The 86,595-nt window shown below is 73.1% G+C and carries 72 protein-coding genes, 10 tRNA genes, 1 other RNA gene and 1 riboswitch (1 of these 84 only partly in view); of the genes, 37 read left to right on the forward strand and 46 right to left on the reverse strand.

The features are described 5' to 3' along the window. From tadA to LG395_RS06505, 3 genes are all read right to left on the reverse strand, one after another. Nucleotides 1-95, reverse strand: partial view of a tRNA adenosine(34) deaminase TadA gene (gene tadA, locus LG395_RS06495; RefSeq protein ID WP_225808801.1) — the 5' portion only. 337 nt of this gene lie to the left of the window's left edge; the window shows 95 of its 432 coding nt (coding positions 1-95); the start codon lies at nucleotides 93-95; its stop codon lies off the left edge, out of view. A gap of 59 nt (nucleotides 96-154) precedes the next feature. Next, nucleotides 155-685 carry a tRNA adenosine deaminase-associated protein gene (locus LG395_RS06500; protein ID WP_171159908.1) on the reverse strand — a complete coding sequence of 177 codons (531 nt, stop codon included), beginning with the start codon at nucleotides 683-685 and terminating at the stop codon, nucleotides 155-157. Nucleotides 686-984: 299 nt separating this feature from the next. Beyond that, entirely contained in the window at nucleotides 985-1,230 is a 246-nt protein-coding gene (locus LG395_RS06505; RefSeq protein ID WP_171154865.1) for a hypothetical protein, read from the reverse strand. A gap of 95 nt (nucleotides 1,231-1,325) precedes the next feature. Between LG395_RS06505 and upp the strand changes: the two genes are divergently transcribed. Next, nucleotides 1,326-1,961, forward strand: coding sequence for a uracil phosphoribosyltransferase (gene upp, locus LG395_RS06510; RefSeq protein ID WP_171154866.1), 636 nt, complete (start codon nucleotides 1,326-1,328; stop codon nucleotides 1,959-1,961). Nucleotides 1,962-2,059: 98 nt separating this feature from the next. Here the strand turns inward: upp and LG395_RS06515 are convergent, their stop codons facing one another. Together LG395_RS06515 and LG395_RS06520 are read right to left on the reverse strand one after the other, a co-directional pair. Next, nucleotides 2,060-2,698, reverse strand: a complete 639-nt coding sequence (locus tag LG395_RS06515; protein ID WP_225808744.1) for a LytR C-terminal domain-containing protein — start codon at nucleotides 2,696-2,698, stop codon at nucleotides 2,060-2,062. A gap of 108 nt (nucleotides 2,699-2,806) precedes the next feature. Then, complete coding sequence (locus LG395_RS06520) at nucleotides 2,807-3,103, reverse strand: type II toxin-antitoxin system VapB family antitoxin (RefSeq protein ID WP_004943146.1); 297 nt, start codon at nucleotides 3,101-3,103, stop codon at nucleotides 2,807-2,809. A gap of 113 nt (nucleotides 3,104-3,216) precedes the next feature. Here LG395_RS06520 and LG395_RS06525 point away from each other — a divergent pair, with 113 nt between their 5' ends. Next, nucleotides 3,217-4,779 (forward strand): helicase HerA-like domain-containing protein, encoded by a 1,563-nt coding sequence (locus LG395_RS06525; RefSeq protein ID WP_225808745.1) that lies wholly within the window; start codon nucleotides 3,217-3,219, stop codon nucleotides 4,777-4,779. Between the two features lie 21 nt (nucleotides 4,780-4,800). Here LG395_RS06525 and LG395_RS41110 read toward each other — a convergent pair whose 3' ends face one another. From LG395_RS41110 to LG395_RS06545, 5 genes are all read right to left on the reverse strand, one after another. After that, entirely contained in the window at nucleotides 4,801-4,926 is a 126-nt protein-coding gene (locus tag LG395_RS41110) for a hypothetical protein (RefSeq protein ID WP_263982144.1), read from the reverse strand. Between the two features lie 55 nt (nucleotides 4,927-4,981). Next, a complete protein-coding gene (locus LG395_RS06530; protein WP_225808746.1) occupies nucleotides 4,982-5,302 on the reverse strand; it encodes a hypothetical protein in 321 nt (106 codons plus the stop codon). Nucleotides 5,303-5,432: 130 nt separating this feature from the next. Continuing rightward, entirely contained in the window at nucleotides 5,433-6,128 is a 696-nt protein-coding gene (locus tag LG395_RS06535) for an HdeD family acid-resistance protein (RefSeq protein WP_171154872.1), read from the reverse strand. 100 nt (nucleotides 6,129-6,228) lie between these two features. Continuing rightward, the gene (locus tag LG395_RS06540; RefSeq protein ID WP_225808747.1) at nucleotides 6,229-6,822 is read right to left on the reverse strand and encodes an HhH-GPD-type base excision DNA repair protein; all 594 of its coding nucleotides are present in this window, start codon (nucleotides 6,820-6,822) and stop codon (nucleotides 6,229-6,231) included. A gap of 83 nt (nucleotides 6,823-6,905) precedes the next feature. Beyond that, nucleotides 6,906-7,628, reverse strand: coding sequence for a siderophore-interacting protein (locus LG395_RS06545; RefSeq protein ID WP_225808748.1), 723 nt, complete (start codon nucleotides 7,626-7,628; stop codon nucleotides 6,906-6,908). A gap of 82 nt (nucleotides 7,629-7,710) precedes the next feature. Here LG395_RS06545 and LG395_RS06550 point away from each other — a divergent pair, with 82 nt between their 5' ends. The 3 genes from LG395_RS06550 to LG395_RS06560 all read left to right on the forward strand — a co-directional run bounded on the left by LG395_RS06550 (nucleotide 7,711) and on the right by LG395_RS06560 (nucleotide 12,674). Continuing rightward, entirely contained in the window at nucleotides 7,711-10,008 is a 2,298-nt protein-coding gene (locus tag LG395_RS06550; RefSeq protein WP_225808749.1) for a penicillin acylase family protein, read from the forward strand. Further along, nucleotides 10,001-10,588: a GNAT family N-acetyltransferase gene (locus LG395_RS06555; protein WP_225808750.1), complete on the forward strand. Its 588-nt coding sequence runs from the start codon at nucleotides 10,001-10,003 to the stop codon at nucleotides 10,586-10,588. The genes LG395_RS06550 and LG395_RS06555 overlap by 8 nt, the downstream gene beginning before the upstream one ends. Nucleotides 10,589-10,802: 214 nt before the next feature. After that, nucleotides 10,803-12,674: a copper resistance CopC/CopD family protein gene (locus tag LG395_RS06560; RefSeq protein WP_225808751.1), complete on the forward strand. Its 1,872-nt coding sequence runs from the start codon at nucleotides 10,803-10,805 to the stop codon at nucleotides 12,672-12,674. Between the two features lie 19 nt (nucleotides 12,675-12,693). On the opposite strand, the gene LG395_RS06565 is transcribed toward LG395_RS06560, so the two are convergent. The 6 genes from LG395_RS06565 to LG395_RS06590 form a co-directional block, all read right to left on the reverse strand. Continuing rightward, complete coding sequence (locus tag LG395_RS06565) at nucleotides 12,694-13,161, reverse strand: hypothetical protein (RefSeq protein WP_225808752.1); 468 nt, start codon at nucleotides 13,159-13,161, stop codon at nucleotides 12,694-12,696. A gap of 148 nt (nucleotides 13,162-13,309) precedes the next feature. Beyond that, nucleotides 13,310-13,717, reverse strand: a complete 408-nt coding sequence (locus LG395_RS06570; protein WP_225808753.1) for a TraR/DksA family transcriptional regulator — start codon at nucleotides 13,715-13,717, stop codon at nucleotides 13,310-13,312. An 87-nt stretch (nucleotides 13,718-13,804) separates the two neighbouring features. Further along, nucleotides 13,805-14,875: an NADH:flavin oxidoreductase/NADH oxidase gene (locus tag LG395_RS06575; protein WP_225808754.1), complete on the reverse strand. Its 1,071-nt coding sequence runs from the start codon at nucleotides 14,873-14,875 to the stop codon at nucleotides 13,805-13,807. A gap of 229 nt (nucleotides 14,876-15,104) precedes the next feature. Continuing rightward, entirely contained in the window at nucleotides 15,105-15,530 is a 426-nt protein-coding gene (locus tag LG395_RS06580; protein WP_171154889.1) for a PIN domain-containing protein, read from the reverse strand. Continuing rightward, nucleotides 15,527-15,805 (reverse strand): ribbon-helix-helix domain-containing protein, encoded by a 279-nt coding sequence (locus tag LG395_RS06585; protein ID WP_225808755.1) that lies wholly within the window; start codon nucleotides 15,803-15,805, stop codon nucleotides 15,527-15,529. The genes LG395_RS06580 and LG395_RS06585 overlap by 4 nt, the downstream gene beginning before the upstream one ends. Nucleotides 15,806-16,039: 234 nt before the next feature. After that, a tRNA-Ser gene (locus LG395_RS06590) sits at nucleotides 16,040-16,127 on the reverse strand. Between the two features lie 119 nt (nucleotides 16,128-16,246). On the opposite strand from LG395_RS06590, the gene ffs reads away from it, so the two are divergent. The 6 genes from ffs (at nucleotide 16,247) to LG395_RS06620 (ending at nucleotide 25,260) form a co-directional block, all read left to right on the forward strand. Continuing rightward, nucleotides 16,247-16,343, forward strand: an RNA gene (ffs, locus tag LG395_RS06595) — signal recognition particle sRNA small type. 68 nt (nucleotides 16,344-16,411) lie between these two features. Further along, nucleotides 16,412-18,739 carry a DNA polymerase III subunit gamma and tau gene (locus tag LG395_RS06600; RefSeq protein ID WP_225808756.1) on the forward strand — a complete coding sequence of 776 codons (2,328 nt, stop codon included), beginning with the start codon at nucleotides 16,412-16,414 and terminating at the stop codon, nucleotides 18,737-18,739. A gap of 103 nt (nucleotides 18,740-18,842) precedes the next feature. Beyond that, a complete protein-coding gene (gene purD / locus LG395_RS06605) occupies nucleotides 18,843-20,108 on the forward strand; it encodes a phosphoribosylamine--glycine ligase (protein WP_225808757.1) in 1,266 nt (421 codons plus the stop codon). Between the two features lie 287 nt (nucleotides 20,109-20,395). Beyond that, nucleotides 20,396-22,528 carry a M48 family metalloprotease gene (locus LG395_RS06610; RefSeq protein ID WP_225808758.1) on the forward strand — a complete coding sequence of 711 codons (2,133 nt, stop codon included), beginning with the start codon at nucleotides 20,396-20,398 and terminating at the stop codon, nucleotides 22,526-22,528. Nucleotides 22,529-22,756: 228 nt separating this feature from the next. Beyond that, nucleotides 22,757-24,256: a N,N-dimethylformamidase beta subunit family domain-containing protein gene (locus LG395_RS06615; protein WP_171154895.1), complete on the forward strand. Its 1,500-nt coding sequence runs from the start codon at nucleotides 22,757-22,759 to the stop codon at nucleotides 24,254-24,256. Between the two features lie 104 nt (nucleotides 24,257-24,360). Further along, nucleotides 24,361-25,260 carry a phosphoribosylaminoimidazolesuccinocarboxamide synthase gene (locus LG395_RS06620; protein ID WP_225808759.1) on the forward strand — a complete coding sequence of 300 codons (900 nt, stop codon included), beginning with the start codon at nucleotides 24,361-24,363 and terminating at the stop codon, nucleotides 25,258-25,260. Between the two features lie 44 nt (nucleotides 25,261-25,304). On the opposite strand, the gene LG395_RS06625 is transcribed toward LG395_RS06620, so the two are convergent. From LG395_RS06625 to LG395_RS06660, 8 genes are all read right to left on the reverse strand, one after another. Next, nucleotides 25,305-25,377: transfer RNA gene (locus LG395_RS06625), tRNA-Gly, on the reverse strand. Between the two features lie 23 nt (nucleotides 25,378-25,400). Further along, nucleotides 25,401-26,015, reverse strand: coding sequence for a response regulator transcription factor (locus LG395_RS06630; RefSeq protein ID WP_225808760.1), 615 nt, complete (start codon nucleotides 26,013-26,015; stop codon nucleotides 25,401-25,403). Then, nucleotides 26,012-27,274 (reverse strand): sensor histidine kinase, encoded by a 1,263-nt coding sequence (locus LG395_RS06635; protein ID WP_225808761.1) that lies wholly within the window; start codon nucleotides 27,272-27,274, stop codon nucleotides 26,012-26,014. The genes LG395_RS06630 and LG395_RS06635 overlap by 4 nt, the downstream gene beginning before the upstream one ends. 16 nt (nucleotides 27,275-27,290) lie before the next feature. Then, nucleotides 27,291-28,079, reverse strand: coding sequence for an ABC transporter permease (locus tag LG395_RS06640; protein ID WP_171154902.1), 789 nt, complete (start codon nucleotides 28,077-28,079; stop codon nucleotides 27,291-27,293). Further along, on the reverse strand, nucleotides 28,076-29,014 hold the full coding sequence (locus LG395_RS06645; protein WP_171154904.1) for an ABC transporter ATP-binding protein: 939 nt from the start codon (nucleotides 29,012-29,014) through the stop codon (nucleotides 28,076-28,078). Before LG395_RS06645 ends, LG395_RS06640 begins: the two co-directional genes overlap by 4 nt. A gap of 129 nt (nucleotides 29,015-29,143) precedes the next feature. After that, nucleotides 29,144-29,216: transfer RNA gene (locus LG395_RS06650), tRNA-Gly, on the reverse strand. Nucleotides 29,217-29,296: 80 nt separating this feature from the next. Then, nucleotides 29,297-29,368: transfer RNA gene (locus LG395_RS06655), tRNA-Gly, on the reverse strand. A gap of 167 nt (nucleotides 29,369-29,535) precedes the next feature. Beyond that, nucleotides 29,536-29,853 (reverse strand): histone-like nucleoid-structuring protein Lsr2, encoded by a 318-nt coding sequence (locus LG395_RS06660; RefSeq protein WP_171154906.1) that lies wholly within the window; start codon nucleotides 29,851-29,853, stop codon nucleotides 29,536-29,538. A gap of 311 nt (nucleotides 29,854-30,164) precedes the next feature. On the opposite strand from LG395_RS06660, the gene purS reads away from it, so the two are divergent. The 7 genes from purS (at nucleotide 30,165) to purM (ending at nucleotide 37,948) form a co-directional block, all read left to right on the forward strand. Continuing rightward, nucleotides 30,165-30,428 carry a phosphoribosylformylglycinamidine synthase subunit PurS gene (gene purS, locus LG395_RS06665; protein WP_014673609.1) on the forward strand — a complete coding sequence of 88 codons (264 nt, stop codon included), beginning with the start codon at nucleotides 30,165-30,167 and terminating at the stop codon, nucleotides 30,426-30,428. Next, nucleotides 30,425-31,105: a phosphoribosylformylglycinamidine synthase subunit PurQ gene (gene purQ / locus LG395_RS06670; protein WP_171154909.1), complete on the forward strand. Its 681-nt coding sequence runs from the start codon at nucleotides 30,425-30,427 to the stop codon at nucleotides 31,103-31,105. The genes purS and purQ overlap by 4 nt, the downstream gene beginning before the upstream one ends. Continuing rightward, on the forward strand, nucleotides 31,102-33,360 hold the full coding sequence (gene purL, locus LG395_RS06675; RefSeq protein WP_225808762.1) for a phosphoribosylformylglycinamidine synthase subunit PurL: 2,259 nt from the start codon (nucleotides 31,102-31,104) through the stop codon (nucleotides 33,358-33,360). Before purQ ends, purL begins: the two co-directional genes overlap by 4 nt. A 467-nt stretch (nucleotides 33,361-33,827) precedes the next feature. Then, nucleotides 33,828-34,625 (forward strand): sterol carrier family protein, encoded by a 798-nt coding sequence (locus LG395_RS06680; protein WP_171154913.1) that lies wholly within the window; start codon nucleotides 33,828-33,830, stop codon nucleotides 34,623-34,625. A gap of 36 nt (nucleotides 34,626-34,661) precedes the next feature. Next, on the forward strand, nucleotides 34,662-35,117 hold the full coding sequence (locus LG395_RS06685) for an META domain-containing protein (protein WP_225808763.1): 456 nt from the start codon (nucleotides 34,662-34,664) through the stop codon (nucleotides 35,115-35,117). Between the two features lie 201 nt (nucleotides 35,118-35,318). Next, nucleotides 35,319-36,848, forward strand: a complete 1,530-nt coding sequence (gene purF / locus LG395_RS06690; RefSeq protein WP_171154917.1) for an amidophosphoribosyltransferase — start codon at nucleotides 35,319-35,321, stop codon at nucleotides 36,846-36,848. A 32-nt stretch (nucleotides 36,849-36,880) separates the two neighbouring features. Beyond that, on the forward strand, nucleotides 36,881-37,948 hold the full coding sequence (gene purM / locus LG395_RS06695) for a phosphoribosylformylglycinamidine cyclo-ligase (protein ID WP_225808764.1): 1,068 nt from the start codon (nucleotides 36,881-36,883) through the stop codon (nucleotides 37,946-37,948). A 66-nt stretch (nucleotides 37,949-38,014) separates the two neighbouring features. Here purM and LG395_RS06700 read toward each other — a convergent pair whose 3' ends face one another. Next, nucleotides 38,015-38,263 carry a DUF3073 domain-containing protein gene (locus LG395_RS06700; RefSeq protein WP_014673600.1) on the reverse strand — a complete coding sequence of 83 codons (249 nt, stop codon included), beginning with the start codon at nucleotides 38,261-38,263 and terminating at the stop codon, nucleotides 38,015-38,017. 289 nt (nucleotides 38,264-38,552) lie between these two features. Beyond that, the gene (locus LG395_RS06705) at nucleotides 38,553-39,659 is read right to left on the reverse strand and encodes a Leu/Phe/Val dehydrogenase (RefSeq protein ID WP_171154920.1); all 1,107 of its coding nucleotides are present in this window, start codon (nucleotides 39,657-39,659) and stop codon (nucleotides 38,553-38,555) included. 200 nt (nucleotides 39,660-39,859) lie between these two features. On the opposite strand from LG395_RS06705, the gene LG395_RS06710 reads away from it, so the two are divergent. Continuing rightward, a complete protein-coding gene (locus LG395_RS06710) occupies nucleotides 39,860-40,702 on the forward strand; it encodes a DUF8083 family protein (RefSeq protein ID WP_171154922.1) in 843 nt (280 codons plus the stop codon). A 517-nt stretch (nucleotides 40,703-41,219) separates the two neighbouring features. Continuing rightward, a complete protein-coding gene (bldC, locus tag LG395_RS06715) occupies nucleotides 41,220-41,426 on the forward strand; it encodes a developmental transcriptional regulator BldC (RefSeq protein WP_003949541.1) in 207 nt (68 codons plus the stop codon). Nucleotides 41,427-41,903: 477 nt separating this feature from the next. On the opposite strand, the gene LG395_RS06720 is transcribed toward bldC, so the two are convergent. From LG395_RS06720 to hrpA, 3 genes are all read right to left on the reverse strand, one after another. Then, entirely contained in the window at nucleotides 41,904-42,098 is a 195-nt protein-coding gene (locus LG395_RS06720) for a DUF6274 family protein (RefSeq protein ID WP_171154924.1), read from the reverse strand. Nucleotides 42,099-42,400: 302 nt separating this feature from the next. Continuing rightward, nucleotides 42,401-42,475: transfer RNA gene (locus LG395_RS06725), tRNA-Asp, on the reverse strand. 94 nt (nucleotides 42,476-42,569) lie between these two features. After that, nucleotides 42,570-46,514 (reverse strand): ATP-dependent RNA helicase HrpA, encoded by a 3,945-nt coding sequence (gene hrpA, locus LG395_RS06730; protein ID WP_171154926.1) that lies wholly within the window; start codon nucleotides 46,512-46,514, stop codon nucleotides 42,570-42,572. 87 nt (nucleotides 46,515-46,601) lie between these two features. On the opposite strand from hrpA, the gene LG395_RS06735 reads away from it, so the two are divergent. After that, on the forward strand, nucleotides 46,602-47,660 hold the full coding sequence (locus tag LG395_RS06735) for an ABC transporter permease (protein WP_225808765.1): 1,059 nt from the start codon (nucleotides 46,602-46,604) through the stop codon (nucleotides 47,658-47,660). On the opposite strand, the gene LG395_RS06740 is transcribed toward LG395_RS06735, so the two are convergent. The 5 genes from LG395_RS06740 to LG395_RS06760 all read right to left on the reverse strand — a co-directional run bounded on the left by LG395_RS06740 (nucleotide 47,657) and on the right by LG395_RS06760 (nucleotide 50,012). Next, complete coding sequence (locus LG395_RS06740) at nucleotides 47,657-47,974, reverse strand: hypothetical protein (RefSeq protein ID WP_225808766.1); 318 nt, start codon at nucleotides 47,972-47,974, stop codon at nucleotides 47,657-47,659. The genes LG395_RS06735 and LG395_RS06740 overlap by 4 nt on opposite strands. Before the next feature lie 146 nt (nucleotides 47,975-48,120). Next, nucleotides 48,121-48,194: transfer RNA gene (locus tag LG395_RS06745), tRNA-Phe, on the reverse strand. Between the two features lie 24 nt (nucleotides 48,195-48,218). Continuing rightward, a tRNA-Asp gene (locus LG395_RS06750) sits at nucleotides 48,219-48,293 on the reverse strand. Between the two features lie 36 nt (nucleotides 48,294-48,329). Beyond that, nucleotides 48,330-48,402: transfer RNA gene (locus LG395_RS06755), tRNA-Glu, on the reverse strand. Between the two features lie 80 nt (nucleotides 48,403-48,482). Then, nucleotides 48,483-50,012, reverse strand: a complete 1,530-nt coding sequence (locus LG395_RS06760; protein ID WP_225808767.1) for a metallophosphoesterase family protein — start codon at nucleotides 50,010-50,012, stop codon at nucleotides 48,483-48,485. A 98-nt stretch (nucleotides 50,013-50,110) separates the two neighbouring features. Between LG395_RS06760 and LG395_RS06765 the strand changes: the two genes are divergently transcribed. From LG395_RS06765 to LG395_RS06785, 5 genes are all read left to right on the forward strand, one after another. Then, nucleotides 50,111-50,461, forward strand: coding sequence for a metallopeptidase family protein (locus LG395_RS06765; RefSeq protein WP_058081062.1), 351 nt, complete (start codon nucleotides 50,111-50,113; stop codon nucleotides 50,459-50,461). A gap of 313 nt (nucleotides 50,462-50,774) precedes the next feature. Further along, complete coding sequence (locus LG395_RS06770) at nucleotides 50,775-51,287, forward strand: hypothetical protein (RefSeq protein ID WP_225808768.1); 513 nt, start codon at nucleotides 50,775-50,777, stop codon at nucleotides 51,285-51,287. A 239-nt stretch (nucleotides 51,288-51,526) separates the two neighbouring features. Next, nucleotides 51,527-53,713, forward strand: coding sequence for a DEAD/DEAH box helicase (locus tag LG395_RS06775; protein ID WP_225808769.1), 2,187 nt, complete (start codon nucleotides 51,527-51,529; stop codon nucleotides 53,711-53,713). 142 nt (nucleotides 53,714-53,855) lie between these two features. Beyond that, complete coding sequence (locus LG395_RS06780; protein ID WP_171154936.1) at nucleotides 53,856-55,361, forward strand: amino acid permease; 1,506 nt, start codon at nucleotides 53,856-53,858, stop codon at nucleotides 55,359-55,361. A 99-nt stretch (nucleotides 55,362-55,460) separates the two neighbouring features. Beyond that, a tRNA-Lys gene (locus LG395_RS06785) sits at nucleotides 55,461-55,533 on the forward strand. Between the two features lie 130 nt (nucleotides 55,534-55,663). On the opposite strand, the gene LG395_RS06790 is transcribed toward LG395_RS06785, so the two are convergent. Together LG395_RS06790 and LG395_RS06795 are read right to left on the reverse strand one after the other, a co-directional pair. Then, a complete protein-coding gene (locus LG395_RS06790; RefSeq protein ID WP_171159913.1) occupies nucleotides 55,664-56,314 on the reverse strand; it encodes a hypothetical protein in 651 nt (216 codons plus the stop codon). A 179-nt stretch (nucleotides 56,315-56,493) separates the two neighbouring features. Next, on the reverse strand, nucleotides 56,494-57,180 hold the full coding sequence (locus tag LG395_RS06795) for a TetR/AcrR family transcriptional regulator C-terminal domain-containing protein (RefSeq protein WP_225808770.1): 687 nt from the start codon (nucleotides 57,178-57,180) through the stop codon (nucleotides 56,494-56,496). Between the two features lie 146 nt (nucleotides 57,181-57,326). Here LG395_RS06795 and LG395_RS06800 point away from each other — a divergent pair, with 146 nt between their 5' ends. Both LG395_RS06800 and LG395_RS06805 read left to right on the forward strand, forming a co-directional pair. After that, on the forward strand, nucleotides 57,327-57,923 hold the full coding sequence (locus LG395_RS06800; RefSeq protein WP_225808771.1) for an NADPH-dependent FMN reductase: 597 nt from the start codon (nucleotides 57,327-57,329) through the stop codon (nucleotides 57,921-57,923). A gap of 12 nt (nucleotides 57,924-57,935) precedes the next feature. Continuing rightward, nucleotides 57,936-59,375 (forward strand): DHA2 family efflux MFS transporter permease subunit, encoded by a 1,440-nt coding sequence (locus LG395_RS06805; protein WP_225808772.1) that lies wholly within the window; start codon nucleotides 57,936-57,938, stop codon nucleotides 59,373-59,375. A 162-nt stretch (nucleotides 59,376-59,537) separates the two neighbouring features. On the opposite strand, the gene LG395_RS06810 is transcribed toward LG395_RS06805, so the two are convergent. Beyond that, nucleotides 59,538-60,173: a GTP cyclohydrolase II gene (locus LG395_RS06810; protein WP_171154940.1), complete on the reverse strand. Its 636-nt coding sequence runs from the start codon at nucleotides 60,171-60,173 to the stop codon at nucleotides 59,538-59,540. A 153-nt stretch (nucleotides 60,174-60,326) separates the two neighbouring features. Beyond that, on the reverse strand, nucleotides 60,327-60,854 hold the full coding sequence (locus LG395_RS06815; protein WP_171154942.1) for a MarR family winged helix-turn-helix transcriptional regulator: 528 nt from the start codon (nucleotides 60,852-60,854) through the stop codon (nucleotides 60,327-60,329). A gap of 82 nt (nucleotides 60,855-60,936) precedes the next feature. Between LG395_RS06815 and LG395_RS06820 the strand changes: the two genes are divergently transcribed. Next, on the forward strand, nucleotides 60,937-62,067 hold the full coding sequence (locus tag LG395_RS06820) for a dihydrofolate reductase family protein (RefSeq protein ID WP_171154944.1): 1,131 nt from the start codon (nucleotides 60,937-60,939) through the stop codon (nucleotides 62,065-62,067). Between the two features lie 145 nt (nucleotides 62,068-62,212). Here the strand turns inward: LG395_RS06820 and LG395_RS06825 are convergent. After that, nucleotides 62,213-62,286: transfer RNA gene (locus LG395_RS06825), tRNA-Met, on the reverse strand. A gap of 124 nt (nucleotides 62,287-62,410) precedes the next feature. On the opposite strand from LG395_RS06825, the gene LG395_RS06830 reads away from it, so the two are divergent. The 3 genes from LG395_RS06830 to LG395_RS06840 all read left to right on the forward strand — a co-directional run bounded on the left by LG395_RS06830 (nucleotide 62,411) and on the right by LG395_RS06840 (nucleotide 66,088). Further along, the gene (locus tag LG395_RS06830) at nucleotides 62,411-63,592 is read left to right on the forward strand and encodes a PP2C family protein-serine/threonine phosphatase (RefSeq protein ID WP_225808773.1); all 1,182 of its coding nucleotides are present in this window, start codon (nucleotides 62,411-62,413) and stop codon (nucleotides 63,590-63,592) included. A 242-nt stretch (nucleotides 63,593-63,834) separates the two neighbouring features. Next, a riboswitch (cyclic di-AMP (ydaO/yuaA leader) is annotated at nucleotides 63,835-64,001 on the forward strand. Nucleotides 64,002-64,011: 10 nt separating this feature from the next. Further along, nucleotides 64,012-65,049 (forward strand): M23 family metallopeptidase, encoded by a 1,038-nt coding sequence (locus LG395_RS06835; RefSeq protein ID WP_171154948.1) that lies wholly within the window; start codon nucleotides 64,012-64,014, stop codon nucleotides 65,047-65,049. Between the two features lie 94 nt (nucleotides 65,050-65,143). Then, a complete protein-coding gene (locus tag LG395_RS06840; protein ID WP_225808774.1) occupies nucleotides 65,144-66,088 on the forward strand; it encodes an aldo/keto reductase in 945 nt (314 codons plus the stop codon). Nucleotides 66,089-66,158: 70 nt separating this feature from the next. On the opposite strand, the gene LG395_RS06845 is transcribed toward LG395_RS06840, so the two are convergent. The 4 genes from LG395_RS06845 to LG395_RS06860 all read right to left on the reverse strand — a co-directional run bounded on the left by LG395_RS06845 (nucleotide 66,159) and on the right by LG395_RS06860 (nucleotide 71,080). After that, nucleotides 66,159-67,454, reverse strand: coding sequence for a PrsW family intramembrane metalloprotease (locus LG395_RS06845; RefSeq protein ID WP_225808775.1), 1,296 nt, complete (start codon nucleotides 67,452-67,454; stop codon nucleotides 66,159-66,161). 42 nt (nucleotides 67,455-67,496) lie between these two features. Continuing rightward, the gene (gene trmB, locus LG395_RS06850) at nucleotides 67,497-68,330 is read right to left on the reverse strand and encodes a tRNA (guanosine(46)-N7)-methyltransferase TrmB (protein ID WP_171154953.1); all 834 of its coding nucleotides are present in this window, start codon (nucleotides 68,328-68,330) and stop codon (nucleotides 67,497-67,499) included. A gap of 33 nt (nucleotides 68,331-68,363) precedes the next feature. Next, complete coding sequence (gene lhgD / locus LG395_RS06855) at nucleotides 68,364-69,581, reverse strand: L-2-hydroxyglutarate dehydrogenase (protein WP_225808776.1); 1,218 nt, start codon at nucleotides 69,579-69,581, stop codon at nucleotides 68,364-68,366. A gap of 74 nt (nucleotides 69,582-69,655) precedes the next feature. Beyond that, nucleotides 69,656-71,080 carry an NsdA family TPR-like regulatory protein gene (locus LG395_RS06860; RefSeq protein WP_171154957.1) on the reverse strand — a complete coding sequence of 475 codons (1,425 nt, stop codon included), beginning with the start codon at nucleotides 71,078-71,080 and terminating at the stop codon, nucleotides 69,656-69,658. A gap of 736 nt (nucleotides 71,081-71,816) precedes the next feature. Here LG395_RS06860 and LG395_RS06865 point away from each other — a divergent pair. Together LG395_RS06865 and LG395_RS06870 are read left to right on the forward strand one after the other, a co-directional pair. Continuing rightward, on the forward strand, nucleotides 71,817-73,892 hold the full coding sequence (locus tag LG395_RS06865; RefSeq protein WP_225808777.1) for an asparagine synthase-related protein: 2,076 nt from the start codon (nucleotides 71,817-71,819) through the stop codon (nucleotides 73,890-73,892). A 401-nt stretch (nucleotides 73,893-74,293) separates the two neighbouring features. After that, nucleotides 74,294-77,725 (forward strand): AfsR/SARP family transcriptional regulator, encoded by a 3,432-nt coding sequence (locus tag LG395_RS06870; protein WP_443743006.1) that lies wholly within the window; start codon nucleotides 74,294-74,296, stop codon nucleotides 77,723-77,725. Here the strand turns inward: LG395_RS06870 and LG395_RS06875 are convergent. Next, nucleotides 77,712-79,667 (reverse strand): sigma-70 family RNA polymerase sigma factor, encoded by a 1,956-nt coding sequence (locus tag LG395_RS06875; RefSeq protein ID WP_225808779.1) that lies wholly within the window; start codon nucleotides 79,665-79,667, stop codon nucleotides 77,712-77,714. The genes LG395_RS06870 and LG395_RS06875 overlap by 14 nt on opposite strands. A gap of 256 nt (nucleotides 79,668-79,923) precedes the next feature. Further along, nucleotides 79,924-80,700, reverse strand: a complete 777-nt coding sequence (locus tag LG395_RS06880) for a TetR/AcrR family transcriptional regulator (protein ID WP_171154963.1) — start codon at nucleotides 80,698-80,700, stop codon at nucleotides 79,924-79,926. A gap of 376 nt (nucleotides 80,701-81,076) precedes the next feature. Here LG395_RS06880 and LG395_RS06885 point away from each other — a divergent pair, with 376 nt between their 5' ends. Both LG395_RS06885 and LG395_RS06890 read left to right on the forward strand, forming a co-directional pair. Further along, on the forward strand, nucleotides 81,077-82,456 hold the full coding sequence (locus LG395_RS06885) for an NAD(P)/FAD-dependent oxidoreductase (protein ID WP_225808780.1): 1,380 nt from the start codon (nucleotides 81,077-81,079) through the stop codon (nucleotides 82,454-82,456). Between the two features lie 132 nt (nucleotides 82,457-82,588). Beyond that, nucleotides 82,589-84,241 carry an ATP-binding SpoIIE family protein phosphatase gene (locus tag LG395_RS06890; RefSeq protein ID WP_171154965.1) on the forward strand — a complete coding sequence of 551 codons (1,653 nt, stop codon included), beginning with the start codon at nucleotides 82,589-82,591 and terminating at the stop codon, nucleotides 84,239-84,241. Nucleotides 84,242-84,328: 87 nt separating this feature from the next. On the opposite strand, the gene LG395_RS06895 is transcribed toward LG395_RS06890, so the two are convergent. Next, nucleotides 84,329-85,606, reverse strand: coding sequence for an MFS transporter (locus tag LG395_RS06895; RefSeq protein ID WP_225808802.1), 1,278 nt, complete (start codon nucleotides 85,604-85,606; stop codon nucleotides 84,329-84,331). 122 nt (nucleotides 85,607-85,728) lie between these two features. Between LG395_RS06895 and LG395_RS06900 the strand changes: the two genes are divergently transcribed. Beyond that, on the forward strand, nucleotides 85,729-86,280 hold the full coding sequence (locus LG395_RS06900) for a MarR family winged helix-turn-helix transcriptional regulator (protein WP_171154966.1): 552 nt from the start codon (nucleotides 85,729-85,731) through the stop codon (nucleotides 86,278-86,280). Nucleotides 86,281-86,595: the final 315 nt, after the last annotated feature.

Below are 86,595 nucleotides of genomic sequence, written 5' to 3' on the forward strand. Positions count from 1 at the left end.
AGCACCGTCGTACCGTCCGGGGACAGCACGACGGCACCGACCGGGACGTCACCGTCCCGGACGGCCAGCCCGGCCTCGTCCAAGGCGAGCCGCATCGCGGCGCGCCAGGGGTCCCGCACCGGGTCCGGCGTGCCCTGTGTCCGCTGTGGCGTGGTCAGCGGACGGTCTCCAGCACCTCCGAGGCACCCAGGGCCTCGGCGATGGTGTTCAGCGCGTCGTCGGCGTCCAGGGCACGCAGTTCCTTCTCGCTGATGCCCAGGTCGTCCAGGATCTCGCTGTCGCCCACCGGGCTGTGCGGCACCGCGTCGGTGGCGGCACCCTCCTCCTCGTCGTCCTCGGACTCGCCGTCCTCGGTGCCGTCGAGGTCCAGGGAGTCCAGGTCCGGGCCGTCGTCCGTGCCGGGCTCCCGGCCGAGCAGCTCGTCGGTGAGCAGCAGCTCCCCGTACGCGCTGCGCCGGGCGGCGGCGGCGTCCGAGACGTAGATGCGAGGGTCGTCCTCGCCGTCCACGCGGACGACACCGAACCAGGCGTCCTCCTGCTCGATCAGGACGAGCACCGTGTCCTCGTCGGGAGAGGCTTCCCGGGCCAGGTCGGCAAGATCCGACAGGGTCTCCACATCGTCGAGCTCTGTGTCGCTCGCTTCCCACCCGTCTTCGGTGCGCGCGAGCAGTGCGGCGAAGTACACCGTGACTCTCCCACTGGTCATAGGCGTGCCGGTTGGGGGTCCCCCCGGCGGAGGTACGTGGGCGGAGAGAGCTGGGCTCCGAGCCCCACCCACTCGGAATCGTGGCAGAAAGAAGGCCTCCAGGGGACGTCTTCGGCTCCCTGTGTCTGGCTGTTTCGATCGTGGATCCGTGATCGGCTCACCAGCGCGCTCATTGCCGCCACCTGCGGATCGTACGCGGCTTTTCCCCGCGGCCACGCACGCCCGCCCCCCGACACCGGCGCGAGCGTGGTTCCCGCGTACCGCGAACGGGCCAGGGACTACCAGCGGAACGTCCGCATGCGCATCGCGTGGCGCAGCCGTGCGGCCTTGGCGCGCCGGGGCTGGACCCGGGCGCGCAGCGCACGTGCCTCGGCGAGTTCGCGCAGGAACTGCGCTCGGCGGCGCCGGCGTTCGCTCTCGTTCTCGGGCTTGTCGGAATCGCGCCGCGCGGACCGCGCTGCGGGGCCGGCCGTGTCGCCGGTGGGCCCGGAGGCGTCCGCGGGCAGGTCAGGCAGGTCAGGCACGTCACACCACCCCAGTCCGTCCTTCCCACCTTCCCCCGGATGGCCGGTTTGACGCCAGCGCGAGGGCGGCCCGGGGCGCAGGTACCGTTAGGGGCATGCGTCTCCATGTCGTCGACCACCCCCTGGTCGCCCACAAGCTCACCACGCTGCGCGACCAGCGCACCGACTCCGCGACCTTCCGGCGGCTCGCCGACGAACTGGTCACCCTGCTCGCCTACGAGGCCACGCGGGACGTGCGCACCGAGGCCGTCGACATCCGGACGCCGGTCGCGGTGACCACCGGGGTGAAGCTGGCCCGCCCCCGCCCGCTGGTGGTGCCGATCCTGCGGGCCGGCCTCGGCATGCTGGACGGCATGGTCCGGCTGCTGCCGACGGCCGAGGTGGGCTTCCTGGGCATGATCCGCAACGAGGAGACGCTCCAGGCGTCCACGTACGCCTCGCGCATGCCGGAGGACCTCTCGGGCCGCCAGGTGTACGTCCTCGACCCGATGCTGGCCACGGGCGGCACGCTGGTCGCGGCGATACAGGAACTGATCAAGCGCGGCGCCGACGACGTCACGGCGGTGGTCCTGCTGGCCGCGCCCGAGGGCGTCGAGGTCATGGAGCGGGAGCTGGCGGGGACGCCGGTCACCGTGGTCACGGCGGCTGTCGACGACCACCTCAACGAGCTCGGGTACATCGTGCCGGGGCTGGGGGACGCCGGGGACCGGCTCTACGGGGCGGCGGAGTAGGCCGTCGTCCACCGGCGGGCGGCCCGCTCGCCGTTCGGGGGTGCGGGGGCGCGAGCGGATCTCGCGCGATGCCCCGCGCCCCTTTTCCGGGGCGCCGCTCAGCAGCCCTTCTTCGGGGAGGCCGTCGGCTCGGGCGCGGTCAGGGCCGTCAGCGCCCGCTTCGCGGCCGCCGGCTGCGACAGCCCCTTGAAGGCGTCGCCGATGACGAGGTCGACGTCGGTTCCCTTGCGGATGTCGGCGCGCGCCTCCGCGCCGGCGAGCTGGGTGCCGAGGACGCGCAGTGAGGTGTCCTGCGCGGCGGCGGAGCCGAGGAGTATCCCGGCGCCCTTGACCTTCTTGTCGTACTGCCCCGACGCGTTGCCCACGTCGCCGATCTTGAAGCCGCGTTTCCTCAGCTCGTCCGCGGTGCTCTTGGCGAGTCCGGGGCGCTTGGTCGCGTTGTAGACGTTCACGGTGATCCGGCCGGGCGCGGGCAGGGCGTGCACCCGGGCCGCCGGGGCCGCTTCGGTTCTGGCCCGGCAGGCCGTCGTGGACCCGCTCGCCGTGTACTTGTCGCCGCCGCCGCCGAAGACGTCGACGAGCTGGAGCGTGCCCCAGCCGATCAGACCGAGTGCGGCGGCGGACGCCACCACGACGGCCACGAGCCTGCCGCGCCGCCGGGGCGGACGCATCCGAGGGTATTTGTCCCCCGTGATGCGGTACTGGCCGCCCATGCCGGGGGGAGTCAGCATGCTCATGGGCGCAGCGTAGTGCGCGCGAGCGGCGATGCCTATCAGATGATCAGTCGATGCCGCTCGATGCCGTACAGCGGAACCCGAAAGGGCCAACGGCCCCGTCGCGCCCGGTCAGTCGAGTTCGAGCACGCGGGCGTGCAGCACCTGGCGCTGCTGCAGGGCGGCGCGGACGGCCCGGTGCAGGCCGTCCTCCAGGTAGAGGTCGCCCTGCCACTTCACGACGTGCGCGAAGAGGTCGCCGTAGAACGTCGAGTCCTCCGCCAGCAGGGTCTCCAGATCGAGCTGCTGCTTGGTGGTCACGAGCTGATCGAGGCGGACCGGGCGCGGCGCGACGTCCGCCCACTGCCGGGTGCTCTCCCGGCCGTGGTCGGGGTACGGCCGGCCGTTTCCGATGCGCTTGAAGATCACACGGAAAGCCTACCGGCCAAGACGTTCCGGGCGCAGCCATGGCGGCGGAGTGCGAGGCCTGAAAAGATGGATCAAATCGGGCATAAGGGTAACTACGGGGACAGGGGTCGGAGATGAGTGACAACGAGACCGTGCCGCCCGCCGGCCCGCGGGGGGCGCCCGCACTGCCCGCGGCGGCCCGGAAGATCGCCTCCGGTTACGCCTTCACCGGCCCCGCGCTCGATCTCGGCGCCCTCCTGTGGGACGGGGCGTGTCGCGCCGACGCGCCGGTGCGCATCCCGCTGCCCGTGCTCAACCGGCACGGGCTGGTGGCGGGCGCCACCGGCACCGGCAAGACCAAGACGCTCCAGCTGATCGCCGAACAGCTGTCGGCGCAGGGCGTGCCGGTGTTCCTCGCGGACGTCAAGGGCGACCTGTCCGGCATCGCCCGGCCGGGGCAGCCGAACGAGCGGGTGCGGAAGCGGTCCGCCGACGTGGGCCAGGAGTGGGCCCCGGCCGGCTTCCCGGCGGAGTTCTTCGCGCTCGGCGGCCTCGGCCACGGCATCCCCGTACGGGCCACCGTCACCAGTTTCGGCCCCCTGCTGCTGGCGAAGGTGCTCCAGCTGAACCAGACCCAGGAGCAGTCGCTCGGCCTGGTCTTCCACTACGCCGACACCAAGGGCCTGGAGCTGATCGACCTCAAGGACCTGCGCGCGGTCGTCGCCTTCCTCACCTCCGACGAGGGCAAGGCCGAACTCAAGGGGATCGGCGGCCTGTCCGGTGCCACGGCCGGCGTGATCCTGCGCTCCCTGACGGCCTTCGAGGCGCAGGGCATGACGGACTTCTTCGGCGAACCGGAGTTCCGCACGGCGGACTTCCTGCGCACGGCCGAGGACGGGCGGGGCATCGTCTCGGTCCTGGAACTCGCGGCGGTCCAGGACAAACCGCTGCTCTTCTCGACGTTCCTGATGTGGCTGCTCGCCGACCTCTTCCACGACCTGCCCGAGATCGGTGACGCCGACAAGCCCGGGCTGGTGTTCTTCTTCGACGAGGCGCACCTGCTGTTCGACGACGCGTCCAAGGCGTTCCTGGAGTCGATCACCCAGACCGTCCGCCTGATCCGCTCCAAGGGCGTCGGCGTCTTCTTCGTCACCCAGACGCCCAGGGACGTGCCCGGCGACGTCCTCGGCCAGCTCGGCAACCGCGTCCAGCACGCCCTGCGCGCCTTCACCCCCGACGACCACAAGGCCCTGCGGGCGACCGTGCAGACCTTCCCGAGGTCGGTGTACGACCTGGAGGAACTGCTCACCGGTCTCGGCACCGGCGAGGCCGTGGTGACCGTGCTCGGCGAGACCGGCGCGCCCACCCCGGTCGCCGCCACCCGGCTGCGCGCCCCGCAGTCCCTGATGGGCCCGGTGGACCCCGGTGAACTGGACCGGGCGGTCCGTGACTCCTCGCTCCACGACCGTTATGCACAGGCTGTGGACCGCGAGTCGGCGTACGAGAGGCTGAGCGCCGCCCGGCCGGCGGAACCGCCGCCGAAGCCGGCTCCCGCGCGCGCTCGCGAGGAGGAGCCGTCGCTGGTCGAACAGGTCGTCGGCAGCGGGATGTTCAAGTCGCTGGCCCGTTCGGTCGGCACGCAGCTCGGCCGCGAGATCACCCGTTCCCTCTTCGGCACCGCCCGGCGGAGACGGTAGCCCCGCCCCCGCCGGTGCCGGTCAACGGTCCCGTTCCCCGGGCGACCGCTGGGGTTCCGGTGTCCGCTGGTCCGGCCGGGGCGCCGTACCGCGCCGGGCCTCCGCGCGCAGCAGGGCGCGCAGGACGGCGTAGGGATCCTTGGGCATGGCTGTGCTGCTCCTTGCGTCGAGCCGAACTGACCTCGCGGGGGACGCGGGTCCGTCAGCAGCGCAGGACCACGGTGCGCAGCAGGGGCGCGGTGTACGGCGTCCGGGGCGCGGCGGGGCGCGGGCAGGCCGCCGGGGCAGCGGGCGCGGGGGCGGTCGGGGGGGAGAGCCGCTCGGGCGCGTCGGCCCGGTGGAGCGCGCGGGCGGGTGGCCGCAGGGCCGCGTCGAGGACGTCGTGCTCGGCCGTCTCGGCGGCCGCGGCGAGATCCGGCACCGCCTGGGCCGGCACGTGCGCGCCGGGCACCCACAGGGCGAGGAGCAGCACGAGGACGCGTAGCCAGGTACGGCCCCGGGGCGTGCTCCTGCTCCTGCTCACACCGGCTTTCTTCCCGCGGCACGCGGACGGCGCAGCACACCGGGGGCGAAATCCACCCGTCCGGGGGAAGGGGCAGGCGGCCGGCGGCGTACGCGGCGAGCGCCCGGCGCGCACGCGCGGGCGCCGGAGGTCACACCGTCTGCGGTACGCGGCGCGCCCGGCCGCGGATGCCGAACGCGGTCACGATCTCCACGATCCCCACCGCGACCAGCCAGATCCCGCTGACGAGGGTCAGCACGGAGACCGACTCGAGCGGCGAGTCGATCAGCACGATCCCGGCGACGAAGGTCACGATCCCGAGGAAGATCTGCCAGCCCCGGGCGGGCATCCGGGGGTCGTGCACGGCGGCCACGGTCTGCGTGATGCCGCGGAACAGCCAGCCGATGCCGATCCACAGGGCGAGCAGCAGGATCGACTGCATCGGCCCGCGGAAGCAGAACAGGCCCAGCAGGATGGACAGCGCGCCGCTGATGAAGGCGAGGACGCGCAGCGAGGTCGCCCGGTGCGTGCCGAACGCGGACACCAGCTGGAGGACCCCGCTGTACAGCAGGTAGAGGCCGAACAGCACACCGGCGGCCACCAGGGACGGGCCCGGCCAGACCAGCACCAGGACGCCGAGCACCAGGGAACCGACGCCGGTGAGCAGGACGACCTGCCAGGCGGCCCGGGACAGGGCGTGCAGCGGGCCCTCGAACGCCGGCTCCGGTTCGTGGCGGGTGCCGGGAGCCGCCGCGGCGGGATGGCCGCCCGGTGAAGCGCCCGCGTGCACGTGCCGGTCGTCGTACGCCCGGTCCCGCTCGGGACCGCTGCTCGGTACCTCGCTCATGCCCCATGCTGAGACCGGCCGGGCGGCGGGGGCCAGCGGGGTGGGCCGAGCGGGTGATGGGGGCGGGGCTCCGGCCGGGGCCTGGGCGGGGGGACGCGGCTTACCTCTTCGCCGCCTTGGCCGCCCTCGCCGCCGCCTTCATCTCCTGCTTGTGGGCACGGACCTTCGCCAGGGACTCGGGGCCGGTGATGTCCGCGACGGAGCGGAAGGAGGCCGGCTCGCCGTAGGCTCCGGCGGCCTCCCGCCAGCCCTCGGGCGCGACGCCGAGCCGTTTGCCGAGCAGGGCCAGGAAGATCTGTGCCTTCTGCTTGCCGAAGCCCGGCAGGTCCTCCAGCCGCCGCAGCAGCGCGGCTCCGCCGTCCACGCCCCGCCAGACCGCCTCCGCGTCCCCGTCGTAGTGCTCGACGAGGTACTGGCACAGCTGCTGGATGCGCTTCGCCATCGAGCCCGGGTAGCGGTGCACCGCGGGCTTCTCGGAGAGCAGCGCGGCGAAGGCCTCGGGATCCATCGCCGCGATCTCGTGCGCGTCCAGGTCGTCCGTGCCGAGCCGGTCGGCGATGGTGCGGGGTCCCTTGAACGCCCACTCCATGGGGATCTGCTGGTCCAGCAGCATCCCGGTCAGCGCGGCGAGCGCGGAGCGACCGAGGAGGGCGTCGGCCGCGGGGTCCTGGGCGAGGTGCAGGGTGACGTCCATGCGTCGATGATCCCGCGCGCGGGGTGGCCGCGCCCGCCGGGTGGCCACTCGTCCCCCGTGGCCTCCGGCCCGCCCGCCGCCGCTCACCGCGCGCGCCAGTACCCCAGGGCGTGCACCCGGTGCTTCGGCACGCCGAGGTCCTTGCGGACGCAGGCGGCGAGCGTGCGGGTGGTCGCCGTGTCGCAGGCGATCCAGACGTACGGGTGCGGGGTGCCGGCGAGGACGGCGGGCAGCTCGGCGCGGACCCGTTCCACCAGGTGGGCGCCGGCGTCGCGGCGCGGTACCGCCCGCATCTCGTGCGCACCCGGCCCGGTACGGCGGGGCAGCCCCGCCGGGTCGCCCTCGAACCAGACGGTGGCCGGGGTCCGGCCCAGCGCGCCGAGCAGCGAGTTGAGCGCGGGAAGCGAGGCCGGGTCGCCGATCGCGGCGACGTGGGAGGGCGCCGGTTCGGGCTCCCGGAAGCCGGTGCCCTGGACGGTGGCCCCGATCGTGTCGCCGGGCCGCGCGGCCCGCGCCCAGTCGGAGGCCGTGCCCTCGTGCAGGGCGAACTCCAGGCCGAAGGTGCCGGCGCCCGGGTCGGGGTCGACCAGGGTGTAGGCCCGCTGGTGGGGCCGGCCGGCGGCGGAGAACCACAGCCGTACCCACATGGTGGGGTGGACGCCGGTCGCGGCGAGCAACCCGCCGTCGCTCACCCGGAGCCGCCGGTACCGCGGCGTCACGTCCTCCGCCGCGAGCACGGTCAGCACGAAGTCCTTGGCGCGCAGCAGTCTGAGGACCGCGCCTTCCCAGCCCCGCCCCTGCCCCATGACCCCTCCACGGTTCGCGTACGATTCCGGCTGAAAACTTAGGCAAGGCTAACCTAAAGAGCAGAGCGCAGGGAGATCCCGGGTGACCATCGAGACCTACCGCGACGCCTGGGGAATCCCCCACCTGCGGGCGTCCAGCGCCCGCGAACTCGCCCGTGCGCAGGGCCGGGTCACCGCCCACGACCGGGCCTGGCAGCTGGAGGTCGAACGCCACCGCGCCCAGGGCACCTCCGCCGCCTTCCTCGGCGCCGGGGCGCTCTCCTGGGACGTCTTCGCCCGCCGGGCCCGGCTCGACGACACCGCCCGCCGCTGCTTCGCCGCGCTGGAACGACGGGACCCGGAGACGGCCGACTGGGTACGGGCGTACGTCGACGGGGTCAACGAGGGGCTGCCCGCCGGCGCCGGCCGCGCCCCCGAGTTCGCGCGTGCCGCTCTGGCCCCCGGCCACTGGCGGCCGTGGACGCCCCTCGCCGTCTGGCTCGGCACGCACATCCTCTTCGCGGGCTTCCCGGCCAAGCTCTGGCGCGAGCGGGCGGTACGGCACCTCGGCCCCGGGGCCGTCGGCCTGTTCGCCACCGACGGGACCGGTACGGCGGGCAGCAACGGCTGGCTGGTCACCGGCGACCGCACGGACACGGGGCACGCCCTCCTCGCCGGCGACCCGCACCGCTTCATCGAGGACCCCGGTGTCTACCAGCAGATCCACCTCTCCTGCCCCGAGTTCGACGTCGTCGGACTCGCCGTGCCCGGCGTCCCCGGCATCGCCCACTTCGGCCACACCGGCACGGTCGCCTGGGCCGTCACCAACGCCATGGCCGACTACCAGGACCTCTACCGCGAACGGCTCCGCCGCACCGGCGCGGGCATCGAGGCACTGGGCCCCGACGGCACCTGGCACCGCGCCGGCCGCCACACGGAGACCGTCCTCGTCGCGGGCGAGCCCCCCGTCGAGATCGAGGTCGTCGAGACGCCCCGGGGCCCGGTGATCGCCGGGGGACCGGAGGGACTCGAAGCGATCGCCCCGGCGCCGGCCTCCCCGGCAGGAGACGCGCCGCCGCCCCCAGGGGGCGCCCCCGTGGCCGTCGACGCCCGGCCGGCCCACGCCACCTCCCCAGCCGGTGCGTCCGAGCGCCGGACCCGTGGACCCGCCGGGCCCGGCCCCGCGCGTGGCACGGAGGCCGCCGACGGCGCGGCCGAGGCGCTCGCCCTGCGCTACCCGCCCCGCGTGACGGAGGACCTCGGCTTCAGTGCCCTCCTCCCCCTTCTCCGCTCCCGCACGGTCGCCGACGTCGACACCGCCCTGGACGCCTGGAGGGAGCCGGTCAACGTCGTACAGGCCGCCGACACCGCCGGAGGCACCCTGCACCGCGTCGCCGGCCACGTCCCCCTGCGTGCCGGGACCAACCGCCTGAAGCCGGTCCCCGCCTGGGAACCCGGTCACGAATGGCGCGGCGCGCACGAGACGCCGTACGCCCGCCCGGCCACCGAGAACGGCATCGCGGTGATGGCCAACGCCCGCGGTCTCGCCGCCCCCCTCGGCGTCGAGTTCGCCCCGCCCCACCGCGCCACCCGCATCCGCGCCCTGCTCGAAGCGCGCCCCACCTGGACCGCCGACGGCATGTCCGGGATCCACACCGACACCCACCTCGGTTCCGCCGCGGCCCTCCTGGACCGCCTCGCCGCCCTCACCGGCCTCAGCCCGGCCGCGGCGGCCCTGCGGGACCGCCTGCTCACCTGGGACCGCCGGATGGCGGCGGACAGCACGGACGCGGCGGCGTACGCCGCGGTGCGCGGCGCGGTCGTACGGCACCTCGCCGCGCACCCGGTCCTCGCCCCGCTCACCGAGCCCCCGGCCTACCCGGACGTCCTGCTGCCCTGGCTGGCCCTGGTCCCGCGCGTCGGCCACGCCCTCGAGAACCTCCTGCGCGCCGGGGACCTGTACGGCATCGACCGCGCGGCAGCCGTCCGCACCGCCCTGGAGGAGGTCGCCGCCGCGCCCCCCGCCGGGCCCTGGTCGGCCACCCACCGCCTGGCCCCCTGGACGGCACTCCCGCAGGCCCCCGGGCCCGGCGCGGACGGCCCAGGTCTCGCCGGCGACCACGACTGCGTGCTGTGCACCTCCGCCGTCCCCGGTCTCACCGACCGCGCCGCCCGCGGCCCGGCCGCCCGCTTCGTCTGGAACCTGGCCGACCGCGCCGACAGCCGCTGGGTGGTCCCGTTCGGCGCCGACGGCGTCCCCGGCGCGGCCCACCACCGCGACCAGCTCCCGCTGTGGACCGCCGGAGAACTGGTCCCGGTGATCACCGACTGGACCCGGCTCAGCCCCGAACCCGCGAACGCGCCCGAGACAACCCAGGAGACCGAGGAACCCCATGACTGATCTGCACGTCCAGCACGTCGACGGCTACGGCACCGTCCGCATCCGCCCCCTCGACCCGGAGGGCGACGCGGACCTGGTCCACGCCTGGGCCGGTGACGAACGCGCCGCGTTCTGGGGGATGAACGGCCTCACCCGCGCCCAGGTCGCCGAGGTCTACGCCCACATGGACACCCTCGACACCCACCACGCCCACCTGGTCGCCGTGGACGGTGAACCGGCCGCGCTCCTGCAGACGTACGAGCCGTCCGCCGACCGGGTCGGCGAGTGCTACGACGTCCGCCCCGGCGACCTCGGCGTCCACCTCCTCCTCGCCCCCGCCGGCCCCGCCGGCGCGCGCCCCGGCTGGACGGCGGCCCTGCTGACGGCGATCACGACCTACGTGCTGCTGGTCCTGGACCGCCGGCGGATCGTGATCGACCCCGACGTGCGCAACGCCAAGGCCATCGCCCGCTTCGAACGCCAGGGCTTCGAGCGCGGCCCGGCCGTCGTCCTCCCCGAGGTCGACCTGCCCGACGTGCACCTGCCCGAGAAGCACGCGCAACTGGCCTTCCTGGACCGGGCGGCAGCCTTCCCCGGCTGACGGCGCCCGACGAGCCGATCGCCCTCCCCCCGCGCCCGGCTTCACCCGCCCGGGGGCACCCCCGCCGGCCTCGAACGCGTCACGAGCCGGAACACCGTCCACCACCCGGTGGCGGACGGCGGGGTGACGGTCCGTCCGGCCTGGTGAGCACGCGGCCGGTTCCCGCCGTACCTAAGGGGAGGCACGGGTGCACGGGCGGGAACGGAGGCTGACGGTGCGGCGCGACGCGGACCACGAAGGAGCCCACGGCAAGGACCGGGTGCGAGCCCGGGACGGCGACCGGCGAGGGCACGGTCCGTCGCGGCGCCCGGCAGCGGCGTTCCTGCTCGTACTCCTCCTCCCCGCCCTGCTCCCCGCCCTCCTCCTCGGCACGGCGACGCCCGCCTCCGCGCACGCCGTCCTGCGCGCCACGGACCCCGCCGACGGAACCCTCCTGCGCACCGCCCCCCGTCACGTCACCCTCACCTTCACCGAGTCGGTCGGCCTGCTGACCGACTCCTTCCGGGTGTACGACCCCGGGAACCGGCGCCTGCGCACCGGCCCCGCAGGCCACGCCGCCGGCCGCTCCGACACCGCGCGCGTCACCCTCCCCGCCCGGCTCGCCACCGGGACGTACACGGTCGCCTGGCGGGTGGTGTCGGCCGACAGCCATCCCGTGTCCGGCGCGCTGACCTTCTCGGTGGGCAAGCGCACGGCGGCACCGGCGGCCCTGCCCCGGGAGCGCCCGGAGAACGGGGCCACCACGGCCCTGCACACCATCGCGCGCTACCTCGCCTACCTCTCCCTGGCACTCCTGCTGGGCACCGCCGCGTTCGTGGCCTACTGCCGCCCGCCGACGACGGCCCACCTGCGCATCCCCGCCGTGGCCGCCGCGGTGACGCTCGTGGCCTCCACCCTCGCCGTGTACCTCCTGCGCGTCCCCTACGAGGAGGCCGCCTCCCCGACGACCGCCTTCTCCCTCTCCGCCCTCACCCACACGGCGACGACCCGCCCCGGCCGGCTCCTGCTCCTCCGCCTGGCGCTGCTGCTCCTGGCCGCGGCCGCCGCAACCCTGCTCAGGACCCGGCGCGTCAGACTCCCGCGCCGCGTCACCCTCGCCGCGGCCACCGTGCTCGCCGTCGCCCTGGCCCTGACCTGGTCGGCGTCCGACCACGCCGCGGCGGGCATCCAGGTCCCGGTGGCGATCGTCTCCTCCACCCTGCACCTGCTGGCGACGGCCGCCTGGCTGGGCGGCCTGGCCGCGCTCCTGTGGACGCTGCGGCACGCCCCGCGAACCGCCACCGCCCTGCCGGCCTCGGTCCCGGCCCGCTTCTCCCGGCTGGCGTTCACGTCGGTGGTGGTCCTGGTCGTCACCGGCGTCTACCAGTCCTGGCGCGGCCTCGGCTCCTGGCAGGCGCTGACCGGCACGACGTACGGCCGCACGCTCCTGGCCAAGCTGGCGGCGGTCACCGCGCTGCTCCTCGCGGCGGCCTGCTCCCGCGCCTGGACGGCCCGCCTGACCCGTCCCGCGCAGGCCGCCGTCCGCGCCCGCGTCCCCGAACCGGCCACGGGCCCCGCGCTCCCCGAACCCCCGCCGGAACCACCCCCGGTCCCGCCCCTGCGCCTCCTGCGCCGCTCGGTCCTTCTCGAGACGGTGGCCGCCGCGCTGGTCCTGGCCCTGACCACCCTCCTGACCAGCACCGTCCCCGGCCGCGCGGCGACGGAGTCCGCCCAGCCCGCGCCCTCCACAGCGACGGGCGTCCAGACGGCCTCGGTCCTCACCGTCCCCTTCGACACCGGCGCCCCCGGCGGCCACGGCAAGGTGCAGATCACCCTGGACCCCGGCCGCGTCGGCACCAACTCCCTCCAGGCGGTGATCTACGGCCCCGACGGCGGCCTCGCCACGGTTCCCGAGCTCCGGGTCACCCTCACGCTCCCGGCGCGGCGCCTGGGCCCTCTGGACACCAGGCTCACCGACCGCGGCGGCTACTGGTCCGCGCCCGCCTTCACCGTGCCCCTCCCCGGCACCTGGACGGTGAGGGCGACGGTCCGCGTGTCGGACCTGGACCAGGTGACGGTGTCGGCACCGGTGCGGGTGAAGCGGTAGGGGCGAAGGGCCGGCGGGATCAGGCGGTGTGCAGGAAGAGCTGCGGGGACCAGCCGGTGCAGCTGCCTGGTCCCGCCTCGTCGACGGCGCCGGCGCACGCCCTGACCTTGAAGTTCCAGTCACCGCGCGCGGGCGCGTCGACCGTGGCGACCCGGTACTCGCCCATGCGCAGCTGCCAGCTGTACCAGCCGAGGCGTGACGGATACGTGTAGCGGACCTCGTAGTAGGAGTAGCGCGGGCTGGAATAGCCGCCGTAGTACACCCGCAGCGTGTTGGCGCACCCGTCGAAGCGGGCGCCCGCGTACGGGGTGTCCGCGTACTTGAACCGGTTGGGCGCACCGCCCAGGTTGGTGCCGCCGCCCGGCGGATACGCGTCCTGGGACGCGCACGGGCTCGCCGCGGCGGAGGCCGGCACCCGCGCCGGCGCCGCGGACGCCGTACCGCCCACGGAGACGACGGGAACCGCCAGGGCCACGGCAGCGGCCACCACAGGCAACGAACGCCCCAAGGCCCTCACCTCCAGCGAAAGAACCTCAGAGACCACAGTGCACTTTCGCCCCAGGCGCCGCATCCGGAGGGCGGCGAGGCGGGCCGGGACCGGAGCGCGGCCGGACGGTGACCGCCGGCGGTGCGGTTCAGCTGGTGAACGGCCGCCGACGGAGGGACTCGGACGCGCAGCGCACGCAGGTCTTCGCCGCCGGACGGACTTCGAGGCGCTCCGTCGGGATCGGCTCACCGCACTGCTCGCAGCGCCCGTAGTCGCCTCTCTCCAGCCGTTCGAGGGCGCGGTCGAGATCGTTCAGATGCTCGCGCGCCTGGGACAGCAGGGCGGCGACGTGCGCCCGCTCGAAGGCCGTGCTCGACCCTTCCGGGTCGTGCTCGTCGTCGACGGCCACCAGCGCGTTCGCCTCCACGATCCCTTCGTACTCACGGCTGAGGGCGGCTATCTGCCGCAGTGTGCCGACACGGTCGGCCGCGAGCAGCGCCCGCATCGACTCGCCCTGGGGTGCGGGAAAAGCGGCATTGATGGACCGGTCACTCATATCGGAGTAAACCTCGCTGTCTCTGCCGAATTCCCGGGTGCTCGGGCGAAGCCGGCCTCAGCGGAGCCGGCCTCACCGAAGACGGCCTCAGCGATGACGTGGGCGGCCACGCTGGTACTGCTTCGGCCACGGGACGTCGTCACCGAGCACGTGGGCCGCGTGGAGCGGCCAGGTCGGGTTGCGCAGCAATTCGCGCGCGAGCATGATCGCGTCGGCCGAGCGGTCCACGAGGATCTGGTCCGCCTGCTCCGGTGCGGTGATCAGGCCGACCGCGGAGACGGGCAGGGCCGCGCCCTCGCGGACGGCTCGGGCGAAGGGCACCTGGTAGCCGGGTTCCACTTCGATACGGGCGTTGTGCACGAGCCCGCCGCTGGTGACATCCACCAGATCGACGCCGTGGGTCACCAGGTGCCGCGACACCTCTACCGTCTCCTCCGGGGTCCAGCCGCCGTCGGCCCAGTCCGTGGCCGAGAAGCGCACGAACAACGGGCGGTCCTCCGGCCACTGCGCCCGTACGGCGTCGGTGACCTGGACCAGGAAACGGCTGCGCCCGTCGAGGTCGCCTCCGTACTCGTCGCTGCGGTGGTTGGACAGCGGTGACAGGAACTGGTGCAGCAGATAGCCGTGCGCGGCGTGGATCTCCAGGACCTGGAAGCCGGCGGACAGCGCCCGCGCGGCGGCCTCGCCGAAGGCCCGGACCAGGGCGCGGATGTCGTCCGCGCCGAGTTCCCGCGGGGCCGGCCAGTCGCCGAACGGCAGCGGCGACGGAGCGACCGTCTGCCATCCTCCGGCCTCCGGTTCGACGTACGCGTCACCCTCCCAGGGCGGTGCCGTCGACGCCTTGCGGCCGGCATGAGAGATCTGGATGCCGGCGACGGCTCCCTGCCCGTGGACGAAGTCGGTGATCCGCTTGTACGCGGCGGCCTGCCCGTCGTCCCAGATGCCGGCGTCGGAAGGGGTGATCCGGCCCTCGGGTTCCACGGCCGTGGCCTCCTGCATGACCAGGCCCGACCCGCCGCGTGCCAGGGAGCCGAGATGGACCAGATGCCAGTCCTGCGGATAGCCGTCGACCGAGCTGTACTGGCACATGGGGGCCACCCAGGCCCGGTTCGGGAAGGTCGTGCCGCGGAGGGTGAGCGGCGAGAAGAGACGGCTCATCGGAGGCCTCGCAGGAGGGAGGTGAGAAGCCGGGTGCCCCCGGCCGTCGAGCCGTGACGGCCTGGTTCCCGCGGGGCGCCCCGCACGGTGGGTGCCCACGAGTACCCCGGCCGCTCGTGGCACAACCACCGGCCAGGCGTGCGCACCCGGGTCGTCGACGGTGATCGGGGTCGTCTTTACCGAGACCAGAACTGAGACCTGAGCCCAGAACCGAGACCGGGGTGCCTGGTCATACCTTCTTGGCGACGATGGTGTCCGGGAGGAGCTTCTCCAGGTCGTCCACGTCCGAGGTGAAGACGGTGACCTGCCCCTTCTGTCGGCGTGCGATGACAGCGAGCACGGCATCGATCGCGTACTTGTGACCGTGCAGCTTGGCGTCGGACAGGAGACGCCGGGCCTGGCGGGCCTCGTCCTTTCCGACATCGGCGACCTTGAGCCGGGAGAGCACCCAGTCCCAGCGCTGCTCGGTGGTTCTGCCGTCGTACGCCTCGACCAGCGTCATGGGAGACGTCACCACCTCGGCCTCACCCCCGGCCGCGAGGTCGAGCCAGGCGATCATCCTGCGGTCGCCGCGCACGGCCAGAGACAGGGCTTCGCAGTCGAGTACGAACACGCGCAGTGGCCGCCGGCTGTGCTCACCGGCGCGCTTCTTCACGCGGCCTCTCCGGCGTCGTGCCCTCCGGCGGTACGACGGCCCTCGTGCTCGGCGTCGAGATCGTTCAGTTCCGCGAGGGCTGCCGCGCGCTCGTCCTCGGTGACCGGCCCGTGTTCCTCCTGCAGCCAGTCGACCAGCTCCAGCAACCGGTCCCGGTCGCGCTTGAACCGCAGCGCTTCGGCTACATACGCCGAAAGTCCCCGCTCAGCCGCGTCGGCGCGGATCTCGTCGAGGAGATCCTCGGGGATCGTCACCGTGACTTTCTTCGTCGCCATACTGGGGACCATACTCCTGGTGTAAGCGCCCTTACCAGGGGCGTTGAACCAGTCAGGCATCCAGGATGCGGATGGTTGATCTCGCAGTCCTTCCCTCGCCGAAGCCATCTGGGGAAGTCCCGAGACACCCCCTGTGGACAAAAACCGGGACAACGAGGTCTGAGGATTCTGAGGACAACGTCGAAGGGCCCCACCTTGCGGTGGGGCCCTTCGACATCGTGCCCGGTGAGGCACTGGCGGAGGATACGAGATTCGAACTCGTGAGGGGTTGCCCCCAACACGCTTTCCAAGCGTGCGCCCTAGGCCTCTAGGCGAATCCTCCGCCGGAAACATTACATGACCGAGGGGAGTGCTCGCGAACCCGTTCCCGCAGGCCGTCCCCGGGTGGGGTCGCGGGGCCGGCCGGGTTCGGACCGGTGCCCGCCATCGGGTACTGTGGGGCACAGCCCCTCACGCGGCGCTATCTGACTGAACTCCCCCAGGGCCGGAAGGCAGCAAGGGTAGGTCGGCTCTGGCGGGTGCGTGGGGGGCCCTTGCGTTCCGGGCCCGCGGCCGTGGATCTCGGGGCGGGGCCGGTTGTCAGTGGGCGCCATTAACCTCGTATGCGTGTCGTCTCTCGCGCTGTACCGCCGCTATCGCCCGGAGACCTTTGCCGAGGTCATCGGGCAGGAGCATGTCACCGACCCGCTGCAGCAGGCGCTGCGGAACAACCGGGTCAATCACGCGTACCTGTTCAGCGGTCCGCGCGGATGTGGCAAGACGACCAGCGCGCGCATCCTGGCCCGCTGCCTGAACTGTGAGCAAGGTCCCACCCCGACGCCCTGCGGCGAGTGCCAGTCCTGCCTCGACCTCGCGCGCAACGGACCCGGATCGATCGACGTCATCGAGATCGACGCGGCCTCTCACGGTGGTGTGGACGACGCCCGTGAGCTGCGCGAGAAGGCCTTCTTCGGCCCCGCGAGCAGCCGGTACAAGATCTACATCATCGACGAGGCCCACATGGTCACGTCGGCCGGTTTCAACGCGCTGCTGAAGGTCGTCGAGGAGCCGCCCGAGCACCTGAAGTTCATCTTCGCGACCACCGAGCCCGAGAAGGTCATCGGGACCATCCGCTCGCGGACGCATCACTACCCCTTCCGGCTGGTGCCGCCCGGCACCCTGCGGGACTACCTGGGCGAGGTGTGCCGGAAGGAGGACATCCCGGTCGCGGACGGCGTACTGCCGCTCGTCGTGCGCGCGGGCGCCGGCTCCGTGCGTGACTCCATGTCCGTCATGGACCAGCTCCTCGCCGGTGCCGGGGCGGACGGTGTGACGTACGCCATGGCCACCTCCCTCCTCGGCTACACCGACGGCTCCCTGCTCGACTCCGTCGTGGAGGCCTTCGCCACCGGTGACGGGGCCGCCGCCTTCGAGGTGGTCGACCGGGTCATCGAGGGCGGCAACGACCCGCGCCGCTTCGTCGCCGACCTGCTGGAGCGGCTGCGGGACCTGGTGATCCTCGCCGCCGTGCCCGACGCCGTGGAGAAGGGGCTGCTCGACGCCCCGGCCGACGTCCTGGAGCGGATGCAGGCCCAGGCCGAGACCTTCGGCGCCGCCGAGCTGAGCCGCGCCGCCGACCTGGTCAACGAGGGCCTGACCGAGATGCGCGGCGCCACGTCCCCCCGCCTCCAGCTCGAACTGATCTGCGCCCGCGTCCTGCTGCCCGCCGCCTACGGCGACCAGCGGTCCGTGATGGCACGGCTCGACCGCCTGGAGCGCGGCATCGGCTTCTCCGCCGGCGCGGGTGCGCCGGCCATGGGGTACGTCCCCGGTCCCGAGGCCCACGCCGGCGCCCTCGCACCGGGTGCCGGTCCGGGTGCCGGCGGTTCGTCCGTGCCGTCCGGTGGGGGACCCGCGGCGGCTCGCGCGGCGGTCCGGGCCGCGGGGCCGGCCGGCCCTGGTGCGCCCGCCGCGGTTCCGGCCGGTCCGGGCGGCCCCTCCGGTCCGGCGGCACCGGGTGAGCCGGCTGCGGTCGCCCCGGCGCCCGCGCCCCCTGCCCCCGCTCCCGCCCCCACGGCCGCCGCCGCCCCCGCCGCCCAGGCTCCGGCCGCCCCCGCCCCCGCCCCCGCTCCCGCCCCAGCGCCCGCCACCGGCGCCTGGCCCACCGCCGCCCCCGCCGGCGGCGGCCGACGCCCCGGTGGCTGGCCCACGGCCACCGCTCCGGGCGCCGGGCAGGCACCGGGCTCCGGCCGCGTGGCCCCGGCCCCGTCCCAGCCGGCGCCGTCCGCGCCCCCGGCCACCTCGGCCCCGGCGCCCCAGGCTTCCGCCCCGGTCGCCCCCGCCGGCGGCCTCGACCCGCGCGCGCTCTGGCCGAACATCCTGGAGGCCGTCAAGAACCGCCGCCGCTTCACCTGGATCCTGCTCAGCCAGAACGCCCAGGTGACCGGCTTCGACGGCACGACCCTCCAGCTCGGGTTCGTGAACGCGGGCGCGCGTGACAACTTCTCCGGCAGTGGCAGCGAGGACGTGCTGCGGCAGGCCCTGGCCGAGCAGTTCAACGTGCAGTGGAAGATCGAGGCGGTCGTCGACCCGTCGGGCGGGGGCTCCGCCCCACCGGTCGCGGGCGGCTTCGGCGGGGGCGGCGGCTACGGCGGCCCTCCGGCCGGCGGCCACGGCGGCTCCCCCGGCGGCGGTGGCTACGGCGCCCCGGCCGCCCCACGCCCCGGAGCCTCCCAGCCGTCACCGCAGCCGCCTGCCGCCCCGCAGAGCGGCACACCGGCCGCGCCCGCCCCGGCGCCCCGGCCCGCCGCCGCGCCCGAGCCGCCGCCCGTCTCCCCCGAGGACGACATCCCGGAGGACGACGACCCGGATCTCGACGAGTCGGCGCTCTCCGGCCACGAGCTGATCGTGCGGGAGCTGGGGGCCACGGTGGTCGAGGAGTTCTCCAACGAGTGAGGGCCGCGTGCACCGGGGAACGGCCGGGCAAGGGCTCGCTTTGGAGGAAAGTCCAACAAACCCGGCGCCCGGGCTTCGGCGACCTTGCCATTAGGCTGACCCCGTGAAGGTCCTCGTCATCGGCAGCGGCGCCCGCGAACACGCCCTGTGCCGCTCCCTGTCCCTCGACCCCGACGTCACCGCGCTGCACTGCGCCCCCGGCAACGCCGGCATCGCCGAGGTCGCCGAGCTGCACCCGGTCGACGCGCTCGACGGTGCCGCGGTGACCGCGCTGGCCACCGGCCTCGGTGCCGACCTGGTCGTCGTCGGCCCGGAGGCCCCGCTGGTCGCCGGTGTCGCCGACGCCGTCCGTGCCGCGGGCATCCCGGTCTTCGGCCCCTCCGGGCAGGCCGCGCAACTGGAGGGGTCCAAGGCCTTCGCCAAGGACGTGATGGCGGCGGCCGGCGTGCCGACCGCCCGGTCCTACGTCTGCACCACGGCCGAGGAGGCCGCCGCGGCCCTCGACGCCTTCGGCGCCCCCTACGTCGTCAAGGACGACGGCCTCGCCGCCGGCAAGGGCGTCGTCGTCACCTCCGACGTCGAGGCCGCCAAGGCGCACGCGGCCGGGTGCGAGCGCGTGGTCGTCGAGGAGTTCCTCGACGGTCCCGAGGTGTCCCTGTTCGCCGTCACCGACGGCGAGACGGTCGTACCGCTCCAGCCCGCCCAGGACTTCAAGCGCGCCCTGGACGGCGACGAGGGACCGAACACGGGCGGCATGGGCGCGTACTCGCCGCTGCCGTGGGCCGACCCGAAGCTGGTCGACGAGGTGCTGGAGACGGTGCTCCAGCCGACCGTGGACGAGATGCGCCGCCGGGGCACGCCGTTCTCCGGGCTGCTCTACGCCGGTCTCGCGATCACCTCGCGCGGCGTCCGGGTCATCGAGTTCAACGCCCGCTTCGGCGACCCGGAGACCCAGGTCGTGCTGGCCCGGCTGCGGACCCCGCTGGCCGGTGTCCTGATGGCCGCCGCCACCGGCAACCTCGCCGACCTCGCGCCGCTGCGCTGGAGCGAGGACGCAGCCGTCACCGTCGTCGTCGCCTCGCACAACTACCCGGGCACCCCGCGCACCGGCGACCCGATCACCGGTCTGGACGAGGTGGCCGCCGAGGACGCCCCGCACGCTTACGTGCTGCACGCCGGCACCAAGCGGGACGGCGACGCGGTCGTCAGCGCGGGCGGACGCGTGCTGTCCGTCACGGCCACCGGCCAGGACCTGTCCGAGGCGCGCGAGCGGGCGTACCGGGCGGTGGGCCGGATCCGGCTCGACGGCTCGCAGCACCGCACCGACATCGCGGCGAAGGCCGCACAGGAGGCGCGGGCACGGGCGTGACCACGCCGGTACGGCTCCCTCGTACCGCCCCTCGCACCCCCATCAGGCCCCGGAGGCGATCCGGGGCCTGATCTTTGCTTTCTGTCACCCAGCTCTGACCAAAGCCATTCCATCGAGTGAGCAATCGCCCATATGGCTGACGGGGGCCGGGGGCCCAACTAGGGTGCCGCGCAAGCGTTCCGGCACTTGGCCCACCGGCATTGCGATGTCAGTGGCGGGTGCCACAGTGGGGGAGTGAGCAAGACCAGGGCAGCACACGATCGCCAGGGAGGGGGCGAGATCGGCACGTGACCGGAATCGGTGTGGAGGCGGGCGCGCAGGCCGCGCGCTCCCGGGCCCTCGCCGTGCTGCGGGTCCGGGGCCGTGCGCTGGCCGTGGCACTGCTGCCCGCGGGCACCGAGGTGATCCTGCTGACCGGCGTCTCCACCGGCCGTCTCGTCGGCCCGGGCTGGGACGCCGCCCGCTGGGTCGTCGGCGTGCTCGCGGCGCTGGTCCTGCTGGCCGCGGCCGGTATCGCGGTGGTCGTGGCCCGGGCCCGCCCCGCCATGAGTCCCACGGTGCCGATCCCGGAGGGGTCCGCCCCCGATCTGTACCGGATGGTGCGCGACCTCGCCGACCGGCTGGACGTGCCGGTGCCCTCGGCCATAGCGCTCACCCCGGACTGCGACAGCTGGCTGGAGGACCGGGCCCATTCGGCCCACGGACCGCCCCCGCGTCCGGCGCCCGACGAGATAGCGGGCCCCGGCCGCCGCCGGACCCCGGTCGCACCGGTCCTCGTCATCGGCTCCCCGTTCCTGTGGTGGATGCGCGTGGGCGAACTGCGCGCGGTCCTCGCCCCGGTCATCGCCGGTACGGGACCCTCGGCGCACCCGGACATAGCCGCCGCCCGCCGCTTCGTGCGCGGGCTGGACGCGGCCGTGGCCGTCGCCTCCGACCGGGGCCGCGGCCCGCTGACCCGCGGGATGTGCGCCGCCCTCGGCTGGGTGGCCCGGCTGCTGCTGCGCGGCTGCCGGGAGCACGCGACCCAGATGGAGCGCGGGGTGGCGGCGGCCGCCGCCGAGCGCGCCCAGACGGTGGACTACGGCCTGCGGATCGTCGCCCAGGAGCAGGTCGGTCTCGCGTACGCCGGCTGGGACCGGCTGCTGACCAGGGTGGCGTTGCCGGCCTGGCGCATGGGGCGCTGGCCGTCCCGGCTCGACGCGGGGGTGGTGGCGGCGCTCACCGAACTGTCCCGCCGGGACCGGCTCGCCGAGGGCTTCGCCTCCCGGCTCGGCGAACGGCCCGCGTGCGATCTCCTGGAGGAGCCCGGCACGGTCGACGAGGCCGCCTCCCTCCTCGCCGCCCGGCTCTTCCACGGGGGGCCCGCCGAGCCGGGTCCCGACTGGGCGCCGGTGGACTGGCAGGCGTATCCGGAGGAGGTCGTGGACCGCACCTGGCGCGCCGAAGCGGCGCGTCTGCACCGCGTCCTGGACACGCTGGGCGTCCGCCCCTCCCCGGACCCCCGGGCCCCCGACCCCGGCGGCCCCACCCTGGCCCGGGTCCTGGACCACCTCACGGCCACGGCCGACGCCGAGGTCTGGGGCACGGCGGACGCCGCCCCCGATGCGGGCGCGCTGTATGCCGGGGCCGGCGGCGTTTCCACGGCGGCCGACGCGGTGGCTCCCGGGGCTCCTGGTGCCGCGGGGACCGGTGCCGGGTCAGGCGTGGGCGCCGGGCCTGCTGATTCCGGAACGGATGCCGCCGGCACGGGTGCTGTGGACGCCCCGGCCACCGCGGCGGGTGCCTCCGCAGCCGACGGCGCCGCTCCCGGGGCCACGGACACCCCGGTCGCCGGCCCTTCCGGGAGCCGGGCCGCCGACCACGCAGACGCCACGAACCACCGAGACACCACGGACCACGCCGGCACCGCCGACCACCCGAGCACCGCCGACCACGCCGGCACCACTCCCGTCACCCCCGAGCCCGGGGACCCACTCCCCGCCCCGATCCCCTTCGGGGAAGAAGAGGACCCCACCACCGAGCGCAGTGCCGCTCTCGCCGCCGGGCTGAGTGCCGAGCTGGCCCGGGAGGAGGCTGCCGTCGTGGACGGTGGCGCCGGGGGACAGCGGACGCCCGAGAGCGCCCAGTGGGACGACTTCGCCTGCGGGCTGCCCCCCTTCCCGCTGCAACCCCAGCGCACCGCCCGCGAACTGCTCGCCGAGCACGTGACGGCGATGGTGTGCTGCGCCGCCGTGGACACCGCCGGTGCCGTCCCCGCCCTGGACTGGCTGGACGGCCCCTCCCTGCTGCTGGGCGGTGAGCGGGCCGCCGACCTGGCGCCCAAGGTCCTCACCCTCATCGAGGAGGGAGACCCGGGCCCGCTGCGCGACTGGCTGGCCGCGTCCGGCATACGCCCCGAGAAGCCCGTACGTCTCGTCTGACCGGACGGTGACCCGGCCCGCGCGGCCCGCCCCCCGTACCGGAAAAGCGACTTCCAGTTCAGGTCAATTCACAACGACTAGTGACCGTCCCCGTGCGTTATGTGATGTGCTGGGACCGACCACGCCTTTGGCAAAGGCACGCGACATACGACAGTACGGCCGAGCACACCGAGAACAGCGAGCACCAGCGAGACAGGCACGGGGGCCTGATGAGGGAGGGGAGCGACCATGGCCTCGGACCACATCCGCCGCTGGGAGTCCGGAGCACTCGCGCACGCCGTCACGGACCCCTTCGGTCAGGGCCCGGTGCCCTGGCTGCGCGGCAGCGAGACGTACTTCGACGACACCGGGCACGTCGTGCCGTGGTACGTCGACCCCAGTCCGCAGCAGCTCACCGGCGGCGACCGCGCACGCATCCCGGCGCCGCGCGCGTCCGTGTCCGGCCCCCGCTCGGCGGACGACGTGCACCGCCAGATCAAGGGCTTCACCTCGAACGGCGCGGTCGCGCCCGGCGAGTCGATCGACTTCCATGTCACGGTCGACCCGCCGCAGCAGTTCAGCGTGGACATCTACCGCATCGGCCACTACAGCGGCGACGGCGCGTCCAAGATCACCACCAGCCCCCGCCTCTCCGGCATCGTGCAGCCCCCGCCGCTGACCGCCGACCGCACGGTCTCCTGTCACCACTGGTGGCTGTCCTGGCGCCTCCAGGTGCCCTCCTACTGGAGCATCGGCGCCTACGTGGCCGTCCTGACCACCGCCGACGGCTACCGCTCCCACGTGCCGTTCACGGTCCGCGACGACCACCCCGCCGACCTCCTGCTGCTGCTGCCGGACATCACCTGGCAGGCGTACAACCTCTACCCGGAGGACGGCCACACCGGCGCCAGCCTCTACCACGCCTGGGACGAGAAGGGCCGGCTGCTGGGGGAGGCCGACGCCGCGACCACCGTCTCCTTCGACCGGCCGTACGCCGGCGCCGGCCTGCCCCTGCACGTCGGCCACGCCTACGACTTCATCCGCTGGGCCGAGCGCTACGGCTACGACCTCGCCTACGCCGAGGCCCGTGACCTGCACGCCGGCCGGATCGACCCCACCCGCTACCGGGGACTGGTCTTCCCGGGCCACGACGAGTACTGGTCGGTGCCGATGCGCCGGGCCGTCGAGGACGCCCGCGACCGCGGCACCTCGCTGGTCTTCCTCTCCGCCAACACCATGTACTGGCAGGTGGAGCTGGGCCCGTCCCCGTCCGGTGTCCCGGACCGGCTGCTGACCTGCCGCAAACGCAAAGGCCCCGGCCGGCCCGTGCTGTGGCGCGAGATCGACCGGCCCGAGCAGCAGCTGGTCGGCATCCAGTACGCGGGCCGGGTCCCCGAGCCGCACCCGCTGATCGTCCGCAACGCCGGGCACTGGCTGTGGGAGGCGACCGGCGCCCACGAGGGTGACGAGATCGCGGGTCTGGTCGCCGGTGAGGCGGACCGTTACTTCCCGCGCACCCCACTGCCCGAGCACGACGAGCGCATCCTCCTCGCCCACTCCCCCTACACCGACAACGACGGCGTCCTGCGCCACCAGGAGACGTCGCTCTACCGCGCCCCCTCCGGCGCCTGGGTGTTCGCCTCCGGCACCTTCGCCTGGTCCCCGGCCCTGGACCGCCCCGGCCACGTGGACGCCCGGGTCCAGCGCGCCACGGCGAACCTGCTGGACCGCATCTGCAAACGCGACTGACACCGTCCTCCCCGTGCCGCGCGCCCGGACCCACACCCCCGGGCGCGCTCTATCGCCCCCATACGGGAGAATCGAGGCATTGGACAGAACCACGGGGAGGAACCGTGTCCGGATTCGTAGAAAAGCCCCAGCCGATCGAGGTTCCGGGCCTGGTGCACCTGCACACCGGAAAGGTGCGCGACCTGTACCAGAACGAGGCGGGCGACCTCGTGATGGTCGCCAGCGACCGCATCTCCGCCTACGACTGGGTGCTGCCCACGGAGATCCCCGACAAGGGCCGCGTCCTCACCCAGCTCTCCCTGTGGTGGTTCGACCAGCTGCGTGACCTCGCCAGGAACCACGTCGTCAGCACCGAGGTGCCCGAGGGAGCCCCGGCCGACTGGGCGGGCCGCACGCTGGTCTGCAAGTCCCTGAAGATGGTCCCGGTGGAGTGCGTGGCCCGCGGCTACCTCACCGGTTCCGGCCTCGCCGAGTACCGGGAGTCCCGTACGGTCTGCGGCCTCGCCCTCCCCGAAGGCCTCGTCGACGGCTCGGAACTCCCCGCCCCGATCTTCACCCCGGCCACCAAGGCCGAGGTCGGCGAGCACGACGAGAACGTCTCCTACGAGGAGGTGGCCCGCCAGGTCGGTGCGGAGACGGCCGCCCAGCTGCGCCAGGCCACGCTCGCGGTGTACTCGCGCGCCCGGGACATTGCCCGGGACCGGGGGATCATCCTGGCCGACACGAAGTTCGAGTTCGGCTTCGACGGTGACACCCTCGTCCTCGCGGACGAGGTCCTCACCCCGGACTCCTCCCGCTTCTGGCCGGCCGACCAGTGGGAGCCGGGCCGGGCGCAGCCGTCGTACGACAAGCAGTTCGTGCGGGACTGGCTGACCTCGCCGGAGTCCGGCTGGGACCGCAGGAGCGAGCAGCCCCCGCCGGCCCTGCCGGAGGAGGTCGTGGCGTCGACCCGGCGGAAGTACGTGGAGGCGTACGAGCGGCTGACGGGCACCAGCTGGTCGTAGGGCATGAAGAAGACCCCGGTCCGGTGGACCGGGGTCTCATCCCGAGCGGACGACGAGGCTCGAACTCGCGACCTCAACCTTGGCAAGGTTGCGCTCTACCAACTGAGCTACGTCCGCGTTGCGCCGTGGCGCGAGAGCAACTATACCCAACCTCGCCGGCGCGCGAGACGTACTGCCGTGTGGCGGTTCTCGGCACCGAGCTTCGTGACCGCCGAGGAGAGGTAGTTCCGCACCGTCCCCGGTGACAGCCCGGCCCGCTCCGCTATCTCCGCGACCGGCGCTCCGTCGGCGGCCAGCTCCAGCACCTCGGCCTCGCGCGCGGTCAGCGGCGAGTCCCCGGCGGAGATCGCGTCGGCGGCCAACTCCGGGTCCACGTAGCGGTTCCCGGCGTGCACGGTGCGGATGATCTCGGCGAGGCGCTGAGCACTGACGGTCTTCGGGACGAACCCGCGCACACCGGCGGCCAGCGCCCGTTTCAGATGCCCGGGCCGTCCGTGCCCGGTGACGATGAGCACCTGGCAGCCGGGCAGTTCGGCGCGCAGGGATGTGGCGACCCTCACACCGTCGGCGCCGGGCATCTGGAGGTCGAGGACCGCGACGTCGGGCTCGTGCGCCCGGGCCATGGCCAGTGCCTCGGGCCCGCTCGCCGCCTCCGCGACGACCAGCAGGTCGTCCTCCAGGGAGAGCAGGGCGGCCAGCGCGCCCCGGATCAGATGCTCGTCGTCGGCGAGCAACAGGCGTACCGGTGCGCTCACCGGGTGACTCCTCTCACATCGGTCACGGACTCCGCCGTGCCCAGCGGCACTTGTGCCACCAACCGGAACCGGTCGCGGCCGGCGCCGACGAATCCGGCGTCCAGCGTCCCGCCCACGGCGGCCAGCCGTTCCCGCAGTCCGGCCAGTCCTGATCCGCCGCCACCGCCGGCCGCCGCGGCGCCGTCGTTCTCCACCGTGAGCACCGCCAGCCCCTCCCGCACCGCGAGGCCCACCGCGCAGTGGCCGGCGTCGCCGTGCCGCAGCACGTTGGTGGTGGCCTCGCGCACCACCCAGCCGAGCGCGGACTGCACCGCCGCGGGCAGCCCGCCGGTGTCCGCGCGGACCTCGCAGTCGATCCCTGCCGCCGTCAGCACGCCCTGCGCACCGGCGAGTTCCACACCGAGGTCGGCCTCGCGGTAGCCGCGTACGACGGCCCGCACCTCCCGCTGGGACTCCTGCGCGATGCGCTGCACCTCGATCATCTGCTCCACGGCCTCCGGCCGCCCCCGCCGGGCCAGTTGCACGGCCAGTTCGCTCTTCAGGGAGATCACGGAAAGGTTCCGCCCCAGCACGTCGTGCAGGTCGCGCCCGAAGCGCAGCCGCTCCTCGGCGACGGCGAGCCGGGCCTGAACCTCGCGGGCCCGTTCCGCCTCCCAGAGCACGGCCAGGGTCCAGGCGCCACAGCGGCAGGCGAGCAGCGAGAACACCGTCTGGAAGGCGACCATCAGGCCGGTCACGAGGATCCCGGCGCCGTCGGGATCGGCGAGCCCGACGGCCGCCATGAGCAGCACCGCGAGCACGGCCGCCGACCGCAGGAACACCCGTACGGGGACGGTGAGTCCGTAGACCACGCCGAACGGCAGCAGGGCGGCGCCGATCGCCAGCCGGACCGTCGCCTGGTCGGCCGCGTCCAGTGCGGCCAGGGCCACGAGCAGCGCCAGCACCAGCCCCAGCAGGACGGCCGGGACGCCGTGGGCCCCGGCCGGGAGCCGGGCGCGCCCCAGGTAGTGGTCGAGCGCGGGCCGGGTCAGCCGGTTGGAGGCCGCGCACTGGAGGGCCGTCACCAGGACCGTCAGGGCGCCGAGGGCGAGGGCCACGGGCCGGTGGCCGAGCCCGCCGACCAGGGGGAGCAGCAGCCAGCCGAGCGAGAAGAACCAGGTCGTGCCGTACCAGGTGACGACCGTGTACAGCTCGACCCGCTCCGCCTTGCTGCGCTCCCGCCAGTGCCGTTGCTGCCACCGCCGTATCCGCCCCACCACGCGCGCCCCCCGTTCCTCAGCGCCGGGGTTCCCACCGGAACCACCGCCGTACAGCAAACACCGCCACCACAATCCAGGCCAGCGCGGTCGCGAGCGCGCCGAGCACCTCGTACGCGCTCGCCCCGCCGGTCCAGCCCGCCCGTACGAGCCGGATCGCGGGGGACAGCGGGAGCAGCTCGCAGACGGAGGCGAGCCTCTTTGGCATGACCTCGGTGGGGATCGTGATCCCGGAGCCGGTCATCGACACGAACACCAGCGGCAGCGCGGTGACCTGACCGCTCTCCACGGTCCGGGTGACGGACGCGGTGAGGGCGGCGAGCGCGGCGCTCAGGACCAGCCCGGCCACCAGTCCCAGCAGGGTCAGGTAGGGCGCCCTGGGCGCCCCGGCGTCCAGCAGGACCGCGCAGCCGGCGCTCAGCACCAGGGCCTGGGCGAGGCCCAGGGTGACGGCGGGCAGGGCGGTGCCGGCGAGGATCTCGGTGTCGGTGAGTTCGCCGGTGCGCAGCCGCTTGAGGACGAGCTCCTCGCGGCGGGCGACGTAGGTGTTGACGAGCGAGGTGTAGACGGCGAAGAGGAAGGAGAAGCCGATCGCGGCCGTGAGCATGGCCGCGCCGATGCCGATGCCGTGCTTTTGCAGGTCCAGCTGGTCGAGGGCCGGGCGCACGCTGAACGGCAGCGCGAGCGGTACGGCGAGCGCGGTGAAGACGACCCCGCGGTTGCGGCCGAGGAGGGCCAGCTCGGCCCGCGCCAGCGCCCGCAGCCGCCGTAGGGAGGGCGCGAGGGTGCTCGGGGCGATGCCGCTCATACCGCCGCCTCCTCGTCCCGGGCGATCCCGAGGAACGCCTCCTCCAGCGAGGCGGACCGCACGTCCAGGCCGCGCAGTTCGACACCGGCCCGCTCGGCCCAGACGAGGACGGCGGTGGCGGTCCGCTGGAGTTCGCGGGTGCGCAGCCGGACGACCCGGCCGTCGCTCTCGTGCCCGCAGACGCCGAGCTCGGCCAGGGGCGGCAGGTCGCCGGGGAAGTAGCCCTCGGGCAGTTCGAAGGAGATGCGGGAGGGCCGGCCGGCGGTGACCTCCGCGGGAGTGCCGGAGGCGGCGATGCGGCCCTCGTGCAGGATGGCGAGCCGGTCGGCGAGGCCCTCGGCCTCCTCCAGGTAGTGCGTGGTGAGCAGCACGGTGGTGTCCGCGTCCCGCAGCCGGCGCACCAGTTCCCAGGTGTCCCGGCGGCCCTCGGCGTCGAGGCCGGTCGTCGGCTCGTCGAGGAACAGCACCTCCGGGCCGCCGAGCAGGGCGAGTGCCAGGTCCAGGCGCCTGCGCTCCCCGCCGGACAGCTGCTTGACCCGTACGTCCCGCTTGCCCGCGAGTCCGACCGGCTCCAGCACCTCCGCCTCCGGCCGGGCGCCGGTCGTGCAGCCCGCCCACATCCGCGCGGTCTCCGCGACGGTCAGCTCGGCGGGGAAGCCGCCTTCCTGGAGCATGACGCCGGTGCGGGGCCGTACGGCGGCCCGTTCACGGTAGGGGTCGTGGCCGAGCACCCGGACCCGGCCGCCGGCCGGCGCGGCGAGCCCTTCCAGCAGTTCGACCGTGGAGGTCTTTCCGGCTCCGTTGGTGCCCAGCAGGGCGAAGATCTCCCCGCGCGCCACGGAGAAGCTGATTCCGCGTACGGCCTCGAACCCGCCCCCGTAGACACGCCTGAGGTCGGTGACCTCGATCACGTGCTCGTGTCCGTCGATGTCCATGACACCAGCGTCCCGGCGGGGCGCCCCGGCCGGCAGTGCGCGGTGTCATGGTTCGGCATGACAGATGTCAGAGGCGCCTTGCCGGACGAACGAAAAGACCCCGGTCCAGTGGACCGGGGTCTCATCCCGAGCGGACGACGAGGCTCGAACTCGCGACCTCAACCTTGGCAAGGTTGCGCTCTACCAACTGAGCTACGTCCGCACTGCTGCCGATCGGCTCCCACCGATCGGTGCGAGCACCAGCCTACCCGATCCACAAGCGTGGTCGTGTCGGCGGTGCAGAGCGGGTGACAGGAATCGCACACTGCGCCTTCCCCCTGGAAGGGGGATGTTCTACTACTGAACTACACCCGCACGGTCCTCGGGATCCGGCCTGTCGGCCTCGCCCCTCGGCGTGTCCCAGACATTAGCTGATCAGCAGGGGGGTAGCGCAAGTCGGAACCTCCCGGGGTCCCGTATGCCCCAAGTGCACGGCCCCCAGGGCCTTCTGACGGACCCTGGGGACTCGCCCCCGCGCGGGCTCACTGCGCGGCGCTGAACGCCTCGTAGACCTTCTTCGGGATGCGTCCGCGGGCGGGGACGTCCATCTTGTTGGCCTGGGCCCAGGCGCGGACGGCCGCCGGGTCGGGGGCGACCTCCGTCTGCTTGTACGCCTTGCCGGACCGCGACCGCTTGCGGCCGGCCTCGACGTAGGGCGCGAGCGCCTCGCGGAGTTTCTCGGCGTTGCTTTCGTTCAGGTCGATCTCGTACGACTTGCCGTCGAGTCCGAAGGCGATCGTCTCCGCCGCTTCCGAGCCGTCGATGTCGTCAAAGAGAGTGACCACGACCTTTTGCGCCACGAATAATCGGTCCCTTCGTGCAGCACGTCGTTACAGCTCAACGCCGACGACGTGCCGAGTATCGGCTATTGCCAATTCATTTGTACAGTGCCCGGCAATGCAAAGTGAAGCCCGACTAAATCCGTCCGCGCGTCCGGGTGCAATAGGTGTCGCGGACGGACTGTGGAACTTTCCCAGAACTTTTCACGGGTGGGTGGCTTCGACACCCGATCGTGATGCGCCTCACGTACTTTCCTCCAACTCTACCCGCGTAGAAATTTTGTGCGGGTAGTCTGAAGGAACCTGCTCAGCACCACACACCGGGAGTGCCAGTGGCACGCGTCGTAGTCGACGTCATGCTCAAGCCGGAGATCCTCGACCCCCAGGGCCAGGCGGTCCAGCGTGCGCTGCCGCGCCTGGGTTTCGAAGGGATCTCGGACGTACGTCAGGGAAAGCGATTCGAACTGGAAGTTGACGGGCCGGTCGACGAGGCCGCGCTCGCCCGCATCCGCGATCTTGCGGAATCCTTCCTCGCCAACACCGTGATCGAGGACTTCACGGTCCGGGTCGATGAAGTCGCGGAGGCGGCCAAGTGACCGCTCGTATTGGCGTCGTCACTTTCCCGGGAAGCCTGGACGACCGCGACACCCGGCGCGCGATCCGTATCGCCGGGGCGGAACCGGTCGCCCTCTGGCACAAGGACAAGGACCTCAAGCAGGTCGACGCCGTCGTGCTGTGCGGCGGTTTCTCCTACGGCGACTACCTGCGGGCCGGTGCCATCGCCCGCTTCTCGCCGGTGATGGAGCCGCTCGTCGAGCAGGCGAAGGCCGGACTGCCGGTCCTCGGCATCTGCAACGGCTTCCAGATCCTCACCGAGGCCCACCTCCTCCCGGGCGCGATGCTCGGCAACGACCACCTCCACTTCATCTGCCGCGACCAGAAGCTGCGGGTGGAGAACGCGGAGACCTCCTGGACCGCCGACTACCGCGCCGGCCAGGAGATCCACATCCCGCTGAAGAACATGGACGGCCGGTACGTCGCCGACGCGTACACGCTCGACAAGCTGGAGGCGGAGGGCCGCGTCGCCTTCCGCTACCTGGACTTCAACCCGAACGGCTCGCTCAACGACATCGCCGGCATCACCAACGAGGCGGGCAACGTCGTCGGCCTCATGCCGCACCCCGAGCACGCCGTCGAGCCGCTGATCGGTACCGGCCGTACCGACGGGCTCCCGTTCTTCACCTCGATCCTCAAGAAGCTGGTGGGCGCATGAGCCGGACGCCTCTGGACACGGTCGAGCACGCGGCCGCGACCCCCGACGTCGAGCTGCCCTGGGCCGAACTCGGCCTGAAGAAGGACGAGTACGAGCGGGTGGTGGAGATCCTCGGCCGCCGCCCCACCGGCGCCGAACTCGCCATGTACTCGGTCATGTGGTCCGAGCACTGCTCGTACAAGTCCTCCAAGGTCCACCTGCGCCAGTTCGGCGAGAAGGCGCCGCAGAGCGACGCGCTGCTCGTCGGCATCGGCGAGAACGCCGGTGTGGTGGACGTCGGCCAGGGCTACGCCGTCACCTTCAAGGTCGAGTCGCACAACCACCCGTCGTACGTCGAGCCCTACCAGGGCGCGGCCACGGGTGTCGGCGGCATCGTCCGCGACATCATCGCGATGGGCGCCCGCCCGGTCGCGGTCGTCGACCCGCTCCGCTTCGGCGCGGCCGACCACCCCGACACCAAGCGCGTCCTGCCCGGCGTGGTCGCGGGCATCGGTGGCTACGGCAACTGCCTGGGCCTGCCCAACATCGGCGGCGAGGTCGTCTTCGACGCCTGCTACCAGGGCAACCCGCTGGTCAACGCCGGTGCCATCGGTGTGATGCGGCACGAGGACATCCACCTCGCGAAGGCCTCCGGCGCGGGCAACAAGGTCATCCTCTACGGCGCCCGGACCGGCGGCGACGGCATCGGCGGCGCGTCGATCCTGGCCTCCGAGACCTTCGACGACGCCAAGCCCTCGAAGCGGCCCGCCGTGCAGGTCGGCGACCCCTTCCAGGAGAAGCTGCTCATCGAGTGCACCCTGGAGGCGTTCCGGGAGAAGCTGGTCGTCGGCATCCAGGACCTCGGCGCGGCCGGTCTGTCCTGCGCCACCTCCGAGCTGGCCTCCAACGGCTCCGGCGGCATGCGCGTCACCCTGGACGACGTCCCGCTGCGCGACTCCACGCTCTCGCCCGAGGAGATCCTCATGAGCGAGTCGCAGGAGCGCATGTGCGCCGTCGTGGAGCCGGACAAGGTCGACCGCTTCCTGGAGATCTGCGAGAAGTGGGACGTCATCGCCACCGTCATCGGTGAGGTCACCGACGGCGACCGGCTGGAGATCTTCTGGCACGGCGAGAAGATCGTCGACGTCAACCCGCGCACGGTCGCGCACGAGGGCCCGGTCTACGAGCGCCCCTACGCGCGCCCCGAGTGGCAGGACGCCCTCCAGGCCGACGACGCGAACAAGCTGTCCCGCCCGGAGACGGGTGAGGAGCTGAAGGCGCAGGTCCTGAAGCTGGTCGGTTCGCCGAACCAGGCCTCCAAGAAGTGGATCACCTCCCAGTACGACCACTTCGTGCAGGGCAACACCGTCCTCGCCCAGCCGGAGGACTCCGGCATGATCCGCGTGGACGAGGAGACCGGTCTCGGCGTCGCCATCGCGACGGACGGCAACGGCCGCTACGCCAAGCTGGACCCGTACACGGGCGCCCAACTGGCGCTGGCGGAGGCCTACCGCAACGTGGCCACCACCGGCGCCAAGCCCCTCGCGGTCTCCGACTGCCTGAACTTCGGCTCGCCCGAGGACCCGGCGGTCATGTGGCAGTTCGCGGAGGCCGTGCGCGGTCTCGCCGACGGCTGCCTCCAGCTCGGCACCCCGGTGACCGGCGGCAACGTCTCGCTCTACAACCAGACCGGCGAGGCCGCCATCCACCCGACCCCGGTGGTCGCCGTGCTCGGCGTGATCGACGACGTCGCCCGCCGCACCCCGGTCGCCTTCCAGGAGGAGGGCCAGCTGATCTACCTCCTCGGCGACACCCGGGAGGAGTTCGGCGGCTCGGCCTGGTCGCAGGTGATCCACGACCACCTGGGCGGTCTGCCCCCGCAGGTGGACCTGGAGCGCGAGCGCCTGCTGGCCGAGATCCTGATCTCCGCCTCCCGCGACGGCATGATCGACTCCGCGCACGACCTGTCCGACGGCGGTCTGGTGCAGGCCGTGGTGGAGTCCGCGCTGCTCGGCGGCAAGGGCGCGCGTCTGGTCGTACCCGACGGCCTGGACGCCTTCACCTTCCTGTTCTCCGAGTCGGCCGGCCGCGCGATCGTCGCCGTGCCGCGCTCGGAGGAGGTCCGCTTCAACGACATGTGCGGTGCGCGCGGTCTGCCGGCCACCCGTATCGGTGTCGTCGACGGCGACGCGGTCGAGGTGCAGGGCGAGTTCTCCCTCCCCCTCGCCGAGCTGCGCGAGGCCCACGAGGGCACGATCCCGGCGCTGCTGGCGTAGCGCGTCCAGGGGCCACGGCCCGTACGGCACGCCGAAGCCCCCGCCCGGACCCGTGTCCCGGCGGGGGCTTCCCGGTTCACCGGGCATGGTTCCCAGGCCCCTGCCCGGCGGGGCCGCCGCCGGGACCCGGCAGGCCGGCGGCGAAGGTTCGGGAAGCCTCGTCGGCCGCAGGCGTAAGCGTGTGCGGCGCGGGGAAACCGGTCGTCGACCTGGCCACCTGCCCCGTGGGCGGACGAGGCCAGGTCACCGCCCCGGCCTCGTCCGCCCGGTACCCGCTCCTCGACAACGTCGAGGGCATGGCCCTCGGCGCCCCCCTGGACATCCGGTCACCACAAGGGCCGGCACCCGCTGTACCTGGTCTCCGACGACAACGACAGCGACGACCAGATCACCCGTCTCTACTCGCTCGCGGTCAGGCCGCGCCCGTGAATCGCGGTGGAGCCGAGCCCGGGACTAGGGTCACCGCCATGCCCACGGCCAGGAAACGCACCAGGACCTACGACCCCGCCAGGACCCGTACGGCGGTCCTCGCCCAGCTCACCCACGTGCGGGACGCCGTCCGCACCCTCGGCCCCGACCAACTCGGCCTCCCCACCCGGCTCGACGCCTGGACCGTACGGGACCTGATCGCGCACATCGCCATGGCCGTCACCGCGGTCCAGCGGGGCCTGGAGCGGCCCGCCCCGCCCCGGCAGACCGTCACCGTCGTCGAGTGGGCGTTCTCCACCGGGTCGCGCGCCGGCGCCATCGCCGACCACACCCGGGACCTCGCCGCCGCCCACCCGGACCCCGGCGCCCACCTCGCCGACGCCGACCGGAGCCTGCGCGCCCTGCTGGAGGAGCACCCCGGCAGCCGGCTGCTGGACACCAGCGCGGGCGCCCTGCCGCTGGACGACTACCTCGTCACCCGCGCCGTCGAACTCGTCGTCCACACCGACGACCTGAACGCCGCCGTCCCCGCTCTGGAGGTGCCGTACGACCGGCAGGCCCTGGCCGCCGCCACCCGGCTGCTCGCCGACGCCCTCGCGGCGAAGGCGCCCGGCGGCTCCACCGAGGTGCGGGTGCCGCCGTTCGCGGTCGTGCAGTGCGTCGAGGGCCCCCGGCACACCCGGGGCACCCCGCCCAACGTCGTGGAGACCGACCCGCTGACCTGGATCCGGCTCGCCACCGGCCGTACGGCCTGGGCCGACGCGCTGGCCGCCGCCGAGGTCAGCGCCAGCGGGGAGCGCGCGGACATCGGAGGGCTGCTGCCGGTCATGGCGTAGCCGGAACCGGGTCCCGCCGGGACACGTCGAACCACCATGAACCGGTACAAGCAGCGCGTGACCCTGGCGGTGGCCGCCGTGCTTCTCCCGTTCACGGTGGCCTGCGGCGGCGGGAAGGCGGAGAGTGGAGCGGTGAGCGTCCAGCAGCCGGTGACCGGGACCGACTGGCGGGTCGACGGCATCACCGTCGGCACCACCACCCGGCACGCGCCCGCCACCGCCCGCCTCCGCATCGACGAGGACGGCAAGGCGGGCGGCAACCTGGGCTGCAACCACTTCAGCGCCCGCGCCACCGTGCGCGGGGACCGCATCACCCTCGGCGACCTGCGCACGACCAGGATGGCCTGCGGCGAGGAGCGCATGGACTTCGAACGCGCCCTCGCGCGCATCCTCACCACCGGCACGCTCACCGCCAGGGCGGAGGACGGCAAGGCGACGCTCACCGACGGCGACGGCGACCGCGTCCACCTCAGCCGGGACGCCTCCGGATGATGTGCGACACCTCACTCACGAAGACGGCGAAGGCGCCCGTGACCGGCCCGTACGGCCCGCCCGGAGCCCCCGGTCGCCGATGAAGAACAGGGCTGACCAGGGCAAACGCGGAATCCCCCAAGGGGATCCCGACCGGACGGACCGTTACGGGCGCGTATCCCCAATTCGGACCAGTGGTCGACCTCGCCTACACTCGGTTGCGTGCCACGTGGTGACGGTCGACTCAATCACGATCTGCTTCCCGGCGAGAAGGGCCCCCAGGACGCTTGCGGCGTCTTCGGCGTCTGGGCTCCGGGTGAAGAGGTCGCAAAGCTCACGTACTTCGGGCTCTACGCCCTCCAGCACCGGGGTCAGGAATCCGCGGGAATCGCGGTCAGCAACGGCTCCCAGATCCTCGTCTTCAAGGACATGGGCCTGGTCTCCCAGGTCTTCGACGAGACCTCGCTCGGTTCGCTCCAGGGTCACATCGCGGTCGGACACGCCCGCTACTCGACCACCGGCGCCTCCGTGTGGGAGAACGCCCAGCCGACGTTCCGTGCCACCGCGCACGGTTCGATCGCGCTCGGCCACAACGGCAACCTGGTCAACACGGCGCAGCTCGCCGAGATGGTCGCCGACCTGCCCAACGACAACAACAGCCGCTCCACCCGGGTCGCGGCCACCAACGACACCGACCTGCTGACGGCCCTGCTGGCCGCCCAGGTCGACGAGGACGGCAAGCCGCTGACCATCGAGGAGGCCGCGCACGCGGTCCTCCCCAAGGTCAGGGGTGCCTTCTCCCTCGTCTTCATGGACGAGCACACCCTCTACGCCGCCCGTGACCCGCAGGGCATCCGCCCGCTGGTCCTCGGCCGGCTGGAGCGCGGCTGGGTGGTCGCCTCCGAGACCGCCGCGCTGGACATCACCGGCGCCAGCTTCGTCCGCGAGATCGAGCCGGGCGAGTTCGTCGCCATCGACGAGAACGGCCTGCGCAGCTCCCGATTCGCGGAAGCGAAGCCCAAGGGCTGTGTCTTCGAGTACGTGTACCTGGCCCGTCCGGACACCGACATCGCCGGCCGGAACGTCTACCTCTCCCGCGTGGAGATGGGCCGCCGGCTGGCCAAGGAAGCCCCCGTAGAGGCCGATCTGGTCATAGCGACCCCGGAGTCCGGCACCCCGGCCGCCATCGGCTACGCGGAGGCCTCCGGCATCCCCTTCGGCGCGGGTCTGGTGAAGAACGCGTACGTGGGCCGTACGTTCATCCAGCCCTCGCAGACCATCCGCCAGCTGGGCATCCGGCTGAAGCTGAACCCGCTGAAGGAAGTCATCAAGGGCAAGCGCCTGGTCGTCGTCGACGACTCGATCGTGCGCGGCAACACGCAGCGGGCCCTGGTCCGCATGCTCCGCGAGGCCGGCGCCGCCGAGGTCCACATCCGGATCTCCTCCCCGCCCGTGAAGTGGCCCTGCTTCTTCGGCATCGACTTCGCCACCCGCGCGGAGCTGATCGCCAACGGCATGACCATCGAGGAGATCGGCACCAGCCTCGGCGCCGACTCGCTGGCCTACATCTCCATCGACGGCATGATCGAGGCGACCACGATCGCCAAGCCGAACCTGTGCCGCGCCTGCTTCGACGGCGAGTACCCGATGGAGCTGCCGGACCCGGAGCTGCTCGGCAAGCAGCTGCTGGAGACCGAGCTGGCGGCCGGTCCGGCCGCGACCGCGGCGACCGACGCGATCCGCCGCCCGTAAGTTCTGCCGTACGACACGAAGGTTCTCACCCCATGTCTGAGACGACTGGTGCCAGCTACGCAGCCGCGGGCGTCGACATCGAAGCGGGAGACCGCGCCGTGGAGCTCATGAAGGAGTGGGTGAAGAAGACGCAGCGCCCGGAGGTCCTGGGCGGCCTGGGCGGCTTCGCCGGGCTCTTCGACGCCTCCGCGCTCAAGCGCTACGAGCGCCCGCTGCTCGCCTCCGCCACGGACGGCGTCGGCACGAAGGTCGACATCGCGCGCCGGATGGGCGTCTACGACACCATCGGCCACGACCTGGTCGCCATGGTCATGGACGACATCGTGGTGTCCGGCGCCGAGCCGCTGTTCATGACCGACTACATCTGCGTCGGCAAGGTGTACCCCGAGCGTGTCGCGGCCATCGTCAAGGGCATCGCGGAGGGCTGTGTGCTGGCCGGGTGCGCCCTGGTGGGCGGTGAGACGGCCGAACACCCCGGTCTGCTGGGCGAGGACGACTTCGACGTCGCCGGCGCCGGTACGGGCGTCGTGGAGGCCGACCGGCTGCTCGGCGCGGATCGCATCCGTACGGGTGACGCCGTGATCGCCATGGCGTCCTCCGGGCTCCACTCGAACGGGTACTCCCTGGTCCGCCACGTCCTGCTGAACACGGCGGGCCTGGCCCTGGAGTCGGAGGTGGCCGAGCTGGGCCGCACGCTCGGCGAGGAGCTGCTGGAGCCCACGAAGATCTACTCGCTGGACTGCCTGGCACTGACCCGCACGGCCGAGGTGCACGCCTTCAGCCACATCACCGGCGGCGGGCTCGCCGCGAACCTGGCCCGCGTCATCCCGGACGGGCTGCACGCCGTGGTCGACCGCTCCACCTGGACCCCGGGCGCGATCTTCGACCTGGTCGGGACGACCGGGAACGTGGAACGCCTGGAGCTGGAGAAGACCCTCAACATGGGCGTCGGCATGATGGCGATCGTCCCGGAGGAGTCCGCGGAGGTCGCCCTCGCGACGCTGGCCGACCGGGGTGTCGACGCCTGGGTCGCCGGTGAGATCACCGAGCGGGGCGAGAAGACGTCCGGCGCGGAGCTGGTGGGGGACTACGCGGTCTGACCTCGCGGACAGCACAAGAGCCGGTCGGTGGCGGTGCCACCGACCGGACTGGTGCTCAGTGCAAGGTCAAGCGCCTCGACGGTGCTGTGCGGGACCTTCGTCCTCGTCCTCGTCGTCCTCATAGAGGTCGGCGTAGCGGGAGTACAGGTCGTCGTCGTCATGCTCATCGTCCGTGAAGCGGTCGCCGTTCGGCGACTGGTTCGACGTCGATGCGCCCAGCTCCTCGGCCAGGCGTGACAGGTCAGTCCCGCCGCTGTTGTACTTCAGCTGGCGGGCGACCTTCGTCTGCTTGGCCTTGGCCCGGCCGCGCCCCATGGCTCGACCCCCTCAACGACGGGGCTCGACGGCCCCAGAGTCTGACACGCGTTCATGATCTGGAACGGACTCTCAGAGAGAGGCCGGTCCGTAGGGCTTCCACGGTACCTGAGCCCGCGCCCATACGGTACGTCGCCCGCAGCACGCGCGTCTGCCCAGGACCTTCGAGGCGCCCTGTCCTCGCTGGTCAGTGGCGATTTTAACCACTTATCGGGGAACGACCCGCCGGTGGGAGTGAGAGTTCTCTCGAAGTTCCCGCCGACGGGTACCGCTCATGTGTGCGATCGGCTCAGTGTGCGACCCGGGTCGCGCGGGCGTCTGCCATCCGCTGCTCGGCGATCCGGTCGGCCGCGGCGGCCGGCGGAATGCCGTCTTCCTTCGCACGCGCGAATATGGCCAGCGTGGTGTCGAAGATCCTCGCCGCCTTCGCCCTGCACCGGTCGAAGTCGAACCCGTTCAGCTCGTCGGCCACCTGGATCACCCCGCCGGCGTTCACCACGTAGTCCGGCGCGTAGAGGATCCCGCGGTCGGCGAGGTCCTTCTCCACGCCCGGGTGGGCCAGCTGGTTGTTGGCCGCACCGCAGACCACCCTGGCGGTGAGCACCGGGACGCTGTCGTCGTTCAGGGCGCCGCCGAGGGCGCAGGGAGCGTAGATGTCGAGCCCGTCGACCCGGATCAGGTCCTCGGTGGTGGCCACGGCCGTCACTCCGGCGGGGTACTGCTCGAGGATCCGCTGGACGGCGTCCACGCGCACGTCCGTGATCACGACCTCGGCGCCCTCGTCCCGCAGGTGCTTCACCAGGTGGTGGCCGACCTTGCCGACGCCGGCGATGCCGACCTTGCGACCGCGCAGCGAGGGGTCCCCCCACAGGTGCTGGGCGGAGGCGCGCATGCCCTGGTAGACGCCGAAGGCGGTGAGCACGGAGGAGTCGCCGGCGCCGCCGTTCTCGGGGGAGCGGCCGGTGGTCCAGCGGCACTCGCGGGCCACCACGTCCATGTCGGCGACGTACGTGCCGACGTCGCACGCGGTCACGTAGCGGCCGCCGAGGGAGGCGACCATGCGGCCGTAGGCGAGGAGCAGCTCCTCGGTCTTGTCGCGCTCCGGATGGCCGATGATCACGGCCTTGCCACCGCCGTGGTCGAGCCCGGCCATGGCGTTCTTGTACGACATGCCACGCGCGAGGTTGAGGGCGTCCGCGACGGCCTCGGCCTCGGTCGCGTACGGGTAGAAGCGCGTGCCGCCGAGGGCGGGGCCCAGGGCGGTGGAGTGGATGGCGATCACGGCCTTGAGGCCGCTGGCGCGGTCCTGGCAGAGCACGACCTGCTCATGGCCGCCCTGGTCCGAGTGGAACAGGGTGTGCAGGACATCGGCAGGCGCGCCGGTTACGTCGGTCACTGTGGTGACTCCTGTGTACTAGCGGCGAGTGGGGTTCGGTCCCCGTACGGGTGGCGGGAAACCGTGGCATGAGCGTAGAGCCTCGGTTCCCTCACCGTCCGCGCAGTGCTAAGGATCACTCTCCGCGGCCCGCTGTGCACGTATGGGCGTGGCACGATTTGCAGTGGTTTCGAGCCGGGTCCGATGGGGAGGGAGCAGGCGTGCCGAAGGTGTCCTCCGTGGTCGTCCCCTATGCCGCGTACCTGCGCGTGTACGAGCCGCTCGGCGCCTTCCCGGAGCCGGAGCGCGGTCACTGGGCGCGCTACGCCCGCCGCTCCGACCGCCCCTCGTACCAGGACGAGCTGCGTCGCTCCCTGGCCGGCCTGCTGCCGGTCCCGCCGATCGCGGTGCCGGTGCACGAGAGCGGCGACGCCTTCGTGCTGGAGGTCGACGGTGTGGTCTGCGTGTGTCCCTGGCGGACCCGGCTGCGGGGCTGGCAGGCCCTGGAGGAGCTGGCCGGGGAGCTGCCCCCGCCGGTGCTGGACGCGGTGCTGCCGCCGGTCGTGCGCCGGCAGGCCGCCCAGGACTACGAGCGCTGGCTCGCCCGCAACCCGGACGCCCGCCCGTGGATCCGCACGGCGACCTGGCAGGTGCCGCTGAACTGGTTCGTGCTGGTCTCGGACGAGGAGCGGCGGTACGACAAGGGGACCGCCGACGTGCCCCCGGTGCTGCGCTACCGCACGCCGATGGTGCAGGCCCGGCGCCGGGTGGCGCGGGCGCTGCGCACGCTGAGGGACAGCGTCGAGGAGGGCCCGCTGATCGACGGCCTGGTGGACGTCGGCCGCTGGCTGGAGGAGTTCCACCCGCGCTCACTGGTGGAGCTGGACTACGGCGGCCTGGTGCACGTGCTGCCGGCCGGCGAGCTGGAGGGCGACCACTCGGCGGCGGACGTGGCGGCCGGGATCGAGGCGCTGCGCCGGGGTGACGGGGTGGCGGCCGGTGAGGCGTACGGGCGCCTCGTGGAGCGGTGGCGGGCGGTACGGGACCGGCGCTCCGCGAACTGAGTGATGTACGTCACGGTCAAATGGGTGACCGAGGACGTACGTTCTACTCGCCCGGCCATCTGACGGGGCGTCGGCCCCGATCCGGACGTACGCCCCAAGGGTGATGGACGGCACTTACCAGGCTCTTGCGTCTCTTGGCACCCCTCGTGCCAAAATAGGACAAGGAGTCCGGGGAGGACTCCTTCCGTCCAACTGTGCTCCATGATGGGCGGATTCTCCGCATTGCACGCTTTGGGGGGTCTGGTGACCTCTGATCGTCCTGTGACTGATCGTCACAGTGGCGTGACTGTCCGCTATGGCATGGTCCATCGGCTTCCGTCGCTGATGAACACCTGGGAGGGCAATTCCATCGGTTTGGCCGACGCGGCTGGACAGATGGTGTAGTTGTAGTGCCGAGGACAAGCCGTTCGTCCTATAACCGACTCGACTCGCGTCCGCCATTTCGGGCAACGCGGGTCAAGGTGCAGAATTTAGAGGAAAGAACCGAGAAGGTTCGGTTCTCCCGAGGAGGCCGCTCATGACCGCTCGCACCCCTGATGCCGAGCCGCTGCTGACCCCGGCTGAGGTCGCCACGATGTTCCGCGTCGACCCCAAGACGGTCACGCGGTGGGCGAAGGCCGGCAAGCTCACGTCCATCCGTACGCTCGGCGGGCACCGCCGTTACCGCGAGGCCGAGGTCCGCGCTCTGCTCGCGGGCATCCCGCAGCAGCGCAGCGAGGCCTGAACAACTCCATAACCGGGCAAGACGGTCGGTTCCCCCAACCGGCCGAGGCGCTCGGAACCCTGGCTCCAAGCGACGCGGGACCTGCCCCAACAGGACCCTCGCCCAGGCCGAAGAGAACGTCATAGGCAAGCGACACAGGGTGCGTCGTCGATCGCGCTGGACTCCGCCGGGTCCAGCGCGATCTTTTTTGTGCGCAGGTCCGGGGGTGTGTGCGGCGCTTGTGAGCGTCCTTGTCGGAGTCTGGGGAGGGGTGTCGGAACGGCTGTGTGCGACCCCTGAGGGGGGTGCAATTGCACATATTAAATTGACCCGTTGTATGAGGGGGGTAAGTACCGCCGTTTCAAAAACTCATGCGGTGACTCCCGTCACACGCCCGGACGCTTGTTGCCCGCGGCCCGCATGCGTTAGAGGAGCGTCCGTGCGGGGTGCGCGGCCCCAGACTCCCACGCCTGTACGGAGGTTGGGGCCGGCGGGGGGTCAGACGCGACGGGAGGCCTCGTCGCCCTCGGGGGCCTCCTGCCCGGCCTCCCGGGCCTGCGGGGCGCCGTCCATCGCCAGCCGCAGCAGGCGGTGGCAGATCGGACAGTGACGGGTGAGGTGCCGGTAGGACGAGGCGGCCGACAGATGCGCCCTCAGGAGCGCCCGCGTCTCGTGCCTGACCGACGCCGCCATACGCCACCTCCGGGGCCGTGCAGAGGGAACGAGCCCTGCTCCCTGAGTACCGGCGGAATGTGACGCCGTCAAGACGGCGCGGGCTACGCCGGTTCGGCCGGTCCGCGGGGTGCCGTCGCCCGGGAGCCGCCTCCAGCCCCCCGACGACCCTCCCGGGCCTCGTCCTCGGCCACCGGACGGGCCGGTTCCCCTGACGGCGACACGACCGAGGCCCGCTCTCCCGTCGGGGCGCGGGCCTCGGACCGGCTCGGGCATGACTGAGGCCCGCTCTCCCTTGCGGGAGGCGGGCCTCGTCGTTCGTGCGGTCCTGACGGGATTTGAACCCGCGGCCTCCACCTTGACAGGGTGGCGAGCACTCCAAACTGCTCCACAGGACCTTGCTCGCGGCGCTTTTTCCTGCGTTGCGCTGCGAGAAGAGACTGTACAGGAGGGTGAGGCCCCTGGTCGAACTCACCCTCCGTGCGAGAGCGGTTACGGGACGGCCGCGTCGATCGCCTTGACGATCCGCTTGTCGGAGACGGGGTACGCCGTGCCCAGCGCGTGGGCGAAGTAGCTGACCCGCAGCTCCTCCAGCATCCAGCGGATGTCCAGCACGTCGGCCGGCACCGGGCGCCCCTTGGGGAGCTGTTCCAGGAGCCAGGCGTACTCGTCCTGCATCTCGTGGACCTTCTCCATGCGCGTGGTGTCCCGTTGGACGTTCGTCGGCATCTGCTGCAGGCGCCGGTCCGCGGCCACCAGGTAGCGCATCAGGTCCGGCAGGCGCCGTATGCCCGCCCAGGTGACGAAACCGGGCTTCACGAGGGCGTCCAGCTGCTTGCGGACGTCCGTCAGGTTCGCGAGCAGCGCCGGGCTGCTCACGGCCTTCAGGCGGCGCTCACAGGCCTGCCAGGCGGCGAGGACCTGCTGCACCTGGGCGACCGTACGGACGGTGGTGTCCACGATCTCCGCGCGCACCTTGTCGTACAGCTTCCGGTACGACTCCTCGTCCCACGCCGGCCCTCCGAAGTCCGCGATCAGCTTGTCCGCCGCGGCCATCGCGCAGTCGTCGAACAGGGCCTGGATCGAGCCGTGGGGATTGGCCGAGAGGGCGAGTTTCTGGGCGTTCGTCAGCTTCTCGGACGCGAACTTCGCCGGGTTCACCGGGATGTTGCGCAGGATCAGCCGGCGGGTGCCCTTCCACATGGCCTCCGCCTGCTCCGCCTCCGTGTCGAAGAGGCGGACGGAGACCGTGTCGCCGTCGTCCACCAGCGCCGGGTACGCCTTGACCGGCTGGCCGGCCCGGCGTGTCTCGAAGACACGGGTGAGGGTGCCGATCGTCCAGTCCGTCAGGCCCTTGCGCTCCAGGGACTCCCCGCCCTCGCGGGACGCGGTCGCCGCCGCGGCCTGCGACAGGGCCTGGCGTGCCTTCGGCTTCAGCCGGAGCTTCAGCGCCTCCAGGTCCTTGTCCTCGGCCAGCTTCCGGCGCCGCTCGTCGACGATCCGGAACGTGATCTTCAGATGGTCGGGAACCTTGGCCCAGTCGAAGTCCTCCGCCTCGAACGGAACGCCGACCATCCGCTTCAGCTCGCGCGCCATCGTGACGGTCAGCGGCTCCTGGAGGGGCACCGCCTTCTCCAGGAACGCCTTCGCGTAGTTCGGCGCCGGTACGTAGTTGCGGCGGATCGGCTTCGGCAGGGAGCGGATCAGCTCCGTCACCACCTCCTCGCGCAGGCCCGGGATCTGCCAGTCGAAGCCCTCGTCCGTGACCTGGTTGAGGACCTGGAGCGGGATGTGGACCGTCACGCCGTCGGCGTCCGCACCCGGCTCGAACTGGTACGTCACCCGGAACTTGAGCTGCCCCTGCCGCCAGGTGTCGGGATAGTCGGCCTTGGTGACCGCCTCCGCCGACTCCCGGATGAGCATCTCCCGCTCGAAGTCCAGGAAGTCCGGCTGCTCGTGCCGCTTCCGCTTCCACCAGGAGTCGAAGTGGGCGCCCGAGACGACGTGTTCGGGCACCCGCTGGTCGTAGAAGTCGAAGAGCGTGTCGTCGTCGACCACGATGTCCCGGCGCCGGGCGCGGTGCTCCAGCTCCTCGACCTCGCTGAGCAGCTTGCGGTTGTCGGCGAAGAACTTGTGGTGCGTACGCCAGTCGCCCTCGACGAGCGCGTTGCGGATGAACAGCTCGCGGGAGACCTCGGGGTCGATCCGGCCGTAGTTCACCTTCCGCTGGGCGACGATCGGCACGCCGTACAGCGTGACCTTCTCGTACGCCATCACGGCCGCCTGGTCCTTCTCCCAGTGCGGTTCGCTGTAGGTCCGCTTGAGCAGGTGCCCGGCCAGCGGCTCGACCCACTCCGGCTCGATCCTGGCGTTGACCCGCGCCCAGAGGCGGCTCGTCTCCACCAGTTCGGCCGACATCACGAACTTCGGCTGCTTCCTGAACAGCGCCGAGCCCGGGAAGATCGCGAACTTGGCGTTCCGGGCGCCCAGGTACTCGTTCTTGTTGCCGTCCTTCACGTCCTTCATCCCGATGTGGGAGAGGAGGCCGGCGAGGAGGGAGACGTGGATGCGGTCGGCGGGGGCCTCGTCGTCGTTGAGGTGGATGCCCATCTGCTTGGCGACCGTGCGCAGCTGGGTGTAGATGTCCTGCCATTCGCGGATGCGCAGGAAGTTCAGGTACTCCTGCTTGCACATCCGGCGGAAGGACGACGAGCCGCGCTCGCGCTGCTGCTCGCGGACGTACCGCCACAGGTTGAGATAGGCGAGGAAGTCGCTGGTCTCGTCCTTGAAGCGGGCGTGCTGCTGGTCGGCCTGGGTCTGCTTCTCGGCCGGGCGCTCGCGCGGGTCCTGGATGGACAGCGCGGCGGCGATCACCATGACCTCGCGGACGCAGCCGTTCTTGTCGGCCTCCAGGACCATCCGGGCCAGACGGGGGTCGACGGGCAGCTGGGCCAGCTTGCGGCCGGTGTCGGTGAGCCGCTTGCGGGGGTCCTTCTGCGCCGGGTCCAGCGCGCCCAGCTCCTGGAGGAGCTGCACGCCGTCGCGGATGTTGCGGTGGTCCGGCGGGTCGATGAAGGGGAACTTCTCGATGTCGCCGAGGCCGGCCGCGGTCATCTGGAGGATGACGGAGGCCAGGTTCGTCCGCAGGATCTCCGCGTCCGTGAACTCCGGGCGGGCGAGGAAGTCGTCCTCGGAGTACAGGCGGATGCAGATGCCGTCGGACGTACGGCCGCAGCGGCCCTTGCGCTGGTTGGCGCTGGCCTGGCTGACCGGTTCGATGGGCAGCCGCTGGACCTTGGTGCGGTGGCTGTAGCGGCTGATCCTGGCGAAGCCGGGGTCGATGACGTACTTGATGCCCGGCACGGTCAGGGAGGTCTCGGCGACGTTGGTCGCCAGAACGATCCTGCGTCCGGTGTGCGGCTGGAAGACCCGGTGCTGCTCGGCGTGCGAGAGCCGGGCGTACAGGGGCAGCACCTCGGTGAAGCGGTACTTCCTCTTCTCCAGCGCGTCCGCGGTGTCCCGGATCTCCCGTTCGCCGGAGAGGAAGACGAGGATGTCGCCCGGACCCTCGGCCTGGAGTTCCTCGACGGCGTCGCAGATGGCGGTGATCTGGTCCCGGTCGGCGTCGTCCGTGTCCTCTTCGAGGAGCGGCCGGTAGCGCACCTCCACGGGATACGTCCGTCCGCTGACCTCGATGATCGGGGCGTCGCCGAAGTGCCGGGAGAACCGCTCCGGGTCGATGGTCGCCGAGGTGATGACGACCTTCAGGTCGGGCCGCTTCGGCAGCAGCTGGGCGAGGTAGCCCAGCAGGAAGTCGATGTTGAGGGACCGCTCGTGGGCCTCGTCGATGATGATCGTGTCGTAGGCGCGCAGCTCGCGGTCGGTCTGGATCTCGGCGAGCAGGATGCCGTCCGTCATCAGCTTGATGAAGGTGGCGTCCGGGTTCACCTGGTCGGTGAACCGGACCTTCCAGCCGACGGACTCGCCGAGGGGCGTCCTCAGCTCCTCCGCGACCCGTTCGGCGACGGTCCGGGCGGCGATCCGGCGGGGCTGGGTGTGCCCGATCATGCCGCGCACGCCCCGGCCCAGCTCCAGGCAGATCTTCGGGATCTGGGTGGTCTTCCCGGAACCGGTCTCACCGGCCACGATGACGACCTGGTGATCGCGGATGGCGGCCGCGATGTCGTCCTTCTTCTGGCTGACCGGCAGCTGCTCGGGGTAGGTGACGGCCGGCACGCGTGAGCGCCGCTCGGCCATCCGGGCCTCGGCCTTGCCGATCTCGCCGTCGATCTCGGCGAGGACGGCGGCACGGGCCTCCGGCTTACGGATCTTGCGTGCGCCCTCCAGCCGCCGGCCGATCCGGTGCGCGTCGCGCAGCGACAGCTCGGTCAGGCGGGGTGCGAGGGTGCCGAGGGCGGGGGCGGGATGCGTAGACATACGCGGTCCAGGATCTCACCTGGGCCGAAAAACAGGCGAACGATTTGACCGGAGCGGTATGTCACGGCATGACCTAGCGTGGTCGATATGCCTGATTCCCCTCACGGAGACCACGGCCGCCCCCCGACCCGCGCGGAGCGCTGGGCGGCGTTCAAGGCATCCCCCTTCCTCCCCGCCACGGTCCTGCTCCTGATCATCTCCGTCGCGGCCGGCTTCTTCGCCGGGTCCTACACGTACGCCATGGCGAACCCGACCCCGCACAGCATCCCCACGGCGGTGACGGGCGCCTACGACCAGCCCGCGGCCCGCCGGTTCGTCGACGGCATGGAGAAGGCGCTCGGCGCCTCTCTGAAGCTGCGGCCGTACGACAACCGGCAGGACGCGGTACGTGCGGTGGACCAGCAGGAGGTCTTCGCGGTGGTCGACGCGCCCGCCGGCGGCCGGACGATCACCCTCGACGTGTCGGGGGCCTCCGGCGCGACGGTGGCGCAGGTACTGGGGGAGACGGCGTTGAAGGTCGGCAAGGCCACCGGCACCACCGTGGTGCTGCACGACCTGAAACCGTTGCAGAGGGGCGACCCGAGGGGACTGGCCATCTTCTACATCTCCCTGGCCGCCGTGATCATCGGTTTCGTCGGCGCCATCCAGCTCAGCGTGCACGCGTCGGCGCTGAACCCGCTGGAGCGGATCTGCTTCACCGTCGCCTACGCCGTGCTCGGCGGGTTCACGATCGCCGCGGTGGTGGACTGGCTGCTGGGGGCGGTGCGGCTGCCGTTCGTGGAGTCCTGGGCGATCCTCACCTTCACGATGTTCACCTCGGGCATGGTCTTCACGATGTTCAACACCTTGTTCGGACGCTGGGCCATGCTGCCGACGTGGGGGCTGATGGTGCTGCTGGGCAACCCGTCGTCCGGCGGTGCCGTCTCCTGGCCCCTGCTGCCGTCCGTGCTGGGGACCGTCGGCCGCTGGCTGCCGCCGGGTGCCTCGGTGAACGCCCAGCACACGGCGGTGTACTTCCGCGGGCACCAGCACGCGTTCCCGTTCCTCGTGCTGGCGGGCTGGGCGGTCGTCTCCTGCGCGGTCTTCCTGATCTGGCGGCACCGCCATCCGGGCGGCAGACCGAGACAGCCGGCCCACGCGGCCTAGGGGATGCGCTGGGCGGGCGGGGCCGGCGGGTCCTCGGTGTGCCGGCGGGCCGGGCCGTCCCCGAGGGCGATCGACCTCGCGGTGTTGGAGACGGCCTTGATGCCCAGGTAGGCGGTGGTCGTGCCGCTGACGGCGGTGAACGCGGCGGTGAGGATGCCGACGATCACCGCCTTGTCCCCGTCGAGCCGCCACACACCGAAGACGGCGACCGCGGCGATCGCCAGATTGCTGACGACGACCGCGAGCAGCCCGTACCGGGCCCGGTCCTTCTCCAGCTCGGTGTCCTGCACGACTCTGCCCTGGTCCCGGCCCATGTCTCCCCCGCCCCCCGCGCACCACACGCGATCAGCGCTGAACGTAGCGCCGACCGGGAGCGGTGCCAAGCGACCTGGATCCGCCAAATGAAAAGCCCCTCTCTGCTAGCTACAGAGAGGGGCTTACACCCTGGAGAGGGCGGCGGTGGCTGGGGCCGGGGTCGAACCGGCGACCTTCCGCTTTTCAGGCGGACGCTCGTACCAACTGAGCTACCCAGCCACGGTGTTTCACGTGAAACACCAGCGGTCCTGACGGGATTTGAACCCGCGGCCTCCACCTTGACAGGGTGGCGAGCACTCCAAACTGCTCCACAGGACCAAGCTTGCGTGCAACAGTGTCGCACACGGTATTGCGTGCCCCCAACGGGATTCGAACCCGTGCTACCGCCTTGAAAGGGCGGCGTCCTAGGCCGCTAGACGATGAGGGCTATCGGCCCGCCTGGGCGCTTCTCAGCGCGTCGGGGACGTGAGAAGCATATGGGATGGCGAGGGGTATCGCCAAAACGGTTTACGGCGAGGTGCTGGGAGGCGTCGGGGAAGGGGACCGTGAGGTGCCGGTGGCGCCCGGTTGGTTGTCGTCCGCCAGATGGCGGCTGACCTCGGCCGTCGTGAGCCCCAGGCCGCCCAGCTTGATCGCATCCCAGGCCTGCAGCCTGCGGCTGTCCCGGTCGAAGTAGAGGATCGACGCCTCGATCGGGGCCGGGTACTCGCGCTCCACCGCCCGCAGCCCGCTGCCGCCGGTCGAGCCCTCCATGCGCAGCCGGGTGCCGAACCGCAGCAGCTCCGTCCCCTCGTGGTGCAGATGCCCGCACAGCACCAGCGGCACCGTGCCGTCCGTCTCCCGGGCGGCGGACGGCTCGTGAGCGACCGCCACGTCCACGGGGGTGCCGGCCGTCCGCTGATCGCGCAGGGCGCTGGCCAGCCGGTCGCCCGCCAGCTGCTCGGACGCGGCACTGCCGGGCGCCGTCGAGCGGTCGGGGGTGAACTGCGGATCGCCGATGCCCGCGAAGCGCAGGCCCGCCACCGTCTCCGCCCGCCCGTCGTCCAGGACGCGCACGTTCTTCATGCGCTCCAGGTAGCGCTGGGTCGTCCGCGAGTCGTGGTTGCCGCGCACCCAGACGTACGGCACGCCCAGGTCCCGGATCGGGTCGAGGAAGCCGTTCTCCGCCGCCGTACCGTGATCCATGGTGTCGCCGGAGTCGACGATCACGTCCACCTTGTACTGCTCCACCAGGGAGCCGATGATCTTCCAGCTCGCCGGGTTCAGGTGGATGTCCGACACGTGCAGGACGCGGATGGTGGAGGGGTCCGGCCGGTAGGCGGGGAGGGTGGAGGTGACGTCGTAGAGCTTGGTCACGTTCGTCACCAGACGTGCCAGCTCCTTCTGGTAGACGTCGAACTCCGTGACGATGCTGCGGGCGTTGCCGACCACCGACGGCGCCGAGCTGAGCAGTCCGGAGAAGCGCGGCTCCAGGACCGACTTCGGATTCCAGGTGGCGTACGCCGAAGCGGCGGCGGCGGCCAGCAGGGCCAGGGCCAGCCCGCCGGCGGCCACGGCCCGGCGCGGGCGGCGGTACACGGCGAGACCGAGGGCCGTGGCCCCGGAGACCACGGCGACGCAGGAGCGCACGGCCAGGTCCAGCGTGCCGTGCTCGACGTCCCGGGTGACCTCGTCCTGGAGACCGGAGAGCCGTTCGGGGTGGTCGACCAGCGCCTGTGAGCGGAGCGGGTCCAGCTGGTCGACGTTCACGTCCAGGCGGACCGGCGCCACGTGGCTGTCCAGGCTGAGCGAGCCGAGCGGGGACACGTTGATCTTCGTGCCGCCGCTGAGGGAGGGGCGCAGCGCCATCGTCGTGTCCATCGGGCCGACCGGGGCCCGGACGTTGCCGACGACCAGCAGGCCCAGCCAGGCGCCGACGAGGACGACCGCGGTGAGCCCCAGGGCCCGCAGCCACGGGTTGGGGCGGGCGGCGAGTTCCAGGGCGGGCAGTGGGCGGCGGCGGGCGGGGCGTGGGCGGTTCGGGGTCCGGTTCAGCATGGTGCTCAGGGCTGCGACGGGGACGCGGGACGTGCCATTGGTGCCGTATGCCCAGGTCCTGTGGTGGATATGCGGCGGTGTTACCGGACAATGACCCTGTGCTGGAGATGACGCGCGAGGAGTTCGAGGAACTGGTCGCCGAGGCGCTCGACCGGATCCCGCCGGAGCTGACGCGGCTCATGGACAACGTGGCCGTGTTCGTGGAGGACGAGCCGCCCGCCGACGACCCCGAGCTGCTCGGGCTCTACGAGGGCACCCCGCTCACCGAGCGGGGCGAGTGGTACGCGGGCGTCCTGCCGGACCGGATCACCGTCTACCGCGGGCCCACGCTCAGGATGTGCGACAGCCGCGAGGACGTCGTCGCGGAGACCGAGGTGACCGTGGTGCACGAGATCGCCCACCACTTCGGCATCGACGACGCCCGCCTCCACGCCCTCGGCTACGGCTGAGCACGTCGGCGCACGCGGATGGTCAGGCGGGCGTGCCGCCCCGTGGCCGCCGGGAAGGGCGTGCGGTTGGCGCGGACGGGTGGATGACCGCGCGGACGGGTGGGGTCGCGTGTGCGGGGCGGGGTGGTGCTCAGGGGGCCCGTGCGGGGCGGGTGACGCCGCGGGTGGTGGGTCCGGGGGTGTCCGGCGGGGATCGGGTCCCGGCCCGGCGCCGGGCCGGGCGTGGGCGTCGGTGCGGGCGGGGCGCGTGTCCTCCTGCGGGCGGCCGGAGTTGGGGAGGTTGACTCCTTTCCTTGCCCCGGAGGTGGCCACCGTGCGCCCCTTGTACCTACCCGCCCGACTCGCCGCCGCGGTACTGGCCGTCACCGCCGCCGCCGGCTGTGTGAGCGTGGGCGACGACGCGGGCCGGGCCCGGCCCTCCCACTCGGCGGGGCGGCACGGCGGCGAGGCGCCCGACGGCGGCCCGGTACCCGGCGTGGGCGGCTTCGCCGGGGTAGGCGGCGGGGCCGGCGACGGCAAGCACGGGCACGGCGGCAGGGCGAAGCGGGGGAAGAAGGACCCGGCGTCGGCCACCCCGTCCGCCGCGCGCAGCGCCTCCCGCGCACCGGCAGAGGCGGGCGAGAGTGCCGAGCCCGGCGAGCCGGTGCCGACGAACGCGCCGCCGACGCCCCCCGTGACCTCCGCCCCGCCCGAGCCGCCGGCCTCCACCCCACCCCCGCCCGTCACCGAGCCCCCGTCGGCCGAGCCCTCCTCGTCGGCGCACGAGGAGACGGGTCCCCAGCTGGTCCAGCGGGAACCGGCACCGGCGGCGGGCGTACCGGCGTAGACGCGTGCGTGCGGCCGGACGGCGAGTGTGAGCTGTGCCTCTGCGACTCCATTTGCCTTCGGGGGTGGTAGGTGCGTATGGTGGTAGATCGTTTGATCCCATTTGCCCGGCGCCACCACAGAGCGCGCCGTGTGGCGCGTACTCTCCTTTGCCGTGGCGGACCGCATCGAGGCGGTCGTGAGCGATTCACGGAGTTGACGGGCGCGTGCCGAAGAGACTCCGGAAGGTTTCGCATTCGCATGTCCGTGTCCAGCACTGACCAGTTCGTCGTGTCCGAGAACGAGATCGAGATCGAGAACACCACCGAGATCGAGAACGCACTCGTCGACGTGACGACCGAGGTCACCGAGGCCCCCGAGGCCGCTGACACCCCCCAGACCACCTTCGCCGACCTCGGCCTCCCCGAGGGCATCGTGCGCAAGCTCGCACAGAACGGCGTGACGACCCCCTTCCCGATCCAGGCCGCGACCATCCCGGACGCCCTGGCCGGCAAGGACATCCTCGGCCGTGGCCGCACCGGCTCCGGCAAGACCCTCTCCTTCGGCCTGCCGACCCTGGCCCAGCTGGCCGGCGGCCGTACCCAGAAGCACAAGCCCCGCGCGGTCATCCTCACCCCGACCCGTGAGCTGGCCATGCAGGTCGCCGACGCCCTCCAGCCGTACGGCGACGTCCTCGGCCTGAAGATGAAGGTCGTCTGCGGCGGCACCTCCATGGGCAACCAGATCTACGCCCTGGAGCGCGGTGTCGACATCCTCGTCGCCACCCCGGGCCGGCTGCGCGACATCATCAACCGCGGCGCCTGCTCCCTGGAGGACGTGCAGATCGCCGTCCTGGACGAGGCCGACCAGATGTCCGACCTGGGCTTCCTGCCCGAGGTCACCGAGCTGCTCGACCAGGTGCCGGCCGGCGGCCAGCGCATGCTCTTCTCCGCCACGATGGAGAACGAGATCAAGACCCTGGTCGACCGCTACCTGAACGAGCCCGTCCTGCACGAGGTGGACGCGGCCCAGGGCGCGGTGACGACCATGTCGCACCACATCCTCATCGTGAAGCCCAAGGACAAGGCGCCGGTCACCGCCGCGATCGCCTCCCGCAAGGGCCGCACGATCATCTTCGTCCGCACCCAGCTGGGCGCCGACCGCGTCGCCGAGCAGCTGCGCGAGGCCGGCGTGAAGGCCGACGCGCTGCACGGCGGCATGACCCAGGGCGCCCGTACCCGCACCCTGGCCGACTTCAAGGACGGCTACGTCAACGTCCTGGTCGCCACCGACGTCGCCGCGCGCGGCATCCACGTCGACGGCATCGACCTGGTGCTCAACGTGGACCCGGCCGGCGACCACAAGGACTACCTGCACCGCGCGGGCCGTACCGCGCGTGCGGGCCGCACCGGCACGGTCGTCTCGCTGTCCCTGCCGCACCAGCGGCGCCAGATCTTCCGCCTCATGGAGGACGCCGGCGTCCACGCGGCCCGCCACATCATCCAGGGCGGCGCCGCCTTCGACCCGGAGGTCGCCGAGATCACCGGTGCCCGCTCCATGACCGAGGTGCAGGCCGAGTCCGCCGCCAACGCGGCCCAGCAGGCCGAGCGCGAGGTCGCCCAGCTCACCAAGCAGCTGGAGCGCGCCCAGCGCCGCGCGACCGAGCTGCGCGAGGAGGCCGACCGGCTGGTCGCCCGGGTGGCGCGCGAGCGTGGCGACGACCCCGAGGCGGCGGTGGCCGAGGCGCAGGCGACGGCGGCGGAGCAGCTCGCCGTGGCCGAGGAGCCCGTGCAGCGCGAGACCGAGCGCGAGGAGCGTCCGGCCACTTCGGCGCCGTACGAGCGCCGGGAGCGGCGGAGCTTCGACCGCGACCGCGGCTCCGAGCGTCGTGACGACCGCCGTGACGACCGTGGTGGCCGTTCCTTCGAGCGTCGTGACGACCGCCGTCCGTTCGACCGCGACCGGGACCGCGACCGTGGTTTCGAGCGTCGTGACGACCGCCGTGACGACCGTGGTGGCCGTTCCTTCGAGCGCCGCGACGACCGCCGTCCGTTCGACCGCGACCGGGACCGCGACCGTGGTTTCGAGCGTCGTGACGACCGCCGTGACGACCGTGGTGGCCGTTCCTTCGAGCGCCGCGACGACCGCCGTGACGACCGGGGTGGCCGTGGCTTCGAGCGCCGTGACGACCGGGGTGAGCGCCGTCCGTTCGACCGCGACCGTGGTGGCCGCTCCTTCGACCGCCGTGACGACCGGGGCGGCTTCCGCCGCGACGAGCGCGGTGGCCACCGGGGCAGCGACCGTCCGTTCAACCGCGACCGCCGCGACGACCGCCCGGGCTTCCGCTCCGCCGGTCACGACCGCCCCTACGGCCGTCGTGACGACCACCGCGGCACCGGCTCCTTCGGCCGCCGCGAGGACAAGCCGCGCTGGAAGCGCAACGGCTGACACGGCATCGGCTGACGCCGGGTGAGACAGGGCGAGGGCCCGTACGACACCGTTCGTACGGGCCCTCGCGCGTACCCGGGCCATCGTTTTCCGGTCATCGAGTGACGCATGTCACGCATCCCGTGAGGGAATTGCTGGGGGCATGACAGATGACGCGAGCGCCGGTGGCCTGTCGGACGAGGAACGGCTGGCCCAGCTCGGCTACACCCAGGTCCTCGCCCGCCGCATGTCGGCGTTCTCGAACTACGCCGTCTCCTTCACGATCATCTCGGTGCTGTCCGGCTGCCTGACGCTGTACCTCTTCGGCATGACCACCGGCGGCCCCGCGGTGATCACCTGGGGCTGGGTGGCGGTGGGCCTGATGACGCTGTTCGTGGGCCTGTCCATGGCCGAGATCTGCTCGGCCTACCCGACCTCGGCGGGCCTGTACTTCTGGGCGCACCGCCTGGCGCCCCCGCGTTCGGCGGCGGCCTGGGCGTGGTTCACGGGCTGGTTCAACGTGCTGGGCCAGGTGGCGGTGACCGCCGGCATCGACTTCGGCGCGGCCTCCTTCCTCGGCGCCTGGCTGAACCTCCAGTTCGGCTTCCGGGTGACCCCCGGCCGCACGGTGCTGCTCTTCGCCGCGATCCTCCTCCTGCACGGCCTGCTGAACACCTTCGGCGTCCGGATCGTCGCGTTCCTGAACAGCGTGAGCGTGTGGTGGCACGTCCTCGGTGTCGCGGTGATCGTCGGCGCACTGGCGCTCGTCCCCGACCACCACCAGTCGGCGTCCTTCGTCTTCACGCACTTCGTCAACGAGACGGGCTGGGGCAGTACCCCGTACGTGGTGCTCCTGGGTCTGCTGATGGCCCAGTACACCTTCACCGGCTACGACGCCTCCGCCCACATGACCGAGGAGACCCACGACGCGGCCACCGCGGGCCCGAAGGGCATCGTCCGCTCCATCTGGACGTCGTGGATCGCGGGCTTCGTCCTCCTGCTGGGCTTCACCTTCGCGATCCAGTCGTACGACGGTGCCCTCACCTCCCCCACCGGCGCACCGCCCGCCCAGATCCTCCTGGACGCCCTCGGTGCCACCGCCGGCAAGCTCCTGCTGCTGGTGGTGATCGGGGCCCAGCTCTTCTGCGGCATGGCCTCGGTCACGGCCAACAGCCGCATGATCTACGCCTTTTCGCGGGACGGCGCGCTGCCCTTCTCCCGCGTCTGGCACACGGTCAGCCCGCGCACCCGGACCCCGGTGGCGGCGGTGTGGCTGGCCGCGCTCGGCGCCCTGGCCCTGGGCCTGCCGTACCTGATCAACACGACCGCCTACGCGGCGGTGACGTCCATCGCGGTGATCGGCCTGTACATCGCGTACGTCGTCCCGACCTTCCTGCGCGTCCGCAAGGGCGCCGCGTTCACCCCCGGCCCCTGGCACCTGGGCCGCTGGTCCCGTCCCGTCGGGGTGATCTCGGTGGCCTGGGTGCTGGTGATCACCGTCCTGTTCATGCTGCCGCAGGTCTCCCCGGTCACCTGGAAGACGTTCAACTACGCCCCGGTCGCCGTCCTGGTCGTCCTCGGCTTCGCGGCGACCTGGTGGCTGGCCTCCGCCCGTCACTGGTTCCTCGCCCGGCGCCCCGCCCCCGCTCCCATCCCGGCCGAAAAGTAACCATCCCCCCACACCGGCGCCACCCGACGTGGCCGTGTCCCCGATACCCGATCGGCGACACGGCCTCGTCCGGCTATGCTCGGACAGGCAACATCGCACGGGCCGTTAGCTCAATTGGCAGAGCAGGGGACTTTTAATCCCTTGGTTGTGGGTTCGAGTCCCACACGGCCTACCGTCCGCGGACCCGGGGTCACCCCTCGCGTCCCGCGGCGACGGCGCCCGGGAAGGCTTCGGCCGGCTCGGGCGCCGTCGCGTTCGGCGGGCGCCTCCACCGCCGGTGCGCCGTGCCGGCCCCTGCGCCGTCAGTACCTCTGCGCCTTGGCCAGTTCGGCGGTCAGGTGGGGCTCGGGAGGCTTGTGGCTGATGGCGTAGCGCTCCGCCTTCTGCCCCGGCTTGACGTTCTGCGCCCCCACGACGACGGTCTCCACGACCTTGCCGTGGGAGTCGCTGAAGTCCACCTGGACGGCGAAGGACGCGGGCTTGTCGGTGCGGTTCGTCATCGTGACGAGGAGAGCGCGCACGTCGTGGGTCTGCGACAGGGGGACGCCCGTCATGGAGACGTCCTTCGTCGCGTTGCCCCGCCCCTTCACCTTGGCGAGCTGCTTCTGGGCCTCCGCGCGGGCGCGTTCGGTGTCCGCGGAGACGGACGCCTCGAACTCGGACGCGCGGGCGGAGGCGGACGAGGCCGCGGCGGAGGCGGAGGCGCTGGCCTCCGCCTTCCTCGACTCCGCCCAGGACGACATGCCGGACGGCGCGGTGCCGGAGAAGTTCGACGTGGCGGGTGCGGTCGGGGTGCGGGTGGTGGCGCCGCCGTTGCCGGTGCCGTTGCCGCAGGAGGCGACGGCCAGCACACCGGTGAGCGCCGCGCCCAAGCCGTACACGAGGGGTCTCGGGCGCGGTCGCGCGGCGCGGGACGGCTCGGTGTCCTGGCCGGTCACGTTGGATTCCGACACGGCGACCTCCACGGTGATGCGGGCGGGCAGCGGGCACGGTGCCCGGTCGGTCCTGGTACAGACCACAAACATGGTCATACAAGGTGCTGTCCCGCGCGATCCGGCACAGATGCCCATGGACAGCCACGCATGCCGCGGAACGGCGCTTTGCGTGCCCGGCCCGGCCGGGACCGCCTGAGCTACCGCGCCCCGTACGCCCTGAGGAACGCGCTCACCCCGGCCCTGAGCAGGCGGTCGGTCTCCGCCTCCGGCAGGGGCAGGACGCCGTAATGGGTCGTCTGGATGACGCGGTGGGAGATCAGGGCCGTGAAGTGGCCGGCGGCCATGCCCGCGTCGCCGCGCAGGTCCAGCAGGCCGGCGTCTTCGAGGTGGGCCATCGCCTCGGTGAGGGCCCGGCCGACCGGCTCCGGGCCGGCCTCGTGCCAGGCCTCGAGGACCTCGGGCGGGACGTGGTCGGCCTCCGCGTGGATGTGCCGGACCAGGGCGAAGTGGTTCGCGTAGTCGGACATGAGCCCGTGGAAGGCGCGGGCCAGCGCGACCAGGTCGCGTTCGAGGTCGTCGGGGTGCGGTGGGCGCTCCGGGTCCAGTACGGCGTGCAGGCGCGCCAGTTGGGCGTCCCGGACCTCGCTCGACGTCCAGGTCACGACGGTCTGGAAGAGCTGGGCCTTGCCGCCGGGGAAGTGGTTGTAGAGCGTGCGGGTGGACACGTCGGCCGCCGCGGCGAGCGCGTCGACCGAGGCGCGGGCGTAGCCCTCACGGCCGAAGACCGTGCAGGCCGCGCTCGCGATGGCCATCTGCTTCTGCAGCTTGCGGGGTGACACCTCGCCCCGTGCCCGTACCGGCCGGGCCTCGTTCGTCTCGCCCACGTCTGCCGCCCTTCCGTCGTGACCGGGCCACTCTAGCCGAATTACAACGGCCGTTGTAATTCTTACAACGCTCGTTGTACTTTCAGGGTGAGGCGGTCACCGTCACGGTCACCGCCGGACCGACACGCACCACAAGGGGGACAACTGTGTCCGTTTCCGATGCGCTTCGCGTCACCGTCATCGTCGGCAGCGTGCGTGAGGGCCGGCTGGGGAGGGCCGTCGCCGACTGGTTCCTCACCACGGCCGCCGCCGACCCGGACCTCGACCTGGACGTCATCGACCTCGCCGGGGTCGACCTGCCGCTGGTGCTGCCGGGCTGGGGCGGCACCCCGAGCCCCGAGGCCGTCGCCGCGCTGCGGGACGTGACACCGAGGCTCGCCGCCGCCGACGCGTTCGTGATCGTCACCCCCGAGTACAACCACAGCTTCCCGGCGGCCCTGAAGAACCTCATCGACTGGCACCACCGCGAGTGGCAGGCCAAGCCGGTCGGCTTCGTGTCGTACGGCGGTCTCGGCGGCGGGCTGCGAGCGGTGGAGCAGCTCCGGCTGGTCTTCGCCGAACTGCACGCCGTGACCGTGCGCGACTCGGTCAGCCTGCACGGGCCCTGGTCCGGCCTGGGAGAGGACGGCACCCCGCGCGACGCCGACGTGTCCGCGGGCGCGGTCAAGGGCATGCTCGGCCAGCTCGCCTGGTGGGGCCGGGCCCTGCGGACCGCGCGCGCCGAGCGTCCCTACGCGGGCTGAGGGGCGGCTGCGATGAGCAGGCTCCCGTCCGCCGGTTCCGCCCGGCCCGTTCCCCCCGCCGGCGTGGCGGCCCCCGCCGCCTCCCCGGCCGTCCTCCACCGGGTCGTCGCCGTCGTCGTCCTCGGCACGATCATGTCCGTGCTGGACATGACGATCGTCAACGTCGCGCTGCGCCACCTCTCGGAGTCGTTCGGCGCCCCGCTGGAGACCATCCAGTGGACCGCGACCGCGTACACCCTCGCGCTCGCCGCGGTCATCCCGGCCGCCGCCTGGGCGATGGGCCGCGTCGGCGCCAAGCGGACGTACATCACCGCGCTCGCCCTGTTCACGCTGGGCTCGCTGCTCGCCGCCTGCGCCTGGGACGCGGGGAGCCTGATCGCGTTCCGCGTGGTCCAGGGGCTGGGCGGCGGCCTGCTGCAACCCGTCGGCATGGCGATGGGCATGCGGGTCGCGGACCGGGCCCGGCTCGGCCGGGCGATGGGTCTGCTGGGGCTGCCCCTCCTGATCGGCCCGGTCGCCGGACCGGTGCTCGGCGGCCGGCTGCTGGACGCCGCGTCCTGGCACTGGATCTTCCTGATCAACCTGCCCGTCGGCGCCCTGGCCCTGGTGCTGGCGGCCCGACTGCTGCCCCGGGACGCCCCGGAGGGCCGTGGCCGGGACCTGCCCCGGCTGGACGTTCCCGGCCTGCTGATGCTCTCACCCGGTCTGGCCCTGCTGCTGTACGGCTTGGCCCGGGGCGGTGAGCACGGGGACTTCACGGCACCCGGCGCGCTGCTGCCGACGCTCGCCGGCGCCGTCCTCGCGGCGGCCTTCGTACGGCGGGCGCTCACCGTCCGGGCGCCACTGCTGGACCTGCGGCTGCTGCGGGACCGCACCTTCGCCGCCGGTATCGGCACGCTCGCCCCGTTCACCTGCGGCTACTTCGGGTCGATGCTGCTCGGGCCGCTGTACTGGCAGCAGGAGCGCGGCCTGAGCGCGACGGCGGCCGGACTGCTCGGGGCGCCGGCCGGGCTCGTGGTCGGGGTGACGATGCAGGTCGCGGCCCGCCGGATCGACACGGCGGTGCCACGCCGGCTGATCACGGCCGGCTGCGCGGTGGCCGCCCTCGGAATGGGGCTGATGGCCTGGCAGACCGGCACGGCGGGGGTCGCGCCCTGGCGGATCGCCGTCGCGGGCATGGTGATGGGCGTCGGCGCCGGGATGACGCTGATGCCGGCGATGACCACCGCGACCCGTGGCCTGCCCCCGGACCGGCTGCCCGGGGCGAGCACCGCGCTGAGCATCAACGCCCAGCTCGCCGCGTCGGTCGGTACGGCCCTGCTGTCGGTGGTGCTGGCCGCGGCGGGCCCGTCCCCGGCCGGCTTCCGGCTCACCTACGCCGTGACGGCCGCCCTGCTCGCCGCCGCCGTCCCCTGCGCCCTCCGGCTGCCCGGCCGCCCCGCCGGCGGCTAGCTAGGGCCTCTCGTTTGGATCATGCCGGGCTCGCGGGGTCTGGCACCGCGCCTCGCCGCGTTGTCGTCGGTTGCCATGGCTCCGCCATGGCGCCCTCCTCCGCCTTGCGATGCACGGCACCAGACCCCGCTCCCTGATCCGGCCTGATCCAAACGAAAGACCCTATCCCGCCGTCAGCTCGGTCAGTTCCGCCAGCGGCAGGGTGTGCTGGGTGTGGAGTACCTTCGCGCGCAGGTAGCGGACGTTGTGGGCGGTGGTGAAGACACCGGTCGGCACCCGGTCCCGTACCGCGATCCCCAGCGAGCGCAGCTGTTCGGCCTTGTCGGGGTTGTTGGAGAGCAGGTCGAGCTCGGTGATGCCGAGGGCACCGAGCATCTGGGCGGCCGCCGTGTAGTCGCGGGCGTCCTCCGGCAGGCCGAGGGCGGCGTTCGCCGCGTAGGTGTCGAGACCCTGGTCCTGGAGGGCGTACGCGTCGAGCTTGTTGTACAGGCCGATGCCCCGGCCCTCCTGGCGGAGGTAGAGCAGGACGCCGCCCCGGCCGGCGATGCGCTCGACCGCCTCGCGCAGCTGCGGTCCGCAGTCGCAGCGGGCCGAGCCGAAGACGTCCCCGGTCAGGCACTCCGAGTGCAGGCGCACCAGCGGGACCGGGCCGGGCTCGCCGAGGACGACGGCGAGGTGTTCCCGGCCGTCGGTGAGGCCGTGGAAGGTGACGAGTTCGGCGTCGGTGCCGTAGCCGTCGGCGAAACGCAGCGGTACCCGGACGCGGGCGCGCGGGGTGGCGGCGGGGATGTCGGGCATGCGGGTCCTCCGGGACGGTTGCTTCAGATTTGAAGCAGCGGTTCGCATGGACCCTACTCCTGCTTAAAAGTTAAAGCAATTGGGGACTTGGCGGCCCGGCCCGCTCGGCGCCAGGCCCGAGGTGCCGCCCGGCAGGACGCCCGAGGCTCCCGCTCAGGAGGACGCCGGCGGTGACGAGCACGACGAACGGCGCCGCCAGGGAACGTCCTCGGCACCGGACCGGTCGTCCTCGCCCTGGAGCCCGCGCGCGATCCCCGTGCAGATCTCCTCCAGCTGCCCCACCTGCTCCGGGGTGAGCCGGTCGAACAGGGTGCTGCGGACCGTCTCGACGTGCCCGGGTGCCGTACGCTCCAGGACGGCGACCCCCTCGTCCGTGAGCACGGCGAGCGAGCTGCGCCTGTCCCAGCGGCAGGTCTCCCGGCGCACCAGTCCGTCCCGTTCCAGCCGGGTCACCACGTACGTGAGCCGGCTGCGGGTGATCTTCAGCGTCTCGGCGAGATCGGTCATGCGCAGCCGCCGGTCGGGGGCGTCGGAGAGGTTGGCCAGCACCGAGTAGAACAGGTGCGGCATGCCGCCCTCCTGCTGGAGCTGCCGGTCGATGGCGTCCTCCAGGAGGCGGGAGGCGGCCATGTAGGCGCGCCAGGCGCGCTGCTCCTCGGGTGTGAGCCAGCGGGTCGTCATGCCTCCAGTGTAAGTTTGTTTAAAACTTGAACAAGCTCGTCCGCCGGGCGGGCGAGGTCCGCCTCAGGAAGAGAGGGCGCCGATGCCCCTGCCGTACGTGCTGCTGTCCGCCGCCGTCTCCCTCGACGGCTATCTGGACGACACCGGTCCCGACCGCCTGCTGCTGTCCGGCCCGGCCGACTTCGACCGGGTCGACGCGGTACGGGCCTCGGCCGACGCGATCCTCGTCGGCGCCGGGACGATCCGTGCCGACAACCCCCGCCTGCTGGTCAACTCCGCCGAACGGCGCGCGGACCGGGTGGCACGGGGCGAGCCGGAGTACCCGCTGAAGGTCACGGTCACGGCCACCGGCGACCTCGATCCGGACGCGAAGTTCTGGCACACCGGCGGCGACAAGATCGTCTACACCACCGACCAGGGCGCCGAGCGGGCCGCCCGCCGCCTCGGGCGCAGCGCCGACGTCGTCCCGCTCGGTCCCGACCTGGACTGGCGGGCCCTGCTGGAGCACCTGCACGACGTGCGCGGTGTCGGCCGCCTGATGGTGGAGGGCGGCGGCACGGTCCACACCCAGCTGCTGCACCAGGGCCTCGCCGACGAGCTCCAGCTGGTCCTCGCCCCGCTGTTCGTCGGCGATCCCGCGGCGCCCCGCCTGTTCGGGCCGGGGGCCTACCAGCCCGGACGGCTGCGCCTGCTCGACACCCGCCGGATCGAGGACGTCGTGCTGATGCGGTACGTGCCGACGGCCCCCGGCACCGGGGCGGTCGCCACCGCCGCCGACCGCCACTGGCTGCGGACCGCCTGTGAACTGGCGGCGCTGTGTCCGCCGTCGGAGACGGCGTTCAGCGTCGGTGCGGTGGTCGTGGCCGCCGACGGCACGGAACTGGCCCGGGGTCATTCGCGGGAGGGCGCCGATCCCGTCGTCCACGCGGAGGAGGCGGCGCTCGCGAAGATCGGCGCGGACGACGCGCGGCTGGCCGGTGCCACCGTGTACAGCAGCCTGGAGCCCTGCGCCCGGCGTGCGTCCCGTCCGGCACCGTGTGCCGAGCTGATCCTCGGGGCGGGGGTGCGCAGGGTGGTCACCGCCTGGCGCGAGCCGGACACGTTCGTGGCGGGGGCCGACGGGACCGGGGTCCTGGCCGCGGGGGGCGCGCGGGTCGTCGTGCTGCCCGAGCTGGAGGAGCAGGCCAAGGCACCCAACGCCCACCTGCTGTGAGCGCCCGCCCGCCCGCCGGGCCCCCCGGCGGGCGGGCGCGTCACGACCGGTCACGCGGTTCCCCGCGCCCCTCGCGGGGCACCGGGGCGGCCCGGGAACGACTCAGGGCCCGGAATCCTGGGGATTCCGGGCCCTGAGCCTTCAGTAGCGGGGACAGGATTTGAACCTGCGACCTCTGGGTTATGAGCCCAGCGAGCTACCGAGCTGCTCCACCCCGCGTCGTTGTGACTCCAGTGTACGCCATGCGCGGGACCGCTCGCACACCCCTTTCGGCCCACACCGGTCGCCGCCCGTCCCGGGGCCCGGAAAGCTGGAGGCACGTCGGACAAGCGGGAGACACGCGGTGCGCCCTGGAAAGGTGGAGGAGACCCCGTACGCCAGGGCGGGCGGCCGGCTCCCCGGCGACCCCGTGCCCGACCCGGGGCTCGGTGACGAACCCGTGCCGGTGCGCGCCCGCCGCCGCCCGGGCCCCCGTGCCCTGGCCGGGGCCCTGCCCGCCCTGCTCGTCGCCTGCGGTGCCCTGTACGGCCTGCTCGCCCCGGACGACTTCACCGCCGTCCCGTTCTTCACCGCGGCCCCGCTGGTCGCCGCGCCCCTGTCCTCGCTGCGCACCACGGTCCTGACCGGCCTCGTCTCCCTCGCCGCCGCCTACTGCGTGCACACCGACGCCGGGGCCCATCCCACCGTGGGCACCCTCACCGACGTGGTCACCGTCGCCACGGTCGCCCTGCTGGCCGTCGCCATCAACCGCGTGGTCCGCCGGGGCGACCGGCGGCTCGCCTCCGCCCGCGAGATCGCCGAGGCCGCCCAGCGGGCCGTCCTGCCGGAACCGGACGAGCGGATCGGCGGCTACGAGATCGCCGCCTGCTACGAGGCGGCACGGCAGGACGCGTTCATCGGCGGCGACCTGTACGCGGTGCAGGACAGCCCGTACGGCCTCCGGCTGGTCGTCGGGGACGTGCGCGGCAAGGGCATGGGCGCGGTCGCCGCGGTGGCCGTGGTGATCGGCGCGTTCCGGGAGGCGGCCGAGCAGGAGGCCACGCTGGAGGCGGTCGCCGAACGGCTGGAGCGGGCGCTGGCCCGCGAGGGCACCCGGCGCGACGGGATCGACGCCTTCGAGGGGTTCACCACCGCGGTCCTCGCCGAACTCCCGCACGGCGACGGCGCCGTACGGATCGTCAACCGCGGCCATCCGCCGCCGCTGCTGCTGCGCGCCGACGGCACCCTGCGCACCCTGGCCCCCGCCGAGCCCGCGCTGCCGCTCGGCATGGGCGACCTCGGCATCTGGCCGGACCGGGCCACCGAGACCGCCTTCCCGAGCGGCGCGACCCTGCTGTTCCACACCGACGGCCTGTCCGAGGCCCGGGACGCCCACGGCCGGTTCTACGACCCCGAACGACGGCTCGCCGGGCGCACCTTCGACGGCCCGGCGGCACTGGTCGGCCGGCTCGCCGAGGAGGCGCGCCGGCACTCCGGGGGCGGCATGGCCGACGACATGGCGCTGCTCGCCGTGCGGCGGCCCTGAACGTCACCGAAGGTGACCGGACGACCGCCGTGCGCATAACGTCTGAGTCACCATCAAAACCGAAAGTGACTGCTGAACGGGACGGATGCTCGGCCAACTCGCCCGGTTTGGCGCGGTAGTGGCCGAAAGCTCCGCCGTCAAAGACGCGAATGATCAAGCCGAACGGCTTGGAAAGTGACTGTCGGGTCTATTAACGTTCGATAACGCAGCGCGGTCGTCACAGCCGTCACAAGAGGCGGCTCCGTGCGCACGCGCCTAATCCCGCAAGGGAGCCGGGGAACCACCACCTTGGGGTGAATCACGCGAACGCCGTCGTGAACTCGCGAAGTCCACGACCGGTATACGCGCGTAGGAGACCTTCCTGCTCCGAACCCGTCAGCTAACCCGGTAGGCGAAAGGAAGGAAAGGAGTACGCCCGCGTGGCGTCCAACCGGCCTGCCCCAGAAGCCCCGTTCATGCCGGCACAGCGCGAGCCCGAGACCTTCGGGTACGGCGCCTACCGCGCCGAGGAGGGCCCCTGGGAGGAGTGGAACCCCACCGAGGAGTCCGTCGCCCCGGTGCGCGGCCGGCACCGCGTCGCCAAGCAGCGCGGCGGCTTCGCGCGCAGCTCCACCGTCCTGGGCGTCGGCGTCATGGCCGCGGTCGGCGCGGGCGGCATGGCCAGCGCCAACACCGGCAAGCCGCCGGTCTCCATCTCCCTGCCGGACCTGCCCTCGGTCGGCTCCCTCTTCCACGACGACTCCGCCGACGCCCACCCGGCCGAGGCCGCCACGGCCACGCTCAGCACCGTCGGCGTGACCACGGCCGCCGGCGAGGACAGTGCCGACGCGGGCGAGGCGCTGCGCAACCGGATCATGGCCCAGGCCGAGCAGCAGCAGGGCCAGGCCGAGAGCAGGGCCACCGCCGCCGCGGTCGCCGTCGCCGAGAAGCAGAGCGCCGACGCCGCCGCCCAGGCCGAGAAGGAGGCCGCCGCGCAGGCCGCCGCGGCCAAGGAGAAGGCCGAGGCCGCCGCCGCGAAGAAGGCGGAGCAGGAGCGGCTGGCGAAGCTGGCCGAGCAGTACACGCTGCCCACCTCCTCGTACACGATCACCTCGACCTTCGGCCAGGCCGGCGGGATGTGGTCCTCCGGCTACCACACCGGTCTCGACTTCGCCGCTCCCACCGGCACCCTGATCAAGGCCGTGCACAGCGGCACGATCACCGAGGCGGGCTGGGCCGGCTCCTACGGCTACCGCACGATCCTCACCCTGGACGACGGCACCGAGCTGTGGTTCTGCCACCAGTCCTCGATCAGCGTCTCCGTCGGCCAGAAGGTCACCACCGGCGAGGTCATCGGCCGTGTCGGCGCCACCGGCAACGTCACCGGGCCGCACGTCCACATCGAGGTCCACCCCGACGGCCAGGCCACCGGCATCGACCCCATGGCGTGGCTGCGCGGCAAGGGCCTCAACCCCTGACGGTCCCGTCCCACGGGATTCTTTGCGAGGTCTTGGCGGGGGCTCCGCCCCGGCGGTGGGATGCGATCACCCACCGCCGGTGTTGCCATGACGTATGACATCACTTCGTAAGCTCGGCTCCTCCGGTCTCGAGGTCTTCCCGCTCTGCCTCGGCGGCAACGTCTTCGGCTGGACCGCCGACGAACGGACCTCCTTCGCCGTCCTCGACGCCTACACCGCGGCGGGCGGCAACTTCGTCGACACCGCCGACTCCTACTCCGCCTGGGTCGAGGGCAACCAGGGCGGCGAGTCGGAGACGATCATCGGCAAGTGGGTCAAGGCCCGCGGCAACCGCTCCGAGGTCGTCATCGCCACCAAGGTCAGCCAGCACCCGGAGTACCAGGGCCTGTCCGCGGCCAACATCAAGGCCGCGGCCGACGCCTCCCTGCGCCGCCTGGGCACCGACCACATCGACCTCTACTACACCCACTTCGACAAGCCCGAGGTGCCGGTCGAGGAGATCATCGGCGCGCTGGACGAGCTGGTGAGGGCCGGGAAGGTCCGGCACATCGCCGCCTCCAACATCAGCCCCGAGCGGCTGCGGGCCTCCCTGGACTTCTCCGACCGCGAGGGCCTCGCCCGCTACGTCGCCGTCCAGCCGCACTACAACCTGGTCTCGCGGGACACCTACGAGGGCCCGTTGCAGGACCTCGTCGCCCGTGAGGGCCTGTCCGCCGTCCCGTACTTCTCCCTCGCCTCGGGCTTCCTGACCGGCAAGTACCGGCCCGGTACGACCGTCGACAGCGCCCGCGCCGAAGGAGCCCGGAAGCACGCGGAGTCCGAGCGCGGCCGGAAGGTCCTCGCGGCCCTGGACGAGATCGCGGCGGCCCACGGGGCCCCGGTCGCCACGGTGGCCCTGGCCTGGCTCGCCGCCCAGCCCACGGTCACGGCCCCGATCGCCTCGGCGAGGACGGTGGAACAGCTCCCGGCGCTGCTGGGGGTCGCGGAGCTGAAGCTGACGGAGGCCGAGGTGACCCGGCTGACGGAGGCGTCCGCCTAGGGTCTTTCGTTCGGATCGTCCGGCGTCGCGCGGTCCTGCGGTGCCGACGAAGCCCCGTCGGCCCCCGTGACTACGTCCGGTACGGGTTGTACGCGGGATACGGAACCGCCGGATGCCCGTACGGCGTCGGCCCCCAGAACACCGGCGCGGGAACCGACGCCCTGCTCGCGTACTCCAGCGCGGGCCGGGCCACGTCCCTGCGCTTCCACAGCTCGTCCAGCAGCTCACGCTCCCGGACGACGAAGTCGGGGCCGGCCTTGCCCCGGCGCCCCCGGTGCCGCAGGAACGCCAGCGAGGTCGCGTACGCCTCGTACCGGGCCACCTCCCGCGCCGCCTGGCGCCCGTGGTGGTGCCGGGCGTAGTCCCGGGCCATCCGGCGCGCCCGCATCGACCCGAGCGCGAACGGCTCGGCCGGGCCCAGCCACCCGGCCAGCACATACGGGGGCAGCTCCGCCCGCACGGTCCGCAGCTCCCGCTGCCGGGTCCAGACCGCGAGCCAGGTCACCACCGCGAACACGGGCACCATGAAGGCGCCGTAGACGGCGAAGAAGCCGTACTCGCCGAAGGTGGAGGAGCCGTTCCAGAAGGCGTGCATGCCCATCGCGAGCAGCAGCCCGCAGAGCGGCAGCAGCACCCGCCGCGCGTGCTGCCGCTCGGCGGACAGCGCGGCGACGCCGAAGCCGATGCCGGTGAGGACGGTGAACAGGGGGTGCGCGAACGGGGACATCACGATGCGCACGAAGAAGGTGGCGGCGGTGACGGAGGCGATGCCGCTGTCGCCGGTGAGCTGGTCGGTCCCGAAGGCCGTACCGAGGTAGAGGATGTTCTCGGTGAACGCGAACCCGGTGGCGGTGACGCCCGCTATCACCACCCCGTCCACGATCCCGGTGAAGTCACGCCGGCGGAAGAGGAACACCAGCAGGACGGCGGCGGCCTTCGCGGACTCCTCCACGATCGGCGCTATCACGGTGGCGCCCAGCGTGTCGGCACTGGCCGGGTCCGCGGTCGAGGTGGCGATCCACTTGGTCGCGAAGCTGTTGGCCACGATGGCTATCAGCGCCGCCGCACAGGCCCCCCAGGCGAAGGAGAAGACCAGATTCCGCCAGGGGCCCGGCTCCACCCGGTCCAGCCACCGGAAGGCGGCCATCAGCCAGGGCACGGGCAGTACGGCCAGTCCGAGGCCGACGAGGAAGCCCTCCGTGCCCGTCTGCCGCCGTACGAGGGCGAGGATGACCAGGCCGGACAGGGCCAGCAGGGAACTCAGCGCCCCGTACCGCACCCACCTGCGCTGCCACCAGTGCGGGTGGCGCAGCACACCGTCGCCGGGGCTCGGGGGGTACGGCGGAAACGGAGGACTGGTGGCCACGGCATCGACCCTAACGGTGGCGGGACGAGGGGCTGGAGCGGATTATCGGTCCAGCTCAGCGGTGCTGTGCGGTACGCGCCGGAACAGCAGGTCGTTCACCACATGTCCCTTGTCCAGTCCCTGTCCCTCGAAACGGGTCAGTGGCCGGAACTCCGGGCGCGGCGCGAAACCGCCGTCCGGCTGGGTGTTCTCGAAGCCGGGGTGGGCGGTGAGCACGTCCAGCATCTGCTCGGCGTACGGCTCCCAGTCGGTCGCGCAGTGCAGGAGCGCGCCCGGCCTCATCCGGGACGCGGCGAGCGTGAGGAACTCGGGCTGGATGAGCCGCCGCTTGTGGTGCCGCTTCTTGGGCCAGGGGTCGGGGAAGTAGACGCGCAGCCCGTCCAGCGAGTCGGGGCGGAGCATCTCCCGGAGCAGGATGATCGCGTCGCCGTTGCCCACCCGGACGTTGGACAGGCCGTTGCGGTCGGCGAGACCCAGCAGGTTGCCCTGGCCGGGGGTGTGCACGTCGACGGCCAGGATGTTGGTGTCCGGGTCGCCCGCGGCCATCCGCGCGGTGGCCTCGCCCATCCCGAACCCGATCTCCAGGACCACGGGCCGGTCGTTGCCGAACAGCTCGGCGAGGTCGATCACCCGCTGCCCGTCGATGTCCAGCCCCCACTTGGGCCACAGCCGCTGCAAGGCATCGGCCTGCCCGGTCGTCACCCGGCTCCGCCGCGGCTGAAAGCTCCGGATCCGCCGCTCGAAGTGCGACCCGGCCGGATCGGCCTTGGGCCCGTCGGGGAAGCGCGGCTCGCCCTTGGCCCGGGTGTGCGGGACGGGGACACCGGGGCTGTGGGGGGCCGGGGGCGGGGCGGGGGCGTTCAGGGAGTCAGACACAGTACGACCGATTTTACGGGTGCCGACGGGCCGCTAGAGCGAGCCGAGCATCGCCAGCGCCCGGCGCCCGATCTCCCGCCCGATGGGCAGCGAGGCCGTGGCCGCGGGCGAGGGCGCGTTCAGCACGTGCACCGCCCGCGCGCCCTCCCGGATCAGGAAGTCGTCCACCAGCGTCCCGTCCCGCAGCACCGCCTGCGCCCGCACCCCGGCCGGGGCCCGCACCAGATCCGCGGCCTCGACCGCGGGCAGCAGTCTTCGCACGGCCTCCAGGAACGCCCCCTTGGACACCGACCGGCGCAGCTCACCGGCGCCGTACCGCCAGTGCCGCCGGGCGATGGCCCAGGACCCCGGCCACACGACCGTCCCGGCCAGCTCCCGGGGCCGTACGACCCCCCAGTCGTACCCCTCCCGGGCGAGCGCCGGCACCGCGTTGGGCCCGATGTGCACGCCGCCGTCGATCCCGCGCGTCAGATGCACCCCGAGGAACGGGAACGCCGGGTCCGGCACCGGGTACACCAGCCCCCGCACCAGTTCCGCCCGCGCCAGCTCGTAGTACTCCCCGCGGAACGGCACGATCCGCACCCCGGGGTCGTCGCCGGTCAGCCGGGCCACCTCGTCGCAGTGCAGCCCGGCGCAGTTCACGAGCACGCGTGCGCGTACGACGTCCCCGGTGGCGGTGAGCACGGCCACGCCCCGCTCCGGCCGCCGGTCCACGCGCACCACCCGGGCGCCGTACCGGATCTCGGCGCCGGAGGCCCGCGCCAGCTCGCCCGCGACGCCCACGTAGTCGCACACCCCGGTCGTACCGACGTGTATGGCGGCCAGGCCGCGCACCTGGGGTTCGTACTCGGTGATCTGCGCGGGTCCCAGCTCCCGCACCGGGATGCCGTTCTCCCGGCCGCGCTGCACCAGCGCGTGCAGCCGCGGCAGCTCGTCGCGCTCGGTGGCGACGATCAGCTTGCCGGTGACGGCGTGCGCGATGCCGTACTCGGCGCAGAACTTCACCATCTCGGCGGCGCCCCGCACCGCGTACCGCGCCTTGAGCGAGTCCGGGCGGTAGTAGATACCGCTGTGGATCACCCCGCTGTTGCGCCCCGTCTGGTGCCGGGCCGGCCCCGGCTCCTTCTCCAGCACGACCACGCGCGTACCGGGCGCGGCCCTGGTAATCGCGTACGCGGTCGACAGCCCGACGATCCCCCCACCGATGACGAGCACATCACAGTCGTACGCCCCGGCCCGCACCTGCACCACCTCCGCCTCCGATAGTGCATTGCGCCACTGACAACGGCTTCAAACGCCGGGTCGTACGACGAAGGGGCGCGGCCCTACGCCGGAGCCATCAGCAGGGGGCGGGCCCGCTCCCGCAGCTCCACCACCCGCGGCTCGTCCCCGTACGGCTCCAGGCGGTGCAGGAGGTCCTTCACGTACTCCGTCGTGCGTGCCGACGAGATCCGCCCGGCCACCTCCACGGCCCGCACCCCCTGCTCGCACGCCGCGTCGAGGTTGCCGGACTCCAGCTCGGCGACCGCCGAGACGACCAGCCGCAGCCCGTGCGACCGTACGAACTCCTCCGTCGGCTTCGACAGCGCCTGCTCGGTGAACCTGCGCACCTGACGCGGTGCCTTCAGATCCCGGTAGCACTCGGCGGCGTCCGCGGCGAACCGGTCGTACCCGTAGAAACCGAGCCAGGAGGGGTCGTTGTCACCGGGACGGGATCGTTCCAGCCACCCCTCCGCCGCCTTCAGCGCCGCGCCGGCCGCTTGCGCGTCTCCCGCGCGCGCGTGCGCCCGGGCCTCGACCAGCCGGAAGAAACTCATCGTCCGCGCGGTCGCCAGCCCCCGGTTCCGCTCCAGGGCGGCCTGCGCCAGGTCGACCCCCTCGTCGCCGAAGCCCCGGTAGGTCGCCTGCAACGACATGGAGGCGAGGACGTACCCCCCCAGCGGGACGTCCGCCGCCGCGCGCGCGAGCCGCAGCGCCTGGATGTAGTACCGCTGCGCGGCCTCCTGCTGCCCGGTGTCGAAGGCCATCCACCCGGCGAGCCGGGTCAGTTCGGCCGAGGCGCCGAACAGGGCGCGGCCGACCTCGTCGGAGTAGGAGCCGAGCAGCAGCGGGGCCGCCTCCACCCGCAGGCACTCCGGCACCATCGACGAACGCCAGTCCCCGCCCCCGTACTTGGAGTCCCACCGCCTGGCGTCCTCGGCGGCCTCCCGCAGTTTCTGCACATCGCTGTGGCCGACTTTGATCGGTGCGCCGGATCCCTCGGCGGAGCCCGCCTCCCGCGCGACCGAGCTGTCGGCGGGGGTTATCAGCCAGCGTGAGGCGGGCGTCGCGTACGCGCTGACCGCGAACGACCCGGCGAGCGACTGCCAGATGCCGCCGGTGCCGGCGCGGCGGCCGGCGAGGTCGAGGCGGTACAGCTCCGTCGCGGACCTCACCGCCTGGCCGACGTCCCTCGGGAAGGCGAGGCCCACTTCGGGCGCGGGATCGGCGTCCGCCAGGCCGATCTCGTGCAGCGGCACCGGCCGGCCGAGCTTCTGGCCGATGGCGGCGGCGATGAGGTGCGGCGCCGCACCCTGCGGCACCATGCCCTTCGACACCCAGCGCGCCACGGACGTCTTGTCGTAGCGAAGCGTCAACCCGCGCTGCGCGCCGAGGTCGTTGACACGGCGGGCGAGTCCCGCGTTGCTGATTCCCGCGAGGGCGAGAACGGCGCCGAGTTTTTCGTTCGGCCCGCGTTGCTCCCTGGACATGCGCCACCCCTCGACACAGACGGCTGCCGCGCTGGCATAACCACGCGGCATTCGTAAACCCAGCGTAGTTCGCCGCATCCCAAGCGTTAAGGGGCATTGTTCCGGTTGGCGGGATTGTGGTCCGTACGAAGCCCCGGACCCTGTACGCACCGTGCACGGCCTGTCGCCGCGTGCCCCCGCACGTGTGGCCGTGCGCCCGTCCGTGCGCTCTACTCCGGCCACCCGGGGGGCGGTTCCATGGGTCTTGCGTGGGTCGGCCCGCTGTACTGGATCCAGCGGGCTGGGGGACACCGCCGCCTTCATCCCCGCGGGTGGCGGACCGGTCCGGGAGGCGATGCCCGCCTCCCGGACCGTGCGCGCGTGTGGACCGCCGCGCGCTCCGCAGGCCCCTACGGAGCGTGCTCATCTCCGGTGCCCCTCCATTTAATTGGCCGAAAACCGCCCCTCGTCGCGTGCGCTCAATTGCCGCTCCTACCATGCAACTTGACGGCGCGAAGGGCGGTTTGGGGGAGCGCGTAGGGGGCGCATTCGCGCCGGGCCCGTGCGCTGCCGTCCGGACCCCACCCCCTGCGGGAACGCCGGCCGGCCGCCGACTCCCCAGGCCCGCTCCGCGTGTCCCCCTTGGTTTTCCCCCGATCGAAGGCGGTGCCGCCGTCCCTCTCCCGTGCGCCCTTCATGGCAGCATGGGGTCCGGTTCGTACGGTGCACTGTTCGTCCACAGCCTGTGGAGGCGTCGATGCGGTGGTTGGTGGGTTGGAGCAGCACCGCCGCGGGCGCCGCCGGGATCGGCTCCGCCGGTGCCGTCGGACACGACGGCGAGACCCTCCAGCCGGTCGGCTCCCAACTCCTGTGGGGCGACCCGGATCCGCTGTGGGCCGTCGGCGACTGGCGCCCGGACGAGGTGCGCGTGGTCCACGCCGACGCACAGCACCGGATCGCCGTCCTCGGCATCTGCGGCGCCACCGACGAGGAACTGCGGCGCGGCCTGTTCACCGCGCGTGGGGGCGCCGTGCGCCACCTGACCACCTGGCCCGGCAGCTACACGGCCGTCGTCCAGGCCGGCCGCCGCATCACCGTCTGCGGCGATCTCGCGGGCGCCCGGCCGGTGTTCTACACCCCCTGGGCCGGCGGCACCGCCTACGCCACCGCCGCGCTGCCCCTCGCCGACCTCGTCGAGGCCAACCTCGACTTCACCCACCTCGCCGCCCTGCTCGCCGCCCCGGACGTCCCGGCCGCGCTGCGCGACAGCACCCCCTACGAGGGCGTACGGCGCATTCCGCCGGGGCACGCCTTGGTGCTGCGCGCCGGGGCGCGGGAGGTCGCCGGGTACGAGCCGGTCGCCTCCCTCGCCGTCGCCGCGCCCCCGGCCGACCCCGGCCGCGCCGTGGACGCCGTCCGGGACGCGCTCGTGGAGGCCGTCCGCACCCGGCTGTCGGCACCCCGGCACGTGCCCGACCTGGACCCCGGGCCGGTCCCCGGCATGGGACCGGCCGAGCGGCGGGCGGCGCGCGGCATGCCGGTCCCCGGCATCGGCGCCGACCTGTCCGGCGGCCCCGCCTCCGGCACGCTCGCGCTGCTGGCCGCCGGGCTGCCCGGCAGACCGGGCACGCTCCTCGGCCACGGCACGGGCGCGGGCGAACGGCTCCTCGCCGTCACGTTCAACGACCTGGCCGTGACCGGCCGCGAGGCCGAACTCGAACGCGCCGGTGCCCTGGCCGCCAACCCCCGGCTGCACCACGTCGTGGTCACCGGCGACGAGGAGACCCTGCCGTACGCCGACCTCGAGGGTCCGCTGACCGACGAACCCGGTCCCTCCCTGGTCCAGGCCGCCCGGCACCGCGCGCGGCTCGCCGCCGGCAGCGCCGACCACTTCACCGGCCACGGCGCCCGCCAGGTCCTGGACGCCCACCCCGCACGCCTCGCCGACCTGCTCGTGGACCGCAAACGGCGCCACCTGGTCCGGCCGGTCGCCGCGCTCGCCCGCGCGGACGGCTCCGTGATGGTCCCCGCGCGCGTGTACGGCGCGGCCCGGCGGCTCGCCCGCACCCCCTACCGTGCGGGCCTGGAGGTGCTGGCCGAACGGCTGATGCGGCGTCGCTTCGACGAGCCAAAAGGGGCGGTCGGCGCGTCGCTCGCCGCGCTGTCCTGGGCGAGACCCGGCCCGGCCGCCCGGTGGCTGACGGGGGAGGCGCTGGCTGAAGTATCGGTTCTGCTCCAGGCGGAGGCGGATCGCTCCGCGACCGGCGCGCAGCGCCCCGGCGACTACCGCGCGCGTGCGGTACTCGCCCGGCACGCCGCCGACCTGCGGGTCCTGGAACAGGCCGCGGAGATCCGCTCCCAGCGGCTGCACGCGCCGTTCCTCGACAACCAGGTCGTGCGCGCCTGCCGCGACCTCCCCGAGGCCCTGCGCGTCCAGCCCGGAGCCCGCGCCGCCATCCTGCGTACCGTCCTGGAGGGCGCCGGCGTCACCGACCTCCCGCCCGGGTGGGGCGCGCCCTCCCACGCGTCCTCGGCGGCGGCCGCGCGCGCGGGACTGCGTGCGGCGGCCGACCCCCTCCTGGACCTCTTCGCCACCCCGCTGCTGGCCGACGCGGGGCTGGTGGAGGCGCGTGTCGTCCGCAAGGCGCTGCGCTCGGCCGCGGCGGGCGAGACCCTCCCCCTGGACGGGCTGGCCGACCTCGTCTCGCTCGAACTCTGGCTGCGCCGCCTCCTGGCCCGCCGCGGCACCTGCTGGACGGGCACCCCGACCCGCTCCCGCGCGGTCCCTTCGGGGATCCAGCCGAGACGGAGTGCGCTCACGCCGGGGGCGTGAGCGGTGGGGCGGCTCAGCCGTCGGGGGTGGCTGGTGGCTGAGCCGGCTGTGCGTGCGCGGACCGTGCCGGGCTGATCGCGCGGTTCCCCGCGCCTTCGCGTCTTCGCGTCCCCGCGTCTTCGCGTCTTCGCGCCTCGGCGGCCCCGCGTCTTCGCGCCTCGGCGTCCCCGCGCCTCGGCGTCTTCGCGTCCCCGCGTCTTCGCCCCTCGGCGTCCCCGTGTCCCCACGCCTCCGCGTCCCCGTGTCCCCACGCCTCCGCGTCCCCGCGCCTTCGCCCCCCTGCGGGACCCGTGCTGCCGCCGGCTCGGTGGCACCCCTGGCCGTGGGCGGCGGCGGGCACCCCGCCGCCCCGGGGACCGAAATCCCGTGCCCCGTCCCGCACCCCCCGCCACAATGACCAGGTGCGGTACAGAATCCTGGGCGTGGCCCAAGCGGCAGACGACCGGGGCACCCCCGTACCCATCGGCGGCCGGCGCCTGCGGACGCTCCTCGCCGCCCTCGCCCTGCGCCCCGGCCGCACCTGCGCCCCCGACACCCTCGTCGGGGAGATCTGGGCGGACGACCCGCCCCAGGACGCCCCCGCCGCCCTCCAGGCCCTCGTCGGCCGTCTCCGCCGCACCCTCGGCCGGCACACCATCGCCTCCACCCCGGGCGGCTACCGCCTCGAGGCGGCCGAGGACGACGTGGACCTCCACGTCTTCGCACGCCTCGCACACAGCGGCACCCAGGCCCTCGCCGCCGGCGACCCGGCCACCGCCCACCGCACCCTCACCCAGGCCCTCGCCCTCTGGTACGGCCCGGCCCTCGCCGACCTCCCCGACCGCACCGCCGCCGCCCGTCCCGAGGCCCTGCGTCTGGAGGCGACCCGCGCCCGCGCCGCCGCGGCCCTGGACCTCGGCCGTGCCCGGGAGGCCGTACCGGAGCTGCGGGAACTGACCGCCGCCCACCCGTACGACGAGTCCCTGCACGCCCTCCTCATCCGCGCCCTGCGGGACACGGGCCGCCCGGCCGACGCCCTCGCCGCCTACGAGGCCGCCCGCCGCACCCTCGCCGACTCCCTCGGCACCGACCCGGGCCCGGAACTGCGTTCCCTGCACACCTCGTTGCTGAAGCAGGAACCCCCGGACGCCTCCGCGCACCCGGAGACACCCACGCATCCGGAGACACCCACGCATCCGGAGACACCCGCGCATCCGGAGGCCCCCGAGTCCGCGAACAGGCGCACGACCCAGGCGCGCTCGTCGCACCCCACGCCCCCGCGACGCCCCGAGCGCACCGGCAATCTCCGTCCCCGCCTGACCTCCTTCGTGGGGCGGGAACCGGAGCTGGACGCCATTCGTTCCGACTTGCGCGGGGCCCGCCTGGTCACGCTCACCGGACCGGGCGGTTCGGGAAAGACCCGTCTCGCCGAGGAGGCCGCCGCACTCCTCCCCTCGGCCTGGCTGGTCGAGCTGGCCCCGCTCGACCATCCGGAGGCGGTGCCCGGCGCGGTGGTCAGCGCGCTCGGTCTGCGCGAGACCGTGCTGCTGACGAACGAGCTGGCGACCCCGCAGGCCGACCCCACGGCCCTGCTGGTCGAGTACTGCGCCCCGCGCAGCCGGCTGCTGATCCTCGACAACTGCGAGCACGTCATCGACGCGGCGGCCGCCCTCGCCGAGACCCTCCTCACCCACTGCCCGGGGCTCACGATCCTCGCGACCAGCCGTGAACCCCTCGGCGTGCCCGGTGAGTCGGTGCGACCGGTCGAGCCCCTCGTCCCGGAGCAGGCGCACCGCCTCTTCGCCGAGCGCGCGAAGGCCGTCCGTCCCGACGCCGACGCGGTGCTCGGCGACACCGTGGCCGTCGCGGAGATCTGCCGTCGGCTCGACGGGCTGCCGCTGGCCATCGAGCTGGCCGCGGCCCGGCTCAGACTGCTGACCCCGCGCCAGATAGCCGACCGCCTGGACGACCGCTTCCGCCTGCTCACCTCCGGAAGCCGTACGGTCCTGCCCCGCCAGCAGACCCTGCGCGCGGTCGTGGACTGGTCCTGGGAGCTGCTGGACGAGCGGGAGCGGACGGTCCTGCGCGAGGTGTCCGTCTTCGCCGGCGGCTGGGACCTCGCGGCGGCCGAGGCGGTGTGCACCGGCCCGGCGGCGGACCTGATCGGCGCGCTGGTCGACAAGTCCCTGGTGGTCGCCGCCCCGCACGACCCGGACGGCACCGGCGCCGGCATGCGGTACCGCATGCTGGAGACCATCCACGAGTACGCCACCGAGCGCGCGGCCGAGGTCCCCGGGCTGCGCGCGGCGGCCGAGCGACGCCACCGCGCGTGGGTGCGGGCGCTGGTGGAGGAGGCGGAGCCGCGGCTGCGTTCGGCGGCCCAGCTGCCCTGGATCGCCCGCCTGGAGACCGAGCTGGACAACATCCGCGCGGCCCTGGACCGCGCGGTCCGGGCGGGGGACGAGGCGGAGGCGGGCGCCATCGTCCTGGCCACCAGCTGGTTCTGGTGGCTGCGCAACCACCGTCAGGAGGCGGTGGCCCGGGTGCGGCAGGTGCTCCGCCTGGGCGTCGCCCTGGACACGCTGCCCCCGGGCGCGCCGGCCGACGAGGTGAGGGCGCGGGCGGAGACCGCCGACCCGGTGGGCGCCTTCCTCGCCGCCCCCGACGGGGAGGCCGGGCACCCGCTGCGCGAACTGCGGATGGACCTGCGCATGCTGGACCTGTTCCTCACCTCCGAGACGGGCACGGAGAACCTCGCGGCCGACGAGCGGGTCCGGGAGTACCTCGCACGCGTGCGGGCGGCCTACGAGGGCGGGGGACCGCGGGCCGCCCGGCTCCCGGGCATCATCTGGCCGCTGACCTCCTACTACCTGGGCGGTCCGACGGACATCCGTCCGCTGATGACGGAGTGCGTCGACAACTGCCGCCGCCACGGCGGTGACTGGGAGCTCGGGGTCGCCCTGATGTACCGCGCCCACGTCACCGTCGACTCCCCGGGCAACCTGCTCGGCGTCGACGAGGACCTGGCCGAGCTGCGGACGCTCACCCGGCGCGTCGGCGACCGCTGGATGCGGGCGCAGGTGTGCAGCGCGGCCGGCGAGGCGGCCATGACCCGGGGACGGTACGAGGAGGCGCGCGGCGAGTACGAGGAAGCGCTGCGCCTCGCCCACGAGGTGGGCGCCCACGCCGAGGCACCGTTCCTCACGGCCCGGCTCGCCGAGATCTCCTACCGTTCCGGCGACCGGGAGGCCGCGCTGGCCGCGCTGGACGAGGCGGGAACGGCCGCCGACCGGTTCGCGGTACCGGAGTCCCGCGCCTTCGTCCTGCTCCTGCGCGCCCACATCGCCCTGCACGACGACCAGTACGCGCACGCCCGCGAGCTGTACGAGGCGACCCGCGTGGTCATCCGGGACGGCACCCCGCCCCCGCAGTTCGTCGCGGCCCTGCGGATGGTCGAGGCACTGCTCGCGGCCGACGAGTCGGGGCCCGCGCACGGGCTGCCGGTCCTGGCGGCGGCCCTGCGGGAGGCCGTGGACCACCAGTGCGCCGAGTCGATCACGGCCGGTCTGGTGGACGTGGCGGCCGGTCTGCTGGCCCGGCTCGGCGATCTGCCGGGCGCGCTGCGGCTGTTCGCCGCCGCGGACCGCTGGCGCGACGGCCTGGAACGGCCCGAACCGGAGCGCGGCGAGGCCGCCCGGGTGCGCGCCGGGGCCCGCACGGCCCTCCCGGCCGGCCGCTATGCCGCCGAGTGCGCCCGGGGTGCCTCTTTCGGCGTGGCGGACGTCCTGCGCGAGCTGGGTGCCGCGGCGCCGGCCGCCGCGGAATCACGCGGCGGCCCGGCTACCGGCAGGTGAACCGGGACGTGGCCCAGTCCGCGAGCGCCGCCCGGTCGAAGGCGCCGCCGTGCGGTTCCACCACGAGCCGTACGGTCGCGCGCCCGGTGAGGTCGACGTGGACGGGGACGGCCGGGTCGCGGCCCTTGACCAGGCCGGACCGCCACAGCCGTACCCCGTCGGCGTAGACGGAGAAGGAGACCTTGCCGAGGCCGAGCGTCAGGTCGTCCACGCCGGCCAGCGCGTCGTAGGCGGTGCACTGCCGGTTGAGGACGACGGTGACGGAGGAGTCGCCGTGGACGGTGACCCCGCGCGCGTACCGCTCGCCGCCGACGGACAGGCCGTACCGCCGCCACACCCAGCCGCTCTCGCCGAGCGCGATCTCGGGCCGGGTGCCGTCACCGGTGACGTCGAAGCGCAGCTCGCTCAGCTGGTAGACGGTGGGCGCCGGCGGTGGGGTGGGCGTCGAGGTCGGCTCGGGCGTGGGTTCCGGCTTCGGCGTGGGGGTGGCTGACGGCGTCGGGAAGGGTTCGGGGGCCGGCTCCGCCGGGGTTGGCGGGGCGGCGGGCCTGTGGGTGGGCTTGCCGGCGGGTGTGCCTACGGGTGCCGGCGCCGGTTCGGGGGCGAGGGCGACGGGCTTCGGCTTCGGCGGGGACGTGGAGGGAGGCGGTGCGGGCGCGGGCGTCCCGGGCCGTACCACCGGTGCGGACACGGACGGGGAGGGGTCCGGCGCCGGCTGGGCGACCTCCTTCGTCGGACGGCCGTCGTGCACCAGGGCCAGCGCGACCGCGGCGGCGGCCACCACGACCACACCGGCGGCGATGCCGGCCTTCACCGGCGCCCCGAGCCCCTCGGACGCCGCGGCCCCGCCCCCACCGCTCGCCCCGCCGGACGAGCCACCGGCCGCGGCGGCGCCGGCCGCCCCCGCCCCCGCACCCCCGGCCACGATCCCGAGGGCCTTGGCGTACCCGGCGGCCCCGAACCAGCCGATGACCGCGACCGGGACGACCGCCGGGATACCGCTCGCGACCTCTTCGATCTGCGCCGCCGCCAGCCGGCACCCGGCGCACTCCTCCAGGTGCTTGCGCAGCCCCCGCTCGGCACGGACACGCAGCTTGCGGCGGGCGTAGCCGCCGAGCTGGTCGGCGTAGCGGGCGCACTCCTCGTCGTGGGAGAGGGCGGCGCTGACGTGGGCCTGGAGGTACGCCTGCCTCAGCCCCTCCCGCGCGCGGCTGGCGAGGACCCGGGTGCCGTTGGCGTCCAGCCCGAACAGGACGGCCACCTCGCTCGGGGACTCGTCCTCCACCTCCGTGTGCCACAGCACGGCCTGCCAGCGCTCGGGCAGCGAGCGGAAGGCCCGCATGGCCATGGACCGCTCGGCCTCGCGCAGGGCGCGGACGTCGGCGGCCAGACCGAGGTCCGCTGCGGCGGAGCCGATGAACGCGGTGCCCTCCGCGGCGTCCGGGACCCGGGCGGCCTGCTGGGCGAAGAGGGCGAAGTCGTCGACGAGTTGCTCCCGCCGGGCGGACTTCGCCCAGTGGGCGGCGACCCGCCGGACGGAGGTCAGCAGATAGGCCCGTACGGCGTGCTCCGGCCCGGAGCCGCCCCGCACCGCCTGCAGCATCCGCGCGAACACCTCGGCGGTGAGGTCGTCGGCGGTGTGCCCGTCCCGGCAGCAGGCGCGGGCGTAGCGCCGTACCGCGTCCGCGTGCCGTCGGTACAGCTCCTCGTAGGCGGAGTCGTCACCACCGCGCATCCGCTCGATCAGCTCGGCGTCGGCGGGCGGCGTCTCCCGGCGCGGCGGCGGCACGCCTGCCTCACGCTGGGCCGGCACGCTCCCGTCACGGGACCCGCCGGACGGGGCCGGCGGCCCGCCTTGGTGCGGCACCTGGGGCGAGGTCAGCTCCCGGGTCTCCGCGTCCCCGTCGTCACCGCGCGACCCGTCCCACCCGTCAACGCCCATCGCGGACAGCCCCCGACCCCGGCCCAGCCCAACCCGTCAGCCGTCAGCCTGCCACACCGCACTCCCCCGGAAGCCCCCGCGCGCACTCCATCCACTCGTCCGAGCGCACGTGCCCCCACACCACCCCGAACACCCGTCGGGGCGCACGCCCCGCAGGGGCCACCGGCACCACCCGACCGCTCCAGGCGCACGGGTGGTCCGGTGGGTGCTGCTGGGAGAAGGAACGCCCCGGAAACGAGGCCGAGGTGCGAGCCGGCTACGGCCGGGACCGCAGCCCCTCCAGCAGGATGTCCAGCAAGCGCGCCGACGCCGCCGCCTGCTGCGCCGCGTCCGGCAACGACGGCGCCGCCGTGGCGATCACCAGCAGCACGTCCCCCACGGACACGTCCGTCCGCAGCTCACCCGCCGCCCGGGCCCGGTCCACCAACTGCCCGACCACGTCGAGCAGCGCCCCGGCCCCGGCGTCGTCGGCCACCGCGGCCTCCTGCGCCACGAGCCGCAACTCACCGCTCCCCGACTGCACCCGCTGCTGAGGCACCCGGGCCTCTCCGACGAGGCCGACCGCGTCACCGGCCGTACCGGACTCACCCGGAGCGGCGGAGCCGACCCGCAGCACCTGCGGCGGCAGCAGCCGCCCCGCCCCCGACGCCACGGAGGTCCGCAGGAACCGCGACAGCGCCGACCACGGCTCGTCCTCCTGCCCGAGCGCCGCCCGGGCCTGCTCGGTCAGCCGGGCCGTCTCCTCCTCGGCGATCCGCCGGACCAGCACGTCCTTGCTGGGAAAGCGCCGGTACACCGTGCCGACCCCTACCCGGGCCCGCCGCGCCACGTCTTCCATCGGCGCGCCGTACCCCAGCTCGCCGAACACCTCACGCGCCGCACGCAGCACGTGCTCCAGATTGCGCTGTGCGTCCACCCGCAGCGGGGTCGTCCGCGCGGCGTCCGCGCGTCCGCTGCCCACCGCCGCGCTCATCGCCTTGCCGCCGGGCGCGACGGCTGCCGCCGATGCCCAATGCGTGTCCTGAACATGCATGTGTTTCCCCCGGTAATGACGTCTCCCCCCGGAGACTCCCCGCCACTGAACGCGAGGTGCGCGGAAGCGGCATCGGTCCCGACCGGATCCGCCCGTCGCGGACCCGTTCGACCACATTCCCTACACCCCGTCGACACACGAACATAGTTGAGAGGAAGTCAATTCAGAAGGGGCAGGTTCCGTACAGTGCGCCCCCCGATCGGAGTACGGGGTGTATACATCCCGATTCCCGCCCTTCGCACCTTGTCGCCCGCCCCCGCTGACCTGCCCCCTTTCGTCCCGCGCGGACGCCACGGCCGGCCGTGCGCACGCCCGGCCGCCGGTCACACAAATTGTCGGGGCTGTGGACAAACAACAGCGCCGGGTGCGTCATGGGATGGTGAAGGAACGTGCGCGCATTCTGGTTGTCGGCGGCGGCTACGTCGGGATGTACACGGCCCTGCGCCTCCAGCGGAAGCTGAGAGCCGAGCTGCGAAGGGGCGAGGTCGAGATCACCGTCGTCACCCCCGATCCCTACATGACGTACCAGCCGTTCCTCCCCGAGGCCGCCGCGGGCTCGATCTCCCCGCGCCACGTCGTCGTACCGCTGCGCCGCGTCCTGGACCACTGCCACGTCGTCGTCGGCGAGGTCACCTCCATCGACCACGCCGTACGCACCGCCGCCGTCACCACCCTCGCCACCGCCGAGGAGGGCCGCACCGCCGAACTCCTCGGCTACGACGAACTCGTCCTCGCCCCCGGCTCGGTCTCCCGCGCCCTGCCCATCCCCGGCCTCGCCGAGTACGGCATCGGCTTCAAGACCGTCGAAGAGGCCATCGGCCTGCGCAACCACGTCATCGAGCAGATGGACATCGCCTCCTCCACCCGCGACCCGGCCGTCCGCGACGCCGCCCTCACCTTCGTCTTCGTCGGCGGCGGCTACGCGGGCGTCGAGGCCCTCGGCGAACTGGAGGACATGGCCCGCTACACCGCGCGCTACTACCACAACCTCCGCCCCGAGGACATGAAGTGGATCCTCGTGGAGGCCACCGACCGCATCCTCCCGGAGGTCGGCCCCGAGATGGGCCGTTACACCGTCACCCAGCTGCGCCGCCGCAACATCCAGGTGCTGCTGGACACCCGCCTGGAGTCGTGCGCCGACCGCGTCGCCGTGCTCAGCGACGGCCAGCGCTTCCCGACCCGTACGGTCGTGTGGACGGCCGGCGTCAAACCGCACCCGCTGATCGCCGCCACCGACCTGCCGCGCACCGGCCGCGGCCGGCTCCGCTGCACCGCCCAGCTCACCGTCGACGGCACCGAGCACGCCTGGGCCGCCGGCGACGCCGCCGCCGTCCCCGACGTCACGGCCGCCGAACCCGGCACCGAGACCGCCCCCAACGCCCAGCACGCGGTCCGCCAGGCCAAGGTGCTCGGCGACAACATCGTCCACTCCCTGCGCGGCGAGCCGCTGGAGACGTACGCGCACCGGTACGTCGGCTCGGTCGCCTCCCTCGGCCTGCACAAGGGCGTCGCACAGGTCTACGGACGCAAACTGAAGGGCTACCCTGCGTGGTTCATGCACCGCGTGTACCACCTCAGCAGGGTGCCCACCGTCAACCGCAAGGCCCGGGTGCTCGCCGAATGGACCCTCGCCGGCCTCTTCAAACGGGAGATCGTCTCGCTCGGTTCGCTCGAACACCCCCGGGCGGAGTTCGAACTCGCGGCCGGTGGAAAGCCTCCGCACAACCCCTCCGACGACCCGAAGGGGTCGTCCTGACCGGACTCAGGAACTCCGCGGCCCGCCCCGGCGTCTGACGGTTGTCGCCCGTCGCGGCCCGCTCCCTGCCAGACTGCCCTACGACGTCGGACGGGCGCCCGCCCGCCCTAGCACCCACGAGGCTTTCCCCAAGTGAACTTCACGCGCTGGAGCGCCCGGCTCCCCGGAACGCAGCGCCGCGCCACCGCGCGGACCGAGACGGCGGTCTCCCCGGACCGGCGGGGGGAAGGCTCCGTGCCCGCGGCCCGCGCCGAACAGCCCGCCGACGGCACAGCCCCGGTACCCGCCGTGGACGAACTGCCCGCGCGTGACGTCCTGGAACGCGTCCCGGCCCTCGTCGCCCTCGTCCACGGCCCCGACCACCGCGTCGCCTACGTCAACGACGCCTACACCGCCGCCTTCGGTGCCCGCGCCACCGGCGTGGCCGCCCGCGAGGCCCTGCCCGAACTCGCCGAACTGGGCCTGTTCCCGCTGCTCGACCAGGTGCTGCGCAGCGGCAGGCCCCGCACCCTGAAGTCCCGCAAGGCCGTCGACGGCCGCTCGTACACCTTCACCTGCACCCCCGTCGCCGAGGACGGCGACCGCGACGCCGGCGTGCTCGTCTTCGCCACGGACGTCACCGACCACGCCGAGGCCGCCGAGCGCCTGCGCGCCAGCGAGCGCCGCCAGCGCGAGACCGCCGTCACCCTCCAGCGCTCCCTGCTCCCGCAGGAGCTGGAACAGCCCGACGACCTGCGCATCGCCGCCACCTACCAGCCCGGCGGCACCGAGGCCGCGGTCGGCGGCGACTGGTACGACGTGATCACCCTCGGCGGCGGCCGGACCGCCCTCGTCATCGGCGACGTCATGGGCCGCGGTGTGCGGGCCGCCGCCGTCATGGGTCAGCTCCGCACGGCCGTCCGCGCCTACGCCCGCCTCGACCTGCCCCCGCACGAGGTCCTGCAACTCCTCGACGGCCTCGCCGCCGAGATCGACGCCAACCAGATCGCCACCTGCGTGTACGCCGTCCACGACCCGAACGAGGGCCGCCTGGTGTACGCGTCCGCCGGTCACCTGCCGATCCTGGTCCGCGACGAGAACGGCACGGTCTCCCGCGCCGACGAACCCACCGGCCCGCCGCTGGGCACCGGCGGCTGGATGCACTCGTCCGGCTCCATCGCCCTCGGCGCCGGCTCCACGGCCGTCCTCTACACCGACGGCCTGGTCGAGCGCCGCGACGCCGACCTGGACGAGGGCATCGCCGCGCTCGAGGGCGCCCTCGCCGGCGCGACCGGAAGCCCCCAGGTCGTCTGCGACCGTCTGGTCCGCTCGGCCGGCGTCACCGCCGACCACGACGACGACGTCGCCGTCCTGGTCCTCCAGCACCCCGCGCGGACGGGCCCCGACGGCGACCTCTTCCGCAACGCGGCCCTCGAACTCCTCGGCGGTGTGGAAGCGGCACCCCGCGCGCGTGCCTTCGCCTCCGGCGTCCTCGCCAGCTGGCGCTTCCCCGCCGAACTGCACGACCTCGGCGTCCTCGCCACCAGCGAACTGGTCGCCAACAGCCTCCAGCACGGCATCCCGCCCATGCGGCTGCGACTGCGCCGCACCGACCGCCGCCTCATCGTGGAGGTCACCGACGGCGACGACCACCTGCCGAGGCGCCGCCGCGCCGAGCCCGGCGACGAGTCGGGCCGGGGCATCGCCATCGTGGCGACCATCGCCTCCAGCTGGGGCTGCCGCCGCACCCCAGGCGGCGGAAAGGCGGTGTGGTGCGAGTTCGTCCTGCCGAAGGCGAAGCACTGACCGGCTGCCGGCGCGTCCCCTGAGCGACACGCCCGGCACACGACGACGGCCGCCACCCGGAGGTGACGGCCGTGACGCACCGCGGACTCACGCGTCCGCGGGCACCGGTCCCGTGGACGCCCCGCCCCGGGTGACCACCCGGGTCCCGCGCGCCAGCCAGGGCCGGTCCTGCACGGCGGTGAGCCGCCGCCCGAGTCGCAGCGCGAGAACGGTGATCCCCAGCGAGAACAGCAGGAAGGTCACGATGTACGGCCCGTGCAGCGAGGCCGCGAGCGGACCCCCCACCGCCGGACCGACGGCCAGCGCCAACTGCTTGACCAGCGCGAACGCCGAGTTGTACTGCCCGGCCATGCCCTCCGGCGCCAGATCGGCGACCAGCGGCGCGACCGTCGGCGACAGCATCGCCTCGCCCAGACCGAACAGCGCGTACGTCGACACGAACGCGGCCGTGGCCATCTCCCGGCTGCCGTGCCCCAGCCCCGCGTACCCGGCGGCCAGCCAGGCCACGGCCCAGATCAGACCCACCGCGGCGATGACCCGGGACCGCCGGCGCCGCTCCACGAACTTCAGCACGGCGAACTGGGCGACCACGATCATCAGCGTGTTCGCGGCCAGTGCCGTCCCCAGGGCGGACGTGGATATCCCGGCCGCCTCCACGCCGTACGCGCTCAGCCCCGACTCGAACTGCCCGTAGCAGGCGAAGAAGATCGCGAAGCCCAGCACGGACAGCTGCACCATCGCCCGGTTCCCGAGCAGCTGCTTCCAGCTGCCCTTCGCCGACCCCGCCGGAGCGTCCGCCAGGCGCGGCGAGCGCGGCATCCGCACGGTCGCCAGCACGCCGACCAGCAGCAGGAACACCGCCGCCTCGATCGCGAACAGCAGCGTGAACGACGACACGCGCGTGGTGTCGACGAGGTGGCCGCCGATGAGACCGCCGACGCCCAGCCCCAGGTTCTGCAGGAAGAACTGCATCGCGAACGCACGAGAGCGGGTGTCCGCCGAGGAGCAGTCCACGATCATCGTCGCCAGCGCCGGCTGCATCACGGCCTGTCCGGCCCCGAGGGCCGCGGCGGACAGCAGCACACTCGCGGCGGTGCCCGCCAGACCGAGGCTGAGCGCGCCCACGGCGGCGGTCACCAGGGCGGCGAGCAGGACCGGCAGCGGGCCGCGCCGCACGATCGCCCGGCCGGCGAACGGCAGCACGATCAGCGCGGCCACGGCGAAGACGGCGAGCACGAGACCCGCCGTCATGGCTCCCAGACCCCGCACCTGCGCCACATAGACGTACAGGTAGGGGACGGTGAAGCCCAGTCCGAACGCGCTGAGTGCGTTGCCCACGTGGATCCGGCGCATCGCTGCGCCCATCGCCCTGGTCACGTTCACCTCTCTCACTAGTTAGACGTGAAGACTTCGAAGCTAAACTTCAAAGCTAAAGAGTACATGCTCAAGGACTTCAAAGCAAAGGGCTTCCGTGGGATACTGCGTCCATGGCCGACACCCCCGGCGGCGTCACGGAGCCGACGCTCGAAGAACAGATCGCCGCCTACCAGCGCGAGTTCCAGGACCTGGACCCCCAGGTCGAGAAGATCGTGTCGGCGCTGTCCCGGCTGAACCGCCGGATGAACGTCGCCTACGGCCGCCAGACCTCCGCCCTCGGCATCAGCAACGCCGAGTGGGAGGTCCTCAAGGCACTGGTCCTCTCCGGCGCCCCGTACCGCATGGGCCCGAGCGAGCTGGCCAAGCGGCTCGGGCTCACCCCGGCCGCGATGACCCACCGGATCGACCGCATGGTCACCGAGGGACTGGTCACCCGGGAGCGCGACGAGTCCAACCGCGTCCGCGTCATCGTGGAGCTGACGCCCGAGGGCCGCGAGAAGTGGCTGGAGGCGATGCGCTTGGCGACGGTCTTCGAGGAGGACCTGCTCCAGGACCTCACTCCCGCGGAGCGCGGGGTGCTCGGCGAGGTCCTGACCAGGCTGCTGCGCAGGGTGGAGCACGCCCAGCCGGACGCCGGCGGCCGGCTCACCGACCTGGACTGACAGCCGCAGAAAAGATCTTGACAGGGGGGTGTTGACACGCCCCTGCGCGATCCGTAAAGTTCTTCGGGTTGCCGCGGAGCCGTAACGGTTCCTCGGTAGCACCTCAGCCGCCTGGAGCGGCACCCCTCACACCTTCAGCACGATCCCTCCTACGGGTTGATTTCGGCGTGCCCGAATTCAATTCGAATAGGGACTCGGCGGCCCGATTGGGAATCGCCGGGCGGATCCGCTAAGGTTTGAGACGTCGGAACGGCCCAACGGCCGGGAAGACGAACCCCGCTGACCGGGGATCAGACGCCGAAAGGATCTGATAGG

The organism is Streptomyces spinosus (assembly GCF_020400655.1).
Taxonomy (GTDB): Bacteria; Actinomycetota; Actinomycetes; order Streptomycetales; family Streptomycetaceae; genus Streptomyces; species Streptomyces argyrophylli.

Bases quoted from the DNA above. Each gene is read 5' to 3' on its own strand.
- LG395_RS06535 (WP_171154872.1), bottom strand. From the start codon at position 6,128: ATGAGCGAGGTACCGAGCAGCGGTCCCGAGCGGGACCGGGCGTACGAC.
- LG395_RS06515 (WP_225808744.1), bottom strand. From the start codon at position 2,698: ATGAGCATGCTGACTCCCCCCGGCATGGGCGGCCAGTACCGCATCACG.
- LG395_RS06760 (WP_225808767.1), bottom strand. From the start codon at position 50,012: ATGCTGAACCGGACCCCGAACCGCCCACGCCCCGCCCGCCGCCGCCCA.
- LG395_RS06585 (WP_225808755.1), bottom strand. From the start codon at position 15,805: ATGGCGACGAAGAAAGTCACGGTGACGATCCCCGAGGATCTCCTCGAC.
- LG395_RS06895 (WP_225808802.1), bottom strand. From the start codon at position 85,606: ATGGGCGCAGCGATGCGCCGGATCCACGTGGGCAACGCACTCAGCGCG.
- LG395_RS06820 (WP_171154944.1), top strand. From the start codon at position 60,937: ATGCCCCTGCCGTACGTGCTGCTGTCCGCCGCCGTCTCCCTCGACGGC.
- LG395_RS06545 (WP_225808748.1), bottom strand. From the start codon at position 7,628: ATGGGGCAGGGGCGGGGCTGGGAAGGCGCGGTCCTCAGACTGCTGCGC.
- LG395_RS06885 (WP_225808780.1), top strand. From the start codon at position 81,077: ATGGTGAAGGAACGTGCGCGCATTCTGGTTGTCGGCGGCGGCTACGTC.
- LG395_RS06680 (WP_171154913.1), top strand. From the start codon at position 33,828: ATGCCCACGGCCAGGAAACGCACCAGGACCTACGACCCCGCCAGGACC.
- LG395_RS06645 (WP_171154904.1), bottom strand. From the start codon at position 29,014: ATGGACATCGACGGACACGAGCACGTGATCGAGGTCACCGACCTCAGG.
- LG395_RS06575 (WP_225808754.1), bottom strand. From the start codon at position 14,875: ATGAGCCGTCTCTTCTCGCCGCTCACCCTCCGCGGCACGACCTTCCCG.
- LG395_RS06555 (WP_225808750.1), top strand. From the start codon at position 10,001: ATGACTGATCTGCACGTCCAGCACGTCGACGGCTACGGCACCGTCCGC.
- LG395_RS06865 (WP_225808777.1), top strand. From the start codon at position 71,817: ATGCGGTGGTTGGTGGGTTGGAGCAGCACCGCCGCGGGCGCCGCCGGG.
- LG395_RS06720 (WP_171154924.1), bottom strand. From the start codon at position 42,098: ATGGCGGCGTCGGTCAGGCACGAGACGCGGGCGCTCCTGAGGGCGCAT.
- purM (WP_225808764.1), top strand. From the start codon at position 36,881: ATGTCTGAGACGACTGGTGCCAGCTACGCAGCCGCGGGCGTCGACATC.
- LG395_RS06735 (WP_225808765.1), top strand. From the start codon at position 46,602: ATGCCTGATTCCCCTCACGGAGACCACGGCCGCCCCCCGACCCGCGCG.
- bldC (WP_003949541.1), top strand. From the start codon at position 41,220: ATGACCGCTCGCACCCCTGATGCCGAGCCGCTGCTGACCCCGGCTGAG.
- LG395_RS06685 (WP_225808763.1), top strand. From the start codon at position 34,662: ATGAACCGGTACAAGCAGCGCGTGACCCTGGCGGTGGCCGCCGTGCTT.
- LG395_RS06880 (WP_171154963.1), bottom strand. From the start codon at position 80,700: ATGCATGTTCAGGACACGCATTGGGCATCGGCGGCAGCCGTCGCGCCC.
- LG395_RS06840 (WP_225808774.1), top strand. From the start codon at position 65,144: ATGACATCACTTCGTAAGCTCGGCTCCTCCGGTCTCGAGGTCTTCCCG.
- LG395_RS06900 (WP_171154966.1), top strand. From the start codon at position 85,729: ATGGCCGACACCCCCGGCGGCGTCACGGAGCCGACGCTCGAAGAACAG.
- LG395_RS06780 (WP_171154936.1), top strand. From the start codon at position 53,856: ATGACAGATGACGCGAGCGCCGGTGGCCTGTCGGACGAGGAACGGCTG.
- purL (WP_225808762.1), top strand. From the start codon at position 31,102: ATGAGCCGGACGCCTCTGGACACGGTCGAGCACGCGGCCGCGACCCCC.
- upp (WP_171154866.1), top strand. From the start codon at position 1,326: ATGCGTCTCCATGTCGTCGACCACCCCCTGGTCGCCCACAAGCTCACC.
- LG395_RS06860 (WP_171154957.1), bottom strand. From the start codon at position 71,080: ATGTCCAGGGAGCAACGCGGGCCGAACGAAAAACTCGGCGCCGTTCTC.
- LG395_RS06615 (WP_171154895.1), top strand. From the start codon at position 22,757: ATGGCCTCGGACCACATCCGCCGCTGGGAGTCCGGAGCACTCGCGCAC.
- LG395_RS06775 (WP_225808769.1), top strand. From the start codon at position 51,527: ATGTCCGTGTCCAGCACTGACCAGTTCGTCGTGTCCGAGAACGAGATC.
- hrpA (WP_171154926.1), bottom strand. From the start codon at position 46,514: ATGTCTACGCATCCCGCCCCCGCCCTCGGCACCCTCGCACCCCGCCTG.
- LG395_RS06700 (WP_014673600.1), bottom strand. From the start codon at position 38,263: ATGGGGCGCGGCCGGGCCAAGGCCAAGCAGACGAAGGTCGCCCGCCAG.
- LG395_RS06525 (WP_225808745.1), top strand. From the start codon at position 3,217: ATGAGTGACAACGAGACCGTGCCGCCCGCCGGCCCGCGGGGGGCGCCC.
- LG395_RS06875 (WP_225808779.1), bottom strand. From the start codon at position 79,667: ATGGGCGTTGACGGGTGGGACGGGTCGCGCGGTGACGACGGGGACGCG.
- LG395_RS41110 (WP_263982144.1), bottom strand. From the start codon at position 4,926: ATGCCCAAGGATCCCTACGCCGTCCTGCGCGCCCTGCTGCGCGCGGAG.
- LG395_RS06540 (WP_225808747.1), bottom strand. From the start codon at position 6,822: ATGGACGTCACCCTGCACCTCGCCCAGGACCCCGCGGCCGACGCCCTC.
- LG395_RS06815 (WP_171154942.1), bottom strand. From the start codon at position 60,854: ATGACGACCCGCTGGCTCACACCCGAGGAGCAGCGCGCCTGGCGCGCC.
- LG395_RS06810 (WP_171154940.1), bottom strand. From the start codon at position 60,173: ATGCCCGACATCCCCGCCGCCACCCCGCGCGCCCGCGTCCGGGTACCG.
- LG395_RS06805 (WP_225808772.1), top strand. From the start codon at position 57,936: ATGAGCAGGCTCCCGTCCGCCGGTTCCGCCCGGCCCGTTCCCCCCGCC.
- LG395_RS06640 (WP_171154902.1), bottom strand. From the start codon at position 28,079: ATGAGCGGCATCGCCCCGAGCACCCTCGCGCCCTCCCTACGGCGGCTG.
- LG395_RS06570 (WP_225808753.1), bottom strand. From the start codon at position 13,717: ATGAGTGACCGGTCCATCAATGCCGCTTTTCCCGCACCCCAGGGCGAG.
- LG395_RS06740 (WP_225808766.1), bottom strand. From the start codon at position 47,974: ATGGGCCGGGACCAGGGCAGAGTCGTGCAGGACACCGAGCTGGAGAAG.